Here is a 114506-nt window from a genome sequence, read left to right as displayed (position 1 = left end):
CGCGCAGATGCAAGGCGGCCAGCGCAACACCATGCTGGCGCTGCAACAGGTCATCATGCTCGGTGAACTGGCGGTGAATCGGATGCTGGATAACCTTGAGGTGCCTAAGTAGTCACGCAATCCGGTAGCGAGGGAGCTTGCCTCTCTCGCTACACTGCTGCGAAGTGATCCCAACAATGAGAATGAGCTTGCAGAGCCAAAACCCGATGCCCGCCCTCACCGCCCGCGAAGTCTGCCAAATCCTGCGAGACGCCGCCCTGGAAGTCCGCCCGTTACGGCGCATCCAGGAACCGTGCGAACCCGGACAGGTAAGCGTCAATATCGAAGGCTGGCGCCTGACTCTGGACTTCGACGGCAAGCGCTTGCACCACTGCCAACACTGCCTAAGCCCTGACGGTCGCGAAGGAACGCTAGAGGCCTGGCGCTTTGGCACCGACCCGTTGAGTTTGCTGAGTACCTGGGAGTTGGCGCAGATCGAGCGGCTGTTGAGCTGACGCAATCAACCCTGCTTCAAATCGAGCAAGTAGGTGTAGTAACCCTCATCCCGCACATAACCCACCGACTCATACAATCGTTGCGCGCCGTAATTGTCGGTCGCTGTTTCCAATATCAGCCCCTTCGCACCCGTCGACAGCGCAAAACTGCGGGCGGTGTTCATCAGCAACGTCCCTACCCCGCGGCCCCGTGCGGCGGGCGTGGTGAACAGGTCACTGAGCAACCATGCGCGATGGGCCTCGATGGAAGAAAACGTCGGGTACAACTGGACAAAACCCAGTGCTTCACCGTCGGCGTCCAGGGCCAGGAAAATCGCGGATTCACCCTTGGCGATGCGCTCGGCGATGAAGTCTCGGGATTGCGGCAAGTTTGAGGGCTGACCGTAGAAACCCCGGTAGGCGTCGAACAACTGCGCGACTGGGTCGAGGTGGCTGGCGTCGGCGCGTTGGGCGTGGATTGCCATGGTGACTGTCTCCATACAGATTGAAAGAAGGCATCGAACTCACGGGCTCGAATACTATCCTGTGGCGAGCGAGCTTGCTCGCGCTGGGGTGCGAAGCGGCCCCGCTCTTTCCGAAAAAGAAGGGGACTGCTGCGCAGTCCAACGGGAGCAAGCTCCCTCGCCACAGAAAGCCCCTTCCCCTCAGCAAGCCCCCTCACCACAGGGAGTGTAAGCGCTCAACACGCTTTCGCGTCCTTCACGCCTTCGATTGCTGCTCCAAACCCACCGCCAACGCCGACGTCCTGGTCAGCCAGTAATAAAGAATCCCCGGCACCACCAACCCCACGATCCACGAAACATCGACACCACCGAGCTGTGCAACCATTGGCCCGGAGTAGAAATGCGTGTCGACAAAAGGCAACTGGATCAACACCCCAATGACATAGACGCTGATCCCGCGCCCGTTCCAGCGGCCATAACGCCCCGCCGGGTCGGACAACGCCGGGATGTCATAGCGCTCCTTGTTGATGAAGTAGTAATCCACCAGGTTGATCGCGCTCCACGGCGTGAAGAACGTCAACAGAAACAGGATGAAGTACTTGAACGTGTTCAAAAACGAGTACTGCCCCAGCAAAGCGAGCGTGGTCGACGCGGCGACGATTAGCAGCACAAACACCATGCGCTGCCTGGCGGTGATTTCCAGACGACTGCGAAAGCCGCTGATAATCGTGGCCACGCACATGAAGCTGCCATAAGCATTGAGCGTCGACACCGTGACCTTGCCAAACACCACGCTCAAGTACAGCAGCGAGGCGATCACGCCGGTACTGCCCAACCCGACGATGGTCGCCACCTCGTGACCACGAAAGTTCGCCCCGGCCAACGCGGCCGCAAACACCCCCAACACCATCGATGCCTGAGCGCCAAGCACGGTGCCCAGGCCAACGGCGGCGAAGGTTTTCCAGGACGAAGTCTTGCTCGGCAAGTAGCGCGAGTAGTCGGCCACATAAGGGCCAAACGCGATCTGCCAGGACGCCGAGAGCGACACCGCCAGCAGGAAAGTACTCCAACCGAAGTGGCGATTTTCCAGCAACAGGCCGATGTCGTTGAGGGTCATCAACCGGGTAAACAGGTAGGCGAAGGCGATGATGCCCAGCACGCTGGCCACCCTGCCGACCACATGGATAACCCGGTAACCGAAGATCGTCAGAAACGCGATGCACGCGGCGAAAATCAGGATGCCGGTGCTGTCGCTGACGCTGATCAACTGCGCAATCGCCTGCCCCGACAACACTGCGCCGGTAGCGCTAAAACCGAGGTACATCAGGCACACCAGCACAATCGGGATCGCCGCGCCGTAGACGCCGAACTGCACCCGACTGGAGATCATCTGCGGCAGCCCAAGCTTCGGTCCTTGCGCGGCATGCAGGGCGACGACGGTGCCGCCAAGCAACTGGCCGATCAGCAAGCCAATCAGCGACCAGAACACATCACCGCCCAGCACCACCGCCAGTGCGCCGGTGACGATGGCGGTGATTTGCAGGTTGGCGCCGAGCCACAGGGTGAACTGGCTGTAGAGGCTGCCGTGGCGCTCGGCCTCGGGGATGTAATCGATCGAACGTGTTTCGATCAGGGGACTTCGTTGTTGGGTCATTGCGATGCGCTCTTTTATTTTTGTTATTCAGCGTTCAAAACGGCGACGGGAACCGGTTGCCGATCCAGACCAACGAACGGTGCCTTGGCCCACACGACTTTGCCGCCGACCATCGTCAGCACCACGTTATTACGCGCCAGTTCAGCCTCGGGGACCTGCATGAAGTTCTTGTCCAGCACGATCAGATCCGCAAACTTGCCGACCTCGACCGAGCCGACCACCGCGTCCAGCTTCAATTGCTCGGCGGCGTTGAGGGTGATGCTGCGCAGCACTTCAGCACGGGACAGCGCCGGATCGGCATTCAGCCGGCCCGCGTACTCGGCGCCGTAGCTGTGCGGGTTCAGCGGATCGCCGGAGCGGGTGACGCCGACTTTCAGCGCGAGAAATTCGTCGAGCGGGTCCACCGGCCAGTCGCTGCCATACGCAATGCGGCCACCGGCACGGGCGATGCTGCCCGACGGTTCCATACGGGAAAAACGCTCGGCACCAAGATGTTCGCTGGTGCCATCGACGGTGGACGGCGCCTGTTGGGCCCACTGAAAGGACATGGTGGCCGTCACGTCCAACGCCTTGAAGCGCGCATAGTCACCAGGGTCCACCGACTCGGCGTGGGCGATGGCAGGACGGAAAGCATTGCCCGGCAGTTGCTGACGCACGTACTCAATGCCGTTCAACGAATCACGCACCGCGCGGTCGCCGGTGGCGTGAAGGTGCGGGTCGAAACCGGCCTGAACAGCTTTCAGCAATAGCGCATCGAGCACTGCCGGCGGGAAGTACAACTCGCCGACATTCTTGCCCGGCCCCCACTTCGGCGCCTTGGCGGTGCCCGCGTTGTGCAGGTACGGCGTCAACATCGCGCCTGTATCTGCCGGCGCATTGATGATGCCGTCCATGAACAATTTGACGTGGCGCATGCTCACGCCCGGCGCGACTTTGGCTTCGCCTTGGTCGTAGGTGCTGGCCAGTGCCTTGGCTTCGGCGATGGTTTTCGCCGGGTCTGCCGCAGCGGCGGCCGGGTCCAGTTTGATCGCCAGCAAGGCCCGAGCGGTCAGTTCGCCGGACTGCTGCAGGCTGGTGAAGGCTTTGCCATTCTCCGGCCCCGACAAGGCGTCGAAGAAACTGGTGATGCCCTGCTGGCGCATGGCGTCGAGTGCCGCGCGAATCTGGATCAGCTTCTGTGCATCGGTGGCCGGCGGTACCACAGCGGCCATGCTTTCGGCAGCACCGTCTTCGCAGATACCGGTTGGGTTGCCGGCGTTGTCACGCGCGTATTTGCCGTCACCCGGGTTGGGCGTTTGCTTGTTGATGCCGGCGACTTCGAGGCCCCGGGAGTTGACCAGCACGGTATGGAAATCGGTGGAACGCACCTGAATCGGCCGTTTGGTCTTGAGTGCGTCGAGGGTCGATTTGTCCGGGTCGCCGTCGAGGCCGTCCATGCCCATGCGATCCCAACTGCCGACTTCGAGCCACACATCCGGCCCCTTGTCCTTCTCGGCATCAAGGCAGGCCTGAATGGTTTCCTGGAACACCTTGCGGGTCATGGTCTGGTATTTCAGGTCGCACAAAGTCATGGCGCGGCCACCGTCACCGGGGTGCATGTGCGCGTCGATGAAGCCTGGCATCAACATGCGCCCGGCCAGATCGACCAGTTGGGTCTGTTTGCCAATGTACGAGGAAACGCCTTCATCGCTGCCGACGTAAACGATCTTGCCGCCCGTCACGGCAATCGCCTGCTGCACCGAATTCTTGCCATCGACGGTGTAGACATAGCCGTTGCGCATGACCATGTCGGCGCCGGTCGAACCCTGCGTCTGACACCCCACCAACGCCACACCAGAAAACGCCGTCGCCGCGGCAACCGCGATAAAAAGCCTGGAAAATTTCAACTGACCCACCTCTGTTCTTATAGTTTTTGAAGTGCCCGAACCGACGGCTGTGCACGCCCGTGGCAGGCAGGGCCTAGCCTATAGAGCGCCGTCGAGGTTCGGACCTCCGCAAATGAGGAGGGTCAGGTAATTAGTGGGAAGTGCGCCGGGTATCTTGGGAAAACGACGTCGGCGAACGCAAGACAGAACCCAACTCCACCTTGCTCTTCACCCCAAGCTGCAAGTAGCAGTTGCGCAGATAAGTGCGCACGGTGGCCGGGCTTAGCCCAAGGATTTTGGCGATTTCTTTGTAGGAATGACCGGCGGCGAACAACAGCGCAGCCGTGCGTTCCCGTGGTGCCAACACCGCCCCGCGCGACTGGGCTTCAAGGGACAGAATCACATGCTCTGCGTTGGGAGTCAGGGTCAGCGCGCAGCGACCGAGGCGAATCACGCACGGTGCTTTTGGCAATTGCGATGTCAGCTCAAACGGCAGAACTGAGCCGCCCCACCCCGGCAACTCACGCTGAATCGCCGCACACACACTCGCCCCGACGTACAGCAAACTGCCGTCCATGCGCGCCACGCCGAAATCGGTTGCACCACTGCCGGTGTCGAAGCGGATCATGTCTTGCACCTGGAATCGCCAGAGCTGCAACAGGTGATCGCAGAACGCCGAAAACAAATCGGCCTCGACGTCGCTGAACCCCGGTGCATCGATGCCACGGTAGAGACAGACGAAAAACATCAAGCCGCTTTCGGGCAATTCGAAGGTGATGCACATCGCGTGGAAAAGATCATGACGCCGCGCAAACGAGCCCACCACCTCATCGAGATCGTCGAACCCGCTTTCGCGAACGACCTTACCGGGCTGGCTCAACGTGTTATGGGAAAAACCGTCATTGTCCGCGCCCTGGTGCCATTCGACGGCAAACGATTCCGGCAGATTGATCCGCCCGTGCATCCAGCTTTTCGGCGGTGCATCGGCGTCTAACGCTGACATCTCGCCCCACCAGGCGGATGCGAACGGCACCAGTTCGCTGAATGCCTGCAAACCACCTTCGATGAATTGAGAAGCGCCGCGCTCCCGGGCAAGACGACCGAGGTGCAGCACGCAGCGATTGAATGCATTGAGCGTGGCCGTGGCACCGACTTCGTTACCCTCCCCCATTTGTTCTTATCCTGTTGATTACGTGGCAGGCCCTAACCTAAATACGAACAGACCAAGTGCACAAGCTCTTCTTTCAGCTCCTTGGATTTCAACGTCCCGCTTCTGGCTGCGCTATGAATGACCCCTTCCACGGCGGCGGAGAGCACTTGCGCCACCATTGAGTTCGCCGCGTGGCCTCGTGAGCCCGGAAAAGCCTCTACAACGGTTCTATATCGCGCCAGATATTGCGCTTCGAACACGCTATGAGCGGAGATGGAACTTGAATGCGGCGGGGCAATATCAAGCAGGACTCGATGAAGTTCTGGCTGAATGCTGTGTGCCGCAATCATACCGTCGACCAGATCGCCCACTAGTTGCCTGGGATGCTTTTCACCGGTACCCACGGCGCGTATGACCGCTAGAACATCATCAAGGTGACGTTGCCGAATGGCTTCGATCAACGCTTGCTTGTCTGGAAAGTACTGATAGAGCGATCCAATACTCACGCCAGCCGCCTCCGCGACGTCGTTGGTATTGAAACCCGCCCAACCCCGGTCGCTCAAAACGCGAGCACCGGCCTGAACAATGGAATCGACCGTGGCACGAGAACGCGCCTGGCGTGGCTCCTTTCGCATCCGGGAATACGTTGATGAAATGCGAGTAGTCAAAAATCGCTCCCTGGAATCAAAATATAAACACAGTACTCACATTCTAGAACGTCAAAAGGGGTCACGGATCATGAGCGCATCACCCTTACTTCGTACACTGTTCGGCTATCAGGCATGGGCCAACAGCGAGTTGTTAAACAAGATGGAAGGCTTTGATCCCGAACGCCACAAAGAAGAGTTCCACAGTGCATTACGGTTGATCAATCACGCCCATGTCGTCAGCCAGATATTTGCTGCGCATCTGGTTGGCAAGCCACACGGATTTTCCACAGACAACACACCGCAGACACCTTCACTGACTGATCTGCGCGTCGCTGTAGCAGCCTCCGATCGGTGGTACCTCGAGTACGTAGAGGAAGTGACCCCACAACTGTTGTCCGAATCCGTGCCTTTCGTGTTTACCGATGGAGACGCCGGCTATATGTCGCGTGAAGAGATGCTGACCCATGTCGTCACGCATGCCGGTTACCACCGCGGTGAAGTGGGTCAAATCATGAAGCAACTGTCTCTTGAACTGCCGTGGGATACTTTTGCTGTGTATCTGCATCGCACTGAACCTTCACGTCGATCACACGCATTGTGATGGGTGCCCCAAAATAATCAGCAACCAGGACTGTTGGCGCCTGAGACCTACGCTGTTCCATCCGGTTTGACTCAATAAGGAAATATTGTGAACTCGGTACACACTCTCACACGCTACAAGGCATGGGCGGACGACACTTTTTTATCCGTGCTGGAAAGCCTTCCAGAATCTCAGCTGACTGCTCCAGACCCGAGCTTTTTCGGCAATATCATCCGAACGCTCAATCATTCGTACTCCATGGATTTTGTGTGGAAGTGCCACTTGCTTGGCGAGCCTCATGGTCTTACCACGCGCAACCCATCCGACCATCCCTCTATCCGGGACCTTGTCGCCGCTCAACGCGAGATAGACAGTTGGTATGTCGACTATGCGGATTCGCTGTCCCCGGCCCAGTTAAGTGAAGTGATCGAGTTTCAGTTCATCGGTGGCGGCCTTGGCGCCATGTCCCGTGAAGACATTTTCCTGCACGTGGTCAACCACACGACCTATCACCGCGGAAACATCGCGGGCATGTTGTATCACCTCGACATTGCTCCACCGGCAACAGACCTTCCGATCTTTCTTCAGGCTTCAGTGCGCACTTAGGGCACCCGCAGCACTGACGATTGGCCGAAAAACCTGAACAGTTCTCCAGCCCAAGTACCTCGCTCTTTACCCGCTACGCCTCACCCGTACAACGATGGCCGCCGATCCCGATGCAGGTCATTGCGCTCACTGATCCGCTTATTCCGCGCCTCGACCAGGTTCAGTGTCGCCAGCAAAATCTGTTCGCCACCCTGCTCCGCCGGCCCCGCCAAGGGGTAACCATCGGCATCGACGATGACTGAACCCTGCACCCAGCTGACGCCGCGCTCGTGGCCATGTCGGTCACAGGCGGCGACGAACATTCGGTTGACCGACGCATTAGCCTGGACCCGTACGACTTCTGCGGGGCGCTCGGTCAGCGGCCTCGGGCCGTCGGGCCAGTTGACCGGGGCGCAGAGCAAGTCTGCGCCGGCCAGTGCCGGGAGTCGCACCCATTCGGGGAACTCCAGGTCGTAGCAAATCAGCATGCCGATGCGTCCGTGGACGGTTTCGACTACTGGCGGCGCGGCGGTGCCGGCGGTGAAAATTTCTCGCTCGGCGTCCCAGAGGTGCGCCTTGCGGTATACGGCGCGCAGGCCCTGAGCGTCGATCATCGCGGCGCTGTTGGCCAGTTCATTGCCCGCCAGTCGCTCGCAGAACCCGCCCACCACGACGATGTTCAGCTCCCGGGCGAGTGCCCCCCAGCGTTGCAAAGTCGGACCTTCCGAAGTTTCCGATAAGGACAGTGCTTCGCGATGGTCGGCAAACAGGTAGCCGCTCTGCACCAGTTCTGGCAGGACCACCACGTGTGCGCCCTGGAGCGTCGCCGAACGAATCGCTCGTTCAGTCAACGTCCGATTGAACGCCAGGTCGCCTATTTTCGGTGCCAATTGGCAGCAGGCAACCACGGTCTGTTTTGCAGTGTTCAACGTCCCTCCTCCACAGAATGATGGGCCATAGCGACGATGTCGCTCTCGGTAATCGAATCGATGATCCGGCGTTCGTACTCAAGGTCTATCGAACGGCTGAGGATGTAATACGTCAGGCCCGACACCACCAATCCCACCAGCCAGGCGATGTCCACGCCCTCCAGCATCCGCGCCAGCGGCCCGACGAACACTTCTTTGTTGGCGGCGGCATCAAAGATGTAGAAGAACGGCACCATGGCGGCGAAGCCGATCAGGTACGAGACGATGCCGCGAAACTGCCAGGCGCCGTAAATGCCTTTGGGGGTGAAGAAATGCGGGATCGCGTAGCGGCCTTTGCGGACGAAGAAATAGTCCACCAGATTGACCGCGGTCCATGGCACGAGGAAGTACAGGAGCAACACCAGAAAAGTGTTCAGCAAGGCAATGCCATCGCCTTTGATCGCCAACACGCAGGTCAACAGAATGACGCTGATGGTGGTGATCGACATCACCCGGGCGCGGGGTGTCGGGGTGATCTTTTTGATCGAATCGACCCCCGTCAACAAGGTCAGCATGGCGCTATAGGTGTTGAGCGCGATGATCGGCAAAAATCCCGCCACGGAGACCATCACCAACACATTGCCCAGACCCGGAATCATCGAAGAGCCAACCTGATTCAGTGCCACCAATGCATCCACGGCTTTCAACTGCTGTGCAAGCCAGGCACCGAGGCCGATCATCCAGCCGCCCGACAACGAGGCACCGATGAAGACCGCCGCGATCAGTTTCGGTCGGCTGGTGTTTTTGGGCAGGTAGCGAGAATAGTCGGACACATAAGGTGCATAGGAAATGTTGTAGCTCGCGCCAATCGCAAACAGGGTGGCGAAGGCGACCCAGTTGAAGCCCAGGCCGGCGGCGGGTGTGACGCCCTGCTGACCGGCGCCGAACATCAACGCGATCGTGACCAGTGCGTACAGTGGCAACGTGACCAACAGCGCCCACTTGAATGCCTTGTGCATCAGGTCATGGCCGTAGATCGACAGCAGCGCGCCGATCAACACAACCACAACCGCGACGATGGTCGGGTCCAGACCGAAGACGTGTTCGAGGCCGTTCATGATCAGCGAGATGTTCACCACGTTGAAGCCGACAAACACAAACATTGTCGCCATCAACGCCAGGATCACCCCGCGATAGCCAAATTGGGCACGGGACTGGATCATTTGCGGAAGGCCCATTTCCGGACCTTGTGAGCCATGAAACGCCATGAAAATGGTGCCGAACATGATGCCCAGTGCGCCGGCAATCAGGGTCCACAGCGCCGACAAGCCCAGGCTTGGGCCGACAAACCCGATGGAAATGGTGAAGAAGTGGAAGTTGCCCAGAAACCAGAAAGGTCCCTGGCTGCTGAGTTTGGCGTGACGTTCGTTTTCCGGAATGTAATCGATCGAGTGGCCTTCGATGGCCAACCCGCTACTCGCCTCGATGGCGTGCGCAGTTTGAGGGGACCCTGACATACGATTGTTCCTATGCGGTTAATTGTTTTTTTTGTGGGTGAAGCAGTCAGTTCGACGTCCAGATCAGGTGAAGCTCCAGAAAAAGCTAACGATGACGCTGATTTCATTGCAATGTAGGGCGTTGGTCGGGGCTATAAAATATTGCAGGCAAACTGTTCACATAGACGTTTATCTATGTGAACCACTCTCGGGAGTCTCCATGCTGGGATCTGTATCGGAGTTGGATCTACGCCTGATCCGGGTATTTTTGACCGTTGTTGAAGCGGGCGGCATTTCAGCCGCACAAACGGCGCTCAACACCACGCAACCCACGATCAGCGCGCAATTGGCAACGCTGGAAGCGCGAGTGGGATTTCGTCTTTGCGAGCGTGGCCGTGGCGGGTTTTCGGTGACGCCCAAGGGCGGTCAGTTTGTCGAGGCGGCCCGCCGATTACTGGCCGCCGCCGAAGGTTTCCGGGTTGAAGTCCAGCACATCAACCGAAAGGTGTCGGGCAACATCAACATTGGCCTGCTCGGTCAAATCGATCCTGTTGCCAATAAGAAAATCGCCCTGGCCATCGCCCGTTTACGCTCTCGGCATGAGGGCCTGTATTTCCACTTCACCGAGCTGTCGTCATCGCTGCTGGAAGAGAAAATCATCAACAGCCATATCGATCTGGCGATCGGTTACTTCTGGCACCGCTTGCCCAACATCGACTACTTCCCGCTGTTCCAGGAAACCCAAATCGCTTATTGCGCGCCCACTCACCCGCTGTTCGAACACGTAGGCGAGTTGACCAGAGAGGAAGTCGCCGGGCATGACTGGGTATGGCCCAGCCATCCTTTGCCGGAAATGCCGGCACCGGCCTCAATTGAACGTTTGACGGTGCTCACCGACAGCATGGACGGCGCCGCGCTGCTGATTCTGTCGGGCCAACACTTGGGGTTTCTGCCGCAGCACTATGCGGCGAAGCATGAACAATTGGGGCAGTTGCATCCGCTCAATCCTGAGCTTCTACGCTATGAGGTCGGCTTTCACGCGGCAGTACGACACTCTGCCCGGCAGCGGGATTTGGTGAGTGCCTTCCTGAGCGAGTTGATCGAGATTTTCGGTTCGCCGTAAATTCGCACTTTGCGTGGCAACATCCTTGCTGTGGGAATCAGACGATTCGCACGGTCGCATCTGGCTCATTCGCTGTATAGTTTTGTATATTACGAACCCGAATCCCCCCAAGTCCTTCTCATGCCCCTGTCTTTCGTTCCTTCTCCATGACCAGCATCCGCCAACGCAATCAGCGGCTGATCCTGGCCGCCGCCAGCGAAGAGTTTGCCGCCAAAGGCTTCGACGCCACCCAGACCCTGGACATCGCGCTGCGCGCGGGGCTGCCGAAGGCGAATCTTTATTACTACTTCCAGAGCAAGGAGAACCTCTACGCCAAGGTGCTGCTCGGGTTTGTCGAGCCGTTGCTGGAGGCCTCGGCGGTATTGCGCGAGAGCGATGATCCGATGGTGGGGTTGCAGGCTTACATCGCGGCGCGGATACGAATCGCGCGGGAGCATCCGCACATTGCCAAGGTGTTCAGCGGTGAGTTGTTGCTCGGCGGTCGGCAGTTGCCTGAGGAGTGTCGGGATTTGTTGTATGCCGAGGCTCAGCGCAATGTCGAGTGCCTGCGCAGCTGGATCGAGCGCGGGCTGCTGGCGCCGGTGGATCCGGAGCATTTGATGTTGTTTATCTGGTCGGCGACGCGCACGTATACCAATCTGGGTTGGCAGATGGCGCATATCACTGGTCGGCAGGTGCCGGAGGATGCGGATTATTCACAGGCGGCGGCGACGATTACCCGGTTGGTGTTGGGCGGTGTGGTGCCGCAGAGGGTTGGGGCGATAGGCGGGTTGTTGTTTGCGACTTGAGTTTTTTTGGGGGGGGCTGCTGCGCAGCCCAGCGCGAGCAAGCTCGCTCGCCACAGGGAAGCTCGCTCGACGGAAAATTCTGGAATGGTTTTAGAGGTGGATTTTGGCGGTGGGCAGGACGTCGATCCGTGCCACGGGACCCGTCAAATGCGCCAGGTCTGCGTTGTGCTCGGCGATGATGTCTTCGGCCGAAAGATTACCGTTGTCGACGGTGGAATGCGCATCGGCGACGAGCACAACGTCATAGCCCAGGTTGAGGGCCTGGCGGACGGTGGCGTTGACGCAATAGTCGGTTTGCAAGCCGCAGATGATCAGTCGATCAGTGCCCTGCTCATGCAGCAATGCTTGTAGATGAGTCTGGTAGAACGAATCCCGCGTGGTTTTGCGCACACGCAGGTCTTGCGGCGAAGTCTCCAGGCTTTCGGCCAGTTGCCAACCCGGGGAGCCGTGTTGCAGCAGATCATCCTTTGCTTCGTGCTGGATCAGGATTACCGGAATCCCGGCTTCTCTGGCCTTGGTGCTCAGGCTGTTGATGTTCTCGATAACGCGTTTGATGTCGAAGCATTCGTACTCGCCGGTGCACAAGGCGTGTTGGACGTCGATGATCAGCAGTGCAGTGGTCATGGCGGGGGCCTTAAAGTAGTCCATCAGATTAAGGGGTACGCAACCTGCTCACTGGAGGCCGAACATGGATCGCGTACCGTCGATAATGCCGCAAAACGCTGCTGTATAGAACAGCCCCGCACCGCCGCTTGCCGATAATGGGACAGCCCTCTCAGCGCCGCTAAGCACCCTCACCGCCGGTTACGGCAGTACCGAAACCGCGGGCAAGGACAGTTCACAAACCGCCGGCGATCGCAGTAAATTGATCGTTGGTAAGGACAGCACCCAAATCGCCGGCGACCGCGCCAAGCTGACGGCGGGTGATGACTGTACGTTGATGGGCGACGATAAAAGCGTTTTGACCGCGGGCAAAAACAGCATCCTGGTGGGCGGTGCCCGCAGCAAACTGATTGGCAGCCTGGGTTCGACCCTGACCGGCGGCGAGAACGCGACGCTGATTTTTCGATGCTGGAACGGCAAGCGCTACAAGAATGTCGTGGCGCGTACGGGCAAGGATGGCGTGGAGGCGCATGTGCCATATCAGGTGGATGAGGCGGATAACCTTGTCAGCAAAACAGACGAATAAGTAACGCCGCACCTGTAGGAGCTGCCGAAGGTTTGGGCCGCATTCGGACGATCTTTTGATCTTGTTTTTAGACGCGAAGATCAAAAGATCGTCCGAGCTCCTACGGGACAGCGCGCAGGAAGAACACCCACTCTCGCCCCATCTTGCGCTTCTCGAACACCTTCAACTCGACCAGCCCGTTCAGGGTGGCCGAGGCGGTGTTGTAAGAGCAGTCCAGATTCTCCTTCACATTGACCGCCGTAAACTCTTTGGCCATGCCACTTTTGGCCACTTGGTAGACGGCTCGTTGCTTTTCGGTGAACTGGTCAAATAAACCTGACGCCATCAGCCATCGATCAAAATCCGCGGTGTACGCCAGACTTTTTCGATAGGCCTCGGTAAAACCAGTGACGGCTCGCAAGATGACTGAACACTGGAAATCGATAAAGTAAGTCAGGTCCAGATCGTCAGCTTCGGTGTGCAGATACGAGCGCCCGTATTTCACCGGTGCATTGCGCAGCAAGATGCTGATGGCTATGTAGCGAAAGGCTGAAAAATCATTCTTGAACATGAACCAATAAAACAGAGCCCGAGCGACTCGGCCGTTGCCATCGCGAAAAGGATGCTCATAACCCAAGGCGAAATGCAGTGCGATGGCTTTGATCAAAGGATGAATGTAGTCCGGGTGAGTGGGGGCGTTGTGGGATTGGTTGATCCAACTCGAAAGCACCTCCAAGCGAGAGGCAAGCCCCGCAGCAGGAGGCGGCGTATGAACCGTATTGCCCTCGCCATCCTGCACCACAACTTCATCGTTTTTCCTGAACGTCCCCGGCGAGTATTGCTCGTCATTGATCCCTTCGACCCCTACCCGATGGATTGCCGCGATCAATGCTTAGCTCAAGGGCTCATCGCGTTTTTCCCAGGCAAAATTCATCATCTTGTAGTTGCCGATGACCATTCGCTCATCCGGCGTACGCGGCAGGCGCTTGCGTTTAAGCATGTCCTTGGCCACGCGGGTGGTGGTTGCCGCCCCTTCCAATTGGCTACTGCTGATGGCTTCGTCTTCGATCAGATCGTTGAGTAGATAGCTGAAGTGCGCGTGTTCGCCAATCTGACTGGTCATGTACTCCAGCGCCGCGGTCGTGGCTTGGCGGTCGACGGCCGAAATGGCCTTTTGCGCGAGCGGCGTACACACGAACTTGCCGCACTGGACAGGCTCACCCAATGGCAACAGGGCGGAGTATTGCGCAATCCTGGCCTTCTTGACCAAGGCCCAGCACAAGTTCGAATCCAGCCCCGGCGCCCAGCGATAACGCAACTCATCAAAAGGAAGATAGCGCCCCAGATCATCCAGAGGCTTGAGCAGAGCCAGGTAATCCGGGAGGCGTTCCTTGTGGGGTGATTGCGCCAACAGGTCAAATACCGGATCGAACCTGCCCTTCAGGACGGGGGCCTTTTTCATAATGGCTGTCTCAAAAGCTCTCAAAACCGAGGCTCAAGTACAGCATTCAGATAGCTCTGACTCAATATCAGAGCATTCTGAAATACGTGTAGGACTTGCAGCAGGCTACGATTTTTTTGAAACAACGCTCCATAAGGCTTGAGGACCACCCTCACCCTGGACGAGGGCTCGGGTGGCCTCCGATCCTGTCTCAGTAACCCAACGACAACCCGGTATTCCTGCGTGGATCATTCGCCCCATAGAAGCGATTCTTGCCCACCGGCTTGCCTCCCAGCGAAGGTGCCCCGACCAGAATCGCCGCCACATGATTGGCATCCTGTGGCTTGGCAAATTTATGCCCCCAACTTTCGAGGATCTTCACCGTATCCGGACTGGTGGTGAAGGTCTCCAGGTTGGTCTCTTCCGGCAACCACTGCTGGTGGAAACGCGGCGCATCCACGGCTTCCTGAATGTTCATGCCGTAGTCGATCACGTTGAGGATGGTCAGCAAGGTCGCGGTGATGATGCGGCTACCTCCAGGGGTGCCGACGACCATGACCACTTTGCCGTCCTTGGTGACGATGGTCGGGCTCATCGACGACAACGGCGCCTTGCCGGGCGCGATGGCATTGGCCTCGCCTTGCACCAGGCCGTACATGTTTGGCACGCCGATTTTCGAAGTGAAGTCATCCATTTCATCGTTGAGGATCACCCCGGTTTTGCTGGCCATGACGCCGGCGCCGAACCAGTCGTTGAGGGTGTAGGTCATCGACACCGCGTTGCCCCACTTGTCGACGATGGAGAAGTGCGTGGTGTTGCTGCCCTCATGCGGCGCTACGCCAGGTTTGATCTCGCGGGACACGCCAGCCTTTTGCGGTTCGATGGCGGCGCGCAGTTTGGTCGCGTAGTTTTTGTCGAGCAGGTGGGCGATCGGATTTTTCACGAAGTCCGGGTCGCCGAGGTAGCTGTTGCGGTCCACATAGGCGTGGCGCATCGCTTCAATCTGATAATGCATGCCTTGGGCCGAGTGGTAGCCCAAGTCTTTCATCGGGTAGCCGTCGAGGATGTTCATGATCTCGCAAATCACCACGCCGCCGGAGCTTGGCGGTGGCGCCGAGACCACGTGGTAGCCGCGATAATCGCACTCCACCGGGGCCAGTTCACGGGTCTTGTATTTATCGAGGTCGGCCTGGGTGATGATGCCTTTGTTGGCCTGGCTGGACGTGACGATCGCGTCGGCCACCCAACCTTTATAGAAACCGTCGGCGCCCTTCTCGGAGATCTCCCGCAGGGTTTTGCCCAGGTCTTTTTGCACCAGCTTCTGCCCGACTTGCATCGGCTCGCCGTTACTCAGGAAGATCGAACCCGAATCGCGCATGTCCTTCTTGAACACGTCAGTCGCGGTTTCCAGCAGATCGACATCTCCCTGCTCCAGCACGAAGCCTTCTTCGGCGAACTTGATCGCCGGGGCGATCACTTCCTTGCGAGGTTTGGTGCCGTATTTGCTCAGGGCCAGCTCCATGCCGGACACAGTGCCCGGCACGCCCACGGCCAAGTGGCCACGGGTGCTCAGGTCCGGGACGACATTGCCGTCCTTGTCCAGATACATGTTGGCGGTGGCCGCCAGCGGGGCTTTTTCGCGGAAATCGAGGAAGGTCTTGCGCCCGTCCGCCAGTTGAATGGTCATGAAACCACCGCCGCCCAGGTTGCCCGCCGCGGGATAAACCACCGCCAGCGCATAGGCGACCGCGACGGCGGCATCTACGGCGTTGCCGCCGTTCTTGAGTTCATCCACGCCCACGTGAGTGGCCAGATGCTGGGCGGTGACCACCATGCCGTTTTCGGCTGCAACCGGGGCCACGGAGGCGGCGTAAGCACTGAGGCAACTGAGCGCCAATGAGGTCGCTATCAGCGATTTGGCAAAAGGTTCGAACGTCATGATTCGGTCTCTTTTTTTGTTTTTAGGCTCTGTATCAAACAGAGGGAACGCTTCAAGAGCACTAGCCAGTATGGCTGGGATTGCGTATTGCGCCTCTCTGATCAGGCAGTATGCTGAGCGCCTGTTCAGCCTTTTTCGGAGTCCGCCGGCATGACCTACACCTGCACCACCATGCCCTCCCCGGTCGGCGAGTTGAAGCTGGTCGCGAACGGCTCAAGACTGGCGGCCATCCTCTGGGAAAACGACAAACCAAACCGAGTACGGCTCGGGCCGATGACTGAAGCAGCGGACAATCCGATCCTGATGCGCGCGGTTAAACAGTTGCAGGAATACTTTGCCGGCACGCGCAATCAGTTCGATCTGGAGCTGGATTTTGTCGGGACCGAGTTCCAGAAGAAGGTCTGGCAAGCGCTGCTGACCATTCCCTTTGGCGAGACCCGTAGCTATAGCCAGATTGCCGAACAGATTGGCAATCCGAGTGCAGTTCGGGCCGTGGGTGCGGCGAATGGCAAGAACCCGATCTCGATTGTCGCGCCGTGTCATCGGGTGATTGGGGCGTCGGGGAAGTTGACGGGGTTTGCCGGGGGGCTTGAGGCGAAGGAGCGATTGTTGACGCTGGAAGGATGTGAGTGGTCGGGAGCGGCCAGCAGAACGGGCGATCTGTTTTGACAAATCGATCTTTGTGGCGAGGGAGCTTGCTCCCGCTCCAGTGCGCAGCGCTGGCAAAAATCCTTGGTATAGGCCGCTTCGCAGCCCAGCGTCGGATCGCCGCCCGGAGCAAGCTCGCTCGCCACACTGGACCGCGTCAGTTTCAGGATTGGGCGAAGAGGTTTTTCATCGCCGCATACTGCAACAGCATGATGGTCTTCGCATCGCAGATCTCGCCGCGATAAAACGCCTCAAGCGCCTCGTCGAACTTCCACTCCAGTACTTCAAGCTCTTCAGTCTCGTCTTCCAGCCCACCGCCATCGCTGACTTTCGATGCTGCGTCATATTCGGCGATGAAGAAGTGCAGTTTTTCGGTGACTGAGCCGGGGCTCATGTAGGACTCGAAGACCTTTTGCACGTGGTGAACGCGATAGCCGGTTTCCTCTTCGGCTTCAGCGCGGATGCGCTCTTCAGGTGCCGCGCCTTCGAGCAACCCCGCCGCCACTTCAATCAGCAAACCATCGTGGCCGTTGACGAAAACCGGCAGCCGAAACTGACGTGTCAGCACGACAGTTCTTTTCTCGCGGTTAAACAGCAGAATCGCCGCACCATTGCCACGGTCATAGACCTCACGGGTCTGGCGCTGCCACTCGCCGTTATTGCGCTGGTAGTCGAAGGTGATTTTCTTCAGCAGGTACCAGTCGTGGGACAACACCTGTGATTCGATGATGTTGACCCTATCGGCTGTATTTGCCATGACACCGCATCCTTTTTTTGTCAGAAGAGCCCCCATGGTAGGCGAAAACCAAAAAGCCCGGCATCTCTGCCGGGCTTCTTTTTACGGTTGGCTGGCGACTTCAGGCGCCGCGTGCTCTTCCTCGTGGGTAGAAAGCCGCTTGCCGTTGATCAACGGCCCGTAGCGACGGCTGAACTCCCAGTTGTACGGCACGTGGTCTTTGTTGACCCCGTTATCCCAGTTCACCGACCAGGTCATCAGGCCTTTGATCGAAAGCCCTTTGGCGTCGAGACGCTTGAAGGCATTCACCACTGCCGCCGGGTCGATCACGTAACCCGTGGCCGCGGCATCGACGTTGGTCGGCAAGCCGATCACGAACTTGTCCGCCGGGATTTTGGTGAACCCGCGAGTACCGCTCACCAGACTTTCGGTCAGGTAAAACAGGAAGTCCTCTTTCATCGCGTCGTTGTTTTGGGCAATCCACGCGCCAGCGCCGTTATTGGCTTCCTGCACCCAAACCCCGTCACCGCCCTGATTGTAATACTGCGGGGCGATGAAGTCGTAATAACCTTCCAGGGCCTGGATATAGCCGACATATTTGCCGGCGGTGGTCAGGTACGGGAATTCCGGCGCCATGCTGATGATGAAGTGTTTGCCTTCACCGGCGTAATGGTCTTTGACCAGTTTCAGCGCGGCGGGCAGGACGGTCTTGTTGTCGGCGAAATCAATCGCGCTTTGTTCAAGATCGATGTCCAACCCATCGAAGCCGTAGGTTTCCACCAGCCGGATGATTTCGTTGGCCAGTGGCTGTTCGTTGCCTTTGTGCAACTCAATGTGCGCATCGGCACCGCCGAGGGAAATCAGTACCACCCTACCCTGGCTGTTCAGCACGCCGACCTGGCGCCGGAACTCGGCGTCGGACAGGTTGTACGGTTTGAAGGTCGGAATGCCATTACCCTTCATGAAGGCCACGGCCACCACGTTGTAATCCTTGGGCACGTCCTGCAGCGCGATGTTGGCAAATTGGCCACGCTGGTAACCGTCACTCGGCCCGGCGGGCCAGTTATGCCAGAAGCCCATCAGGATTTTTTTGCCGGCAATGCTCGGCATCAACGAAGCAGCGTCGCTCAGTTGAGATTTCATTAACGTAAAGTCGATCTTTGACATGTTCTATTCCTTCAGAACGTGTGGGGGTTAACGCTGTCGGCTTACTTGAAGTCCACGTCGAACGCTTGATAGAAGGCGTTGCCGGTGTTGGCCACGATCCACACCAGCACGATCACGTGATGGCCGCTTTTATTGCCCGGCAATTTCACTTCGTGGTTGACCTTGGCCTTCATTTCTTCGGAATGGCTGTAGTACGGAACCTGGGTGTAGAAGTCGTCGAAAAACGATTTCGGCTCCAGTTGCGCACGGCTGATGCGCTGTTTCGGGTCCCAGCCATCCTTGGTGATAAACCAGCTGTAGCCACGAGTGACGTGGGGAGCGGTGTATTCCCAGGTGACTTTGAAGGTCTGGCCCGGCTCGACATTCAGCAGTGGCCAGGCGAACGGACGGTTGAGCTTTTTGCTCAGTTCCTCGTTGGTGAAGTTGATGCAGTCACGGGCGTCGACCTTGCCGCCACTGAGGATATAACCGTCGGCAGGTGGCACGTCGCTGGCCGTGTCGGTTTGATACGGTGCCGGGAACGGGCCGGCGACCAACGACGGGAAGTTCTTGCCACCTTCCATTTCATTGACCTGCCAGTTACCCAGCAGCCCCTGCTCGACGGCCACCGCGCCGCGGCTGGAAGGGGATGTGACACGACCGTGTCGCAGTTGTGATTGGGTCTGTGGTTTGTTCATTTTTTCACTCCATTGATTTAAGAACTCTCCTTCCTGAGGAGAGGCCTTCAACCTAACGGAGCTGCTTTTTTTGTCCACCGGCCGATTTCCCGCCCCGAGTGATGTTTGCTTGGGCAATCGCTCGCAAATACTGGATATATAACCAGTACATTGTGCCAAGTCCTACAACCTGTGTAGCAGAAGGATTACACCGCAAGGTAGCAATCGGAACCGTTCTCATCTCAGGAAGCCAGCTCAGGAAAGTTGAGCCTTGTATTCCTTCTCATATTGGCCGGCCAGGGATTCTTTCTGTTTTTCATCAAGCAGTTTGCCGGCCATCTGGAAGAACTTCTGCTCTTCTTCCTTGAGGTGGTGATGGACCTTTTCGGACAACTTTTTCGCCGTCACCAGCCACGTCGGATCAGACATCTGTGTCTCATCCAGCGTCTCCATCATTTCGTCCATTTCATGGTGTTCGGAAATGGCATGACGGCTCAGATCGACTCCGTTGTCGAACTCCATCAGCGGAATGTAGAAATACCGTTCTTCCGCGGTTTCGTGGGCCTGGAGCTCGGATTTAAGCCGTTTGTAGGCCTCGGTCCGTTCCGGGGTGTCACCGCTGGTCTGGATCAGCGCGTCGGCATAGCTGCGCTGGCGGTCGTGGCTTTCGCGCAAGGCTTCGAAAATGTTCATTGGCTATCCTCATGGCCGCGTTTTGAGTTGACGCTCTTGAGGCTAGACATCTGCGTGCAAGCGGCGGTTCCTCCCGGTGGATGGAACGCCGGTCGCTTTTCGGGATAGGCTTGGGCGTTCTCACTTCATAGCCATAAGGATGTAGCCCATGACGTTGCACGTCGAATGGTCGCCAAACCCCACCAACGAAGAGCGCGAGGCCATCCTTGCACCGTTGCGCGCCTATAACGCGGCGCAAGCCGGGCCAGCCAACCCGCAACCGTTCGCCTTACTGGTGCGCGACGACCACGGCGAGATTCTCGGCGGGCTCTACGGCCGGGTGTTTTACCAATGGTTGTTCATCGAATTACTGTCGGTACCGGAACAGGCCCGGGGACAGGGCATGGGCTCCAGGCTGATGAACATGGCCGAAGAGCTGGCCCGAGAGAAGGAATGCGTGGGGATCTGGCTCGACACCTTCGACTTCCAGGCGCCAGCGTTTTACAAGAAGCTCGGTTATAGCGAATTGGGCCACATCGCGGACTATCCGCCGGGGCACCAGCGCTTCTTCTTACAGAAACGCCTGATGAATATCGACTAAATCGCAAAACCCTGTGGGAAATGCATCAGGTCATCAATTACAAACAGGTCGCCAACGCCGCCAATCGGCGCTTGGCCACGAAATCATCGTGCTGCGCGTAGTAACTCAGCACCGTGCCGGACGCATTGCTGGACAAGTCCACAAACGATTCCGCCGAACGGGTGTAGACCGTAGAACCGCCCTTGCGGCCCGGTTGCAGGTAAGCCCCGGCATCAATCCCGAACACCGCCTCGTCCTGCCAGGCGAATTGCACGCATTGGGCAACGACTTTTTCCGGTTTGTCCGAGTTCAGGACCTTGGTCGGGGATTTGGTGCGGGAGTCATCCATCACCGAGCCCGCGCATCCCGCCAGCAGGGTTGCGGCCAGCGCCACCATCAGAATTCGCATTGTGTTCGCTCATCAAGAAAAAGCGGACTGTATCACCGTGGCGCGGCGTATCGTTCTGCTTTACTTCATTTATACCGCGACACCGCGTGACGATTCGCGCACCCTGTCGCGCAATTAACAGCGCATCACCTCTTTTTTCTGGAAAGCCACATGACACCCAACGCCGAATTTTACAAACCAACCGCCGAATATGCCGACAAGCTGATCAGCCAGATCGGTCAGACACCGTCCTGGATCGCCAAGCGAATCGGCGTTACCGACAAGCGGATTCGTTACATCCTTGATGGCGAAAGAACCGTCAAAGGCGAAACCACGCCGATCCAGATGACCTACCCCGAGCAGTTCGCCCTCGAGTGCCTGGCCGCAGCGGCCAAAGCCAAGAAGCAGTCTTCGTAACCTGACGTTCAAGGAGCGACCATGGCAGCCACCGAACAGCAACACGAGCAGGCGCTGAAGAAGTTTCTCGATGAGCGCCCGGAACTGCGTCACGAGCTCGACAACCTCAACCCGTTGCTCGCCCAGGCCAAGGGTGAAACTGCGGCCGAGTACCGCGACGAGCGCTTGCACGAAGCCTTCGAAGCCGAGGCCGAGCGCCTGGGATTGTTTGCCTGGGAGCTGACCCTGCAACTGACCGCACCCACTGCCGAGGACTACCAGACCCAGCGTCTGGAAGTGCACAAGGAAGTGGCCGAGATGGCCGGCATGGACTGGCTGGAGTATTGCGAGTTATATGGGTTGAGTAAGTGACCGTCTCTGTCGCTGCCTGAGGAAGACCTGCGCCAATGCTGCCATCTGCCTCCACTCACCGCGCCAGCCCTGGCCATCTGCATATCCAGAAATGGCGCGGACGCATCGGCATGTCGCTGGTGGCTACACTTTCAGTACTCGCCGGCATGACCGACGCCATTGGCTTCATGGCCAGCGGCGACTTCGTGTCCTTCATGAGCGGTAACACCACTCGTCTCGCCGTGGCCATCAGCGATGGTGACCTCGGCCTGACCGTGCGTTTGTTGATCCTCGTGGCTACGTTTATCGTCGGCAATGCCTTGGGCATTGTCGTCAGCCGACTTGGCGGACGTCGGGCGCTGCCTTTGCTTCTGTGTATCGCCACCCTGCTCTGCGGTGCTGCCGCGTGGCCCTATGACGAGCAACTGCCGGCGCTGCTGGCAGCGATCATCTCCATGGGCATGCTCAATGCTGCGGTGGAAGAAGTGAACGGACTGCCGGTCGGCCTGACCTACGTCACCGGCGCCCTGTCGCGCTTCGGCCGTGGCCTGGGACGCTGGATGCTCGGCGAGCGGCGCAATGGCTGGCGGGTGCAGTTGATTCCCTGGAGCGGCATGTTTGCCGGCGCGATCCTCGGCGCGGTGCTGGAACACCACCTCGGGCTCAAGTCCCTGTTTGTCAGCGGCCTGCTGGCCGGGGCGGTGGGGTTGCTGTCGCTGAAGATTCCCCGGCGCTGGCAGTTGGGTTACATGCCGCGCTGAACACCGGTTGCCCCCGATCCCTGTAGGAGCTGCCGAACGCGGCCCGAGCCTTCGGCAGCTCCTACAGGGTGTTGTGTTGATCACTAAACCGTGGCTAGACGCAGATCGAATGTGGGAGCGAGCTTGCTCGCGATGGCAGCACCTCGGTCCACGGCTAATCGCCCTTCGCCGCCCCGCCGATAAAGCTTTATCATGGCCGCAGTTTTGCTGATCGAGTCCGTCATGAAGTTCGCCATCGCGCTGTTTTCCGCCGCCCATGCGCCCTCCTCGCGCCGTGCCTTGCTGTTCGCCCAGGCCGCGCTGGCCGGCGGGCATGAGATTGTCCGGCTGTTTTTCTATCAGGACGGCGTCTACAACGCGTCCGGCAGCGTCGTCACGCCCCAGGACGAGCAGGACTTGCCCAAGCAATGGCGCGCCTTTGTTGCCGAGCATCAACTGGACGGCGTCGTCTGCATCGCCGCTGCCCTGCGGCGTGGGGTGTTGAACGAAGAGGAAGCCAAGCGCTATCAGCGCGAAGCAGTGGCAGTCGGTGCGCCGTGGGAATTGTCCGGCCTCGGCCAACTGCATGACGCAGTACAAGACGCCGACCGACTGATCTGTTTTGGAGGCGCGTGACATGCCTAAATCCTTGCTGATGATCAGCCGCCAGGCGCCGTGGTCCGGGCCGAACGCGCGGGAAGCGCTGGACATCGTGCTGGCCGGCGGCGCGTTCGACTTGCCGATCGGCCTGCTGTTTCTCGATGACGGGGTTTTCCAACTCGCGTCGAAACAGGACGCCAAGGTCCTGCAGCAAAAAGACCTGAGCGCCAACCTGCAAGCGTTGCCGATGTTTGGTGTCGAAGAGCTGTTTGTTTGCGCCGACAGTGCCGCCGAGCGCGGCCTCGACCCGACAGCATTGTCGCTGGAAGAAGTCCAGGCACTGACCGCCAAAGAAATCACCGCCCTTATTGACCGTTACGACCAGGTGATCACCCTCTGATGTCGACTCTGCATGTGTTGTCTCATTCCCCGTTTGGCGACGATCGCCTGACCAGTTGCCTGCGTGTAATCGGCGCTGACGACGCGCTGCTGCTGTCTGGCGACGCGGCTTATGCCTTGCAGCCAGGTACCGCGCCGTTCAACGCATTGAGCATTCGTGGCCTGAAACTGTTCGTACTGGTTGAAGACGCCCAGGCTCGCGCGCTCCCAGTGCCCGATTGGGCCCAAGCCATCGACTACCCGTCCTTCGTCGAACTGTCGATTCACTACGACAAGGTCAACAGTTGGCTATGAACTCCCTGACCGTCGGCGCCCGCGCCATCGAGCTGGACAAGGATGGTTTCCTGGTCGATCTGAGCGACTGGAGCCTGGATGTAGCCAGCGCCCTAGCGGCCGCCGAAGACCTCGAGCTGAGCCCCGAGCATGTGGAAATCCTCGAATTGCTGCGCAGTTTCTACGCTGAATTCCAGCTGTCCCCGGCCACACGCCCGCTGATCAAATACACCGCGTTGAAACTCGGCCCGGAAAAAGGCAACAGCCTGCACCTGAACCGACTGTTCAAAGGCACCCCTGCCAAACTCGCCGCAAAACTGGCGGGCCTGCCCAAACCGACGAATTGCTTATGACCGACTACCCAGCACTGACCCTCGAAACGCCCGCCGAGCATCCGTTCGCTCAGTTCGTGCGGATCCTCGGCAAAGGCAAACGCGGCGCCCGCGACCTGACTCGTGAGGAAGCCCGGCAGGCCATGGGCTTCGTTCTGGACGACAAGGTCGAAGACACCCAGCTCGGCGCGTTTTTGATGCTGTTGCGACACAAAGAAGAAAGCGCCGAGGAGATGGCGGGGTTTACCGAAGCCCTTCGTGAACGCTTGAAGGCTCCGGCTTTAAATGTCGATCTGGACTGGCCGACCTACGCCGGCAAGAAGCGTCATCTGCCGTGGTATCTGCTGGCGGCCAAGTGCCTGGCGCAGAACGGCGTGCGGATTTTTATGCACGGCGGCGGCGCGCACACGGCAGGTCGGCTGTACAGCGAGCAACTGCTGGAAGAACTGAAAATCCCCTTGTGCCGCAACTGGCAGCAGGTCGGCGAAGCGCTGGATAACGGCGGCCTGGCATTCATGCCGTTGGTGGATTGGGCGCCACAACTTCAGCGCATGATCGACCTGCGCAACACCCTGGGCCTGCGCTCACCCATCCACTCCCTCACGCGGATTCTCAATCCGTTGAGTGCGCGCTGTGGCCTGCAAAGCATTTTCCACCCCGGCTACCAAGCCGTGCATCGCGATGCCAGCGGCTTGCTCGGTGATACGGCAATTGTGGTCAAGGGCGACGGCGGCGAAATAGAGATCAACCCGGACGCCGACAGTCACTTGTACGGCACCACCGGCGGCGAAAGCTGGGATGAGGAATGGCCGCAACTGTCGGCACAGCGCCACGTCAAACCGGCGACGCTCGATCCTGAACACATGAAGGCCGTGTGGCGTGGCGATGTGGTCGACAGCTATCCGCAAATGGCGCTGATTTCGACCATGGCCCTGGCCTTGCGCGGCCTCGGCCAGACCCGCGAGCAAGCCTTCGAAACCGCCCAGCAATACTGGGACGCCCGGGACAAATCGATTTAACCGATCATAACTGCCCAACCTTTGCGCTTTTTGTTCGAACTCATGGGCATAGACTCCTCTCCAACGCTTATTGGTTAAGGAGTCTTGAACATGGGTTTGTTAGTTGAAGGCCACTGGCAAGACCAGTGGTATGAAAGCAGCAAGGACGGCGCGTTCCAACGTGAACAAGCGCAGCGCCGCAACTGGCTGACCGCCGACGGCAAGCCAGGCCCGTCCGGTGTCGGTGGCTTTGCGGCCGAAGCCGGTCGCTATCACCTTTATGTGTCCCTGGCTTGCCCGTGGGCCCATCGCACGCTGATCCTGCGCAAACTCAAAGGCCTCGACAACCTGATCGATGTGTCGGTGGTCAGTTGGCTGATGCTGGAAAACGGCTGGACCTTCGACCAGAACCTCGGCTCCACCGGCGACAAACTCGATCACTTCAATTTCATGCACCAACGCTACACCGCCGATACCGCCAACTACACCGGCCGCGTCACCGTGCCGGTGCTCTGGGACAAACAGCAGAAACGCATCGTCAACAATGAATCGGCGGAAATCATCCGCATGTTCAACAGCGCCTTCGATGACCTGACCGGCAATGACCTGGATTTCTATCCGGCGCCGCTGCGGGGCGAGATCGATGCGTTAAATGAACGGATTTATCCGGCGGTGAACAACGGCGTGTACCGCGCCGGGTTTGCCACATCGCAGACCGCTTATGAAGAAGCGTTCGATGATGTGTTTGCCGAGCTGGATCGGCTGGAGCTGCTGTTAGACAAGAACCGCTACCTGGTCGGTGAATACCTGACGGAAGCGGACATTCGGTTGTTCACCACGCTGATCCGCTTCGATGCGGTGTATTACGGGCACTTCAAGTGCAACCTGCGACGGATTGTCGATTATCCGAACCTGTCGAACTGGTTGCGGGAAATGTATCAGTGGCCAGGGATTGCCGAGACGGTGGATTTTGAGCACATCAAGCATCACTACTACGGCAGCCACAAGACCATTAACCCGACGGGGATTGTGCCGAAAGGGCCGGCGCAGGACTTTACCGCGGCGCATGATCGGGCGCGGTTGAGTGGGAAAGGGGTTTGGCAGAAGCGTTAAGATCAAAAGATCGCAGCCTTCGGCAGCTCCTACATGGGATTGCGTAACCCTGTAGGAGCTGCCGAAGGCTGCGATCTTTTTCCAACAGGCGACGCAGAAATCAGACTTGCGCCTGAGCCCCCTCGAACCACGCCAGTTTCTCGCGCAATTGCACCACTTCCCCAACAATCACCAATGTCGGCGCATGCACTTCATGCTCCGCCACCAGTCGTGGCAAATCAGCCAACGTACCGGTAAACACCCGCTGATTGACCGTGGTGCCCTGCTGAATCAACGCCGCCGGGGTATCCGCCCCGCGACCATGCTTGATCAACTGCTCGCAGATGATCGGCAAGCCCACCAGCCCCATGTAAAACACCAGGGTTTGCGCCGGGGCGACCAGGTCGGCCCACGGCAAATCGGTGGAACCATCCTTCAGGTGGCCGGTGACGAACCGCACCGACTGCGCGTAATCACGGTGAGTCAGCGGAATCCCGGCATACGCCGCGCAACCGCTAGCCGCCGTAATGCCCGGCACGACCTGGAACGGAATGCCATGGGCCGCCAGTTCTTCGATCTCTTCACCGCCACGACCGAAGATGAACGGATCACCCCCCTTGAGCCGCACCACGCGCTTGCCAGCCTTGGCCAGATCCACCAATTGCTGGTTGATCTGATCCTGCGGCACAGCGTGATCGGCGCGACGCTTGCCGACGTAAACCCGCTCAGCATCGCGACGACACAAATCCAGAATTGCCGGCGCGACCAGCCGGTCGTAGAGCACCACATCGGCTTGCTGCATCAGCCGCAACGCACGGAAGGTCAGTAGGTCCGGATCGCCCGGCCCGGCGCCGACCAAATACACTTCACCGGTTTTTTTCGGCGGCTCGCCAGCGATTTTCGCCAGCAGCAAGCGCTCGGCTTCAGCGCCCTGCCCGGCCAGTTGCCGATCGGCAATCGGGCCCTGGAAAACATCCTCCCAGAACGACCGACGCTGCTGCACATCCGGAAGCAGGTTTTTGACCTGAGTACGAAAGCGCGCCGCCAGGCCGGCCAGTTGACCGTAGGTGGAAGGAATCCAGGTTTCGATTTTGGCCCGGATCAGCCGCGCCAGCACCGGCGCATCGCCGCCGCTGGAGATGGCAACGATCAGCGGGGAACGGTCGACAATCGCCGGGAAAATCACGCTGCACAGGGCGGGCGCATCCACTACGTTGACCGGCACGCAACGCCGATGAGCGTCGGCGGAGACTTGCGCATTCAGCGGCTCGTCGTCGGTGGCGGCAATGATCAGCCCGCAACCGTCCAGGTCCGCCTCGACGTAGCCACGCACCAGGCACTCGCCACCGCTACCGACAACCAGCTCGCGCAATTGCGGTTCGATTTCAGGTGCGACCACCCGCAGCAGCGCACCGGCTTCGGCCAGCAGGCGGGATTTGCGCAAGGCAATCTCCCCGCCGCCGACGACCAACACACGACTGCCGCGCAGATTATGAAACAGCGGCAGATAGTCCATTTAGCCGATGACCTCAAGGCCACCCATGTACGGCTTCAGTACGGCCGGCACACGGATCGAACCGTCGGCCTGCTGGTAGTTTTCCAGCACGGCGACCAAAGTACGACCGACCGCCAGGCCGGAACCGTTCAGGGTGTGAACCAGTTCAGGCTTGCCGGTTTCCGGGTTACGGAAGCGCGCTTGCATACGACGGGCCTGGAAATCGCCGCAGTTGGAGCACGACGAAATTTCACGGTACTTGTCCTGGCTCGGAATCCACACTTCCAGGTCGTAAGTCTTGACCGCGCTGAAGCCCATGTCGCCAGTGCACAGCGCCAGAGTGCGATACGGCAGTTCCAGCAATTGCAGGACTTTCTCCGCGTTGGCGGTCAGGCCTTCCAGCGCCTCCATCGAGGTCGATGGCTCAACGATCTGGACCATTTCGACCTTGTCGAACTGGTGCTGGCGGATCATGCCGCGAGTGTCACGACCCGACGCGCCGGCTTCGCTGCGAAAGCACGGCGTGTGGGCAACGAACTTGATCGGCAGCAGTTTCGAATCGAGGATTTCGCCAGCGACGATGTTGGTCAGCGACACTTCAGCCGTCGGGATCAGGTACAGATCGGCTTCGCCTTCGCGAGTGATCTTGAACAGGTCTTCTTCGAACTTCGGCAACTGGCCGGTGCCTTGCAAGGCCGGCGCTTGAACCAGGTAAGGCGTGTAGGCCTCTTCGTAACCGTGTTCGGTGGTGTGCAGGTTGATCATGAACTGCGCGAGGGCGCGGTGCAGGCGAGCGATCGGGCCGCGCAACAGGGCGAAACGCGCGCCGGACAGCTTGGCGGCAGTTTCGAAGTCCAGCCAGCCGAACTTCTCGCCCAGGGCCACGTGGTCCTGAACCGGGAAATCGAACGCGGTCGGGGTGCCCCAGCGGCGCACTTCGACGTTGCCGTCTTCGTCAGCGCCGATCGGCACGGATTCGTGCGGCAGGTTCGGGATGCCGAGCAGGATCGAATCCAGGTCGGTCTGGATCTGGTCCAGTTCAACCTTGCCGGCGCTCAACTCGCTGGCCATGCGCTCGACGTCAGCCATCAACGGCGCGATGTCTTCACCGCGTTGTTTGGCCTGACCGATGGATTTGGAGCGCGCATTACGTTCAGCCTGCAGTGCTTCAGTGCGGGTCTGGACGGTCTTGCGCTGTTCTTCCAGCGCTTCGATGCGCGCAACATCCAGCACAAAGCCACGGGATGCCAGGCGGTCCGCTACGTCCTGAAGGTTGCTACGTAACAGTTTGGAATCGAGCATGTCGGTCTCTCGTTATCAAAGTTTGGTCAGGGACAGGCCGGCCCAGGTGGCGAGCAGCCCGCCGAATACGCTGATGGCCAGATAACCGAAGGCTATCGGTGCCTGCCCGCTTTCCAGCAAGCGCAACGTATCCAGAGAAAAGGATGAAAAAGTCGTCAGACCGCCCACAAAACCGACGATCAGGCCGGCGCGGATTTCGATTGGTACTTCCGGGCGCGTCAGAAACAGCCCATACAGCAAACCGATAATCAGGCAGCCCACCAGATTGACGGCCAGGGTCGCCGCATAAAAATGCCGCGGCCAATTGGCGCTGACCCAAGTGCTGGTTGCGAAACGCAGTAATGTACCAGCGATACCGGCCACGGACACCGCAAGAATCGTTCGAATCACTATTTTCTCCGCTGCCGGGGGCTGAGTCGGTCAAGTTGGGCGAGGTGGTTAAGCTTTTCGCCGATTTTCAGTTCCAGGCCTCGCGGCACCGGTTGATAGAACGGTTGCGGGTCGAGCTCTTCCGGGAAGTAGTCTTCACCAGCGGCGTAGGCGTCCGGCTCATCATGGGCATAACGGTATTCATCGCCGTAACCCAATTGCTTCATCAGCTTGGTCGGTGCGTTGCGCAGGTGCAGCGGCACTTCAAGGGAACCGTGTTCGGCGGCGCTGCGCAGCGCGGCTTTGAACCCCATGTACACCGCGTTGCTTTTCGGCGCGCAAGCCAGATAGGTGATGGCCTGGGCCACCGCCAACTCGCCTTCCGGGCTGCCGAGCCGTTCCTGCACTTCCCACGCCGCCAGACACAGGCTCAGGGCGCGAGGGTCGGCGTTGCCGATGTCTTCGCTGGCCATGCGCACCACGCGCCGGGCCAGGTACAACGGATCGCAACCGCCGTCGATCATGCGGGCAAACCAGTACAGCGCGCCGTCGGGGTTGGAGCCACGTACGGATTTATGCAGCGCGGAAATCTGGTCGTAGAAGGCTTCGCCGCCCTTGTCGAAACGCCGACGGGTATCGCCGAGCAGACTTTGCAGCAGATCGACGCCGATCTCGCTGTTGTCTTCGGCCAGGTCCGAGGCATTTTCCAGCAGGTTGAGCAGGCGTCGGCCATCGCCATCAGCAGCGGACAGCAACATCTGAAAGCCTTCATCGCTGAGGGTCAGTTGCCGCTTGCCCAGGCCACGTTCTTCAGTGAGTGCACGGTGCACCAGTTTGCGCAGCGCGGCCTCGTCGAGGCTTTTGAGCACGTAAACACGAGCCCGGGAGAGCAAGGCGTTGTTGAGTTCGAAGGACGGGTTTTCGGTGGTCGCACCGATGAAAATCAGCGTGCCGTCTTCCACATACGGCAGAAAGGCGTCCTGCTGGGATTTGTTGAAACGGTGTACTTCATCGACAAACAGGATCGTGCGCTTGCCGTACTGCCCGGCCTGCTGCTTGGCGATTTCCACCGCCTGACGGATTTCCTTCACACCGGCAAGCACCGCCGAAACCGTTTCGAAGTGCGCATCCGAGACTTCCGCCAGCAACCGCGCCAGGGTGGTTTTACCTACCCCCGGCGGGCCCCAAAAGATCATCGAATGCAGGGCACCCTGCTCCAGGGCTTCGCGCAAAGGCTTGCCGCGAGCGAGCAGGTGTTCCTGACCGACGTACTCATCCAGATTGGCCGCACGCAAACGGGCGGCCAAGGGCTGAGCAATCGGGGCACTGCGAAACAGGTCCATCACGTAAGGTTCAAACCTCGCTTTATGACATTGCTCTCAAGTCTGGCGAAAATCCTGTGACAAGAGCGACTTACCTGTGGCGAGGGGGCTTGCCCCCGCTCGACTGCGAAGCAGTCGTAAAACCATCGCATGCGGTGTTTTTTGAAAAACCGCGGATGCAGGTTTTAGGGCCGCTTCGCAACCCAACGGGGGCAAGCCCCCTCGCCACACAAGCCCGCTCCCACAGGTCCTGTTGTTTATTCCTGGATCACGTCCGCCCCTTTAGGGATGTCGAACTTGAACTTGGACGCCGGGATCGGCTCGTTGGCCTTCACGCCGGTGAACAGGATATTGGTTCGCTGGCCGACGCTGTCGATCAGTTGCATGTCATTGACCAGGCCATTGCGGAACGACAGGCGCAGGCTGTCGAACAGGGTGTCCTTGGTTTTCGGCTTCAGGGTGAAGTCGATCACGCCGCCGGCTTCCTTGGCACTGATATCGAAGCTCTGGCTGATCTTGGACACGTCACCGGACAACAGCAGCGCCGGGGTCTGGGTCAGGCGCAGGTCGAGGTTCTTGATGGTGACCTGTTCCAGGTCCGGGTCCCACAGGGTGACCTTCTTGCCGTCGGAAACCATGGTTTGTTCAGCCGGCGCATTGGTGTGCCAGTAGAACAGGCCCGGACGCTGCAGCGACATGTCACCGGCGGTTTCCTGCAACTGGGTGCCGCTGCCATCGAGGGTCAACTGGGAGAAGTGTGCGGTCAGGGTCTTGGATGTTTCGAGCAATTGGGTCAGACGCGCCACGTCCTTGTCATCGGCGTGGGCCGAGAGTGTGGTCAAAGCCAGAACCGGCAGCAACAGCATGCGGATAAGACGCATGGGAGTCCTCTTGATATTCGTGGGAGTTGCGGAGGCGCGTCATTGCGCCACCCTTTTCAATTCAAATCAGTCGCGCACCGGGCCAGGGGCCAGGACTTCGCGCGAACCGTTGGTGTTCATGGACGTCACGACCCCGGCCATTTCCATGGCCTCGATCATGCGCGCGGCGCGGTTGTAGCCGATTTTCAGCTTGCGCTGAACCGCCGAAATCGACGCCCGACGACTTTCCAGCACGAACTGCACGGCTTCGTCGTAGAGCGCATCGGATTCACTGTCATCATCGCCACCGCTGCCGCCTTCAAAACCACTACCGGGCTCTTCGACACCGGCCAGGATCTCGTCGTTGTATTCCGGTGCCCCGCGCAGTTTCCAGGCCTCGACCACCCGGTGAACCTCCTCATCGGAGACGAACGCGCCATGGACACGGATAGGCAGGCTGGTGCCTGGCGGCATGTAGAGCATGTCACCGTGGCCCAGCAGTTGCTCGGCACCGCCCTGGTCGATGATGGTCCGGGAATCGATCTTGCTCGATACCTGGAACGCCATACGGGTCGGAATGTTGGCCTTGATCAGACCGGTGATCACGTCAACCGACGGACGCTGGGTCGCAAGGATCAAGTGGATCCCGGCCGCACGGGCCTTCTGGGCGATACGGGCGATCAGTTCTTCAACCTTTTTGCCGACGATCATCATCATGTCGGCGAATTCGTCCACCACCACGACGATGGTCGGCAACTTGTGCAGCAGCGGCGCTTCGTCGTGGATGCTTTCACGCTTGTACAGCGGGTCGGCCAGCGGCGTGCCAGCTTCCTCGGCATCCTTGACCTTCTGGTTGAAGCCCGACAGGTTACGCACACCCATCTTCGCCATCAGTTTGTAGCGACGCTCCATCTCCGCCACGCTCCAGCGCAGGGCGTTGGCCGCGTCCTTCATGTCGGTGACCACGGGGCAGAGCAAGTGCGGAATGCCTTCGTAGATCGACAGCTCAAGCATTTTCGGGTCAATCATGATCAGCTTGGCGTCTTCCGGGCCGGACTTGAACAGGATCGACAGGATCATCGCGTTCACACCCACCGACTTACCGGAACCGGTGGTACCGGCCACCAGCAAGTGAGGCATTTTCGCCAGGTCAGTGATGACCGGCTTGCCGCCAATGTCGTGGCCGAGGGCCAGGGTCACCGGGGATTTGAAGTTGTCGTATTCGGGCGACGACAGCACTTCGGAGAAGCGCACGATCTGCCGGTCTTCGTTAGGAATCTCGATACCGACCGTGGTCTTGCCCGGAATCACTTCAACCACCCGCACACTGGTTACAGCCAGCGAACGCGCCAGGTCTTTGGCCAGGTTGGAAATGCGGCTGACCTTGACGCCGGCTGCCGGCTGGATTTCGTAACGGGTAATCACCGGGCCTGGGTGAATCGAATCCACGGTGACTTCGACGCCGAACTCCTTGAGCTTGATTTCCAGCAAGTGGCCAACCGCAGCCAGGGATTCAGGCGAGTAATTGAGTTGTTTCTTTTCCGCCGGATCGAGAATCGAGATCGGCGGCAAGGTGCCTTCCACGGCGCTGTCGACGAACAACGGCGCCTGTTTCTCTTTCTGTACGCGCTTGCTTGGCTCGGGCGCCTTGATCGGAGCCGGGGCGATGACCGGCGGCACCTGTTTCTCGCGTTCGGACATGTGCTTGCTCAGCGCCTGCTCGCGTTCGATCAGGCGTTCCTTGACCTTGGCCTGCTCGCGCTTGTCGGTGACGGTCGGCGCCACCACGTCGTGGACGCGGTCATCGACTTCACGCAACTGGGCGACCAGTTGCTTGCGTTCGGTACGCGCAGACCACCAGCGATTAGCCGCGCCTTGGAACAGTTCAAACAAGTCGAGTGTAATTTTGCCCGTGACGTCCATCACCTTGAACCACGACAGGTCGGTGAACACCGTCAGGCCGAACAGGAACAGCGCGATGAACAGCAGCGTGCTGCCCTGGATGTTCAGGGCATTTTTGGCCAGGTCGCCAAGGCTTTCGCCCAACGCGCCGCCAGCGCCAGCCGGCAAGCCGGTCGCTGCATGGAAATGGATGTGGGCCAGGGCCGCGCCCGACAGCACCAGGAAGACCAAACCGATCAGGCGCCAGGAGAACAGCCAACCGCTCCACTGCCACGGTTCGTGACGTTGACGGAAGATCTGGTAGATCTTGACCGCCAGTAACAGCGGGAAGATGTAGGCGAAGTAACCGAGCACCATGAACAGGATATCGGCACTGTAGGAGCCAACCGGCCCGCCGAAGTTCTGCACATCGTCGATCTTGCTGTTGTGGCTCCAGCCCGGATCGTCCTTGCCATAGGTCAACAAGGCCATCATCAGGAACAGGCACAAGGCACCGATGGCGATCAGCGCACCTTCCTTGAGTCGGTAGTGCAAATGCTGGCGCCAGAGCGGAACGACGGCTGGTTTAGGTGCTGCGGTGGATTTCTTCAAAACGCTTCTATTCCTGCGCCAATGGCGCGTCCATCTGTTGAATGACTATAAAAACTGCCCAATCCAGGCAGGTAAAAAAGTTAACAGGCGCAACTGGGACTACTTTTAACACTGCACCCCGGTGTTTCAAAACAGGGCATGCACAGCTTTTTTGATACAAGCGCTGTTACAAGCCGGCATTGTACGGGTTTGTTCGCCCGATGCCATGCTTCAGACCCTTGGGTGTAGCATAGCCAAAAGCACATGACACACGGTTCAATTTGAGCATGCATTCTCTTTTGTGACAAAGGCTTATGAGGTGTTTTTATGAGCGAAGCCAAGCATTCACGCCTGATCATTCTGGGTTCTGGCCCTGCCGGTTACAGCGCCGCCGTTTATGCCGCCCGCGCCAACCTCAAACCCGTCGTCATTACCGGCATACAGGCCGGTGGCCAACTCACCACCACCGTCGAAGTCGACAACTGGCCTGGCGACGTCGAAGGCCTCACTGGCCCGGTGCTGATGGAACGCATGCAAAAACACGCCGAGCGCTTTGACACAGAGATCGTTTACGACCACATCCACACCGCCAAGTTGCAACAGCGCCCTTTTGAACTCATCGGCGACAGCGGCACCTACACCTGCGACGCGTTGATTATCGCCACCGGCGCCTCGGCCCAGTACCTGGGGCTGCCGTCGGAAGAAGCCTTTGCCGGCAAGGGCGTTTCCGCCTGTGCGACGTGCGACGGTTTCTTCTACCGCAATCAGGTAGTCGCCGTGGTCGGCGGCGGCAACACGGCGGTTGAGGAGGCGTTATACCTGTCGAACATCGCCAAGGAAGTCCACCTGGTGCACCGTCGTGACAAGCTGCGCTCGGAGAAGATCCTTCAGGACAAGCTGTTCGAAAAAGCCGCCAACGGCAATATCCGCCTGCACTGGAATCAGAATCTTGATGAAGTGTTGGGCGATGCCAGCGGCGTAACTGGCGCCCGCCTGCGTGACAGCAACACTGGCGAAACCCGCGAACTGCCGTTGACCGGCGTGTTCATTGCCATCGGCCACAAGCCCAACACCGACCTGTTCCAGGGCCAACTGAAAATGCGTGACGGCTACCTGCTGATCAAGGGTGGCAACGAAGGCGATGCCACCGCCACCGACATCGAAGGTGTGTTCGCCGCCGGCGATGTGGCCGATCATGTTTACCGCCAGGCTGTGACGTCTGCCGGGGCTGGCTGCATGGCCGCGCTGGACGCCGAGAAATACCTCGACGATATTCCTACCGTTTGATGCACGACTTCACGGCGGACCGAAACGTCCGCCCCTGCCCTCCCCTTCTGCAAGCCCGGATGCCATGCTGACTTGGTTACAACGCAACACCCTGACTTTTCCGCCCCTGGAAAAAGCCATGCGCGATCCCAATGGGCTGCTGGCGGCGGGCGGTGATCTGTCCGCTGATCGGCTGATCCAGGCCTATCGCCACGGCTGCTTCCCTTGGTTTTCCGAAGGCCAACCGATTCTCTGGTGGTCGCCCGATCCACGCACCGTGCTGTTTCCCGACGAACTGCACGTTTCCCGCAGCCTGAACAAGTTGCTGCGCCAACAATGCTATCAAGTGACCTTCGATCAGGATTTTGCCGCGGTCATCCGCGCCTGCGCCGCGCCGCGCGATTACGCCGACGGCACCTGGATCACGAAAGCCATGCAGAACGCCTACCTGGAGCTGCACAAGCGCGGCTACGCCCATTCGGTGGAAGTCTGGGACCAGGGTGAACTGGTCGGCGGCTTGTACGGCCTGGCCATGGGTCAGCTGTTTTTTGGCGAGTCGATGTTCAGTCGCGCCGACAACGCCTCCAAATATGGCTTTGCCACATTGGTGCAACATCTGAAAGACTCAGGTTTTGTGCTGATCGATTGCCAGATGCCTACCGACCATTTGCACAGCCTCGGCGCCCGAGCGATACCCCGCAGCGAGTTTGCCGGCTATCTGGCTCGACATCTGGATCAACCTAATCACGCCACCTGGGTTTGCTGAGCGACTTTTGCGCGCGTGGCTTACACTTATTCAAAAGCTTATCCCCGAGGTTGATCATGACCGAGTTGGCGCGTTTGAAGTTCTATGCCACTCAGCCCCACTCTTGCAGTTATCTGCCCGAGGAGCAGGCCACAACCCTGTTTCTCGATCCTAGCCAGCCCATGGATGTGCATGTCTACGCAGACCTGTCGGAAATGGGTTTTCGTCGCAGTGGCGATCATCTCTATCGGCCTCATTGCCAGAATTGCAATGCGTGCGTGCCTGCACGCATCCCTGTGGCTCAATTTGCGCCCAACCGTCAGCAAAAACGCATTTTCAAGCGCAACGCAGACTTGCAGGTGCGCCCGGCCAGGCCCGGGTTCAGCGAAGAGTATTTCGACCTCTATCAACGCTATATCGAACAGCGTCACGCCGACGGCGATATGTACCCGCCGAGCCGCGATCAGTTTTCGACCTTCCTGGTGCGTGACCTGCCGTTTTCGCGGTTCTACGAATTTCGTCTCGACGGCCGGTTGGTGGCCGTGGCGGTTACCGACTTGCTGCCCAATGGCCTGTCGGCGGTCTACACCTTCTACGAGCCCGCCGAGGACCATCGCAGCCTCGGACGTTACGCAATCCTCTGGCAGATCGCAGAAGCCCAGCGTCTGGGACTGGAAGCGGTCTACCTCGGCTACTGGATCAAGAACTGCAAAAAGATGAACTACAAGACCCAGTATCGCCCCATCGAATTGCTGATAAATCAGCGCTGGGTCATCCTGAACTAAGGCAATCTGTAAACCGCTTGGCGTAAACCCCATTTTTCGGGCACAATGCACGCCGCTTTTGCCTGGCGCAGTTGCACCGGGCCATTCATTGGATACCGAGGGCTTTACTGCATGTCGAAAGAAGACAGCTTCGAAATGGAAGGCACTGTCGTCGACACCCTGCCCAACACCATGTTTCGTGTGGAGTTGGAAAATGGGCACGTCGTAACCGCGCATATTTCCGGCAAGATGCGCAAGAACTACATTCGTATTCTTACCGGTGACAAAGTGCGCGTCGAGCTGACGCCCTATGACTTGAGCAAAGGGCGCATTACTTACCGCGCTCGCTAATCAAGTCAATACAAAACGCCCGGTTTATGCCGGGCGTTTTTGTGTGTGCGCTGTTTTAGTGGGCTCTCTAGGGTTGGGTGTATATCCGTTGCTGCGGTAACGGCTTCTTAGGGTTTCGCTCTTACAGCGACTCACTTTTCCAAACGCCGAAAAGTAAGCAAAAGGCTTCGCCCCGGCGTACGGCATCTCGCTCCGCTCGATGTACCCTCGCTACGGTATCCATCAGGGGGCATCGCCTACGGTCTGCTTCGCTACGACCACCTCTCGATGTGTTCGGCTTCGCCGAACGGCGCTGCGCGCCTAACCCCCTGATGAACACCTACGCTCGGCCTGCCGAAGGGGCGAGAGATCAAAAGCAGGATCAAGATCCAGATCAAAAGCCAAAACCAAAGCCAAAGCCAAAGCCAAAGCCAAAGCCAAAGCCAAAGCCAAAGCCAAAGCCAAAGCCAAAGCCAAAGCCAAAGCCAAAGCCAAAGCCAAAGCCAAAGCCAAAGCCAAAGCCAAAGCCAAAGCCAAAGCCAAAGCCAAAGCCAAAGCCAAAGCCAAAGCCAAAGCCAAAGCCAAAGCCAAAGCCAAAGCCAAAGCCAAAGCCAGCTCACACAATTGGACTGAGTACATCCGGTAAATATTGGTCGGCTGCCAGGCCGCCTTCGCGGGCAAGCCTCGCTCCTACAAAATCAAAAGCAGAATCAAAAACAGACCAGCGTACACCTCTCGCTCTTCACCACTCAACAGGCCGAGCGTTAGCTCGCCTGCAGCTTTTGATCTTGCTCTGCCCGCCCCTTCGGGAGGCTGAGTGGAGGTGTTCAGCTGGGGGTGGGCGCGTAGCGCCGTGCGGCGAAGCCGCACACATCGAGAGGAGGTCGTCGCGAAGCAGACCGTAGGCGATGCCCCCAGATGAATACCGGAACGAAGGAACGCCGAGCCTAAGCGAGGGGCCGGACGCCGGGGCGAGCCTTTTTGGGTACTTTTTTGGCGTTTGAAAAAAGTGCCTCGCCGTAAGGGCGAAACCCTAAGCAGCCGTTACCGCAGCAACGGATATACACCCAAAAACACCCAACCCACAAAACACAAAAAAGGCGCCCGAAGGCGCCTTTAGCTTTGCTTTACAACCAACCAACCATCAAGCCATTTCAGCCGTGGTCTCGAACTCGAAGGTCAACTCGCCGTCCTTAAGGTCGATGTGAACCACACCACCATGGTCAGCCAATTCACCAAAGAGAATCTCCTCAGCCAGCGGACGCTTGATCTTGTCCTGGATCAAACGCGCCATTGGTCGAGCACCCATTGCCGAGTCGTAGCCACCCGCTGCCAGCCAACTGCGTGCAGCGTCGGTCACTTCCAGCTGCACGCGCTTGTCTTCCAGCTGCGCCTGAAGTTCGGTAAGGAACTTGTCCACCACGCTTTTGATGACCTCATGACTGAGGCGACCAAACTGGATAATGGTGTCCAGACGGTTGCGGAACTCTGGCGTAAAGCTCTTCTTGATCACTTCCATCGCATCGGACGAGTGGTCCTGATGGGTGAAACCGATCGAAGCGCGGGCTGCGGTTTCGGCGCCGGCGTTGGTCGTCATGATGACAATCACGTTACGGAAATCCGCCTTGCGCCCGTTGTTATCAGTCAGCGTACCGTGATCCATGACCTGCAACAGCAGGTTGAAGACTTCCGGATGCGCCTTCTCGATTTCATCGAGCAGCAATACGCAGTGCGGTTGCTTGGTGATGGCTTCGGTCAGCAGGCCGCCCTGGTCGAACCCGACATAGCCCGGAGGTGCACCGATCAGACGCGATACGGTGTGGCGCTCCATGTACTCGGACATGTCGAAGCGAACCAGCTCGATGCCCAGCGCCTTGGCCAACTGACGCGCCGCTTCGGTTTTACCGACACCGGTAGGCCCGGCGAACAGGAACGAACCAACTGGCTTGTCAGGCGACTTGAGGCCGGCACGGGACAGTTTGATCGCAGTCGACAACGAGTCGATCGCGGCATCCTGACCAAACACCGTCAGCTTCAGGTCACGCTCAAGGTTACGCAGCAGCTCTCTGTCGGAACTGTTGACGTGCTTAGGCGGAATCCGCGCGATTTTCGCGACAATGTCCTCGACCTGAGGCACTTCGATGCGTTTCACGCGTTTCTCGATTGGCTGCAGGCGCTGGTAGGCACCCGCCTCGTCGATAACGTCGATAGCTTTGTCCGGCATGTGCCGGTCATTGATGTAGCGCGAGGCCAGCTCAGCCGCTGCACGCAGGGCTTCATCGCTGTACTCGATGCCGTGGTGCGTTTCGAAACGCCCTTTCAGGCCGCGCAGGATGCTGATGGTGTCTTCTACCGAAGGCTCCGACACATCGACCTTCTGGAAGCGTCGTGCCAAGGCACGGTCCTTCTCGAAGATCCCGCGGAATTCCTGGAACGTGGTCGAACCGATGCAGCGGATATCGCCGGACGACAGCAACGGCTTGAGCAGGTTCGAGGCATCCATGACGCCACCGGACGCGGCACCCGCACCAATGATGGTATGGATTTCGTCGATGAACAGGATCGCCTGCGGACGTTTTTTCAGCTCATTGAGCAACGCCTTGAAGCGTTTCTCGAAATCACCGCGGTATTTGGTCCCGGCCAGCAAGGCCCCCAAGTCAAGGGAGTAAACCACGCTGTTGGCCAGCAGGTCCGGCACCTGATTGTCGACAATGCGCTTGGCCAGGCCTTCGGCAATCGCGGTTTTACCCACGCCAGCCTCGCCCACCAGCAGCGGATTGTTTTTGCGACGACGCGCCAGGATCTGCGCGACACGCTCGACTTCGAGCTCACGGCCTACCAGCGGATCGATTCGACCCTGGCGCGCGAGTTCGTTGAGGTTGCTGGCATAAGCATCCAGGGGATTGCCTGAAGAAGAAGACTCACCGCCCTCGTCGTCCTGCATATCTTGCTCACCTTCAGAGTGATCGCCGTGCCCCGGCACTTTGGAAATGCCATGGGCGATGTAGTTGACGACATCAATGCGGGCAACGCTCTGCTGTTTCAGCAGGAACACCGCCTGACTTTCTTGCTCACTGAAGATTGCGACCAGCACGTTGGCGCCAGTCACTTCGCGTTTGCCCGAGCTCTGTACGTGAAAGACAGCACGCTGCAGAACACGCTGGAAGCCCAGGGTTGGTTGGGTCTCGCGATCCTCGTCATGAACGGGGATCAACGGCGTGGTGGAGTCGATGAACTCCTGCAGGTCATGCTTGAGTTTGTCGAGGTTTGCGCCGCATGCACGCAAAACGGTGGCGGCAGCCTCATTGTCCAATAGGGCCAGCAAGAGGTGTTCGACGGTCATGAATTCATGACGCTTCGAACGAGCCTCCTTGAAGGCTAGATTGAGGGTGACTTCGAGCTCGCGGTTTAACATAGCTTCACCTCATACCCAAGTGGTCGGCGATTAACCGTCCTTCTCGATTTCACAGAGTAGCGGATGCTGGCTTTCCCTGGCGTACTGGTTGACCTGCATGGCCTTCGTCTCGGCGATGTCGCGGGTAAACACTCCACATACTGCCCGCCCTTCTGTGTGGACGGCCAGCATGACCTTGGTCGCCAGCTCGCGATTCAGGTTAAAAAACACCTCGAGCACTTCGACGACGAAATCCATCGGTGTGTAGTCATCATTAAACAAAACCACCTTGTACATCGGCGGCGCCTGTAAAGCAGGCTTGGCCTCCTGAACAGCAATGCCTGCGGAATCGTCGTCGTGCTCCTCCGGGAGATCTTTCTGGAGAGTCGGGCGATCCTGATTGAATGTTAGTCGAATCTGGCTGATTGCATGCATGGAAAGAAAGGTTCGTCAGTTGTGCAAATACAGTGGTGGGGGCGGCTATCAACGATTTCAACTCCGACTGCCCAGTCACCTTGACTATCGGGAAAACGGTGTTACAACCAATAGAGCCCACAGTGGGTAAAAAAGGTCCGCGGAGTCAATCTTATTTATGAGATTCGACTGCGGATGTACTGGATGATACTCCAGTGATGGAGTCTGTTGCAGAGGGATATGAGCATGGCAGTCGGTAAGGTGAAGTGGTTCAACAATGCCAAGGGGTTCGGTTTCATTAATACCGACGCCAGAGAAGGACGCGATGAGGACGGCAAAGAGATCGACTTCTTTGCCCACTATTCGGCCATCGACATGGAGGGCTACAAAACCCTCAAGGCCGGACAATCCGTAAACTTCGAGATCATCCAGGGACCCAAAGGCCTGCACGCGGTGAAGATCACGGCTGCCACTACTGCGAACGAACACACCGCACCTTCCATCCACAAAGAATCGGTGTCGAGCTGACGCAACCCGTCATCCAGTCATGAAAAAACCGCCCGAAGGCGGTTTTTTTTGGTGCAAATTTCTTACATGTGCGAAATCAGCGCATCGCCGAAGCCGGAAGAAGACACCAGTTTGGCGCCTTCCATCAGACGCTCGAAATCATAGGTCACGGTCTTGGCGGAAATCGCGCCGTTGGTGCCTTTGATGATCAGATCAGCCGCTTCGGTCCAGCCCATATGACGCAGCATCATCTCGGCGGACAGGATCAGCGAGCCCGGGTTGACCTGGTCTTTGCCGGCATATTTCGGCGCAGTACCGTGGGTCGCTTCGAACATGGCGATAGTGTCGGACAGGTTGGCACCCGGCGCGATACCGATACCGCCTACTTCAGCCGCCAGGGCGTCGGAGAGGTAGTCGCCGTTCAGGTTCAGGGTCGCGATCACATCGTACTCAGCCGGGCGCAGCAGGATCTGCTGGAGCATGGCGTCGGCGATGGCATCCTTGACGATGACGTTCTTGCCGGTTTTCGGGTTCTTGAACTGCATCCACGGACCGCCGTCGAGCAGGGTCGCGCCGAACTCTTCAGCCGCCACTTCGTAGGCCCACTCCTTGAAGGCACCTTCGGTGAACTTCATGATGTTGCCTTTGTGCACGATGGTCAGCGAATCGCGGTCGTTGTCGACCACATATTGCAGAGCCTTGCGCGCCAGACGCTTGGTGCCTTGCAGCGAAACCGGCTTGATACCGATACCGCAGTTTTCGTCGAAGCGGATCTTGGTGACGCCCATTTCATCTTTCAGGAACTTGATGACTTTGGTCGCTTCCGGCGAACCGGCCTTCCACTCGATGCCGGCGTAGATGTCTTCCGAGTTCTCACGGAAGATCGTCATGTCGACGTCGCCTGGCTTCTTGACCGGGCTCGGCACGCCTTCGAACCAGCGTACCGGACGCAGGCAGACGTAAAGGTCGAGTTGTTGGCGCAGGGCCACGTTCAGCGAACGGATGCCGCCACCGACCGGGGTGGTCAGAGGGCCCTTGATGGAAACCACGTAATCCTTGACTGCGTCCAGGGTTTCCTGAGGCAGCCAGGTGTCCTGATCGTAAACCTGAGTCGCTTTTTCCCCGGCGTAGACTTCCATCCAGGAAATTTTGCGCTCGCCGCCGTAAGCCTTCTTAACAGCAGCATCGACAACCTTGATCATGACCGGGCTGATATCAACGCCGATGCCATCACCTTCAATGAAGGGGATGATCGGGTTGTTAGGAACATTGAGAGAATGGTCTGCATTGACGGTGATTTTGTCGCCGACTGCTGGAACCTGAATCTTCTTGTATCCCATGCTGAACTCCATTGTTTGGATTGAACATCTGGCTTCGTTCGAGCGTACCCCAGTTAAATCAGCGCGCAAACCCTATGTTCCACCCATCTGCCGCAAAGCTGTGCAGTTCGTGATCTACAAGCCTGAAAGCAAAGGGAAAAGCGCCAAACTCAAGCACGGTGCAAGACTCTACGCCGCCCGCCGCCCTGCGACCTTTAGACCAATGGACGAGAATCGTTGCATATGAACCATCGGCAGATTGCCAGCTACCTATGTATAATGCCGCCGCTGACCGAAGGGTCACAAAGGCCAAGCTCTCTATTACGAGACTTTCAGCCAGATTGAAGCCGGGTTGTTACCGCAGCCCACCCGCTTGACGCTCGACTGATGCACCCAACATCACCGCGAAGAAACCTCGACATTCGGCTCATGGATGACTTTGAACGAACGCGCTTACACGGCGCCCCTCGAGTTTCGGCGCACGCTTTAGCAAAGAAGAGAGAGTTAATCCGAATATGCCCACCCGCTCGAAGATCATCTATACCTTCACCGACGAAGCCCCAGCCCTCGCCACCTATTCACTGTTGCCTATCGTAGAGGGCTTCACCGCCTCCGCTGATATTGCCGTGGAAACCCGCGACATCTCTCTTGCAGGGCGCATCCTGGCCAGCTTCCCCGAGCAATTGGGTGACAAAGCCGTAGCCGACCACCTCGCCGAACTGGGCGACCTGGCCGTTACGCCTGAAGCCAACATCATCAAGCTGCCGAACATCAGCGCCTCGGTTCCGCAACTGCAAGCCGCGATCAAAGAGCTGCAAGCCCAGGGCTTCGCACTGCCGGACTATCCGGAAACCGTGAGCAGCGACGCAGACAAAGAAGCCAAGTCGCGTTACGACAAGATCAAGGGCAGCGCCGTAAACCCGGTTCTGCGCGAAGGCAACTCTGATCGTCGTGCCCCGCTGTCGGTCAAGAACTACGCTCGCAAGCACCCGCACAAAATGGGCGCTTGGGCTGCGGACTCCAAGTCCCACGTCGCGCACATGAGCACCGGCGATTTCTACGGCAGCGAAAAAGCTGCCCTGATCGACGCCGCTGACGCCGTTAAAATCGAACTGATCGCTCAAGACGGCACCACCACCGTCCTGAAAGAAAAGACCACCGTGCAAGCCGGTGAGATCCTCGATTGCGCGGTACTGAGCAAAAACGCCCTGCGCAGCTTCATTGCAGCCGAGATCGAAGACGCCAAGCAAAAAGGCGTGCTGCTGTCGGTTCACTTGAAAGCCACCATGATGAAGGTCTCCGACCCGATCATGTTCGGCCAGATCGTTGCCGAGTTCTATAAAGACGCACTGGCCAAACACGCTGACGTGCTGGCGCAGATCGGCTTTAACCTGAACAACGGCATCGGCGACCTGTACGCTCGCATCAAGGCCCTGCCGGCCGAGCAGCAAGCGCAGATCGAAGCGGACATCCAGGCGGTCTACGCCGTTCGTCCGTCGTTGGCCATGGTCAATTCCGACAAAGGCATCACCAACCTGCACGTGCCGAGCGACGTTATCGTCGACGCCTCGATGCCGGCAATGATCCGTGACTCCGGCAAAATGTGGGGCACTGACGGTCAACTGCACGACACCAAGGCCGTGATCCCGGATCGCTGCTACGCCACCATCTACCAGGCGGTCATCGAAGACTGCAAGGTAAACGGCGCCTTCGATCCAACCACCATGGGCAGCGTGCCAAACGTTGGCCTGATGGCGAAAAAAGCTGAAGAGTACGGCTCGCACGACAAGACTTTCCAGATCAAGAGCAACGGCGTGGTTCGGGTTTCCGACAGCGCTGGTCGCACCCTGCTGGAACAGTCGGTTGAAGCCGGGGACATCTTCCGCATGTGCCAGACCAAAGACGCGCCGATCCAGGATTGGGTCAAACTGGCCGTCAACCGTGCTCGTGCAAGCGCCACTCCAGCGATTTTCTGGCTGGACCCAATGCGCGCCCACGACGGCGTTGTGATCGAAAAAGTTCAGGCTTACCTGAAGGATCACGACACTTCGGGCCTGGACATCCGCATCATGTCGCCAGTCGACGCGATGGCGTTCACCCTGGGCCGCACTCGCGAAGGCAAGGACACCATCTCGGTGACCGGCAACGTATTGCGCGACTACCTGACCGACCTGTTCCCGATCATGGAACTGGGCACCAGCGCCAAGATGCTGTCGATCGTCCCGCTGATGAATGGCGGCGGCCTGTTTGAAACCGGCGCTGGCGGTTCGGCACCGAAGCACGTTCAGCAGCTGCTGGAAGAAAACTTCCTGCGCTGGGATTCCCTGGGCGAGTTCCTGGCCCTGGCCGCTTCCCTTGAGCATTTGGGTGTGACGTACAACAACCCTAAAGCTTTGGTTTTGGCCAAGACCCTGGACCAGGCCACTGGCCAGTTCCTGGACAACAACAAGTCGCCATCGCGCAAAGTCGGCAACATCGACAACCGCGGCAGCCACTTCTACCTGGCGCTGTACTGGGCACAAGCCCTGGCCGCCCAGTCCGAAGACACTGCATTGCAAGCGCAGTTTGGCCAACTGGCCAAGACCCTGGCCGAGAACGAAGCGACCATCGTCGCCGAGCTCAATGCCGTTCAGGGCAAGCCAGTGGACATCGGCGGTTACTACCACGCCAATGCCGAGCTGATCAGCAAGGCCATGCGCCCAAGCAACACCTTCAACGCCGCGATCGCTGCGTTGGTTTAAGGTTGTAAGGATGCAAAGAAGCCCCGGCCCCGTGCCGGGGTTTCTGCTTGTGGCACACATTCAAATGTGAACGCTGGACAATGTGGGAGCGGGCTTGCTCGCGAATACGGCTTATCATTCAACATCTTTATTGACTGACCCACCGCATTCGCGAGCAAGCCCGCTCCCACATTTGATCGTGTTCAAACAGTAAGAATCGAGGAAGTCCTATGGCCTGGCTACCCCACATCACCGTCGCCACTATCGTCGAAGACAACGGCCGGTTCCTGATGGTCGAAGAACTCAAGGGCGGACAAGCGGTACTCAACCAACCCGCCGGCCATCTGGACCCGGACGAAACCCTGATCGAAGCCGCCGTGCGCGAAACCCTCGAAGAAACCGGCTGGGACGTCGAGCCGACGGGCGTGGTGGGCATTTACCTCTACACCGCACCGAGCAACGGCGTGACCTATCAGCGGGTCTGCTTCACCGCCAAAGCGCTGAAACACCACCCCGACTATCAGCTGGATGACGGCATCGTCGGCGCCAAATGGCTGACCCGTGACGAATTGGTAGAACAGCGCGCAAACTGGCGCAGTGAGCTGATCATCCGCTGCATCGATGATTATCTGGACGGTAAACACTTCGGTCTCGAACTGATCCGCCCTTCTCTTTAGCCTTGCGGGCTTCGGCCTGTTAGAATCGCGTCCTTTTTCAAGACACTCATTGAATCCCTATGCGTGATCCAGCCCCTTCTGACACACAAAAGAAGCGCGTCATTGTCGGCATGTCCGGCGGCGTGGACTCTTCCGTTTCCGCTCTCCTGCTGATCGAGCAGGGTTACGAGGTGGAAGGCCTGTTCATGAAGAACTGGGAAGAAGACGATGGAACGGAATACTGCACCGCCATGGACGACCTGGCGGATGCGCAGGCTGTGTGCGACAAGATTGGCATCAAGCTGCACACCGCCAACTTCGCCGCCGAGTACTGGGACAACGTGTTCGAACACTTCCTGGCCGAATACAAAGCCGGGCGCACGCCGAATCCGGACATCCTGTGTAACCGCGAGATCAAGTTCAAGGCGTTCCTCGACTACGCCATGATGCTCGGCGCCGACCTGATCGCCACCGGCCACTACGTGCGCCGCCGCGACATCGATGGCCGAACCGAGTTGCTCAAGGGCCTGGACCCGAACAAGGACCAGAGCTACTTCCTGCACGCCGTGGGCGGTGAACAGATCGCCAAGACCCTGTTCCCGGTCGGCGAGCTGGAAAAACCCGAAGTCCGCGCGATTGCCGAGAAACACGAACTGGCCACCGCGAAGAAAAAGGATTCCACCGGGATCTGCTTTATCGGCGAACGCCGCTTCAGCGACTTCCTCAAGCAGTACCTGCCGGCGCAGCCAGGCGAGATCAAGACCACCGAAGGTGAAGTCATTGGCCGTCACCACGGCTTGATGTACCACACCATCGGTCAGCGCCAGGGCCTGGGCATCGGCGGCTTGAAAGACGCCAGTGACGAGCCGTGGTATGTGCTGATCAAGGATCTGGTCAACAACGAGCTGATCGTTGGCCAGGGCAATGATCACCCGTATCTGTTCTCCCGCGCCCTGCTCGCCTCGGACATCTATTGGGTCAACCCGATTGATCTGAGCGAATCCCGCCGTTTGACCGCCAAGGTCCGTTATCGCCAAAGCGACCAGCCTTGCACGCTGGAAAAGACCGCCACCGGCTACCGCGCGATCTTCGATGACCCGCAACGCGCGGTCACCCCAGGCCAATCCGTGGTGTTCTATGACGGGGAAATCTGCCTCGGCGGCGGCGTGATCGAAATTGCCGAGCCGTGGACCAGCAAAGGCACTCCTCAAGGCGCACAGCAATGAGCCCGACTCAGGAGCAATTGACGGCACTGGGCGGCGTGTTTCTCGCCGCCGTGCTGGTGGACAAGATCGCCAAGAGCGGCCAGACCAGCGAAGCCGGCCTGACGTGCATGCTCGGCAGCTTGCTGATTCGCGACCCCAAGGACACCCTGGAAGTCTACGGCGGCGACGACATCAATCTGCGTGAAGGCTATCGCGCGTTGATCGGTGCCCTGGAACGCGACCCGAGCACCCTGCAGCGCGAACCACTGCGTTATGCCCTGGCGATGCTGGGTCTTGAGCGTCAATTGGCCAAGCGTGGCGACATGCTCGAGGTGATCGGCAAGCGCCTGCCACAGATTCAATCCCAGGTTGAGCACTTCGGTCCGGCCCACGAAAACGTGATCGCGGCCTGCGGTGCGCTGTATCAGGACACCCTGAGCACCTTGCGCCAACGGATCCAGGTCCACGGCGACATGCGTAACTTGCAGCAACCGAGCAACGCCTCGAAGATCCGCGCGCTGTTGCTCGCCGGGATTCGTTCGGCGCGGTTGTGGCGGCAGTTGGGCGGCCATCGCTGGCAGCTGGTGATTAGCCGTCGCAAGTTGCTCAAAGAGCTTTACCCGCTGATGCGCAGCAGCTGAACCGCGCCCGCAACACCGCTTTGTAGTCAGTAACGCGTAGTACGCCGGTCAGTTGGCAACGGACCGGCGGAATTTTTCATGTATGATACGCGCCCCATTTCGTTGCCCGACTGTCCGAGAACACCCCATGCAGCTCTCTTCGCTCACTGCGGTTTCCCCTGTTGACGGCCGCTACGCCGGCAGAACCCAGGCCCTGCGCCCAATTTTCAGCGAATACGGTCTGATCCGTGCTCGCGTTCTGGTTGAAGTGCGCTGGCTCCAGCGCCTGGCCGCCCACCCAGGCATCAGCGAAGTGCCGGCGTTCTCCGCCGAAGCCAACGCGGTGCTGAACACCTTGGCGGACAACTTCGCTCTGGAGCACGCCGAGCGTGTCAAAGAGATCGAGCGCACCACCAACCACGACGTTAAAGCCATCGAATACTTGCTCAAAGAGCAAGCGGCCAAGCTGCCGGAACTGGCCAAGGTCAGCGAGTTCATCCACTTTGCCTGCACCAGCGAGGACATCAACAACCTGTCCCACGCCCTGATGCTGCGCGAAGGCCGTGATGACGTGATGCTGCCGCTGATGCGCCAGACCGCTGAAGCCATCCGCGAACTGGCGATCCGTTTCGCTGACGTGCCAATGCTGTCGCGCACCCACGGTCAACCGGCTTCGCCGACCACCCTGGGCAAAGAGCTGGCGAACGTGGTTTACCGTCTGGAGCGTCAAATCGCTCAAGTCGCTGCCGTTCCGCTGCTGGGCAAGATCAACGGCGCTGTCGGCAACTACAACGCACACATCTCCGCCTACCCGGAAATCGACTGGGAAGAAAACGCCCGCGCCTTCATCGAAGACGAGCTGGGCCTGGGCTTCAACCCGTACACCACGCAGATCGAACCGCACGACTATATTGCCGAGCTGTTCGACGTGATCGCCCGCTTCAACACCATCCTGATCGACTTCGACCGCGACATCTGGGGCTACATCTCCCTGGGTTATTTCAAGCAGCGCACCATCGCTGGCGAAATCGGCTCGTCGACCATGCCGCACAAGGTCAACCCGATCGACTTCGAAAACTCCGAAGGCAACCTGGGTATCGCCAACGCACTGTTCCAGCACCTGGCGAGCAAACTGCCAATCTCCCGCTGGCAGCGCGACCTGACCGACTCCACCGTACTGCGTAACCTCGGTGTCGGCTTCGCCCATAGCGTGATCGCGTACGAAGCCAGCCTCAAAGGCATCAGTAAACTTGAGCTCAACGCTCAGAAAATTGCTGCCGACCTGGACGCGTGCTGGGAAGTATTGGCCGAGCCAATCCAGACCGTGATGCGCCGCTACAACATCGAAAACCCGTACGAGAAGCTGAAAGAGTTGACTCGCGGCAAGGGCATCAGCCCTGAAGCGCTGCAAACTTTCATCGACGGCCTGGACATGCCAGCCGCAGCCAAAGCCGAGCTGAAATTGCTCACCCCGGCGAACTACATCGGTAACGCTGTAGAGCAAGCCAAACGCATCTGATCGACCGCTTGACCCTTTTGAGACGCCCGGCAGCGCCGGGCGTTTTTATTCCCGTCTGAAAAGTGCATTTTTTCAATAGGTTACACATGAATCCTGATATTCCTCTTCAACTTCTGGGTGGCATCACGGCACGCGAATTCCTGCGTGACTACTGGCAGAAAAAACCGCTGCTGATCCGCCAGGCGATCCCCGATTTCGAAAGCCCGATCGATCCCGACGAACTGGCCGGCCTGGCGCTTGAAGAAGAAGTTGAATCGCGCCTGGTGATCGAGCACGGTGAGCGTCCTTGGGAATTGCGCCGCGGCCCGTTCGCCGAAGACGAATTCAGCAAGCTGCCGGAAACCGAGTGGACCCTGCTGGTTCAAGCGGTTGACCAATTCGTGCCAGAAGTGGGCGAGTTGCTGGAGCAGTTCCGCTTCCTGCCGAGCTGGCGCGTCGACGACGTGATGATCAGCTTCGCCGCCCCCGGTGGCAGCGTCGGCCCGCACTTCGATAACTACGACGTGTTCCTGCTGCAAGGCCACGGCAAGCGCAACTGGAAAATCGGCCAGATGTGCGATTCCGAGAGCAAGCTGCTGCCACACGCAGACCTGCGCATCCTCGCCGACTTCGAAGCCACCGATGAGTGGGTTCTGGAACCGGGCGACATGCTCTACCTGCCGCCGCGCCTGGCTCACTGCGGCGTCGCGATTGATGACTGCATGACCTACTCGGTCGGCTTCCGCGCCCCAAGCGCCTCTGAAGTGCTGACTCATTTCACCGACTTCCTCAGCCAGTTCCTGACAGATGAAGAGCGTTACACCGATGCCGACGCCCTGCCGGCAGTCGATCCGCACCAGATCCAGCACGACGCCCTTGATCGCCTGAAAGCTTTGCTGGCCGAGCACATGAGCGACGAGCGCCTGCTGCTGACCTGGTTCGGCCAGTACATGACCGAGCCGCGCTACCCGGAACTGGTGGTCGGCCCGGAAGAAATCGAAGAAGAAGACTTCCTCGCCAGCCTGGAACAAGGTGCTGTGCTGATTCGCAACCCAAGCGCGCGCATGGCCTGGTCCGAAGTCGATGACGACCTGCTGCTGTTCGCCAGCGGCCAGAGCCGTTACCTGCCGGGCAAACTGCGCGAGTTGCTGAAGCTGATCTGCGCTGCTGACGCCCTGCACACCGATAACCTTGGTGACTGGCTGAACGACGAAGACGGCCGCGGCCTGCTGTGCGAGCTGGTCAAGCAAGGCAGCCTGGGGTTTGCTGATGAATAAAATCCACGTTCGTGTCGCAGACTGGCAGAAGGATATCGCCGAGATACGGCGCATTCGTGAGACGGTGTTCATCGCCGAGCAATCCGTTCCGCCTGAGCTGGAATGGGATGCCGATGACGCCACAGCGGTGCATTTCCTCGCTTTCGAAGGCGACTTTCCGATTGGCACCGCCCGCCTGCTGCCCGATGGTCACATTGGCCGGGTTTCGGTACTCAAGGACTGGCGCGGCTTGAAAGTCGGCGATGCGCTGATGCAAGCGGTGATCGGCGAGGCCGAGAAGCGCGGGCTGAAGCAGCAGATGCTGAGTGCACAGGTACAGGCCACAGCGTTCTATGAGCGCTTGGGGTTTAGCCTGGTCAGTGAGGAATTCCTGGAAGCCGGGATACCGCATGTGGACATGGTTCGGCATTCGGCCTAGCCCTTGTGGCGAGGGCGCTTGCTCCCGCTGGGCTGCGCAGCAGACCCAAGATTTTGGGGCCGCTTCGCGCCCCAGCGGGAGCCAGCTCCCTCGCCACAAAAACAGCCTGTGAACACCATCAAATCGCCCCGCCATCCTTGGATGCCGGGGCGTTTTGCTGTCTACGATTCAACTTGCCCCACCCTGGGCCGACAAACTGGCAATATCAAGCCTTTAGAAAGCGGAGATAACGGACATGTCCCTACGCACCCTGCTCACCACGCTGTTGTTGACCTGCAGTTTTTCGGTCATGGCCGCCACCGAGATCGTGCCCCTGAGCTACCGCACCAGCGCCGACATGCTGCCGGTGGCGCAGAATTTTATTGGCAAGGACGGCCAGGTCAGCGCCTATGGCAACCAACTGATCGTCAACGCAGAACCTGACAAGATCGACGAACTTAAGACCTTCATCGCCCAACTCGACACCGCACCCAAACGCCTGCTGATCACTGTCGACACCAACGAAAACAACTTCCAGGGCGATCAGGGTTACTCCGTGAACGGCGCCGCGCCGAGCCAGACTCGGATCATCAATCGCAGCACCGACAGCCGTGACGGCGGCATCCAGCAGGTTCAGGCCAGCGAAGGTTCGCCGGCACTGATCCAGGTTGGCCAGAGCGTGCCGCTGACCAGCACGCAAACCGATACTTACGGTCGCGTGCAAAGCCAGACTCAGTATCGCAACGTCACCCAGGGGTTCTACGTCACCGCCAGCGTCACCGGCAACATCGTTCACCTGGCGATCAGTACCAACCGTGACCGCATGAGCCAGGAACGTCCCGATGTAGTGAATGTGCAAAGTACCGACACAACTGTCACGGGGCGCCTGGGCGAGTGGATCACCTTGGCCGGCGTGAATCGCCAGACTCAGGCCGACAAACAGGGCATAACCCGCAGCTACTCTACTCAGGGTCGGGATGACATGACCTTGCGGGTGAAAGTCGACACGCTGGACTAAAGCACCAAAAACTGACTGATTAGTCGTATTAGACTAAAGATGTAGTGCCTGAAAAAAAGCACTACAAAACGTTTGACGAGCCAAAAAAGCAAAGGCATGATGGCCTCGCTCCCGCTAATCAGGGGCCCTGGCAAGGGCCTTCGAGGCGCTGCTCGCATCTACCCCGCGAGCCGCTTCGTGTCTGTACCGCCCACAAGGTGTGTTTGACGAGGTTGCCGACTGGAACGAAGTTGTCCCGAGGGACGGAAGCGTAATTAGGTAACCCGGCACCACACTGAAGTTCGTATAGAGGCCCACGACGCCCGAATGCGCTCGCCAGTTCGCCCTTACCTGCTCACTTCCCCTCGAGCCCATCGTTCATCCCGTCGCCATCCCCGCCGAATCCGACTTGACCGCCTAAGCTTCTGGTCAGCGAGCAGCCTTTTACGCCTCTCTAAATATGCGTACTCGGCAGGAGCAGGAATTTTCCACCCCAGACCTATGCGACGAGGTTTATCTCCATGGCACTGACACGCGAACAGCAAATTGCAGCCCTTGAAAAAGATTGGGCTGAAAACCCACGCTGGAAAGGCGTGACACGCGCTTACTCCGCTGCTGACGTCGTCCGTCTGCGTGGCTCGGTTCAACCTGAGCACACCTTTGCAAAACTGGGCGCCGAGAAGCTCTGGAACCTGGTGACCCAGGGTGCCAAGCCGTCCTTCCGTCCTGAGAAAGATTTCGTCAACTGCATGGGCGCCCTGACTGGCGGCCAGGCTGTACAACAAGTTAAAGCCGGTATCCAGGCGATCTACCTGTCGGGCTGGCAAGTAGCTGCGGACAACAACTCCGCCGAATCGATGTACCCGGACCAGTCGCTGTACCCGGTGGACTCGGTTCCAACCGTGGTCAAGCGCATCAACAACTCGTTCCGTCGTGCTGACCAGATCCAGTGGAAAGCCGGCAAAGGCCCGGGCGACGAAGGTTACATCGACTACTTCGCGCCAATCGTGGCTGACGCTGAAGCCGGTTTCGGCGGCGTACTGAACGCTTACGAGCTGATGAAGAGCATGATCGAAGCAGGCGCCGCCGGCGTTCACTTCGAAGACCAACTGGCTTCCGTGAAGAAATGCGGCCACATGGGCGGCAAGGTACTGGTTCCTACCCAGGAAGCTGTGCAAAAGCTGACCGCTGCTCGTCTGGCAGCTGACGTTGCCGGCACGCCGACCATCATCCTGGCGCGTACCGATGCTAACGCCGCTGACCTGCTGACTTCGGACTGCGACCCGTACGACCAGCCATTCGTGACTGGCGAACGCACCCAGGAAGGCTTCTACAAAGTACGCGCCGGCCTCGACCAGGCTATCGCTCGCGGCCTGGCTTACGCGCCGTACGCCGACCTGATCTGGTGCGAAACCGCCAAGCCGGACCTGGACGAAGCTCGTCGCTTCGCCGAAGCGATCAAAAAGGAATACCCGGACCAACTGCTGTCGTACAACTGCTCGCCTTCCTTCAACTGGAAGAAAAACCTGGACGACGCGACCATCGCCAAGTTCCAGCGCGAACTGTCCGCCATGGGTTACAAGCACCAGTTCATCACCCTGGCCGGCATTCACAACATGTGGCACAGCATGTTCAACCTGGCGCACGACTACGCCCGCAACGACATGACTGCCTACGTGAAGCTGCAAGAGCAAGAGTTCGCTGACGCTGCCAAGGGTTACACCTTCGTGGCTCACCAGCAGGAAGTGGGCACCGGCTACTTCGACGACATGACCACCGTAATTCAAGGTGGCTCGTCTTCGGTGACCGCGCTGACCGGTTCGACTGAAGAAGAACAGTTCCACTGATTGGCTGTAACTGAGCAAACGGCCGTTGCGGATCGGATAGAAAACTAACCGCAGCGTCGCACCTCTAGACGCCCCGACTGGTTCGGGGCGTTTTTTTGCCTGGAATTTCACCCAATCCTGCAGGAGCGAAGAATGCGCCGCGGTTTTTCAGGGATACTGCGTCATCGTTTTTCGCGGGCAAGTCGGATCGCCGCACCGCTCGCTCCTACAAGGGCAAAAAATATTGATCCAGAGCAGCATGGCGATCAGAAAACTGCGGTAAAACGACCTAGGCTGCTACTTGCAGTAACAGCTATATAAGACAACTTCCCGGCCACCCACCCGTTAAACAGTTTAAAAACCAGCACAAACGATACTGATTATCATTTATCAACAACTTTGTTCGTTACATTCCCTACAAAACATAATTGATGAAATGCCCCCTAATGCCCGAACCGCATGGGCTGCAGGCCCGTGGAGGTGCGCTATGTCCTTATTCCTATAAATAATTTCGCTATAGGAATTTTACTTGCTCGGTGTTTAGCCATAAAATCACCGCGATTGATTGCTGCGACATATCGTCACTGCTTTGTTTCTTTTCAAGCTCAGAGACCTTTGCTCTCTGTTAAGGATTACCAGCATGCCCGAAGCGACAGGACTCATGGCCCACAACTGGGGCTTTGCCATTTTCCTTCTGGGCGTCGTCGGCCTCTGCGCCTTCATGCTCGGCGTCTCCAGCCTCCTAGGGTCAAAAGCCTGGGGCCGCAGCAAAAACGAACCGTTCGAGTCCGGCATGCTACCTACAGGTGGCGCCCGCTTGCGGCTCTCAGCCAAATTCTATCTGGTCGCGATGCTCTTCGTGATCTTCGATATCGAAGCCCTCTTTCTCTTTGCCTGGTCTGTGTCCGTCCGCGAAAGCGGCTGGACCGGATTCGTCGAAGCTCTCGTTTTCATAGCAATTCTGTTGGCAGGTCTTGTCTACCTGTTCCGAGTGGGCGCCCTTGACTGGGCTCCGGAAGCTCGTCGCAAGCGGCAGGCGAAGCTGAAACAATGAGGCTTTGGCAATGCAATACAATCTCACCAGGATCGACCCCGATGCTCCTAACGAGCAGTATCCGATTGGCGAGCGGGAAACCGTTTCCGATCCGTTAGAAGATCAAGTCCACAAAAACATCTTCATGGGCAAGCTCGAAGACGTGCTTAACGGCACGATCAACTGGGGGCGCAAGAACTCCCTGTGGCCGTATAACTTCGGTCTTTCGTGCTGCTACGTGGAAATGACCACCGCCTTCACGGCGCCCCACGACATCGCGCGCTTTGGCGCCGAGGTTATCCGGGCATCGCCGCGTCAGGCGGATTTCATGGTTATCGCCGGTACCTGCTTCATCAAGATGGCGCCGATCATTCAGCGTCTCTACGAGCAAATGCTCGAACCTAAATGGGTTATCTCCATGGGTTCGTGCGCCAACTCCGGTGGCATGTACGACATCTACTCCGTCGTTCAAGGGGTGGACAAGTTCCTGCCCGTGGACGTCTACGTGCCTGGCTGCCCGCCCCGCCCTGAAGCTTTTCTGCAAGGCTTGATGCTCTTGCAAGAGTCGATTGGACAGGAGCGTCGTCCGCTTTCCTGGGTCGTCGGCGATCAAGGCGTGTACCGCGCCGAGATGCCTTCGCAAAAGGAACAGCGCCGCGAACAGCGAATCGCAGTCACCAACCTGCGCAGCCCCGACGAAGTCTGATCCAGATCTGCTTCTTTTATAGAACGAGACACTGGCTTCATTCTTTACGTTGACCGAAAGCGATAAATAACCATGACTACAGGCAGCGCTCTGTACATCCCGCCTTATAAGGCAGACGACCAGGATGTGGTCGTCGAACTGAACAATCGTTTTGGCCCCGAGGCGTTCACCGCCCAGCCTACCCGCACCGGCATGCCGGTGCTTTGGGTTGCCCGTGCCAAACTCGTCGAAGTCCTAACCTTCCTGCGCAACCTGCCCAAGCCGTACGTCATGCTCTATGACCTGCACGGCGTGGACGAGCGTCTGCGCACCAAGCGTCAAGGGCTGCCAAGCGGCGCCGACTTCACTGTGTTCTATCACTTGATGTCGATCGAACGTAATAGTGACGTAATGATCAAGGTCGCCTTGTCCGAGAGCGACCTCAGCCTGCCGACCGTCACCAGCATCTGGCCGAACGCCAACTGGTACGAGCGTGAAGTGTGGGACATGTACGGGATCGACTTCAAAGGTCACCCGCACCTGACCCGCATCATGATGCCGCCGACCTGGGAAGGTCACCCGCTGCGCAAGGACTTCCCGGCCCGTGCCACCGAGTTCGACCCGTTCACCCTGAACCTGGCCAAGCAACAGCTTGAGGAAGAGGCCGCGCGCTTCAAGCCTGAAGACTGGGGCATGAAGCGTTCCGGTGCGAACGAGGACTACATGTTCCTCAACCTCGGCCCAAACCACCCTTCCGCGCACGGTGCGTTCCGCATCATCCTGCAGCTGGACGGTGAAGAGATCGTCGATTGCGTACCGGACGTTGGCTACCACCACCGTGGTGCCGAGAAGATGGCCGAGCGTCAGTCCTGGCACAGCTTCATCCCGTACACCGACCGTATCGACTACCTCGGCGGCGTGATGAACAACCTGCCGTACGTGCTCTCGGTCGAGAAGCTGGCCGGCATCAAGGTGCCCGAGAAGGTCGACGTCATCCGCATCATGATGGCCGAGTTCTTCCGGATCACCAGCCACCTGCTGTTCCTGGGCACCTACATCCAGGACGTCGGCGCAATGACTCCGGTGTTCTTCACCTTCACCGACCGCCAGAAGGCGTACACGGTGATCGAAGCCATCACCGGTTTCCGTCTGCACCCGGCCTGGTATCGCATCGGTGGCGTTGCTCACGACCTGCCACGCGGCTGGGAAAAACTGGTTAAAGACTTCGTCGAGTGGATGCCAAAGCGTCTGGACGAATACCAGAAAGCCGCGCTGGACAACAGCATCCTCAAAGGCCGGACCATCGGCGTCGCGGCCTACAACACCAAAGAAGCCCTGGAATGGGGCGTCACCGGTGCAGGCTTGCGTTCGACCGGTTGCGACTTCGACTTGCGTAAAGCTCGCCCGTACTCCGGCTACGAGAACTTCGAATTCGAAGTCCCGCTGGCGGCCAATGGCGATGCCTACGACCGTTGCATCGTGCGCGTCGAAGAAATGCGCCAGAGCCTGAAAATCATCGAGCAGTGCATGCGCAACATGCCGGAAGGCCCGTACAAGGCGGATCACCCGCTGACGACGCCGCCGCCGAAAGAACGCACGCTGCAGCACATCGAGACCCTGATCACACACTTCCTGCAAGTTTCGTGGGGCCCGGTCATGCCGGCCAACGAGTCCTTCCAGATGATTGAAGCGACCAAGGGCATCAACAGTTATTACCTGACGAGCGATGGCGGCACCATGAGCTACCGCACCCGGATTCGCACCCCAAGCTTCCCGCACTTGCAGCAGATCCCTTCGGTGATCAAAGGCAGCATGGTCGCGGACTTGATCGCGTACCTGGGTAGTATCGATTTCGTTATGGCCGACGTGGACCGCTAAGCATGAACAGCACGCTTATCCAGACAGACCGTTTCGCCCTGAGCGAAACCGAGCGCTCGGCCATCGAGCACGAGCTGCATCACTACGAAGACCCGCGCGCGGCGTCGATCGAAGCCCTGAAGATCGTCCAGAAGGAACGTGGCTGGGTGCCTGACGGCGCGCTCTACGCCATCGGCGAGATGCTCGGCATCCCGGCCAGCGACGTTGAAGGGGTGGCTACTTTCTATAGCCAGATCTTCCGTCAGCCAGTGGGCCGTCACATCATTCGCGTCTGCGACAGCATGGTCTGCTACATCGGCGGCCATGAATCCGTGGTCAGCGAAATCCAGAGCAAGCTTGGCATCGGCCTGGGTCAGACCACCGCCGACGGTCGTTTCACCCTGCTGCCGGTTTGCTGCCTCGGCAACTGCGACAAGGCGCCGGCGTTGATGATCGACGACGACACATTCGGTGATGTGCAGCCTGCTGGCGTCGCCAAATTGCTCGAGGGCTACGTATGACCCTGACTTCCTTCGGTCCTGCCAACCGCATCAAGCGTTCGGCCGAGACTCATCCGCTGACCTGGCGTCTGCGTGACGACGGCGAGGCTGTGTGGCTCGACGAGTACCAGGCCAAGAACGGTTACGCAGCTGCGCGCAAAGCCTTCGCCGACATGGCCCAGGACGACATCGTCCAGACCGTGAAAGACGCCGGCCTGAAAGGTCGCGGCGGTGCAGGCTTCCCCACTGGAGTCAAGTGGGGCCTGATGCCCAAGGACGAATCCATCAACATCCGCTACCTGCTGTGCAACGCGGATGAAATGGAGCCGAACACCTGGAAAGACCGCATGCTGATGGAGCAACTGCCCCATCTGCTGATCGAAGGCATGCTGATCAGTGCTCGCGCGCTGAAAACCTACCGTGGCTACATTTTCCTGCGTGGCGAATACACCACCGCCGCCAAGCACTTGAACCGTGCCGTGGAAGAAGCCAAGGCAGCAGGTCTGCTGGGCAAGAACATCCTGGGCAGCGGCTTCGATTTCGAGCTGTTCGTCCACACCGGCGCCGGGCGTTACATCTGCGGTGAAGAAACCGCACTGATCAACTCCCTCGAAGGCCGCCGCGCCAACCCGCGCTCCAAGCCGCCCTTCCCTGCCGCCGTTGGCGTGTGGGGCAAGCCGACTTGCGTGAACAACGTTGAAACCCTGTGCAACGTGCCGGCAATCATTGCCGACGGCGTGGACTGGTACAAATCGTTGGCGCGTGAAGGCAGCGAAGACATGGGCACCAAGCTCATGGGCTTCTCTGGCAAGGTCAAGAACCCGGGCCTGTGGGAACTGCCATTCGGCGTGACCGCTCGCGAGTTGTTCGAAGACTACGCCGGCGGCATGCGCGACGGCTTCAAGCTCAAGTGCTGGCAGCCCGGCGGCGCCGGTACCGGTTTCCTGTTGCCGGAACACCTGGACGCACAAATGTACGCCGGCGGCATCGCCAAGGTTGGCACCCGGATGGGTACCGGCCTGGCCATGGCTGTGGACGACAGCGTCAACATGGTTTCCCTTCTGCGCAACATGGAAGAGTTCTTCTCCCGCGAGTCGTGCGGCTTCTGCACCCCGTGCCGTGACGGTTTGCCGTGGAGCGTCAAGCTTCTGCGTGCGATCGAGAACGGTGAAGGGCAAGCCGGCGATATCGAGACCCTGCTGGGTCTGGTCGGTTTCCTCGGCCCTGGCAAGACCTTCTGTGCTCACGCACCGGGCGCCGTGGAGCCATTGGGCAGCGCAATCAAATACTTCCGCCCAGAGTTCGAAGCCGGCATCGCGCCTACCAGCGCCGCCGTCCCGCCTCTGGCAAGGCCGATCGTAGTCGGCGCGTAAACACTTAAAAAAGGCGAAGGGTCCGTGCCCTTCGCCTTCTCGTGTGATGACGCCTTAAACGGCTGTGTTGATTCACGCGAATAACAAGATTCCATTAGCCACGCCCGCTGACACCGGGCCAACGAAGAACTTTGAACCATGGCCACTATCCACGTAGACGGCAAAGAGCTCGAAGTCGATGGGGCAGACAACCTGTTACAGGCATGTCTGTCGCTAGGCCTCGATATCCCTTATTTCTGCTGGCACCCAGCCCTGGGCAGTGTTGGCGCTTGCCGCCAGTGCGCGGTCAAGCAGTACACCGACGCCAACGACACCCGTGGTCGGATCGTCATGTCCTGCATGACCCCCGCCACCGACGGCAGCTGGATCTCCATCGAAGACGAAGAAGCGAAAGTGTTTCGCGCCAGCGTCGTCGAATGGCTGATGACCAACCACCCTCACGACTGCCCGGTCTGTGAAGAAGGCGGTCACTGCCACCTGCAAGACATGACGGTGATGACCGGCCACAACGAGCGCCGTTATCGCTTCACCAAGCGTACTCACCAGAACCAGCAACTGGGCCCGTTCATTTCCCACGAAATGAACCGCTGCATCGCTTGCTACCGCTGCGTGCGCTTCTATAAGGATTACGCTGGCGGCACCGACCTCGGTGTATTCGGCGCCCACGACAACGTGTACTTCGGTCGCGTTGAAGACGGCGTGCTGGAAAGCGAGTTCTCCGGCAACCTCACCGAGGTCTGCCCGACCGGTGTGTTCACCGACAAGACTCACTCCGAGCGCTACAACCGCAAGTGGGACATGCAGTTCTCGCCGAGCATCTGCCATGGCTGCTCCAGCGGTTGCAACATCTCCCCGGGCGAGCGCTACGGTGAACTGCGTCGTATCGAAAACCGCTTCAACGGTTCGGTAAACCAGTACTTCCTGTGCGACCGTGGCCGTTTCGGCTATGGCTACGTCAACCGCGAAGACCGCCCGCGTCAGCCACTGCTGGCCAACGGCGCCAAGCTGAGCCTCGACGAAGCACTGGATAAAGCCTCTGACCTGCTGCGCGGTCGCAATATCGTCGGTATCGGTTCGCCGCGTGCCAGCCTCGAAAGCAACTTCGCGTTGCGTGAACTGGTCGGCGCCGAGCACTTCTACTCCGGTATCGAAGCCGCCGAGCTGGATCGCATCCGCCTGGTCATGCAAGTTCTGAAAGACAGCCCGCTGCCGATCCCGAACATGCGCGACATCGAAGACCACGACGCGATCTTCGTCCTCGGTGAAGACCTGACCCAGACCGCCGCCCGTATGGCCCTGTCCCTGCGTCAATCGGTCAAGGGCAAAGCCGAAGACATGGCCGACGCGATGCGCGTTCAGCCGTGGCTCGACGCTGCGGTGAAGAACATCGGTCAGCACGAGCTGAACCCGCTGTTTATCGCCAGCCTGGCTGAAACCAAGCTCGACGACATCGCTGAAGAATGCGTACACGCGGCCCCGGACGACCTGGCCCGCATCGGTTTCGCTGTGGCTCACGCCCTCGACGCCAGCGCACCCGCCGTTGAAGGCCTGGACGCGGAAGCCGTTGAACTGGCTCAACGTATCGCCAATGCCCTGCTGGCCGCCAAGCGTCCGCTGATCATTGCCGGTACTTCGTTGGGTTCCAAAGCGCTGATCGAAGCGGCGGCGAACATTGCCAAAGCCCTGAAGCTGCGCGAGAAGAACGGTTCCATCAGCCTGATCGTGCCAGAGGCCAACAGCCTCGGCCTGGCCATGCTCGGTGGCAACTCGGTCGACGATGCGCTGCAAGCAGTGATCGACGGTAAGGCCGACGCCATCGTCGTGCTGGAAAACGATCTGTACACCCGCACCGACAAAGCGAAGGTCGATGCTGCCCTGAACGCCGCGAAAGTGGTGATCGTTGCAGACCATCAGAAGACTGCCACCAGCGATCGCGCGGACCTGGTTCTGCCAGCCGCCAGCTTCGCTGAAGGCGACGGTACGCTGGTCAGCCAGGAAGGCCGCGCCCAGCGCTTCTTCCAAGTGTTCGACCCGAAATACATGGACGCAAGCATCCTGGTTCACGAAGGCTGGCGCTGGCTGCATGCCCTGCGCGCAACCCTGCTGAATCAGCCGATCGACTGGACCCAACTGGACCACGTCACCGCTGCCGTTGCTTCGAGCACGCCGCAACTGGCGCGTATCGTTGACGCCGCACCGTCCGCCGCGTTCCGCATCAAGGGCATGAAACTGGCCCGCGAACCGCTGCGTTACTCCGGTCGTACCGCCATGCGCGCTGACATCAGCGTGCACGAACCGCGTACCCCGCAAGACAACGACACCGCGTTCAACTTCTCGATGGAAGGTTACTCGGGCTCGGTCGAACCGCGTCAGCAAGTGCCATTCGCCTGGTCGCCGGGCTGGAACTCGCCGCAAGCCTGGAACAAGTTCCAGGACGAAGTCGGTGGTCACATCCGCGCTGGCGACCCGGGCACCCGCCTGATCGAAAGTGCTGGTGATTCGCTGAACTGGTTCGCCAGTGTTCCGCGCGCGTTCAACCCGGCGCCAGGTACCTGGCAGGTCGTGCCGTTCTTCCACCTGCTCGGCAGCGAAGAGACCTCTTCCAAAGCCGCACCGGTTCAGGAACGCATCCCGGCCGCCTACGTCGCTTTGGCCAAATCCGAAGCCGACCGTCTGGGTGTCAACGATGGCGCAATGCTCAGCTTGACCGTAGCCGGCCAGACCTTGCGTCTACCACTGCGCATCAACGAAGAGCTGGGTGCTGGCCTGGTGGCATTGCCTGCGGGTATCGCCGGCATTCCAGCGGCAATCTTTGGCAAAACCGTTGACGGTCTGCAGGAGGCAGCTCAATGACCTGGTTCACGCCTGAAGTGATCGACGTAATCATCGCCGTCCTCAAGGCCATCGTGATTCTGCTCGCCGTGGTGGTTTGCGGCGCGCTGCTGAGCTGGGTCGAGCGTCGTTTGCTCGCCCTCTGGCAGGACCGTTACGGTCCGAACCGCGTGGGCCCGTTCGGCGCGTTCCAGATCGCGGCCGACATGATCAAGATGTTCTTCAAGGAAGACTGGACGCCTCCATTCGCCGACAAGATGATCTTCACCCTGGCACCGGTTGTGGCCATGAGCGCCCTGCTGATTGCCTTCGCGATCATCCCGATCACCCCGACCTGGGGCGTCGCGGATCTGAACATCGGCATCCTGTTCTTCTTCGCCATGGCCGGTCTGTCGGTCTACGCGGTGTTGTTCGCCGGTTGGTCGAGTAACAACAAGTTCGCCCTGTTGGGCAGCTTGCGGGCCTCGGCACAAACCGTGTCGTACGAAGTGTTCATGGGCCTGTCGTTGATGGGCATCGTGATCCAGGTCGGCTCGTTCAACATGCGCGACATCGTCGATTATCAAGCCCAGCACCTGTGGTTCATCATTCCGCAGATCTTCGGCTTCCTGACCTTCTTCATCGCTGGCGTCGCCGTGACTCACCGTCACCCGTTCGACCAACCGGAAGCGGAACAGGAACTGGCTGACGGTTACCACATTGAATATGCCGGCATGAAATGGGGCATGTTCTTCGTCGGTGAGTACATCGGCATCGTGTTGATTTCGGCGCTGCTGGTGACCTTGTTCTTCGGTGGCTGGCACGGTCCGTTCGGCATTCTGCCGCAGATCCCGTTCATCTGGTTCGCGCTTAAAACCGCGTTCTTCATCATGATCTTCATCCTGTTGCGCGCCTCGATTCCGCGCCCACGGTATGACCAAGTGATGGATTTCAGCTGGAAGTTCTGCCTGCCGCTGACCCTCGTCAACATGCTGGTGACCGCTGCGATCGTGTTGCTCAACACGCCCGCCGTCGCGGCTCAGTGAGGATAGAGAATCATGAAGTACATTTTTGACATCGTGCATGGCTTCTTCACCCAGCTTCGCAGCCTGGTGATGATCTTCGGCCATGCCTTCCGCAAGCGCGACACGCTGCAGTACCCGGAAGAAGCCGTGTACCTGCCGCCGCGCTACCGTGGCCGTATCGTCCTGACCCGCGACCCTGATGGCGAAGAGCGTTGTGTAGCCTGCAACCTGTGCGCCGTAGCGTGCCCGGTCGGTTGCATCTCGCTGCAGAAAGCCGAAACCGAAGACGGTCGCTGGTACCCGGACTTCTTCCGCATCAACTTCTCGCGCTGCATCTTTTGCGGCCTCTGCGAGGAAGCCTGCCCGACCACCGCGATCCAGCTGACACCGGATTTCGAGATGGCCGAGTTCAAACGTCAGGACCTGGTTTACGAGAAAGAAGATCTGCTGATCTCCGGCCCCGGCAAAAACCCTGATTACAACTTCTATCGTGTTGCAGGTATGGCGATTGCCGGTAAGCCCAAAGGCGCCGCGCAGAATGAAGCCGAACCGATCAACGTGAAGAGCTTGCTGCCTTAAGGAAGAAAGATGGAATTCGCTTTCTATTTCGCATCGGGTATCGCTGTGGTGTCCACGCTTCGCGTGATCACCAACACCAACCCTGTGCACGCCCTGCTCTACCTGATCATTTCGCTGATTGCCGTGGCGATGACGTTTTTCGCCCTCGGCGCACCGTTTGCCGGTGTGCTGGAAGTGATCGCCTACGCTGGCGCCATCATGGTGCTGTTCGTGTTCGTGGTGATGATGCTGAACCTCGGTCCCGCCTCGGTTCAGCAAGAGCGCGTCTGGCTCAAGCCCGGCATCTGGATCGGCCCGGTCATTCTCGGCGCCCTGCTGCTGGCTGAACTGCTGTACGTGCTGTTCAGCCACTCCAGCGGTCAGGCCGTCGGCCACACCACCGTCGATGCGAAGGCCGTGGGCATCAGCCTGTTCGGTCCGTATCTGCTGGTGGTTGAACTCGCCTCGATGTTGCTGCTCGCCGCAGCCGTCACGGCGTTCCATCTCGGCCGTAACGAGGCGAAGGAGTAAGTCATGCCTGCTATCCCAATGGAACATGGCCTGGCGGTTGCCGGCATCCTGTTCTGCCTCGGTCTGGTCGGCCTGATGGTCCGCCGCAACATTCTCTTCGTGCTGATGAGCCTGGAGGTCATGATGAATGCCTCCGCTTTGGCATTCATCGTTGCCGGTAGCCGCTGGGGTCAGCCGGATGGACAGATCATGTTCATCCTGGTGATCAGCCTGGCAGCCGCCGAGGCCAGTATTGGCCTGGCGATTCTGTTGCAGCTGTATCGCCGCTTCCACACTCTCGATATCGACGCTGCCAGCGAGATGCGCGGATGAATCTTCTCTATCTGACTTTCGTATTCCCTCTTATAGGTTTCCTGCTGCTGTCGTTCTCACGCGGCCGCTTCTCGGAAAACCTGTCGGCGCTGATTGGCGTCGGTTCCATTGGCCTGTCTGCCATCGTCGCGGCTTACGTGATCTGGCAATTCAACGTCGCCCCGCCGGAAGGCGGTCACTACACCCAGGTGTTGTGGCAGTGGATGGCCGTTGAAGGCTTCACGCCGAACTTCGCGCTGTACCTGGATGGCCTGTCCGTGACCATGCTCGGTGTGGTTGTCGGCGTCGGCTTCCTGATCCACCTGTTCGCATCGTGGTACATGCGCGGTGAAGATGGTTACTCGCGCTTCTTCGCCTACACCAACCTGTTTATCGCCAGCATGCTGTTCCTGATCCTGGGCGATAACCTGTTGTTCCTGTACTTCGGCTGGGAAGGCGTGGGCCTGTGCTCGTACCTGTTGATCGGTTTCTACTACAGCAACCGCAACAACGGTAACGCGGCACTCAAAGCCTTTATCGTCACCCGTATCGGCGACGTGTTCATGGCCATCGGGCTGTTCATCCTGTTCCAACAGTTGGGCACGCTGAATATCCAGGAACTGCTGGTCAAGGCACCTGAGCACTTCAAGGTCGGCGACTTCTGGATCGTTCTGGCGACCCTGATGCTGCTGGGCGGCGCTGTCGGTAAATCCGCGCAACTGCCGCTGCAAACCTGGCTGGCGGATGCGATGGCCGGTCCTACCCCGGTTTCGGCACTGATCCACGCGGCAACCATGGTGACCGCAGGCGTTTACCTGATCGCCCGTACTCACGGCTTGTTCGCCCTGGCGCCGGATATCCTGCACCTGGTCGGCATTGTCGGCGGCGTGACCCTGGTACTCGCCGGTTTTGCTGCACTGGTCCAGACCGACATCAAACGCATCCTCGCCTACTCGACCATGAGCCAGATCGGCTACATGTTCCTGGCGCTGGGCGTTGGTGCATGGGAAGGCGCGATCTTCCACCTGATGACCCACGCCTTCTTCAAGGCGCTGCTGTTCCTGGCATCCGGTGCGGTGATCGTTGCCTGCCACCACGAGCAGAACATCTTCAAGATGGGCGGCCTGTGGAAGAAACTGCCGCTGGCCTACACCAGCTTCATCGTCGGCGGCGCGGCACTCTCTGCCCTGCCACTGGTGACCGCGGGCTTCTACTCCAAGGACGAAATCCTCTGGGAAGCGTTCGCCAGCGGCAACCACGGTCTGCTGTATGCAGGTCTGGTCGGCGCGTTCATGACTTCGCTGTACACCTTCCGCCTGATCTTCATCGCGTTCCACGGTGAAGCGAAGACCGAAGCCCACGCCGGTCACGGCATCGCTCACTGGCTGCCACTGTCGGTGCTGATCGTTCTGTCGACCTTCGTTGGCGCGATGATCGTTCCGCCGCTGCACGGCGTACTGCCAGAGAGCGTCGGCCATGCCGGCGGCGAAGCCAAGCACAGTCTGGAAATCGCTTCGGGCGCCATCGCCCTGGCCGGTATCCTGCTGGCCGCACTGCTGTTTCTCGGCAAGCGTCGTTTCGTCACTGCAATCGCCAACAGCGGCATCGGCCGCTTCCTTTCGGCCTGGTGGTTCGCTGCCTGGGGCTTCGACTGGATCTACGACAAACTGTTCGTCAAGCCATACCTTGCGATCAGCCACGCACTGCGCAAAGACCCGCTCGATCAAACCATCGGTTTGATCCCGCGTATGGCCAAGGGTGGTCATACCGCCCTGAGCCGTACCGAAACCGGTCAACTGCGTTGGTACGCGGCATCGATGGCAGCCGGCTCCGTGCTGGTCATCGGCGCCATCGTGCTGGTAGCGGTCTGAATATGAACCTTGCGAACTTGCGAAAGGAATTGAGCCCGTCATGATTCTGCCTTGGCTAATCCTGATCCCCTTCATCGGCGGCCTGCTGTGCTGGATGGGTGAGCGCTTCGGCGCCACCCTCCCCCGCTGGATTGCGCTGTTGACCATGACCCTGGAACTCGCTCTCGGCCTCTGGCTGTGGGCCCACGGTAATTATTCATTTGCTCCGGCGCCTGGCGCCGATCCGGTCTGGGCGCTTGAGTTCAAGCACATCTGGATCCAGCGCTTCGGCATCAGCGTGCACCTGGCCCTCGACGGCCTGTCGCTGTTGATGATCCTGCTGACCGGTCTGCTGGGTATCCTCTCGGTACTCTGCTCGTGGAAAGAGATCCAGCGTCACGTTGGCTTCTTCCACTTGAACCTGATGTGGATCCTGGGCGGTGTCGTCGGCGTGTTCCTCGCCCTCGACCTGTTCATGTTCTTCTTCTTCTGGGAAATGATGCTGGTGCCGATGTACTTCCTCATCGCGCTCTGGGGTCACAGTTCTTCGGACGGCAAGAAAACCCGGATCTACGCAGCGACCAAGTTCTTCATCTTCACTCAGGCTTCCGGCCTGATCATGTTGGTGGCGATCCTGGGTCTAGTACTGGTCAACTTCAACAGCACCGGCGTAATCACGTTCAACTACTCCGACCTGTTGAAAACCAAGATGTCGCTCACTACCGAGTACATCCTGATGCTCGGCTTCTTCATCGCCTTCGCGGTGAAGCTGCCGGTCGTACCGTTCCACTCCTGGTTGCCTGACGCTCACGCCCAGGCGCCAACCGCAGGTTCGGTCGACCTGGCCGGTATCTTGTTGAAGACGGCTGCTTACGGTCTGCTGCGTTTCGCCCTGCCGCTGTTCCCGAATGCCTCGGCCGAGTTTGCGCCGATCGCCATGACCCTCGGTCTGATCGGGATCTTCTACGGTGCGTTCCTGGCCTTCGCCCAAACCGACATCAAGCGTCTGATCGCCTACTCCTCCGTTTCCCACATGGGCTTCGTGTTGATCGGCATCTACTCCGGCAGCCAACTGGCGCTGCAGGGCGCAGTGATGCAGATGCTGGCGCACGGTATTTCGGCCGCGGCACTCTTTATCCTGAGTGGTCAGTTGTACGAACGCACCCACACCCGCGACATGCGTGAAATGGGTGGCTTGTGGTCGAAGATCGCTTACCTGCCGGCCATCAGCCTGTTCTTCGCCGCTGCATCGCTGGGCTTGCCGGGTACCGGTAACTTCGTCGGTGAGTTCCTGATCCTGATCGGCACGTTCGCTGCTGCACCGTGGATCACCGCGATTGCAACCTCTGGCCTGGTGTTCGGTTCGGTCTACTCGCTGATCATGATCCACCGCGCCTACTTCGGCCCGTCCAAATCGGACGCGGTACTGCATGGCATGGATGGTCGCGAACTGATCATGGTGGTTGGGCTTGCGGCGCTGCTGATTTACATCGGCGTGTACCCGCAACCGTTCCTCGACACCTCTGCCGCGACGATGCATGGCGTGCAGCAGTGGTTCGGTACCGCCTTCACTCAACTCGCTTCGGCCCGGTAAGAGCGCTATGGAATTCACGACTCAACACTTTATCGCGCTCGCGCCGTTGTTGATCACCACCGCCACGATCATCGTGGTGATGTTGGCAATTGCCTGGCGCCGCAACCACTCGCAGACCTTCCTGATTTCCGTGGCGGGCCTGAACCTGGCGTTGCTGTCGATCCTGCCAGCCTTGAAGGTCGCGCCTCTGGCCGTGACCCCACTGCTGCAAATCGATAGCTTCGCTTGCTTGTACATGGCGCTGATCCTGGTCGCCACCCTCGCTTGTGTGACCCTCGCCCACGCCTACCTCGGCGATGGCGGCACGGGTTACCCGGGCAACCGCGAAGAACTGTACCTGCTGATCCTGATGGCCGCCGCCGGTGGCCTGGTTCTGGTTAGCGCGCAACACCTGGCCGGGTTGTTCATCGGTCTGGAACTGTTGTCGGTGCCGGTCTACGGCCTGGTGGCTTACGCCTTCTTCAACAAGCGTTCACTGGAAGCCGGCATCAAGTACATGGTGCTGTCGGCCGCCGGTTCCGCGTTCCTGTTGTTCGGTATGGCCCTGCTCTACGCCGACTCCGGCAGCCTGAGCTTCGTCGGTATCGGTCAGGCGCTGGCGGCTACCGGCCTGCCAAGCTCGCTGGCTCAGATGGGCCTGGGCATGATGCTCATCGGCCTGGCGTTCAAGCTGTCGCTGGTACCGTTCCACCTCTGGACCCCGGACGTTTACGAAGGTGCTCCGGCACCGGTGGCCGCGTTCCTGGCGACCGCTTCCAAAGTCGCCGTGTTTGCGGTGATGGTGCGTCTGTTCCAGATCTCCCCAGCGGCGAGCAGCGGTGTGCTGAGCGACGTGCTGACCATCATCGCCATCGCGTCGATCCTGTTCGGTAACCTGCTGGCACTGACCCAAAGCAACCTCAAGCGTCTGCTGGGTTACTCGTCCATCGCTCACTTCGGTTACCTGCTGATCGCCCTGGTGGCGAGCAAAGGTCTGGCCGTGGAAGCCATCGGCGTGTACCTGGTCACCTACGTGATCACCAGCCTCGGCGCCTTCGGCGTGATCACCCTGATGTCCTCGCCATACAAGGGCCGTGACGCCGACGCACTGTACGAATACCGCGGCCTGTTCTGGCGTCGTCCGTACCTGACCGCCGTACTGACCGTGATGATGCTGTCCCTGGCCGGTATCCCGCTGACCGCGGGCTTCATTGGCAAGTTCTACATCATTGCTACCGGCGTCGAGTCGCACCAATGGTGGCTGGTCGGTTCCCTGGTACTGGGCAGCGCCATCGGCGTCTTCTACTACCTGCGCGTGATGGTCACCCTGTACCTGATCGAGCCGAACCTGCGTCGCCACGATGCGCAACTGCACTGGGAACAACGTGCAGGCGGCGTGATGCTGCTGGCCATCGCCGCACTGGCGTTCTTCCTCGGCCTGTATCCACAGCCGTTGCTGACTCTGGTTCAGCAGGCAGTGCTGGCGGGTTGATCGTTTAGCGATACTCGGTAGAAAACAGAAACGGCACCTTCGGGTGCCGTTTTTGCGTTTGGGGTTTCAAGATCAAAAGATCGCAGCCTATGTAAAGAATTCCCTCGCGGCCAATTCAGCCGCGTCCTACATCCCGATCCTGCCTCCGACTTTAAGGTAACGACTTGACCGAATTGGCAAGAACAGATGCCTTGACCTATTCGATTCTTGTGATAGAGATATACGCAGGTAACGTACAGAACATGGACGATCTCTTTATCGAATTGCCCGTATTTCAAAAGCACGGGAATGACTACCTGGACGACGACCTGTTCCGCAGTTTTCAACTGGAGCAGCTGAAAAACCCTGAAGCGGGCGATCTCGTGGAAGGTATGGGCGGGTTGCGCAAAATCCGCTTCTCCGACCAGCGACGAGGCAAAGGCAAGCGCGGCGGATGACGGGTGATTTATTACTGGTGGTCAGGTTTTGATCAATTCTGGCTGTTCACCGTGTAAAGCAAAAACGAGCAAGACGACCTATCGCCTTCCCAGAAGAAACTTTTCAGACAAGCGCTAGATAGAGAAATCAACACGAGATCCCACTATGAAACGTGACATTTTTAACGAACTGATGGATGGCCTCGAAGCCTTGGCCGACGAGCGCCAAGGCAAGGTCACGCTGCGAACCCACAAGGTCAAGTTGCCAAAACTGGTGCCAATCACTGCCGAGGAGGTGGTAGCGATCCGCCAACAGCTCAATCTTTCCCGGTCGGTATTCGCGATGTATTTGCGTACAAATACCCGGACCCTGGAAAACTGGGAGCAAGGACGCGCACAACCGAATGCGCAGGCCACTACCTTGATTCGTCTGGTCGAGCGTTTTCCGGAAACGGTTGAACGGCTGGCGACGTTGAGCTGAATTGTCGTTAAGCAAAAAAACCTGTAGCGAGGGCACTTGCTCCCGCTGGACTGTGTAGCAGTCCCTTTCTTTTCTGAAGAGAGGGGCCGCTTTGCGACCCTGCGGGAGCAAGCTCCCTCGCCACAGGGAAGTATTAATCCTGGGTCAATTGGCGAGCGTTCAAGACCGGTTTTGTTCCGCAAGCAACCTGCGCCTATCAGTGATTGACTGCGCCGGCTAAACGTGACGAAATGTTTCAGCTTTTAGACCTGCTTGTCTTGAACCAAACACCTCCCTCCCCTCTTATTCTCACAGGATAAGTGCTTTGACAAACATCTGTTCCGCCGGCCTTGATATCGGCTTCGCCTCACTGGATTACCTGCAAATCGGCATCCTGGGCATCATTCAAGGCATCACTGAGCTGTTGCCCGTTTCTTCCACTGCGCACATGCGAATCGTACCCGCCCTGCTTGGCTGGCCTGATCCTGGCTCGGCGTTTTCCGCCGCCATGCAACTGGCCGCACTGGCGGCTGTTGTCAGTTACTTCTGGCGGGATGTGAGGCAGGTTGTCACCGGCAGCATAGGTGCCGTGCGCCAGGGTGATTACAACAACCAGTGGTTCAAGCTAGCCGTTGCCATCGTGCTGGCGACCATTCCGATCGGCATTGCTGGCATCGCCTTATCCTCGACGCTCAACGCCTGTAACTCCCCGTTGAGAGGCCTGATGGTGATCGGGATCTCATGCGTGGTGATGGCCGTTTTGCTGGCGGCCGCCGAACTCAGTTGCCGTCACCGGCGCACCGTTGGCGAAATGCGTCTGCGTGATGCGCTGATTGTCGGTATTGCTCAGATCGGCGCGCTGATCCCAGGGGTTTCCCGTTCCGGCTCAACCCTGACGGCGGCGCTGTTCCTTAACTTCAAACGCGAAGAAGCGGCGCGTTTCTCCTTCCTGTTGGGTCTGCCCGCTATCGCTCTGGCCGGCCTGAAAGAACTGTGGGTGTTGTTTCATGCGCAGCTCCCTGCGGAAGCCTGGGCCCATCTGATTTTCGGTCTGGTAGTCGCCAGCGTCTCGGCGTTTTTCGCCATCTGGGGCCTGATGAAATTCCTGGAAAAGTTCTCCACCTGGCCGTTTGTGATTTACCGCGCGGTACTGGGCATTTTCCTGATTGTCGCTGTTAGTACCGGCCTCTTGAGCTAATCCACCTCAAAAGACCGTCGACATACACCCAAAAACAAAAACCCGCACAAGGCGGGTTTTTGTTTGTAACGAATAAAGCAATCAGTCAGCCAGACGCCAGGTCGTGCCGCCCTTGCCGTCTTCCAGCACCACGCCCATGGCGGTGAGCTGGTCGCGGATGCGGTCGGATTCGGCCCAGTCTTTGCCAGCACGAGCGGCCAGACGCGCAGCAATCAGCGCATCCACTTGCGCCGCATCAACCCGGCCTTCAGCGCCGGCCTGCAAGAAGTCATCGGCTTCGAGCTGCAATACACCCAGCACGCTGGCCAGTTCTTTCAAGCGTGCCGCCAGGCCCGCCGCTGCATTGAGATCACTCTCGCGCAGACGGTTGATCTCGCGAACCATCTCGAACAACACCGCGCAGGCTTCCGGCGTGCCGAAGTCGTCGTTCATCACCTGAGTGAAGCGCTCGACAAAGGCTTCGCCGCCAACCGGCTCCACGCTCGGCAGGCCTTTCAACGCGTGGTAGAAACGCTCGAGTGCGCCTTTGGCGTCCTTGAGGTTGTCTTCCGAGTAGTTGATCGCGCTGCGGTAGTGGCTCGACACCAGCAGGTAACGCACGACTTCCGGGTGGTACTTTTCCAGCACATCGCGAATGGTGAAGAAGTTGTTCAAGGACTTGGACATCTTCTCGCCATTGATGCGAATCATGCCGCAATGCATCCACGCGTTGGCGTAGGTCTTGCCGGTCGCCGCTTCGCTCTGGGCGATTTCGTTTTCATGGTGCGGGAACTCGAGGTCGCTGCCGCCGCCATGAATGTCGAAAGTCTCGCCGAGGCAGCAGGTCGACATCACCGAGCACTCGATGTGCCAGCCCGGACGACCGTCGCCCCACGGCGATGGCCAGCTCGGTTCGCCCGGCTTGGCGCCTTTCCACAGCACGAAGTCCAGCGGATCCTGCTTGGACTCGTCGACTTCGATCCGCGCACCGATGCGCAGGTCTTCAATCTTTTTGCGCGACAGCTTGCCGTAGCCCATGAACTTGGCGACGCGGTAGTACACGTCGCCATTGCCCGGTGCGTAGGCGTAACCCTTGTCGATCAGGGTCTGGATCATGGTCTGCATGCCAGCGATGTGGTCGGTGGCCCGCGGTTCCATGTCCGGTTTGAGGATGTTGAGGCGCGCCTCGTCCTCGTGCATCGCAGTGATCATGCGCTCGGTCAGCACGTCGAACGGCTCGCCGTTCTCCTTGGCCCGATTGATGATCTTGTCTTCGATGTCGGTGATGTTGCGCACGTAGGTCAGGCTATAGCCGCTGAACCGCAACCAGCGGGTCACCAGGTCAAACGCGACCATGCTGCGGCCATGGCCAATGTGGCAGTAGTCGTACACGGTCATCCCGCAGACGTACATGCGCACATTGTTGCCATCCAGCGGTTTGAAGACTTCTTTGCTCTTGGTGAGCGTGTTGTAGATCGTAAGCACTTTATGTTCCTTGAATCACTGGCCCCACGAATCACGCAAGGTCACGGTACGGTTGAAGACCGGATGACCTGGTTTCGAGTCCTTGATATCCGCGCAGAAGTAGCCTTCGCGCTCGAACTGGAAACGGTCTTCCGGCTGTGCATTGCCCAGCGAAGGCTCAGCACGACAACCAGTGAGAACTTGCAGCGAGTCAGGGTTGATGTTGTCCAGGAAACTGGCGCTGTCTTCGGCCTTCTCAGGGTTGGCCGAGCGGAACAGACGATCGTACAGACGCACTTCGCACTCGACGCTGGCAGCCGCCGGCACCCAGTGCACCACGCCTTTGACCTTGCGACCTTCAGGGTTCTTGCCCAGTGTTTCCGGGTCGTAGGAGCAACGCAGTTCGACGATGTTGCCATCGGCGTCCTTGATCGCTTCGTCGGCACGGATCACGTAGCTGCCGCGCAGACGCACTTCGCCGTTCGGTTCCAGGCGCTTGTAGCCTTTTGGCGGCTCTTCCATGAAGTCTTCACGGTCGATGTAGATCTCACGGGCGAACGGCAGCTTGCGCACGCCCAGTTCTTCTTTCTGCGGATGACGCGGCAGTTCGAGGTTCTCGACCTGGTCTTCCGGGTAGTTGGTAATCACCACCTTCAACGGACGCAGCACGCACATGGCGCGCGGAGCGTTCTGGTCCAGATCCTGACGGATGCTGAACTCGAGCATGCCGAAATCGACGACGCCGTCAGAACGGTTGGTACCGACCATGTCGCAGAAGTTGCGGATCGATTTCGGCGTGTAGCCACGGCGGCGGAAACCCGACAGCGTGGACATGCGCGGATCGTCCCAGCCGAACACGTGCTTTTCATCGACCAGTTGCTTGAGCTTGCGCTTGCTGGTGATCGTGTAGTTCAGGTTCAGGCGGCTGAACTCGTACTGACGCGGGTGCGCCGGCACTGGCAGAGCGTCCAGGAACCACTCGTACAGCGGACGATGGCTTTCGAACTCCAGGGTGCAGATCGAGTGAGTGATGCCTTCGATGGCGTCCGACTGACCGTGTGTGAAGTCGTAGTTCGGGTAGATGCACCACTTGTCACCGGTCTGGTGATGGTGAGCGTGACGGATGCGATACATGATCGGATCGCGCAGGTTCATGTTCGGCGAGGCCATGTCGATCTTGGCCCGCAGTACACGTGCGCCGTCCTGGAATTCGCCGGCCTTCATGCGGGCGAACCAGTCGAGGTTTTCTTCCACGGAACGGTCACGGAACGGGCTGTTTTTGCCCGGCTCGGTCAGGCTGCCACGGTATTCCTTGGCTTGCTCCGGGCTCAGGTCATCAACGTAGGCCTTGCCGGCCTTGATCAGCTCGACGGCCCAGTCGTGCAACTGGTCGAAATACTGCGAGGCGTAGCGCACTTCGCCGGACCATTCAAAGCCCAGCCATTTGATGTCGCTTTCGATCGCGTCGATGTATTCCTGGTCTTCCTTGGCCGGGTTGGTGTCGTCGAAACGCAGGTGCGTGACGCCGCCAAATTCCTGGGCCAGGCCGAAGTTCACGCAAATCGACTTGGCGTGACCAATGTGCAGGTAGCCGTTGGGCTCAGGCGGGAAACGGGTGACGATCTGCGTGTGCTTACCCGAGTCCAGGTCCGCCTGGATGATCGGGCGCAGGAAATTGACCGGCACAACAGGGCCAGTCTTGGAATTCGAGGTAGGGTCGACAGTGGGCTTGCTCATAGGATCCTTGAACGTACGAGTGCGCGGCCGGAACTAAAGGCCTGACAAAACAAAGCCGCTATCATAGCCGATGCTGTCAAGCTGCTGACAGAGCAGGCCCTAAATCAGGTGTGTTTAATCCACCTGTTTTGAAAAACAGCCTCGAAATTCGCGCCTGTCGCGCTAAACTGCGCACCTTGGCTGTTGCTGGCCAAACCGGTTGAGGGCTCAAACGCCCCGAAACCCACGAATTCATTAAAATGCTTCTTTTATAAAGAGTCCCCGATCATGACCCAAGTCAAACTGACCACCAACCATGGCGACATCGTCCTGGAATTGAACGCTGAAAAGGCACCGCTGACCGTTGCCAACTTCATCGAATACGTCAAGGCCGGCCACTACGAAAACACCGTTTTCCACCGTGTGATCGGTAACTTCATGATCCAGGGCGGCGGTTTCGAGCCAGGCATGAAAGAAAAGAAAGACAAGCGCCCAAGCATCCAGAACGAAGCTGACAACGGCCTGCCGAACGAGAAGTACACCGTGGCCATGGCGCGCACCATGGAGCCGCATTCGGCTTCCGCCCAGTTCTTCATCAACGTGGCTGACAACAGCTTCCTGAACCACAGCGCCAAGACCACTCAGGGCTGGGGCTACGCGGTATTCGCCAAAGTTGTTGCCGGCACCGACGTCGTCGACAAGATCAAAGGCGTGAGCACCACTTCCAAGTCCGGCCATCAGGACGTACCAGCAGACGACGTGATCATCGAGAAAGCCGAGATCATTGAGTGATATTGCTGATTTCAGACTTGCATCTGGAAGAGGAGCGCCCGGACATAACCCGGGCGTTTCTGGATTTGCTCGCCGGACGCGCCCGGACAGCGAGTGCGCTGTACATCCTCGGCGACTTTTTCGAGGCGTGGATTGGCGACGATGCCATGACGCCGTTCCAGCGCTCCATCTGCCAGGCCCTGCGCAATCTTAGCGACAGCGGCACGGCCATTTTTCTGATGCACGGCAATCGTGACTTCCTGCTCGGCAAGGCGTTCTGCAAAGAAGCCGGCTGTACGCTGCTGAAGGACCCGAGTGTCGTGCAGTTTTACGGCGAGCCGGTGCTATTGATGCACGGCGACAGCCTCTGCACCCGCGACGTTGGCTACATGAAGCTGCGGCGCTACCTGCGCAACCCCATCACCCTGTTCATCCTCCGGCATCTGCCGTTGAGCACCCGGCATAAACTGGCGCGCAAGCTGCGCAGCGAAAGCCGTGCGCAGACGCGGATGAAGGCTAACGACATTGTCGATGTGACGCCGGACGAAGTGCCGCGCATCATGCAGGCATTTGCCGTGAAAACCCTGATTCATGGGCACACCCATCGCCCGGCGATTCACAAGTTGCAGATTGGCGAGCAAGCGGCCAAACGCATCGTGCTGGGGGATTGGGATCGTCAGGGCTGGGCGTTGCAGGTGGATGAGAACGGGTTTGCGCTGGCACCCTTCGACTTCGCCCCGCCGCCACAACTGGCAGCACCCGCAAACTGACCGCCAAAACATAAAACCCTTGTGGGAGCAGGCTCGCTCCCACAGGGTTTGCTTAGTGACCGGAGGCCGCCGGCCCGGCCTTCGCCGCAAACGGCGGTTTGGCCAGCCACACGATCAGCATCAACCCCATGAATCCCCACCCGAGCAACGTGAAGTAATCCACGGTGGAGAGCATGTACGCCTGACTGGTCAGCACTTGATCGAGTTGCGCATACGCCGGGGTACCCGCCCCGCCCAGTGTGTTCAAGGCATCCCGGGTCGGTTGGTCATAGGAGGTGATGCTTTCACTCAAGTACGCGTGATGCTGGTCCGCCCGGCGAATCCAGATCCAGGTGGTCAACGACGCCGCGAAGCTACCGCCCAATGTCCGCAAGAACGTCGCCAGGCCCGCGCCATCGGCGATCTGGCTCGGCGGCAAGTCCGACATCAAAATGCTCAAGGTCGGCATAAAGAACAGCGCCACGCCAATGCCCATGAACAGTTGCACCAACGCGATGTGCTGGAAGTCGACCTCGTTGGTAAACCCGGCGCGCATAAAGCAGCTCAGGCCAATCGCCAGGAACGCCAGGCCGGCCAACAGTCGCAGGTCGAACTTGTTCGCGTACTTGCCGACAAACGGCGACATCAGCACCGGTAGAATCCCGATGGGCGCTACCGCCAGACCGGCCCAAGTGGCGGTGTAGCCCATCTGGGTTTGCAGCCATTGCGGCAGGATCAGGTTGATACCGAAGAACCCGGCGTAACCCAACACCAACACAATGGTGCCGATACGGAAATTGCGGTAAGCAAACAGCCGCAGATTCACCACAGGATGTTGGTCGGTCATTTCCCAGATGATAAACACCGCCAGGGCAATCACCGAAATCGCCGCTCCAATGATGATGAAGTTCGATTCGAACCAGTCCAGGTCGTTGCCTTTATCGAGGATCACCTGCAACGCGCCGACCCCTATGATCAACGTGATCAAACCAACGTAGTCCATCGGCTGACGGCTGGTTTCCACCGGACGCGCCTTGAGCTGCGAGCGCACCACCATCACCGCGAAGATCCCGATCGGCACGTTGATAAAGAAGATCCACGGCCAGCTATAGCTGTCGGTAATCCAACCGCCAAGGATCGGGCCGGCAATCGGCGCCACCACCGTGACCATCGCCAGCAACGCCAGGGCCATGCCGCGCCTCGCTGGGGGATACACCGCAATCAACAGCGTCTGCGTCATCGGGTACAACGGCCCGGCCACCAAGCCTTGAAGTACGCGGAAACCGATCAATTCCGGCATCGACGTCGAGATACCGCAAAGAAACGAGGCCAGTACAAACAGAATCGTGGCCCAGAGAAACAGCTTCACCTCACCGAAACGCCGGCTCAGCCAGCCAGTCAGTGGCAACGCAATGGCGTTACTGACCGCAAACGATGTGATGACCCAAGTGCCCTGCTCCGAACTCACGCCCAGGTTGCCGGAAATCGTCGGCAAGGCCACGTTGGCAATGGTGGTGTCGAGCACTTGCATGAAGGTCGCCAGCGACAGGCCAATGGTGCTGAGCAGCAGGCTGGGCGGCGTGAAAGACGCGTTATTGCTCATCGCGAATCCTATGTAACTTGGCGTGCGCGGCGCCGTTTAACCGGCGCCGCTGAGGGATTGGCGAATCAGCGTTGCGCGGTCTTGCTGACCGCAGCGCTGTTGTCATGGATCAACTGGGTGATCATCGCGTCGGCTTCGGTCAACTGACGGTCATACACGTTGGTGCTGAACGAAGCCTTTTGTGGCGGCTGTTGCGCCAGTACCGGACCGCTCTGGTCGTGCAGGTTCACATCGACCTGAGTCGACAGACCAACGCGCAACGGGTGTTTAGCCAGCTCTTCGGCGTTGACGTGAATCCGCACCGGTACGCGTTGGACGATCTTGATCCAGTTACCGGTGGCGTTCTGCGCTGGCAACAAGGCGAACGCGCTGCCGGTCCCGGCGCCGAGGCTGTCGATGGTGCCGCTGAACTTCACATCGCTGCCGTACAGGTCAGCTTCGATGTCCACCGGTTGGCCGATGCGCATGTCACGCAGTTGGGTTTCCTTGAAGTTGGCGTCGATCCACAGTTGATCCAGTGGAATTACCGCCATCAGCGCCGTACCCGGCTGAACCCGTTGACCCAGTTGCACCGAGCGTTTGGCCACATAACCGGTGACCGGCGCGATCAAGGTACTGCGGGAATTATTCAGGTAAGCCTGACGCACTTGCGCGGCGGCGGACATCACATCCGGGTGCGACGACACGACGGTGTCATCGACCAGCGCGCTGGTGGTCTTGAGCTGCTGCTGGGCATTGGCCAGGGCGTTTTGCGCCGAGGTCAGGTCGTCGCGAGCGTGGGACAGTTCTTCCTGGGAAATCGCGCCGCCAGCGGCGAGGTTTTTCCGGCGATTGAAGTTGTCCTGGGCTTTTTGCACGTTAGCCTGCTGGGCGTTGACCTGGGCTTTCATGCCGTCGACATTGCTGTACAAGCCGCGAACCTGACGCACGGTGCGAGCCAGGTTGGCCTGGGCACTTTGCAGACCGACTTCAGCATCGTTCGGGTCAAAGTTGACCAGCACCTGGCCTTCGTGGACCAGATCGCCATCATCGGCACCGATGCTCACCACGGTACCGGTGACCAGCGGGGTGATTTCCACCACGTTGCCGTTCACGTAGGCGTCGTCGGTGCTTTCGTTCCAGCGACCGTAGAGCTCGTGATAGGCCCAGACGCCGACACCGGCGAGGATCACCAGAATCGCCAGCACCGTCAGCATGATTTTGCGTTTGCGCGGGTTGCTGGTGTCCGGGGCGTTTTCAGGCGCTTTGTTAGTTGGAGCAGAAGTCGTTTCGGCAGTGGCCATGACAGATACCTTGAATTAGTTGTTCAGCTTGGCTGGAGCTGGATTGGCCGAGGCGATGGTTTCACTCTGGAAACCGCCACCCAGCGCCTGCATCAGTTGGATCGACAGGTCGATCTGCTCGGCATTCAGGTTCGCCAGTTGACGCTGGGCCTGGAGCAATTGCTGTTCGATGCTGAGCACATCCAGGTAATTGCCGATGCCGGAACCGTAGCGCTGGACCACGGTGTTGTAAGAGTCCTGGGCGATCTCGGTGGCGTGCTGCTGGGCACCAATCTGCCGGCCGATATCGCGCAACTGGTTGATGGTGTCGCTGACATCCCCCAGCGCCTTGACCAGACTCTTGTTGTACTGCGCCACCGCCAGGTCATAGTCGGCGTCGCGGGAATCGAGGTTGGCGCGCAGGCGGCCACCGTCGAAAATCGGCACCGAAATCGTCGGCGCGATATTGAAGAAACGACTGGCCGAACCGAACATTGCGTCACCCAATAAGGATTCGGCACCGGCAGCGGCCGTAAGGTTCAGGTTGGGATAGAACTGGGTTTTGCTTGCGGCAATGTTCTTGCTCGCCGCCTCAACCCGCCAGCGTGCCGCGACCAGATCCGGGCGACGACCGAGCAACTCGGCCGGCAGCACCGACGGCAAGGCCACGGCGCTGGCCTGAAGGATTTTCGGCCGGGTGATTTCGTTGCCGCGGTCCGGACCTTTGCCGAGCAGTACGGCCAATGCAATTTTGGCGCTGTTCAGCTGTTTTTCGGCGTCGATCAGGCTCGCTTCGGAGCTGGCTTCCAGGCTTTCGGTCTGCTGGAACTGGTACTGACTGTCGATCCCGGAATTCAAACGACGCTGACTCAGATCAAGCATTTGTTTGGTGCGCTTGAGGTCGTCATTGGACAAGTCATAAACGATGTGCGCCTGCCCCAGATCGCTGTAGGCGCGAGCGACGTCGGCGGACAAGGTCAACTGCGCGGCTTGCTGATCGACTTCGGCGGCGCGGGCCTGGCCCAGTGCGGCTTCCCAAGCGTCACGCTGACCGCCCCAGAGGTCGAAGTTGTAATTGAAACTGGCGCTGATGTTACGCACGGTGGCGTAGGTGTCGCCCTTACCCGACGGGTCTTGATCTTTGGCCAGCCGCGAACGACTGACGCCGGCGCTGGCATCGAGGGTCGGCATCCGCGCAGCGTCGGCGGCATATGCGGCGGCACTGGCTTGGTGGGCGCGGGCTTCGGCGATTTGCATGTCCGGACTGTCGTGCAGGGCTTCGCGGATCAGACCGTCGAGTTGTGGGTCGCCGAGGCTTTTCCACCAGTCGCTTTTCGGCCAGGCCGCCGGCGACAAGGTCACGCCAGTGAGGGATTGCCCGGCCTTCAGGGTTTTCGCATCGAGGCTTTTGCCTTCGGTGTCCAAGCCGCTGTAACTGGCGCAACCGGCCAGGGTCATGGCCGCGAGCACCAGGCTCAGGCCGCTACGCAAGGTTCTACTGCTCATTTATCACCTACCCGCAGCAGCGTGATCGAGTCACCGGCTGCTACCAAGATTTTCTTCAGGATCAATTCCAGGGTTTTCAACTCGTCCGGGCTGATGGCGCCAGCCAGTTCATTCATGGCGTCGGCGCCGATGTGCGGCAGGCGGTCGGCGAGCTTCTGGCCTTCCTCAGTCAACATCAGTTGCACCTGGCGTCGATCAGCCTCGGAGCGTTGACGGGCAAGAAATCCTTTCTGCTCCAGACGATCGAGCATGCGCGTCATCGAACCGCTGTCCAGCGACAGGTGACGGCACAGCTCGGCCGGGGTATCGACACCGAACTGGGCCATGATGATCAGCACTTTGAACTGCGCGGCGGTGATGCCGTGGGGTTCCATGTGCGTGTCGATGATCCGGTCCTTGAGCAGCGCAGCGCGCCCGAGCAAGAGGCCGAGGTGGCAATTACGGAATTCGTCTGGGGTGAAATGTTTCATCTGACCACCAATTAGCTGCCTAGGCAGAGAATGTATGTCGAGATGTTACTGCCTAGGCAGCGAATGTCAACGTAATAGTTAGGATGCTTTGTATTTAGCTGATCAGCGGCGGGGAGATGGGGCGGGGCAAATCGTCGGCAGGAACAGGATCACGCACATAATCGTGAACCTGTTCGCCGATGGGCTTTAAGGCGGCCTTACATCAAAGGAATGGAATAGCTCACGATCAGGCGATTCTGATCCTGGTCGCGGGCGATATCGCTGCGCGACATTGCGTTGCGCCAGCCGAAGCCGACGTTCTTCAACGCGCCACTTTGAATCACATAATCCAGGGAGATATCTCGCTCCCATTCGCTCGCGTCCTGGCCGCTGGTCGTCTGGATGTTGCTGCCCTTGAGGTACATGACCGAAGCCTTCAGGCCTGGAACTCCCATTGCGGCGAAATCGTAGGCGTATTGTGCGAAAGCGGTTCGCTCACCGGCCTGGATGAAGGTTTGAATGGTGCGGTCGGTGTACAGATAAAGACTGGCGCCGCCCTCGCCTTTGTCGACCAACCCGCCCTGATTGAGTTGAGCAAAGTTGCTGTCATCGGAAACGCTTTGATAACCCGCCGTAATGGCATGGCCGCCTAACGAGTAAATAAATGCCGCACTCCAGGTATCGTTGTCGATTTCACCCGTCCCGTCTTTGGTATACCCCCCGAACTTGTAGCCACTGGCACGCCCGGCTGCACTGCTGTTCTTGCCATCGGAAGTGGTCTTGAAATATCGCAAGTCGGTTTTCAGCGAGCCGTATTCACCCAACGGCAGTACATGCAATAAACCGGCGAAGTGCTGTTGGTAATAGTCTTCGAGATTGGCGTAGTAATACTGGGCAGTCAGGTCTTTAGTCAGTTTGTAATCACCGCCGGCAAAGGTGAACTTGTTGCTTTCCTGGGTGGCACCCGCCACCGCAAGGCCGGCGCTGTCGCTGGAACCACGGCCAGTGGCATGCTCAATTTGGCCGGCGGTAAAGGTCAGGTTATCGAGTTCGTTGCTGGTGACCTGACCGCCCTCAAAGGTTTGTGGCAGCAGTCGGCCATCGTTCGCCACCAGAATCGGCAACTTCGGCTGCAAGGTGCCATAGCGCAACTCGGTCTTGGAGAACCGCATCTTTGCCGTCGCGCCGACACGGCCCCATTGGTCCGCGGCCTTATCGCCATCGCTGGGAATCATTGAACTGCCGACATGCCGTCCTTCACCGCTATCGAGCTTGATCCCGAGCAAACCGATCGCATCCAGACCGAAACCCACCGTACCGTCGGTGAACCCCGACTGATAGTTGAGCATGAAGCCCTGACCCCACTCTTCGGTTTTCGACGGCGCGGCGGCACCGTCGCGGTTATCGTTATTGAAATAGAAGTTACGCAAGTTCAAGTTGGCTTTACTGTCATTAATGAAATCAGCAGACGCCAAGGGACTCAGGGCCATGCCCAAACCGCCGGTCAAAAAACTTAATACTTGGAACGAGGCTTTCATCAGGGCGAACTCCAGCGCAGAAGCCATGTTCTGTGCGCAGTAAAAAGACAGCAGGAAGCAACGGGCCCACCAATGGATAGGTCCGTGCATTAAGTCATCATTGAGATAAACGTCGTGTAACCGTATTAAGTGGCCGTCGTTAAAACCTCCCCAAGCTAAATAAGGACAGCATCGTCATCGTCCTGGTGTTATCAGTCGATCAATCCATGAACGTCATAAAACGGATAAGGCCCGGCGTATTCACCGAACACGGCGTTGTGGGTCACCAGACCGTGTAGCGGATGCCAGCGATGCACCAAGTACCCCGCCGGCTCCAGATTGAAATGTGCAGGTGCGGATTCCTCCAGATCCAGCACGATCTGGTGGGAAGTGCCGGGGCACACACAACTCAGCGAGCCGCCGAAGCGACGCTGCATCGGCCGATGCAAATGCCCGCAGAGCAAGCGCTCTACCTGCGGATGGCGAGCGACGAGCGCTTCCAGCGCAGCAGCATTGATAAACTGCTCGCGGTCCATGTGGCCGATGCCGGTGATAAACGGCGGATGATGGAGAATCAACAGCGTCGGTACATTGGGGCGACGGGACAATTGCTCATCGAGCCAGCGCAACTGGCTGTCCAGCACCTGACCGCCATGGGCGCCAGGCCGGGTCGAGTCCAGGCCGATCAGGCGCACCGGGTGCTCCTCGACCACCCAATCAAGCGGCGCATTTGCGTTAGTCGGCAAATAGCAGTGATGGGTAAATCCCGCCAGTAGCTGCTCGCGATCATCGTGATTGCCGGGTACCAGATAGACAGGCATGTGCAAACGCGCCAGTTCGCGCTTCAGCACCGCGTATTCATCGGGACGGCCGAAATCCACCAGGTCGCCGCTGATGACCACGATGTCGGGGCGCGGCTGCCTGGCATTCAAATGATCGACCGCGCGCCGCAACGCTCCCAGACAATCGACCACGCCGTAGGTCAGCTTTTGATCGGCTTTAAGGTGCAAATCGCTGATCTGCGCAATAAGAAACGGACTGTTCAAAATAAGTGCTCTTAAACAAAAACATTACGAATGCAGGGTGAACAACACGTGTGGTTCTATGGCCAGGGCAATCAGCGCGCCGGTGGCATGAATGACGCCGTCAGCGCTGTCGACCAGCAATGGCTGCTCAGCCCCAACGTCCACCAACAGGCGGCTTTGCGCCCCCTGGAAAAACTGCCCCACCAGACGACCGCGCACATGCCCGGCACCGTCCATCACCCGCAAGTGCTCAGGACGGCAGTACACCGTCTTCGGCACGGGTATGCCCTTCCAGGGCAACTCGCCGCCGCTGACCTTCAAGCCATGGGCGGTCGGTTCGATCACCGGGAACGCATTGAGGTTGCCGACGAAACTGGCGACAAACGCGTTGGCGGGTTGCTGATAGATGTCTCGCGGCGTGGCAAGTTGCGCGACGCGTCCGCGCTCCATGACCAGAATCCGATCCCCCAGCGCCATGGCCTCGCCCTGGTCGTGCGTCACAAACACCGAGGTAATGCGCAAGCTGCGCAGCAGTTGATCCAGCTCGCTGCGCAGCCGTTCGCGCAACTGTGCATCCAGCGCCGCCAACGGCTCATCGAGCAGCAACACCCGAGGCCGGGGTGCCAACGCACGGGCGAGTGCTACCCGTTGACGCTGGCCGCCGGACAACTCGTGAATGCGGCGTTTGCCGTGATCCTGCAGGCCGACCAGTTCTAGCAACTCGGCGCAACGTTTGTTGCGTTCGGCGGGCGACAGGCCTCTTATCTTCAGGCCGTAAACAATATTGCCGGCCACGTCCAGGTTCGGAAACAACGCGTAATTCTGAAACACCATGCCCACGTCGCGGCGCTCGATGGGCAGGCGTGTGACGTCCCTGTCGGCAAAGAAAATCTGCCCGACATCCGGGCGCTCAAGACCGGCGATCATGCGCAACGTGGTGGTTTTACCGCAACCGGACGGGCCGAGGATCGCCAGGGTTTCCCCGGCCTCGATGGTCAGGTTCAAATCATCTACAGCAACGGTGCCGTCAGAGAACGCCTTGCGGCAACCCTGCAGGCGAATAGTGGTTCCAGTCATCGACGCTCTCCACGAGAAAGACGGGCGCTGATGGCCTGCAACGCAATCAGCAGCGGCACGATCATCAACAGAAATATCAGGGTGTAGGCGCTGGCCACTTCCAGCCGCGCCGAGGCATAGCTGTCGGCCAGGCCCACCGGCAAGGTCTTGGTCATTGGAGTGTGAAGCATCCAGGTCAGGTTGAACTCACCCAACGACAGGGTGACGACCATCAGCACCCCGGCCAGTATCCCGGCCCGACAATTGGGCACTACCACACTGAAGAAACGCTTGATCGGCCCGGCACCGAGACTCGCCGCTGCTTCTTCGAGTGTCGGCAGTTGCTGACGCTGCATCACCGCCATCACCGGGCGCACCAGAAACGGCAAGGTAAACAGCACATGGCCCACCAGGATAAACAGCCAACTGCTGCGAAATTCGCCGAACTGCCCGTAGGTAAGCAGCAACGCCAAGGCACTGGCCAAGCCCGGCATTGCCACGGGCAACACCATCAGCTCTTCGAATGCGCGGCTGAAGCGGTTGTTCATCCGCACCAGGGCATAAGCCGCCGGCACGCCGATCACGCAAACGCACACGGCACAGGCAACCGCCAATTGCAGCGATAACCAGACCGTCGGCGAGTAGCTTTGCCAGACCTGTATCAACCAGTCCAACGTCAGGCCACTGGACACCCCGACGAAGTAATTGCGCGTCAGCCCCGCCAACAACGACATCAGCACGGGCACCAACATGAAGGCACATACCAGCAGGGTAAAAACCAGCTGTGCGATAAACAGCGTTGTTCGTTTCAAAAAACCGCCCCCGACTGTTTGGCCACGCGCCGTGCCAGTAACAGCACCGCCCAGGTGACTGCTCCGAGGATGACTGACAGCGCAGCGGCCACGGTGAAATTGGCGTAGTTGGTGAACACGTTATAGATGGCCACGGGGGTCACGTTCAGCCGTGTGCCCAAGGTGAACGCAGTGCCGAAAGCGCCCATCGACGTCGCGAAACATATGGCGCCGCAGGACACCAGCGCAGGGGCCAGCCCCGGCACGATCACGTCGCACACCACCCGCCAATGCCCGGCACCGAGTGAGTGCGCGGCTTCTTCCAGGCTGCGATCAAGGCTTTCACACGCGGCCATCACCGTGAGAATCACCCGCGGAATCGAGAAGTACAGATAACCGATGAACAGCCCCGTCAGCGAGTAAGCGAAAATCCAGCGCTCACCCGCCAGCTCTAGACCGAGCGCGGCAAACAGGCCTTGTCGACCTGCCAGCAGAATCACCAGAAAACCGACCACCACCCCGGGAAACGCCAGCGGAAACGTCAGCAGCGCAACCAACGCCGAGCGCCCGAAGAACTGCTGGCGAGCGAGAAATACCCCGCTGATGCCACCGACCAGCAACGCCGCCAGTGTCACCACCGCCGCCAGGATGCAGGTCTGCACCAGGCTGCCCAGGTATTGCGCACTACTCAGCACTTGCCAATAGCCAGTGTCGCTGCCGTCACGCCGTTGCCCACCCAGCAGAATCAAATGCGCCAGCGGCAACAGCCAGAACGCGAGCAGGACCGCTGCCGCCGGGGCCAGCGCCCAGGCAGCTGTCGGTCTCAAGCGCTGCAAAACATCGCGGCGGGACGAGACGTCCTGCACGTTGAGCGGCACAGTCGTCACTTACTTGACCTCACTCAGATAGCGCGCAGCAAAGGCTTCCTGCACCGCCGCCATTTTTTCGTAATCGACCACGCCGGCGCGGGCATAGTCACTGTCTGGGAGGAACTGCGCGGCGACGTCGGTCGGCATCTTCATCTCGCGAACCGGGCGCAGATACGCCTTGGCCCACAACGCCTGCCCCTGGTCGGACAGTACAAAATCCAGGACTTTTTCGGCGTTGGCGCGATGCGGCGCGTTATCGACCACGCTCATCACGTAAGGCACGCTGATACTGCCTTCCCTGGGAATCACGAACGCGACATTGGCCTTGTCTTTGTAGCGCGCGCGGTAAGCGTTGAAGTCGTAGTCGACCAGAATCGGCAGCTCACCGGAAAGCACCCGCGCATACGCGGTTTGTTTCGGCACGATGGGCGCGTTTTTCGCCAGTTTCTGGAAGTAATCGATGGCGGGCGCGAAGTTATCCAGGGTCCCGCCCATTGCCTGATTAATGGCGACCGCCGACACGTAACCGACGAATGCACTGGACGGGTCGAGGTAACCGACCATGCCTTTGTACTCAGGCTTGAGCAGATCAGCCCAGCTCTGTGGAACCGGCAAGCCGCCCAGCGCATCGACGTTGACCATTATCCCCAGCGTGCCGGAATGAATCGCAAACCAATGCCCCTGGGGGTCTTTCAACCCGGCCGGAATCTGCTCCCAGCCCTTGGGTTTGTATGCCCCGACCACTCCGGCTTTTTGTGCCTGCAAACCGAACGTCACGCCGTAATACACCACGTCCGCTACCGGTGCGGCGTGCTCGGCAACCAACTGCGCCAGGGACTGGCCGGAGTTTTTGTTATCCAGCGGTACCTGCACGCCCGTGGTGTCGGCAATGGCCTTGAGTTGCGTGCCCCAGTCCGCCCATTCCGGCGGACAGTTGTAGCAAATCGCCGTTTCAGCGGCCTGGGCCAGGCCGGCCATGCCACACAGCCATAACACCGCCAGGGTTTTAGTGAAGCGGATCATCGAGTGTCTCCTCGTAGGGTTGAGTACTTTCGCCGGGCCGGACATGGCAAGGCAGGCAATGGGAAACCGGGGCGGCGCCAGTAATCTGCGCCAACAGTTGATCAATGACGGTGCTGGCCAGCGTGGCGATTGGCTGCACCACGCTGCAAAGCGTGGGGTGCATTTGTGTGCCCAGGGCTATGCCGTCAAAACCGATCACCGAGAGTTGTCGAGGCACGTTCCAGCCGTGCCGGCGCAGTTCGGCGATCAGGCTGATCGCCAGCAAATCGTTGGAACAGACCAACGCGCTGGGCGCCTGTGGTCCGGACAAAAAAGGTTCAAGGGCGGCGAAATCGGCCTGGGTATGGGCGGGCATTTCGATTACCGGCAAGCTGTCGAGGCCGTGCTCACGCATCGCGTCGCCATAACCGGCGTAACGCAGGCGGGCACGGTCGGACTGCAATGCCGGGCCGGCGACCATGCCAATCCGCCGATGCCCCGCGTCCAGCAAATAACGCGTGGCCAGCGCCATCCCGGCGCGGTTGTCGACCGACACCGCGCTGTAATCGGGATTGCCCGGTTGGTGATAAGCCAGCACAAACGGCGTGTCCTCGCTGGCGAGGCTTTGCAGTACGCGGTTGCTTTCGGCATCGGTGACCGTTAGCACCAGCCCATCAACCCGCTGACGCAACAACTCCTCGACCACCGCGCTTTCACGCTCGCTGTTGTAATCGGTGGTCGCCAGCAACAAGTTGTAGCCACGCAAACGCGCGGCCCGCTCCATGGCCTGAAACTGCTCGGCGAACACCGGATTGAGGAGATTGGGGACCACCACCCCGATCAGGTTGGTGGTTTGCAAACGCAGTTGGCGGCCGAGGCGATTGGGCCGAAAACCCAGTTCGCGGGCAGCGGCGAAGACTTGCTCGCGGGTCGCCGGACGCACCACCTCGGGGGAGGCAAAGGTCCGCGCGGCAGTTGCCCGCGATACACCTGCCAGTCGCGCAACTTCTTTCAAATCAGTCATTGTCACTCGCTTGAGATCGATCTCATTGGCGAGGACATTACTCAGCGAACATGGCGTTCACGCGATAAACGAATGACATTTTGATGTCAGGCGCACGTCCGATGACGGCACACACCCCCACCAATGTGGGGGCGGCTTGATCACGAAATGCGCGACTCAGTCTTTCTGGAAGGCGCGGGCGTTTAGAAATCCCGCTTGTAAAAGATATCCAGCGAGCTGGCCACACCACTGGCCGCTTCGAGATAAACCTTCTTGCTCAGCTTGTAGCGCAGCGCAATGGTGTTGGCCGGTTCAAACACGCCGACCCCATAACGCAAGCTGAGCTTCTCGGAGATATTGCCGCTGGCCACCACGCTGGTGGTGTTGCCGCTGCCTTGGGTGTCGAGCTGGAAGTCTTGAATGCCCAAGTCCTTGGCCAAGCCACTGGTCACCCCGGAGCTGCCCATCAACCCCAACCCGAGGGCCGCTTGGGCGAGCATGTTGTTGTCTTCGCCGGTGGTGCTCAATGGACGTCCCAACACCAGATAGGACAATGCCTGTTCCTGGCTCATGGCTGGCTCTGAGAAGATTTGCGTGGTTGGCTGTTCGGCGCTGCCGCTCAGGCGTATACCGGCGATCACATCGTCGGTCTGGCGAATGGCTTCGATGTCCAGGTACGGTTGATCGATGGGACCTGCGAACAGCAGGCGTGCCCGACGCACCGTCAGGCGCTGGCCGTAGGCGCGATAACGACCGTCGTTGAGCCAGAGCTCGCCGCGAGTGTCCATGTTGTCGCCGATGTGCACATGACCTTGCACATTCGCGGTCAGGCCAAAACCGGCGAAGGCAAGTTTGTCGTCACCGACCACCACATCGATGTCCATTTTCATGGCAATCGGTGGCTTGCCATCCTCGGTTTGCGCACCGACGATGATCGTGTCATCAGAGACCTTGACCGTCGACGGCGGCAACTCGCGCACGGTGATTTCACCCTTGGGCACCAGCACTTTGCCGGCGATAGACAGCTCATCGCCCTTCATCGAAATTTTCAGGTCCGGCGCCACTTCGAGCTTGGCGTAGGGCTCAACGCTGACCGGCAATTGCGTGCCTTTGAGCGACAGGTCGACGACCAGCGCCTGACCCCAAGCGATGTTGCCGTTCAAGCTGCCCTGCCCGGTCTTGCCGCTTTTCCAGCCGCCATTCAATTGCACGGTTTCGCCGGCGATCACCGCTTGAAGCTGCAAGGCCTCGAGGCTGATGGGCAATTCAGCCCCGGATACTTCGCCATCGCTGAGCACGAGGTTGCCGTTGACCAGCGGCGCCAGCAACCCGCCGGAGAGCGTGCCGCTGCCATTCAAGCGGCCGGTGAGTTTCTCGACCATCGGCACAAACGGCCGGACCACCGACAGGTCCAGGCCATTGAGACGGAACGAGCCAGTCAGCGGTTTGTTCTTCGGCAACGGGTTGATTTGCGCCTGCACCATCAATTCGCCCAACTTGCCGCCGACGAAGTTGAGGTCGGTGTCGATGCGCTTGGGCGTGAGTTTGCTGGTGAGTTTCAGGGTCTGGTAGGGGAAGTCCAGCCACTGATCTTTCTCTTTCATGCGCAAGGTGCCGCCACTGGCGTCAATGCTGATCTGACCGTTCGGGCCGCTGGCCGGCAGGTCGAGTTGCAGGTCGGCGTTAAGCTTGCCCTGCCAGGCGAAATCCTTCGGCAACCATTGGGCGAGGCTGTCGATCGGGAATTGCTTGAGGTGATAACGCAGCTTCGGTTCAGGCATCAGGCGCTGGTCTTCGCCGCACAAACTGGCGTCACCCGACATCCAGCAATGGGCGCCGAAATTGATTTTGCCGTCCGCCAGTCGTTCAAGCTTCGCCGGGCCTTGCAGCTTCCAGTCCTGACCGCCGGCCTGGATATCGCCGCTGGCCAGGCGCCCGCGCCAATTGCCCTTGTCCAGTGCGCCGTCCAGCCCGAGCGCCAGTTTCAGCTTCGGCCCTTGCAGGTCGAGGCTGAGTTTCTGGTTCTTGATATCGCCCTGGCCACTAGCCGTCAGGGTGCCCAGCGAGGTGTCGCCGGCCTGGATGCCGCTGCCCTTGAGGTCGATCTTCGCCCGTTGGGCGCCGTCGAGGGTGGCATCGAGATTGAGGCTTTGCAGGCGATTATCCTGGAAGGCCAGTTGCGAACCTTGCAACCCGAGCTTGCCTTGCGGCGCCTTGAGCGTGCCGGCGACATCGACCCGACCATTGAGCTGGCCGCGCAGTTGCGGCCAGAGTTGGGCCAGTCGCGGCAACTTGATATCGATCTGCCCGGCGAGTTTCTGTTGCAGGCTGCCCTTGCCGTTGATGCTGTTGTCGCCAAGGCGAATCTGCAAGGCACTGAGGTTCCATTGCTCGCCGCCGCCATCAGCCTTGGCCTGGATCACCGCTGGTTGGCCGCGCAGTTTGCCTTTCAAATCGAGATCGGCAGTCAGGCTGAGCTTTTCATTCTTCATCTCGCCTTTACTGCGCAACGGCCCGGCCAGTGTGCCCGGCAGTTCCGCCATCCAGTACGCCGGGTTGATCGCCGACAGGTCCAGCGCGGTGTCCCAGGCGATGCCATCGGCGAATTGCAGGCTCAGGTGGCCTTCGGCCTTGCCCTGCCCGGCTTCGAGTTGGAATTGTTGCAGGTAGATTTTCGTCAGATCGCCGCTGAACGGGCTGCTCAGGCTGAAGGCCCCCGCCGGGCCATCCAGCGCGGCTTTGAAGTTACCGAGGTATTTGCCGTCGGTGTAGGAGACTTCGCCGTTGAAGCTGCGCAACGCGACTTGCGGTTCGTCGATTAGCGGATAAAGCCGATGCCACGGAAAGTCCAGCCAGTCGATTTTTGCCTCGGCGCTGAAACCTTTGCTCCAGTCTAGGTTGCCGGTGAGTTTCAGGCTTTGCTTGTCGTTGGCGGTCAGGTCGAGGCCGGCAATCTGCGCGCCCTTGGCGTCGACCTTGCCTTGCAGCAATAGCGCGACCGGGCCTTTCTCGGCGGGCAGCGTCGCTTTGCCGAACAATTGGTAACCGTTTTTCAGGTCGCCGTCGCCAGTGAGTTCCAGTTGATTGAGTTGCAGAGTGTCCGGCAGATCGTCGCCGGGCTTGAAGCCGTCGGCGGTGATTCGCACCTTGGCCGGCAGGTTGTCCACCAGCGGTTGCAGCTCGCCGGTCAATTGCCCGTTCAGGTAGCCGCTGCTGTCGGCCTTAAGGTTCAGGGTTTTCAGCAGGTCGCCGTCAACTTTCAAGGCCAGTACCCAAGGCGCGGGCGTCGACATCGTCAGCGTGCCTTCAGCGGTCAGCGGCCAGTTGCCGCCGGGTTGCAGCAGGCCGGAGAGGTTCAGGCTCAGGTCGTCACGTTGCAATTGCACCGAGTCGATCTGCAACCCTTTGGCCGTCCAGTGCGCCGCCAGTTGCAGGCCCTTGAGCTCTTCGCTGCCGTTGAACAGCAGGCTGCCGACTTTGACGTCACCGAGTTCAATCGCCACCGGCAGTTTCAAATCAGGGAGTTTGATCGGGCCGCTGCTCGCTTCTTCAGTACTCGGCGGGAATTGCAGGCTGACCTGATCGGCCTGCAATTGCTCGATGCACAGGGTCATGCGCGTCAGGCACAGCGGCGACCAGGCGAAGATCACTTTATTCAGTTCAACCCGGCTGCTGCCCTGCTGCCACAGCAGATGATCGGCGCTCCACTGGCCGCCCAAACGGCCCTGGAAATTCTCCACGGTCAACCCCGGCACATACCCCAGTGCCCAGCGACTGCCCGTCGCGGTGCCGAGCACCGTGGCCACGGCCAGGACGATCAGCATCAGCAGCGCCAGAATCGCCAGCAGCGTTATTTTCAAACCACGATTCACAGCTCAGGCCCCATGGAAAAGTGCAGTCGAATGCCGCCGTCGTCGTCCAGCGCATGGGCCAGGTCGAGGCGCAGCGGCCCCACAGGCGAGACCCAACGGATGCCGATACCGACGCCGGTCTTGAGGTTTGGCAGTTCGAGGGTGTTGAAGGAGTTGCCTTGGTCGACGAAAGTCGCGATCCGCCATTTCTCGGCGATGGAGTATTGATACTCGACGCTGCCAGCGACCATGTAACGGCCACCGATGCGGTCGCCCTCGGAGTTTTCCGGGGACAGGCTCTGATAGTCGTAACCGCGCACGCTCTGATCGCCACCGGCAAAGAAACGCAGGGACGGCGGCACGGACTTATAGCCGTTGGTAGCACTGCCACCCACCTGCAGCCGAGCGAGGAAACGGTGGTTATCGAAAACCGTGGTCAAGCCTTTGATCAGCGCGGTGCCGTAAACCAGGTTGGTGTCCGAGCCCAGTCCTTCCTTGGCAACTTTGGTTTCGAACGTCAGGCGATAGCCGTTGTGCGGGTCGATGCGGTTATCGCTTTTGAGGTACGAATAGCTGACGCCAGGCATCAGCAATGTGCTCAAGCCCGAGTCATCGCCGAGGGTATATTCCTCGCGCTGCCATTTGAGCGAGACCACCCGCTGCCAGCCGCTGGGCAGCTTGCTGTGCCATTCCGGGCCGAGGGTCAGCAGCTTGCTCTGGGTGTCAGAGCCGTCGATGTCTTCATATTGATAGCCGGCGGCCCAGCGCAGCTTGTCGGTCAGCGGTGGGTCGAGCGGGATGTCGTAGAACACCCCGACGTTCTGCCGTGGCGCCGACAGTTCGGCTTCCCAGCCATAGCTGTCGCCCTGCGGGTTGACCCAGTGTCGGGTCCAGTTGGCCTTGATCCGCGGGCCGACGTCGGTGGAGTAGCCCAAGCCCAGGCCCATGGTTCGCGGCTTGCGGGTGTCGAGCTTGACCGCCACCGGGATCACATCGTCCTTGGAGGCGGTGGGTGCCGCGTCCACCCGCACGCCCTCGAAATAGCCGCTCGATTGCAGGGCCTGGTTGAGTTCGGCGATCAGTTCGGAGTCATACGGCGCACCGGCCTTGAACGGCACCATGCGTTGCAGCAAGTCTTCGTCGAACGGCGTGTCGCCTTCAAAAGTGACCTTGCCGAGGGCGTAGCGCGGGCCGCTGTCGTAGATCAGTTCGACGTCCGCCACACCGGCACGCGGGTCCACCAACAGCTTTTGGCTGGTGAAACGGCCACTGAAAAAGCCGAAACGCGAGGCCTGGTTCTGAATCAGGCGCTTGGCGTCTTCGTAATGGCCATGATTGAGTACGGCGCCAGGCTGGAGCAGCTCCGGCGGCGGCTTGCGAAAAGATTTGAGGGAACCGGCCGGGCCGTCGATGCGCACGGTGACGTTACGCAAATGGATCGGTTCGCCTGGGTCGATCTTCAGCGTCAGGCTCGGCTTCTCGCCGCCCTTCACTTCGCTGTCGATTTGCGGCTGGTAATAACCCAAGGCCTGGGCGGCCTTGCGCGCCTGTTCTTCGGCGCCACGACTGAAGCGCAGCAACGCTTCTTCGTCACGATCGCCGAGGCTGCCGATATAGCCCTCTATATTGGCTTTCAGTTCATCGTTGGACGGTTTGATCCGCACATCCAATTCACTTTGCGCCAGCGCCGCGCAGCTGGATAACAGCATGAGCACGCCACTGGTAAATCTTCCTGGAAACTTCATAGGCGCGGATGCTATCACGAGCTTGGGAGCCTGATAGAGCCTGGGGTGCCGTGAAAGTTCTACCTTTATGCCGTTGCGGTTTGTAACACCTGAGGATTGGCGTGAAAAAACACGTGTTCACGGATCGGTCCTACCGCCACTTCGCCGATTTCCTCATAGCCCTGACGTTTATAGAAGTCGAGATAACGAGGATTCCCGGTATCGAGGATCACACCCTCAGAGTGCTCATCCACCGCGCACCAGTTGTGCACCGCTTGCAGCAGTTGTTCGCCGAAGTGTTTGCCCTGGAATTGCGGGTGAATCCCCAACAATGGCAGCACGTGCACCGCATCGGACGGTACGCACGCCGTGACGGCATCGTGATATTCGAGGTAGCGTCGAGTGCAGCGAAAACCGGTGCTGAGCACCATGCGCAGGCGCCAGGCCCAGCTTTCGGTGATGCCGAGGCGACGTTGCGGCGGCGCGATCAGGGCGATGCCGATCAAGCGGTCGTTGACCAGCAGGCCGATGGCCGGCAGGTCCTGGAGGAAGTGTTGTTTGACCAGTTCACGCACCGTCGCCCGCACCCGCTGTTCGTATCCGGGGCGCTCGGCTTCGAATAAGTAGCTGAACGTCGGCTCGTGACGGTAAGCCTGGTACAGCAGGGAGCGTGCTTCGCGGGAGTAGCCGCTGTCGAGCATGTGGATGTCGGCGATGGCGGTCGAGGTTTCAGGCATAACGGTATTTCTCCCCGGGGCACCGTTCAAATGACGGCACTCTTCTGGTTACGAGCCTATAGCGCTGGCACAGTTCCCTGCTGATCCGAATCAGTGTTGCTGCTTAAGCCGTCTTCGCGAGCAAGTCGAATCGTCGCACCGCCGCTCCCACAAGGTATAGACCAGACTGAAGACATTAGGCGCCTGCACCACGATCTACAGTGGGAGCGGGCTTGCTCGCGAAGACGCCGGTTCTGCCGCCACATCCCTACCGCCAAACAAGAATCCCCTCACCCCACACTGGCCCCATTCCTACATGTCAGCTAGCATCGCCTTTTTGCCAGGACTGCCGACCATGAAGATCGTCTCCTTCAACATCAACGGGCTGCGCGCTCGCCCGCATCAGCTGGCGGCGCTGATCGAGAAGCACCAGCCGGACGTCATTGGCCTGCAGGAAACCAAGGTCCACGACGACCAGTTCCCGCTGGCCGAGGTTCAGGCCCTGGGCTACCACGTGTATTTCCACGGGCAAAAAGGCCATTACGGCGTCGCCCTGCTCTCGCGCCAAGAGCCGATTGCCCTGCACAAAGGCTTCGCCACCGATGAAGAAGACGCTCAGCGGCGTTTCATCTGGGGCACGTTCGCCGATGCCAATGGCGTACCGGTGACGATCATGAACGGCTATTTCCCGCAGGGCGAAAGCCGCGACCACCCGACCAAATTCCCGGCCAAACAACGCTTCTACAACGATTTGCAGTACCTGCTGGAAAGCCAGTTCACCAACGACCAGCCTGTCGTGGTGATGGGTGATGTGAATATTTCCCCGGAAGACTGCGACATCGGCATCGGCCCGGACAATATGAAACGCTGGCTGAAAACCGGCAAGTGCAGCTTCCTGCCGGAAGAACGCGAGTGGATGGCGCGCCTGAAGAACTGGGGTCTGGTGGACAGCTTCCGCCACCTGAACCCGGACGTGGCCGACCGTTTCAGCTGGTTTGACTACCGCAGCCGCGGCTTTGAAGACGAACCCAAGCGCGGCCTGCGGATTGACGTGATCATGGCGTCCCACGGCTTGATGCCGCGGGTGAAGGATGCCGGGGTGGATTACGACCTGCGCGGGATGGAAAAACCATCGGACCATGCGCCGATCTGGCTTGAATTGAGCTGATCTAGCGTCCTATACACATCAAATGTGGGAGCGAGCTTGCTCGCGAAAGCGGCTATTCATTCAACAGAGATGTTGGCTGACCCGACGCCTTCGCGAGCAAGCCCGCTCCCACTTTTGTTTGGTGTCAGACGCCATTTCTGTGAACAGTACAGTCCCCCTTGTGGGAGTGAGCCTGCTCGCGATAGCGGTTAATCATTCAACAGAGATGTTGGCTGACCGGTCGCCTTCGCGAGCAAGCTCGCTCCCACATTGGCAACTGTCATCTTTCGGACATCTTACTGACTTATTCTCCCGGCACTTTCTACGTCCTTATAAGGTGCCCGCATGACCCTGCGCGTTTTGTTCCTGTTGATGCTCTGCGCAGGCGTGCCCTTCACGGCTTCGGCCGGCGATTTGCCGACGCCCGAACGCGGCCCGGTGCTGCGCATCCAGGGTTCCAACACGATTGGCGCCGCATTGGGGCCGGCGCTGGTCGAAGGGTTGATGCAGGAGCAAGGCCTGCTCAAGGTTCACAGCGAAACGCCGGACAAGGCCAACGAACAACGCATCGTCGGGCAAACGGCCCAGGGTCGCCGAGTAGTGGTCGAGGTCGCGGCCCACGGTTCGAGCACCGGTTTCACGGCACTGAAAAATGCCTCCGCCGATCTGGCCGCCTCCTCGCGCCCGATCAAGGACAGCGAATTGGCGGACCTGCAAGCACTGGGTGACTTGAAAAGTCCGGCTGCCGAGCAAGTCATCGCCATCGATGGACTGGCGATCATCCTGCACCCACAAAATCCGATGAATCAACTCAACACCGAACAACTGGCCCGGATCTTCAGTGGCGAGGCCGCGACGTGGGAAGACGTCGGTGGCAGCGGTGGGCCGATTCACCTCTACGCGCGGGATGATCAATCGGGCACCTACGATACGTTCAAGGAATTGGTCCTCAGCCGTCGTGGGAAAACGCTGAACAGCTCGGCGAAACGTTTCGAATCCAGCGAGCAATTGTCCGATGCTGTCAGCCTGGACCCGCAAGGCATCGGCTTCATCGGTCTGCCCTACGTGCGCCAGGCCAAAGCCGTGGCGATTGTCGACGGACAATCCCAGGCGATGTTGCCGCTAAATAGTTTGATTGCGACCGAGGACTATCCGCTGTCCCGCCGTTTGTTCTTTTACCTACCGCCGACGGGGAAAAATCCTTGGGCCGAGGCGCTGGTGGCGTTCGCCCAAAGCAGCAAGGGCCAGGCGATTGTCGCGGCCAACGGGTTTATCGCCCAGACCGTGCAAGCGATGAGCGTCACGCCGAATGCGTTGATGCCCGAGGGTTATCAGGCCTTGAGCCGTCATGCCCAGCGCTTGACGGTAAATTTTCGCTTCGAAGAAGGCAGCGCGACGTTGGATAACAAGGCCCGGCAGGACCTGTCTCGGGTGCTCGACTATATAAAGCAGCACGACAAGGCCAACCGTGAAGTGACGCTGGTGGGGTTTGGCGATGCCAAGAACGATCCGGCGCGGGCCGACCTGCTATCGAAGTTACGGGCGATGGCGGTGCGGCGGGAACTGGTGAAAAGCGGCGTGGTGTTTCGCGAGATTCGCGGTTTTGGTGCCGAGATGCCGGTGGCGGCCAATAGCGCGGATGAGGGGCGGATCAAGAATCGGCGGGTTGAGGTTTGGGTTTATTAAAACCGCATGTGAACACATGTGGTGAGGGGGCTTGCCCCCGCTGGACCGCGGAGCGGGCTCAAAACCAGCCACCGCGTTTTTCCTGAATAAACGCGGTGGATGATTTACGACTGCTTCGCAGCCGAACGGGGGCAAGCCCCCTCGCCACAGTAAGTGCTAGCCACAAAAGCCCAGTGGGATCAGTGACTGCTACGCATCATCTCTTTCGGCACGTACTTGCCGATCTCGAACTTGCCGATCGCCGCGCGGTGCACTTCGTCCGGACCGTCGGCCAGGCGCAGGGTGCGTTGCATGGCATACATGTAGGCCAGCGGGAAGTCATTGGACACCCCTGCCCCGCCATGGATCTGGATCGCCCGATCGATCACTCGCAACGCTACGTTCGGTGCAACGACCTTGATCTGGGCGATTTCGCTCTTGGCAATCTTGTTGCCCACCGTGTCCATCATGTAGGCGGCCTTCAACGTCAGCAGCCGCGCCATGTCGATTTCCATCCGCGAGTCGGCGATCTTGTCGATGTTGCCGCCCAGTCGCGCCAACGGTTTACCGAATGCGGTACGGCTCACCGCACGTTTGCACATCAATTCCAGCGCACGCTCGGCCATCCCGATTGAGCGCATGCAGTGGTGAATCCGGCCTGGGCCAAGGCGACCCTGAGCAATTTCGAAGCCGCGTCCTTCGCCCAACAGGACGTTTTCGTACGGCACCCGTACATTTTCAAACAGCACTTCGGCATGACCGTGTGGCGCATCGTCGTAACCGAACACCGGCAGCGGACGGACAATCTTCACGCCCGGTGCATCCACCGGCACCAGGATCATCGAGTGCTGGGCATGACGCGGTGCGTCGGGGTTGCTCAGGCCCATGAAAATCAGGATCTTGCAGCGCGGGTCGCAAGCGCCTGAGGTCCACCATTTTTTGCCATTGATCACCCACTCGTCGCCATCACGCACGGCGCGGGCGGCCATGTTGGTGGCGTCGGACGAGGCTACGTCCGGCTCGGTCATGGCGAATGCCGAACGGATCTCGCCGCGCAACAGCGGTTCGAGATAACGCTGTTTCTGTTCTTCGTTGGCATAACGCACCAGCACTTCCATGTTGCCGGTGTCTGGCGCGGAGCAGTTGAACGGCTCAGGCCCCAGAAGCGAGCGGCCCATGATTTCCGCCAGGGGCGCGTATTCGAGGTTGGTCAGGCCGGCGCCGAGTTCGGACTCAGGCAGAAACAAATTCCACAACCCTTCGGCCTTGGCCTTGAGTTTGAGTTCTTCCATGATTGCGGTCGGCTGCCAGCGATCACCCTCGGCGACCTGACGCTCGAACACGGCTTCAGCGGGATAAACGTAGGTGTCCATGAACGCGGTCACGCGCTCACGCAGTTCCTGAACCTTGGGCGAATAAGCGAAATCCATGAGCAGCTACCTTCTTGGGAGAGGTTGTTTAGGTCATGTAATCGATGCTAGAACAGCTACGAAAATTTACCTAGCCTATTCTCGGCGTGTATTAACATTCATCACCGATATATGATCGGCTGATCATCAAGGCCAAAAACGCCCCTACAACAAGAGAGCCGCGTAATGAATCTGAGCAAGGTCGACCTCAACCTTTTCATCGTCTTCGACGCGATCTATACCGAAGCCAACCTGACCCGCGCCGGGCAGATTGTCGGCATTACTCAGCCTGCGGTCTCGAACGCTCTGGCTCGCCTGCGCGAGACCTTTAACGACCCGTTGTTCGTGCGCACCGCCCAAGGCATGGTGCCGACACCGATGGCGCAAAACATCATCGGCCCGGTGCGCCATGCCCTTTCTTTGCTACGGGTGTCGGTACAGGAAAGCCGCATTTTCAACCCGTTGCAGGCAGTCAAGACCTACCGCATCAGCATGACCGACCTCACCGAAGCGGTGATCCTGCCAGCACTGTTCCAGCGCCTGCGTCGTCTGGCGCCAGCGGTGATCATCGAAAGCTTCCTGTCCAAGCGCCGCGAGACCACCAAGGAACTGGCGGCCGGTCGCCTCGACTTCGCGGTGGATGCGCCGCTCAACACCGACCCACAAGTGCGTCACGTCAAGTTGATGGAGGACCGTTACGTGTGCGCCATGCGCAAGGGCCATCCGCTGGCGGCCAAAGAGAAATTCACCCTTGATGACTATCTGTCACTGACCCACATTCACATTTCCAGCCGCCGCAGTGGCCTGGGGCATGTCGACCTGGCGCTGGGAAAAATGGGAATTCAGCGCAAGATCGCCCTGCGCTCGCAGCATTATTTGATGGCGTCGCAAGTGTTGCAGCAGACCGACATGGTCATGACCGTGCCGGAGCGCTTCGCCCGTCGTCATGAACTGCACGCGTTTAATCTGCCGGTCAACGACGTGCCACCGGTGGAAACGCACCTGTATTGGCACGAAAGCACCGACCAGGACCCGGCCAACCGCTGGATGCGCGAGCAGATGATCGAGTTGTGCCAGCAGGTGACGGCGCATGAGAAGAAGCTCGATAAGGCGTAGGGCTTTGAACCGCGTTATCGTTCTTCGCGAGCAAGCCCGCTCCCACATTGGATCTTCAGTGACCACAATGTCTATGTATTACAGAGATCCCCTGTGGGAGCGGGCTTGATCGCGAAGAGGCCAGCGGCAACACCATAGATGCATGCCCCTTGACGTAAACGTAAACCTGACATTAGCTTAGCGCCATGACCTTCTTCGAGCGCTTCCATGAGCAGCCAGACCTACAGCATTTCCGACCTCGCCCGCGAGCTCGACATCACCACCCGGGCCATTCGCTTTTATGAAGAGCAAGGTTTGCTCAGCCCCGAGCGCCGTGGCCAGGAACGCATCTATTCGCCCCGGGACAAGGTCAGCCTGAAGCTGATCCTGCGGGGCAAGCGCATCGGTTTTTCACTGGCCGAATGCCGCGAGCTGATCGAACTCTACGACCCCACCGGCGGCAATCAGAAACAGCTGCAAACCATGCTGACCAAGATCGCCGAACGGCGTGATCAGTTAGAACAGCAAATGCTCGACATTGAGCAAATGAAGCTGGAACTGGACACCGCGCAGGAACGCTGCACCCAGGCGCTGGAGCAGACGATCAAAAGCCAGCAGCCCGTCCAGTAGCCCTACGAAAATCCCCTGTGGGAGCGGGCTTGCTCGCGAAAGCGGTACGTCATTCAACATCGATGTCGACTGACCTGACGTTTTCGCGAGCAAGCCCGCTCCCACAGAGTTCTCGGAACATTCAGACAAATACAACAGGTCCTTAGCCATGCCCCTTCCCACCCACGTACGCCTGATCGAAGTCGGCCCCCGCGACGGTCTGCAAAACGAAGCCCAGCCCATCAGCGTCGCGGACAAGGTGCGACTGGTCGACGCCTTGAGCGCTGCGGGCCTTGGCTATATAGAAGTCGGCAGTTTCGTTTCGCCCAAGTGGGTGCCGCAAATGGCTGGTTCCGCCGAGGTTTTTGCGCAAATCCAGCGCAAGACCGGCGTGACGTATGGCGCACTGGCGCCGAACCTGCGCGGGTTTGAAGACGCCATCGCGGCCGGGGTCAAGGAAGTCGCGGTGTTCGCCGCCGCCTCCGAAGCGTTTTCCCAGCGCAACATCAACTGCTCGATCAGCGAAAGCCTGGCGCGGTTTGTACCGATCATGGACGCCGCCAAACAGCACGGCGTCAGCGTGCGCGGTTATGTGTCGTGTGTGCTGGGTTGTCCTTACGAAGGTAACGTCGCGCCGGAACAAGTCGCGATGGTGGCTCGTGAGCTCTATGCCATGGGCTGTTACGAGGTTTCGCTCGGTGACACGATCGGCACCGGCACCGCTGGCGCTACCCGCCGGATGTTCGAGGTGGTCTCGGCCGATGTGCCGCGGGACAAACTGGCCGGGCATTTCCACGACACCTACGGCCAGGCCATGGCCAATATCTACGCCAGTCTGCTGGAAGGCATCGCGGTATTCGACAGCTCTATCGCCGGCCTCGGCGGCTGCCCATATGCCAAGGGCGCCAGCGGTAACGTCGCCACCGAAGACGTGGTGTACCTGCTCAACGGCCTCGGAATCGAGACCGGAATCGACCTGGACGCCTTGATTCTCGCGGGCCAACAGATTTGCACGGTGCTGGGGCGCCCGACCGGTTCGCGCGTGGCCAAGGCTCGCAGCGCCCAGTGAGTGGGCGGATGTGTCCGGGTGTTACCGCATTGTCTGGAGTGCGGGTACAAACGAGTAACACGGAAACAAATTGCTGGGTTTTGATTGAGAGAAAAACCCTACAAAAAACTCAAACCATTGAATTTAAAGGTTTTTAAAAACTTGGCACGGCTTCTGCTATCTCTATGGCATAACAAGAATAAAAAGCAGCAAACCTAATAAAAATAAGACGTAACGACTCTGACATAACAAGAACAACACGGCAGAGACGCAGCTAACAGATTTTTTTGGAGAAGGTGTGCTTTTCAGGGTGCTTTTCGGAGTAACCCGCAACCGGGCAGAGAACAATAAAACTACCTTCAGGTAGCTCCCGAACTGGTTGGATCGCTTGGCGAAAAAGCAGATCAGCGCTCAAAAAAATACGTTTGCTCTTGACCCCGGATGGGGGTCGACAAAAACAGCAGTAAAGGGCCACGGTTGCCAAAAACAACAATAGACCGCCCCTCAATAATAAAAAAAGAGCACGCGCAACGACAAATTAAAGGGGAGCTTCGGCTCCCCTTTGTGCTTTCTGCGATTCAGTAAAACCGACTCCTGTAGGAACGAGGCTTGCCCGCGAAGGCGATTTATCATTCAACCTCGCTGTCGACTGACCCGACACAAATCCCCTGTAGGAACTGGCGCAGCCTGCGATCTTTTGATCTGAGCCTTCTGCGCCCCCCAAAAGATCGCAGCCTTCGGCAGCTCCTACGGTATCGCTTTGAACTCCTCGATACTGATCTCGCGCATCCGGAATTTCTGGATCTTGCCGGTCACGGTCATCGGAAACTCTTCCACGAATTTGAAGTAACGCGGCGTCTTGAAGTGCGCGATGCGCGCCTTGCACCAGATTTTCAGCTCTTCTTCGGTCGCGCTGTGGCCGGGGTGAAACTTGATCCAGGCAACGATCTCTTCGCCGTAGCGTGAGCAGGGAATGCCAATCACCTGCACATCCGCTATTGCCGGGTGGGTGAAGAAGAACTCTTCCAGCTCCCGTGGGTAAACATTCTCACCGCCACGGATGATCATGTCCTTGTTGCGTCCGGCGATGCACACGTAACCCTCGTCGTTCATGCTCGCCAGGTCACCGGTGTGCATCCAGCCAGCCTGATCAATAGCTTCGGCGGTACCCTGCGGATTTTTCCAGTAACCGAGCATCACGCTGTAACCCCGAGTGCACAGCTCGCCAATCGTGCCACGCGGCACCAGGTTACCGGCCTCGTCGATGATCTTGCTTTCCAGTTGCGGCTGGGTGCGGCCGACGGTGGTGACGCGCAATTCCAACTCGTCCGACGGACCGGTCTGCAATGACACCGGACTTGTTTCCGTCATGCCGTAGGCAATCTGCACTTCGCTCATGTGCATCTCGTTGATGACCCGGCGCATCACTTCGATCGGGCAGGTCGCTCCAGCCATGATCCCGGTGCGCAGGGTGGAGAGATCGAATTCGCCGCGTTGGGGTTGATCGAGCATGGCAATGAACATGGTCGGTACGCCGTAGAGCGCGGTGGCTTTTTCTTCGGCGACGGTGGTCAGGGTCAACAGTGGATCGAATGCGTCGTTGGGGTAGATCATCGTGCTGCCGTGGGTCACGCAGCCGAGGTTGCCCATGACCATGCCGAAACAGTGATAGAGCGGCACCGGGATCACCAGCCGATCATCGGCCGTCAAACCCAGGCTTTCGCCAACCATGTAACCGTTGTTGAGAATGTTGTAGTGACTGAGGGTCGCGCCTTTGGGGAAACCGGTAGTGCCGGAGGTGTACTGGATATTCACCGGCTGATCGAAATGCAGGCTGTGCTGACGTTCATTCAACTGCTCGACCGAGACACTGGCGGCAAGATCTGCAAGTTGCGACCACGGCAGGAAACCCGAGGGCGGCAAGGCGTCCAGACTGATGACGCCACGCAGGTCCGGCAGGCGTTCGCTCTGCAATTGGCCGATGGATTGCTCCGCCAACTCTGGCACCAATCCTTGCAGCATCCCGTGATAGTCGGACGTCTTGAAGGCCCCGGCGCAGACCAGCCATTGGCAGCCGGACTGTTTCAACACGTACTCCAATTCAGAACTGCGATACGCCGGGTTGATGTTGACCAGGATCACGCCGATTTTCGCGCTGGCGAATTGGCTGATGCACCACTGCGCGCAGTTCGGCGCCCAGATACCGAGGCGATCGCCGGTCTGCAAACCCAGCGCCAGCAGTGCTCTGGCGTGCAGGTCCACGGTGTCGGCCAATTGCTGCCAGGTGTAGCGCAACTGTTGATGACGCACGACCAGCGCTTCCCCGATCGGGTACTGCGCGACGGTGTAATCGAACGCCTCGCCGATGGTCATTGCCAACAAGGCTTTGTCCTGGGAACCACGGGTATAGCTGCGCTGCGGGTTTGCACTGGGTTGATCCATGACGACCCCTATTGTCTTTATTTATGGGTTGGCGACGGTCACCTGTGGGAGAGGCCTGTGGCGAGGGGGCTTGCCCCCGTTGGGTTTGCGAAGCAGCCCCAAAACTTTCGATGCACCAAAAAATTTTGTGAGTGCTACGCACTCAAACGGGGGCAAGCCCCCTCACCACAGGGCGCTCCCACAGGATTGCTCCGCTTTTCTATCTTGAACTGGCCCTACTCTCTCTCAAGTTGACGTTAACGTAAAGGGTGATTGACAGCCATTCATCACAAGCTTACGTTAACGTAAAGGTGAGAGCCGAACCACGCCCTCCCAACCCTACAAAAAAGCCAAAAGGTGACCCATGAGCTATCCATCCCTGAACTTTGCCCTCGGTGAAACCATCGACATGCTGCGCGATCAGGTTCAGTCCTTCGTCGCCAAAGAGATCGCCCCGCGCGCGGCTCAGATCGACATCGACAACCTGTTCCCCGCAGACCTGTGGCGCAAATTCGGTGACATGGGCCTGCTGGGCGTCACCGTGCCGGAAGAGTACGGCGGCGCAGGCCTGGGTTACCTGGCCCACGTGGTCATCATGGAAGAAATCAGCCGCGGCTCGGCCTCGGTGGCGCTGTCCTACGGCGCGCATTCCAACCTCTGCGTCAACCAGATCAACCGCAACGGCACTCACGAACAGAAGACCAAATACCTGCCAAAACTGATCAGCGGCGAGCACATCGGCGCACTGGCCATGAGCGAACCGAATGCCGGTTCCGACGTGGTCTCGATGAAACTGCGCGCCGACAAACGCGGCGACAAGTACGTGCTCAACGGCAGCAAAACCTGGATCACCAACGGCCCCGACGCCAACACCTACGTGATCTACGCCAAGACCGACCTGGAAAAAGGCCCCCATGGCATCACCGCATTCATCGTTGAGCGTGACTCGAAAGGCTTCAGCCGCAGCAACAAGTTCGACAAGCTCGGCATGCGCGGCTCGAACACCTGCGAGCTGTTCTTCGATGACGTCGAAGTGCCGGAAGAAAACATCCTCGGCGTACTCAACGGCGGCGTGAAAGTGCTGATGAGCGGCCTCGATTACGAGCGCGTCGTCCTCTCGGGCGGCCCGACCGGGATCATGCAGTCGTGCATGGACCTGATCGTTCCGTACATCCACGACCGCAAGCAGTTCGGCCAGAGCATCGGCGAATTCCAGCTGATCCAGGGCAAAGTCGCCGACATGTACACCCAACTCAACGCCAGCCGCGCCTACCTCTACGCGGTCGCCCAGGCCTGCGAGCGCGGCGAAACCACCCGCAAGGACGCTGCCGGCGTAATCCTCTACAGCGCCGAACGCGCCACACAAATGGCGCTCGACGCGATCCAGATTCTCGGCGGCAACGGCTACATCAACGAATTTCCGGCCGGTCGTCTGCTGCGTGACGCCAAACTGTACGAAATCGGTGCTGGCACCAGTGAGATTCGTCGCATGTTGATCGGTCGCGAACTGTTCAACGAAACCCGCTAAACGGAGCTGTCCATGGCTATCCTGCATACCCAGCTCAACCCCCGTTCGGCAGAGTTCGCCGCCAACAGCGCGGCGATGCTCAAACAGGTCGACGACCTGCACACCCTGCTCGCCCAAGTGCAGCAAGGTGGCGGCCCGAAGGCGCAAGAGCGCCACACGTCGCGGGGCAAATTGCTGCCTCGCGAGCGGATCAATCGTTTGCTCGATCCGGGTTCACCGTTTCTGGAAATCAGCCAACTGGCGGCCTACGCGGTGTATGGCGAAGACGTTCCGGCGGCCGGCGTGATTGCCGGGATCGGCCGCGTGGAGGGCGTCGAGTGCATGATCGTCGCCAACGACGCCACGGTGAAAGGTGGCTCGTACTACCCGCTGACCGTGAAAAAACATCTGCGCGCCCAGACCATCGCCCAGCAAAACCGCTTGCCGTGCATCTACCTGGTGGACTCCGGCGGTGCCAACCTGCCACGTCAGGATGAAGTGTTTCCTGACCGCGAGCATTTCGGGCGGATTTTCTTCAACCAGGCCAACATGAGCGCCATGGGCATTCCGCAGATTGCGGTGGTTATGGGTTCCTGCACGGCTGGTGGCGCCTACGTACCGGCGATGGCTGACGAAGCGATCATGGTGCGTAATCAGGCAACGATTTTCCTCGCTGGCCCGCCGCTGGTGAAAGCGGCCACCGGCGAAGTGGTCAGTGCTGAAGATTTGGGCGGAGCCGACGTGCACTGCAAGATTTCCGGGGTCGCCGACCATTACGCCGAGAGCGATGAACACGCCCTCGCCCTCGCCCGACGCAGCGTTGCCAATCTCAATTGGCGCAAGCTCGGCGAACTGCAACAACGCACGCCGATTGCTCCGCTCTACAGTAGCGATGAGTTGTATGGCGTGGTCTCGGCCGACGCCAAGCAGCCGTTCGACGTGCGCGAAGTGATTGCACGACTGGTCGACGGTTCGGTATTCGATGAGTTCAAAGCGTTGTTCGGGACTACATTGGTTTGCGGCTTTTCCCACCTGCACGGTTACCCGATCGCGATCCTCGCCAACAATGGCATCTTGTTCGCCGAAGCCGCGCAGAAAGGCGCGCACTTTATCGAACTGGCCTGCCAGCGCGGCATCCCATTGCTGTTCCTGCAGAACATCACCGGCTTCATGGTTGGCCAGAAATACGAGGCCGGCGGTATCGCCAAACACGGCGCCAAACTGGTGACCGCCGTGGCGTGTGCCAAGGTGCCGAAATTCACCGTGATCATCGGCGGCAGCTTCGGCGCCGGTAACTATGGCATGTGCGGGCGGGCTTACGATCCGCGCTTCCTGTGGATGTGGCCGAATGCACGCATCGGCGTGATGGGCGCCGAGCAGGCTGCCGGCGTGCTGGTTCAGGTCAAACGCGAGCAGGCCGAACGCAGTGGTCAGGGTTTCAGCGCCGAACAGGAAGCGCAAATCAAGCAACCGATCCTCGATCAGTACGAAGAACAAGGCCACCCTTACTACTCCAGCGCACGGCTGTGGGACGACGGCGTCATTGACCCGGCCCAAACCCGCGACGTACTGGCCCTGGCCTTATCCGCGTCGTTGAACGCGCCAATCGAACCGAGCCGCTTCGGCGTGTTCCGGATGTGATTTTTTTGTGGGGGCGGGCTTGTGTGGTGAGGGGGCTTGCCCCCGTTCGATTGCGAAGCAATCGCCATCCCTTGCAATCCCCCCACAAGTCTCGTGGAGACGGACAAATATGAGCGACTTCAACACCCTCGAACTGCTGACCGACCCACGGGGTTTCGCGACCCTGTGGCTCAGCCGTGAAGAAAAGAACAACGCATTCAACGCCGAAATGATCCGCGAGCTGATCCTCGCACTGGACAAGGTCTCGGGTGATGCCAGCCTGCGCTTCCTGCTGATTCGTGGTCGCGGCAAGCATTTCAGCGCAGGCGCTGATCTGGCCTGGATGCAGCAATCGGCCGAGCTCGATTACCACACCAACCTCGACGACGCCCGGGAACTGGCGGAGTTGATGTACAACCTCGCCAAGCTGAAAGTCCCGACTCTGGCGGTTGTGCAAGGCGCGGCTTACGGCGGTGCATTGGGTCTGATCAGTTGCTGCGACATGGCCATCGGTGCCGATGACGCGCAGTTCTGTTTGTCGGAAGTGCGCATCGGCCTCGCACCGGCGGTGATCAGCCCGTTCGTGGTGCAAGCCATCGGCGAACGTGCGGCGCGGCGTTATGCCTTGACCGCCGAACGTTTCGGCGGGCAGCGGGCGCGGGAAATCGGTTTGTTGTCGGAGAGTTTTCCGGTCGCCGAACTGGAGCAAAGCGTCGAACACTGGATCGACAACCTGCTGCTCAACAGCCCGGCCGCCATGCGTGCCAGCAAGGACTTGTTGCGTGAAGTCGGCAATGGCGCCCTGACTCCGGCGCTTCGTCGTTACACCGAAAATGCCATCGCGCGCATTCGTGTCAGCCCTGAAGGTCAGGAAGGCCTGCGGGCCTTTCTGCAAAAACGTCCGCCGAACTGGCAAGCCGTCACCACCCCCAAGGAGCCGCGTTGATGAGCGCACCTGTTCTCACTACTCTGCTGGTGGCTAACCGTGGCGAAATTGCTTGCCGGGTGATGCGCACCGCCAAAGCCTTGGGCCTGACCACCGTCGCCGTGCACAGCGCCACCGACCGTGACGCCCGGCACAGCCGCGAAGCGGATATCCGCGTCGACCTGGGCGGCAGTAAAGCTGCCGACAGCTACCTGCAAATCGACAAACTGATTGCCGCCGCCCAGGCAAGTGGCGCTCAGGCGATTCACCCTGGCTACGGTTTTCTTTCCGAAAACGCCGGGTTCGCTCGCGCCATTGAAGCCGCCGGCCTGATTTTCCTCGGCCCACCCGCCGCGGCCATCGACGCCATGGGCAGCAAATCCGCCGCCAAAGCCTTGATGGAGACCGCCGGCGTGCCATTGGTACCCGGCTATCACGGCGAAGCCCAGGACCTCGATACCTTCCGCGACGCCTGTGAACGCATCGGTTATCCGGTGCTGCTCAAGGCCACGGCTGGTGGTGGCGGTAAAGGCATGAAAGTGGTCGAGGACGTCAGCCAGTTGGCCGAAGCCCTAGCCTCGGCCCAGCGTGAAGCGAAATCCTCGTTCGGCGATTCGCGGATGCTGGTGGAAAAGTACCTGCTCAAGCCACGTCATGTGGAAATCCAGGTCTTTGCCGATCAACACGGCAACTGCCTGTACCTGAATGAACGGGATTGCTCGATCCAGCGCCGGCACCAGAAAGTCGTCGAAGAAGCACCCGCACCAGGCCTGAGCCCAGAACTGCGTCGCGCCATGGGCGAAGCGGCTGTGCGCTCGGCGCAAGCCATTGGTTATGTCGGCGCCGGCACGGTGGAGTTTCTGCTGGATTCGCGCGGCGAGTTCTTCTTTATGGAGATGAACACGCGCCTGCAAGTCGAACACCCGGTCACCGAAGCCATCACAGGCCTGGACCTGGTGGCCTGGCAGATTCGCGTGGCGCGCGGTGAAGCATTGCCGATGACTCAGGCTGAGGTGCCGCTGATTGGACATGCCATCGAGGTGCGGCTGTACGCCGAAGATCCGGGCAATGATTTTCTGCCGGCCACCGGGCGGCTGGAGTTGTATCGCGAGTCGGCCGAAGGTCCGGGGCGGCGGGTGGACAGCGGTGTTGAAGAAGGCGATGAGATTTCGCCGTTCTATGACCCGATGCTCGGCAAACTGATTGCCTGGGGCGAAGACCGTGAACAGGCACGACTGCGGTTGTTGAGCATGCTGGATGAGTTCGCCATTGGTGGGCTCAAGACCAACATCAACTTCCTGCGCCGGATCGTCGGCCATCCAGCATTCGCTGCGGCGGAACTGGATACCGGGTTCATTCCACGTTATCAGGAGCAACTGCTGCCAGCGCCTGCCAACCTCAGCGACGAGTTCTGGCAAGCCGCGGCACAGGCGTTTGCGCAGAGCCAAGCGTCGGTGTTGCGTGCCGATGACCCGAGTTCGCCATGGGCCTTCAACAACGGTTTCCGCGCCGGGCTGCCCAAGGAAATCACCCTGCATTTGAGTTGCGAAGATCAGGATCACGCGCTGACGTTGGGCGATGTGAGTACTGCGCAACTCAAGGGCGAACAACTGCTGATCGAACACAACGGCGTGCGCCGCCAGCATCGGGCCATCCGCCGTGGCGACGTGCTGTATCTGCAATGGGAAGGTGAACTGCGCCGTATCGAGACTTACGATCCAATCGCTGCCGTCGAGTCCAGCCACAGCCATCAGGGCGGCCTGACCGCACCAATGAACGGCAGCATCGTGCGAGTGTTGGTGGAGGCCGGGCAAACGGTCGAAGCCGGGGCGCAATTGGTGGTGCTGGAAGCGATGAAAATGGAGCACAGCATTCGTGCGCCCCATGCCGGGGTGATCAAGGCGTTGTATTGCCAGGAAGGTGAAATGGTCAGCGAAGGCAGTGCGTTGGTGGAGTTGGAAGAAGCGTGAAATGAAGATCGGTCCTACGCATTGCGAGGACCGATCTGATTAGAATTTGGCTGTTGCCTGAACCACTACGCCGATAATTCGGCATTCCTCGGTGAAAAGGGCTTTCGGATACGTCGGATTGAGCGGGACCAGGTAACGCTGCCCGCCCTCTTCGATCAGCTTGCGAAACGTCGCCTCGGCGCTGTCCGGCCACTGGGCGATCACCAGTTTTCCAGGCTCCGGCACAATGGCCGGGTCCACCAGGATCATCATGCCCTCGGCAATGCTGATGCCACTGGGCGCCGTCATCGCATCACCCACCACCACGAGCCAGAACGCCGGGCCCTGAGCGTGGTAGTCGGTCAGCTCGAAACGCTCCTTGCCATACACAGTCAGCTCACCGTCGCGAACTTCGGCCGGCTCTCGCCAATCGCTGACCGGGTAGCGGAAGTACGGGTTGTACTTGAGCGCCAGCGGCATCTCTTCATCTTCCGAGACCAGGGGTTCGCGAATCACCATCGCCACTTCGAGAAAATCCATTCCAAGGGCTTTCAAGACGCGGTTCATGTTGACGATCCCGGGATCGCGACGTTTATTCAGCCAGTGGCCGACGCCGCCCTGGGACATCCCGAGGCGGTCAGCGAGTAGCTCTTGAGTGAGGTTGAGTTCACTCATCTTGGCCTTGACCAATTCAATCCATTTATCCATGTGCGGCACGATACGTGGGGGACTCCGACCCACAAAACACAAATTGTAGTATTTAAATTCTCGTCACAAATACAGTACGTACTAGGATGGGTTCACGGATCTGAATCTATCACGGAGTTCACTATCACCATGACAAACCCCAGCAACGACATGCAGGACATGCAGTTCGACACCACTTTCACCTCGCCAAAGGGCTGCGCCGCCGCACAGCGGGCGCTGGATTATTACTTGAAACCAGCTGTTTCAGAGGTGGAAGTCGAGTCGCGCTTTTTCGATGTCAACCGCAACATCAGCAGTGAAGAGGCGTTGGTTCATGCGTCCGATCTATTGCGCTGTGCCGCCGCCACCGCACAGGAATCAGCCGGAAACCAGCAAGGCACGGGGCGTGCGCTGGCGTTTTCGGTGGTGCACATGATCGATATGGCGCAGGCAATGGTCGACCGATCCCTGGATGGTGATCAGAACGACTGAGACGGAAGTGTTTTCGAGGAGGACAGGAAAGAGTTTTCCAATCGCACAGATAAAATCATTTGACTTGCAAACGAGAATGATTATTATTGCATGCAGCTGATCGCGAGATCAGTCGATGGACCAGAGGACCTTAGGTCGGTCTCCTGGACTATCTCCTCATCAGGCTAATCACGGTTTTTGACCCGGCTTTTTGCCGGGTTTTTTTTTGCCAGTTATTCTGGCTTTGGCTTCAGGCTAATGAAGACTGTAGGTGCTGCTAATTCGATGGCGGGCATGATATCAAAAGAACATCTATTGGCAAGCGAACCCCGGCAGCACAGGGGTCAAACTAATGAAAAATAGCACTTGAGAATCAATTCTACAGCCTCTAAGCTGCTTCGGCGTCAAGGAGGACGCCCCCCTCATTTCACCCCGCAATTTCCCCCCGATTTATCCCCCTCTTGCGTGTAAAGTAGCTGCCATAAATCATAATCAGGAATCGACTATGACCGTGGCTAAATCCTCTTTCGACATCAGCGCTAATTTCGACAGCGGCAACATTGAAGTGCTGGACATCAGCAATCCGCTTCAAGCCCTTTTGGCGATCAAGCCAGACACCCGCAGCCAGCATTTCCAGTGGTTTCACTTCAAGGCCAGTGGTCTGCATGTCGGTCAAGAGCATTGGTTTCGCCTGAGTAACGCCAGCAAATCCTCGTACAACAAAGCCTGGGACGGTTATCAAGCGGTGGCGTCCTACGACCACGTCAACTGGTTCCGCGTACCGACGATCTTCGAAGGCGACTGCCTGCGTTTCAGCCTGGAAGCTACGGCCACCCACGCCTGGTTTGCCTATTTCGAACCCTACAGCCGCGGTCGCCATGACTGGCTGATCGAGCAGGCGCTGACCAAGGCCGGCACCGAACTGCTGGCCACCGGCAAAAGCGTTGAGGGCCGCGATATCCAGTTGCTGCGCAAAGGCAGTGGCGCCGAAGGTCAACGCAAGGTCTGGATCATCGCGCAACAGCACCCAGGCGAGCACATGGCCGAGTGGTTCATGGAAGGCGTGATCGAACGCCTGGAAAAACATGACGACCCTGTACTGAAAAAACTGCTGGCCAGCGCCGACCTGTACCTGGTGCCGAACATGAACCCGGACGGTGCCTTTCACGGTCACCTGCGCACCAACGCCAATGGCCAGGACCTTAACCGCGCCTGGCAGAGCGCCAGTCAGGAAGTCAGCCCGGAAGTCCTTTTCGTACAGCAGCAAATGGAAAAGTACGGCGTCGATCTGTTCCTCGACATCCATGGCGATGAAGAAATCCCCTACGTGTTCACCGCCGGTTGCGAAGGCAACCCCGGCTATACACCGCGGATCGAAAAGCTGGAAACCCACTTCCGTGATCACCTGAAGCACCTGACCAAGGACTTCCAGACCAAGCACGGCTACACCCGCGACGAGCCAGGCCTGGCCAATATGACCCTGGCCTGCAACAGCGTTGGCCAGAAGTTCGACTGCCTGTCGCTAACGCTGGAGATGCCGTTCAAGGACAACAACGATGCGCCGAATGCGCTGACGGGTTGGTCTGGTAAGCGCTCGAAGCAATTGGGCAAGGATGTGCTGACGACCGTCGCGGATATGGTTGATACGTTGCGCTGATCACCTTCAAGATCAAAAGATCGCAGCCTTCGGCAACTCCTACGAAGGCGCGATCTTTTGACTTTATTGCGCCGCTAGCCGCACACAATCCTCTGGCCCCAACAACCGCCCATCCTCGGCGCGTAACTCCAACGGTCGCACCGGCCGCCCTTGCTCACAATCAACCACCCGTGAATGCGCTTCCCCCGCCTCATAGAAAAACGCTTCGCCCCATTGCCGCAAGCCGATGATCAACGGGAACAGGCCCTTGCCCTTCTCCGTCAGCACGTATTCCTGATACGCACTGCCATCCGACGCCGGCACCAGATCGAAAATCCCGTGAGCCACCAACGTACGCAGTCGTGCCGACAGGATGTTCTTGGCCATGCCCAGATTGCGCTGAAACTCGCCGAACCGGCGAATGCCATCGAACGCATCGCGCACGATCAGCAACGACCACCAATCGCCGATTGCATCCAGTGACCGGGCGACCGGGCATTCGGCGCCTTCCATGCTTGTACGCTTGACCATGATCGCGCTCACAGACTGCAAATGTGGTTGCAATATAAAACCAGCCTCCCTACCGTACAACTGGTTTTATTTTGAAACTAGATCAGGAGCCTGGCATGAAGCCTAACCAACCATTGAATAGCGGCGTGGTGCTGTTGTTCGCTGTCGCCTGCGGCCTGGCCGTCGGCAATGTGTATTACGCCCAACCGTTGCTCGATGCCATGGCCGACGCTTTTGCCATGAACCCGGCGACCATCGGCATCGTCGTCACCCTGACGCAGGTCGGTTACGGCATAGGGCTGTTGCTGCTGGTGCCACTCGGGGATCTGCTCAACCGGCGACGCCTGATCGTCACGCAAACGCTGTTGTCTGCCGTGGCGTTGCTGATGATTGCATTCGCGCAGAACAGCGCCTGGCTGCTGATCGGTATGGCATTGACCGGGTTGTTGGCAGTGGTAACCCAAGTGTTGGTGGCTTATGCGGCAACCCTGGCGATTGCAGCCCAGCGCGGACGCGTGGTCGGCATGGTCACCAGCGGCATTGTCGTCGGCATTCTGCTGGCGCGCACCGTGGCCGGCGGCATGGCGGACCTGGCGGGTTGGCGCTCGATTTATCTGCTGTCGGCGGGGTTGACCCTGTTGATGGCGCTGCTGTTGTTTCGCGTGCTGCCCAAACATGAAGCTGCGCAACCATCCCACACTTATGCAGCGCTGATCGGCTCGGTCTTCACTTTGTTCAAGGAAGAACCGGTGCTGCGGCAACGGGCGATCCTCGCCCTGCTGACCTTCACCAGCGCCATGGTGTTGTGGGCGCCCATGGTGTTACCCCTGAGCGCCCCGCCGCTGTCGTTGTCCCACACGCAAATCGGATTATTCGGACTGGCCGGTGCCGCCGGAGCACTGGCGGCGGCCCGCGCCGGACATCTGGCCGATCGCGGTCTGGGGCAATGGACCAGCGGCCTGTCGCTGTTGTTGATGCTGGCTTCGTGGTTGCCTATCGCGTTCACACAATCGTCGCTGTGGGCGTTGCTGCTT

Annotated in this window: 104 protein-coding genes and 3 pseudogenes (2 of these 107 cut by a window edge); 62 read left to right on the top strand and 45 right to left on the bottom strand. The window is 59.2% G+C overall.

Annotation, left to right across the window (positions count from 1 at the left end; translation table 11 throughout):
* On the top strand, positions 1-112 hold the final stretch of the coding sequence (locus AC1MEW_RS15420; protein WP_480426823.1) for a DUF6124 family protein. The gene continues 248 nt to the left of window position 1, outside the view; the window shows 112 of its 360 coding nt (coding positions 249-360); its start codon lies beyond the left edge, outside the window; it ends in the stop codon at positions 110-112.
* Between the two features lie 94 nt (positions 113-206).
* Positions 207-494 (top strand): DUF7693 family protein, encoded by a 288-nt coding sequence (locus AC1MEW_RS15415; RefSeq protein ID WP_322270924.1) that lies wholly within the window; start codon positions 207-209, stop codon positions 492-494.
* Between the two features lie 5 nt (positions 495-499).
* Here the strand turns inward: AC1MEW_RS15415 and AC1MEW_RS15410 are convergent, their stop codons facing one another.
* The 5 genes from AC1MEW_RS15410 to AC1MEW_RS15390 form a co-directional block, all read right to left on the bottom strand.
* Positions 500-958, bottom strand: coding sequence for a GNAT family N-acetyltransferase (locus AC1MEW_RS15410; RefSeq protein WP_322268981.1), 459 nt, complete (start codon positions 956-958; stop codon positions 500-502).
* A 235-nt stretch (positions 959-1193) separates the two neighbouring features.
* Entirely contained in the window at positions 1194-2591 is a 1398-nt protein-coding gene (locus AC1MEW_RS15405) for a purine-cytosine permease family protein (protein WP_480426821.1), read from the bottom strand.
* A gap of 23 nt (positions 2592-2614) precedes the next feature.
* Positions 2615-4477 carry an amidohydrolase gene (locus AC1MEW_RS15400; protein ID WP_480426818.1) on the bottom strand — a complete coding sequence of 621 codons (1863 nt, stop codon included), beginning with the start codon at positions 4475-4477 and terminating at the stop codon, positions 2615-2617.
* Positions 4478-4607: 130 nt separating this feature from the next.
* Positions 4608-5627: a helix-turn-helix transcriptional regulator gene (locus tag AC1MEW_RS15395; RefSeq protein WP_480426815.1), complete on the bottom strand. Its 1020-nt coding sequence runs from the start codon at positions 5625-5627 to the stop codon at positions 4608-4610.
* Between the two features lie 32 nt (positions 5628-5659).
* On the bottom strand, positions 5660-6274 hold the full coding sequence (locus AC1MEW_RS15390) for a TetR/AcrR family transcriptional regulator (protein ID WP_480426813.1): 615 nt from the start codon (positions 6272-6274) through the stop codon (positions 5660-5662).
* A gap of 70 nt (positions 6275-6344) precedes the next feature.
* Here AC1MEW_RS15390 and AC1MEW_RS15385 point away from each other — a divergent pair, with 70 nt between their 5' ends.
* Positions 6345-6857, top strand: a complete 513-nt coding sequence (locus AC1MEW_RS15385) for a DinB family protein (protein WP_322268989.1) — start codon at positions 6345-6347, stop codon at positions 6855-6857.
* 87 nt (positions 6858-6944) lie between these two features.
* Entirely contained in the window at positions 6945-7442 is a 498-nt protein-coding gene (locus AC1MEW_RS15380) for a DinB family protein (protein WP_480426811.1), read from the top strand.
* Positions 7443-7522: 80 nt separating this feature from the next.
* Here AC1MEW_RS15380 and AC1MEW_RS15375 read toward each other — a convergent pair whose 3' ends face one another.
* Together AC1MEW_RS15375 and AC1MEW_RS15370 are read right to left on the bottom strand one after the other, a co-directional pair.
* Positions 7523-8350, bottom strand: a complete 828-nt coding sequence (locus AC1MEW_RS15375; protein WP_480426808.1) for a nitrilase-related carbon-nitrogen hydrolase — start codon at positions 8348-8350, stop codon at positions 7523-7525.
* Positions 8347-9846, bottom strand: a complete 1500-nt coding sequence (locus AC1MEW_RS15370) for a purine-cytosine permease family protein (protein ID WP_201257208.1) — start codon at positions 9844-9846, stop codon at positions 8347-8349. The genes AC1MEW_RS15375 and AC1MEW_RS15370 overlap by 4 nt, the downstream gene beginning before the upstream one ends.
* 199 nt (positions 9847-10045) lie before the next feature.
* Here AC1MEW_RS15370 and AC1MEW_RS15365 point away from each other — a divergent pair, with 199 nt between their 5' ends.
* Entirely contained in the window at positions 10046-10948 is a 903-nt protein-coding gene (locus tag AC1MEW_RS15365; protein WP_201257209.1) for a LysR family transcriptional regulator, read from the top strand.
* 146 nt (positions 10949-11094) lie between these two features.
* Positions 11095-11736, top strand: coding sequence for a TetR/AcrR family transcriptional regulator (locus tag AC1MEW_RS15360; RefSeq protein ID WP_201257210.1), 642 nt, complete (start codon positions 11095-11097; stop codon positions 11734-11736).
* A 90-nt stretch (positions 11737-11826) separates the two neighbouring features.
* On the opposite strand, the gene AC1MEW_RS15355 is transcribed toward AC1MEW_RS15360, so the two are convergent.
* A complete protein-coding gene (locus tag AC1MEW_RS15355; protein ID WP_201257211.1) occupies positions 11827-12360 on the bottom strand; it encodes a cysteine hydrolase family protein in 534 nt (177 codons plus the stop codon).
* A 241-nt stretch (positions 12361-12601) separates the two neighbouring features.
* On the opposite strand from AC1MEW_RS15355, the gene AC1MEW_RS15350 reads away from it, so the two are divergent.
* On the top strand, positions 12602-12925 hold the full coding sequence (locus tag AC1MEW_RS15350) for a YdhT family protein (protein ID WP_322268992.1): 324 nt from the start codon (positions 12602-12604) through the stop codon (positions 12923-12925).
* Between the two features lie 100 nt (positions 12926-13025).
* Here the strand turns inward: AC1MEW_RS15350 and AC1MEW_RS15345 are convergent.
* Both AC1MEW_RS15345 and ggt read right to left on the bottom strand, forming a co-directional pair.
* A pseudogene (locus AC1MEW_RS15345) lies at positions 13026-14366 on the bottom strand (Fic family protein).
* Positions 14367-14556: 190 nt separating this feature from the next.
* On the bottom strand, positions 14557-16284 hold the full coding sequence (gene ggt / locus AC1MEW_RS15340) for a gamma-glutamyltransferase (protein ID WP_201204544.1): 1728 nt from the start codon (positions 16282-16284) through the stop codon (positions 14557-14559).
* A 150-nt stretch (positions 16285-16434) separates the two neighbouring features.
* On the opposite strand from ggt, the gene AC1MEW_RS15335 reads away from it, so the two are divergent.
* The gene (locus tag AC1MEW_RS15335; protein ID WP_201257214.1) at positions 16435-16953 is read left to right on the top strand and encodes a methylated-DNA--[protein]-cysteine S-methyltransferase; all 519 of its coding nucleotides are present in this window, start codon (positions 16435-16437) and stop codon (positions 16951-16953) included.
* A 142-nt stretch (positions 16954-17095) separates the two neighbouring features.
* On the opposite strand, the gene AC1MEW_RS15330 is transcribed toward AC1MEW_RS15335, so the two are convergent.
* From AC1MEW_RS15330 to AC1MEW_RS15315, 4 genes and pseudogenes are all read right to left on the bottom strand, one after another.
* Entirely contained in the window at positions 17096-17689 is a 594-nt protein-coding gene (locus AC1MEW_RS15330) for an NUDIX domain-containing protein (protein WP_201257215.1), read from the bottom strand.
* A 144-nt stretch (positions 17690-17833) separates the two neighbouring features.
* Positions 17834-18835, bottom strand: a pseudogene (locus AC1MEW_RS15325) (chitinase); the annotation flags it as partial.
* A gap of 41 nt (positions 18836-18876) precedes the next feature.
* A complete protein-coding gene (locus AC1MEW_RS15320) occupies positions 18877-19512 on the bottom strand; it encodes a lytic polysaccharide monooxygenase auxiliary activity family 9 protein (RefSeq protein ID WP_201257216.1) in 636 nt (211 codons plus the stop codon).
* 234 nt (positions 19513-19746) lie between these two features.
* Positions 19747-20184, bottom strand: a complete 438-nt coding sequence (locus AC1MEW_RS15315; protein ID WP_201257217.1) for a hemerythrin domain-containing protein — start codon at positions 20182-20184, stop codon at positions 19747-19749.
* Between the two features lie 148 nt (positions 20185-20332).
* On the opposite strand from AC1MEW_RS15315, the gene AC1MEW_RS15310 reads away from it, so the two are divergent.
* A complete protein-coding gene (locus AC1MEW_RS15310) occupies positions 20333-20764 on the top strand; it encodes a GNAT family N-acetyltransferase (RefSeq protein ID WP_322268993.1) in 432 nt (143 codons plus the stop codon).
* Between the two features lie 37 nt (positions 20765-20801).
* On the opposite strand, the gene AC1MEW_RS15305 is transcribed toward AC1MEW_RS15310, so the two are convergent.
* Positions 20802-21152 (bottom strand): hypothetical protein, encoded by a 351-nt coding sequence (locus AC1MEW_RS15305; protein WP_201204553.1) that lies wholly within the window; start codon positions 21150-21152, stop codon positions 20802-20804.
* Between the two features lie 150 nt (positions 21153-21302).
* Here AC1MEW_RS15305 and AC1MEW_RS15300 point away from each other — a divergent pair, with 150 nt between their 5' ends.
* The 9 genes from AC1MEW_RS15300 to AC1MEW_RS15260 all read left to right on the top strand — a co-directional run bounded on the left by AC1MEW_RS15300 (position 21303) and on the right by AC1MEW_RS15260 (position 26333).
* Positions 21303-21548: a hypothetical protein gene (locus AC1MEW_RS15300; RefSeq protein WP_054053620.1), complete on the top strand. Its 246-nt coding sequence runs from the start codon at positions 21303-21305 to the stop codon at positions 21546-21548.
* A gap of 21 nt (positions 21549-21569) precedes the next feature.
* Positions 21570-21899 (top strand): DUF6388 family protein, encoded by a 330-nt coding sequence (locus AC1MEW_RS15295; protein WP_201257219.1) that lies wholly within the window; start codon positions 21570-21572, stop codon positions 21897-21899.
* A gap of 35 nt (positions 21900-21934) precedes the next feature.
* A complete protein-coding gene (locus tag AC1MEW_RS15290; RefSeq protein WP_322268994.1) occupies positions 21935-22639 on the top strand; it encodes a YoaK family protein in 705 nt (234 codons plus the stop codon).
* 222 nt (positions 22640-22861) lie between these two features.
* A complete protein-coding gene (gene tusD, locus AC1MEW_RS15285) occupies positions 22862-23254 on the top strand; it encodes a sulfurtransferase complex subunit TusD (protein ID WP_201205314.1) in 393 nt (130 codons plus the stop codon).
* A gap of 1 nt (position 23255) precedes the next feature.
* Complete coding sequence (gene tusC / locus AC1MEW_RS15280; protein ID WP_201204556.1) at positions 23256-23618, top strand: sulfurtransferase complex subunit TusC; 363 nt, start codon at positions 23256-23258, stop codon at positions 23616-23618.
* Positions 23618-23911 carry a sulfurtransferase complex subunit TusB gene (tusB, locus tag AC1MEW_RS15275; RefSeq protein WP_201204557.1) on the top strand — a complete coding sequence of 98 codons (294 nt, stop codon included), beginning with the start codon at positions 23618-23620 and terminating at the stop codon, positions 23909-23911. Before tusC ends, tusB begins: the two co-directional genes overlap by 1 nt.
* Positions 23908-24243, top strand: coding sequence for a TusE/DsrC/DsvC family sulfur relay protein (locus tag AC1MEW_RS15270; protein WP_201204558.1), 336 nt, complete (start codon positions 23908-23910; stop codon positions 24241-24243). The genes tusB and AC1MEW_RS15270 overlap by 4 nt, the downstream gene beginning before the upstream one ends.
* Positions 24240-25241 (top strand): glycosyl transferase family protein, encoded by a 1002-nt coding sequence (locus AC1MEW_RS15265; protein WP_201204559.1) that lies wholly within the window; start codon positions 24240-24242, stop codon positions 25239-25241. Before AC1MEW_RS15270 ends, AC1MEW_RS15265 begins: the two co-directional genes overlap by 4 nt.
* A gap of 90 nt (positions 25242-25331) precedes the next feature.
* Entirely contained in the window at positions 25332-26333 is a 1002-nt protein-coding gene (locus AC1MEW_RS15260; protein WP_480426801.1) for a glutathione S-transferase family protein, read from the top strand.
* A gap of 100 nt (positions 26334-26433) precedes the next feature.
* On the opposite strand, the gene cysG is transcribed toward AC1MEW_RS15260, so the two are convergent.
* From cysG to ftsK, 6 genes are all read right to left on the bottom strand, one after another.
* Positions 26434-27828, bottom strand: a complete 1395-nt coding sequence (gene cysG, locus AC1MEW_RS15255; protein ID WP_323570513.1) for a siroheme synthase CysG — start codon at positions 27826-27828, stop codon at positions 26434-26436.
* The gene (gene serS / locus AC1MEW_RS15250; RefSeq protein WP_201204564.1) at positions 27829-29109 is read right to left on the bottom strand and encodes a serine--tRNA ligase; all 1281 of its coding nucleotides are present in this window, start codon (positions 29107-29109) and stop codon (positions 27829-27831) included.
* A 15-nt stretch (positions 29110-29124) separates the two neighbouring features.
* Positions 29125-29499: a fluoride efflux transporter CrcB gene (gene crcB, locus AC1MEW_RS15245; protein WP_201197133.1), complete on the bottom strand. Its 375-nt coding sequence runs from the start codon at positions 29497-29499 to the stop codon at positions 29125-29127.
* Entirely contained in the window at positions 29499-30821 is a 1323-nt protein-coding gene (locus AC1MEW_RS15240) for a replication-associated recombination protein A (RefSeq protein ID WP_201204565.1), read from the bottom strand. The genes crcB and AC1MEW_RS15240 overlap by 1 nt, the downstream gene beginning before the upstream one ends.
* Positions 30822-31057: 236 nt before the next feature.
* The gene (gene lolA / locus AC1MEW_RS15235; protein ID WP_201204566.1) at positions 31058-31681 is read right to left on the bottom strand and encodes an outer membrane lipoprotein periplasmic chaperone LolA; all 624 of its coding nucleotides are present in this window, start codon (positions 31679-31681) and stop codon (positions 31058-31060) included.
* Positions 31682-31747: 66 nt separating this feature from the next.
* On the bottom strand, positions 31748-34153 hold the full coding sequence (gene ftsK, locus AC1MEW_RS15230) for a DNA translocase FtsK (protein ID WP_201204567.1): 2406 nt from the start codon (positions 34151-34153) through the stop codon (positions 31748-31750).
* A 306-nt stretch (positions 34154-34459) separates the two neighbouring features.
* On the opposite strand from ftsK, the gene trxB reads away from it, so the two are divergent.
* From trxB to infA, 4 genes are all read left to right on the top strand, one after another.
* On the top strand, positions 34460-35419 hold the full coding sequence (gene trxB / locus AC1MEW_RS15225) for a thioredoxin-disulfide reductase (protein WP_480426797.1): 960 nt from the start codon (positions 34460-34462) through the stop codon (positions 35417-35419).
* A gap of 64 nt (positions 35420-35483) precedes the next feature.
* Positions 35484-36164, top strand: a complete 681-nt coding sequence (aat, locus tag AC1MEW_RS15220; protein WP_201204569.1) for a leucyl/phenylalanyl-tRNA--protein transferase — start codon at positions 35484-35486, stop codon at positions 36162-36164.
* Positions 36165-36220: 56 nt separating this feature from the next.
* On the top strand, positions 36221-36928 hold the full coding sequence (locus tag AC1MEW_RS15215) for an arginyltransferase (RefSeq protein WP_201197128.1): 708 nt from the start codon (positions 36221-36223) through the stop codon (positions 36926-36928).
* 111 nt (positions 36929-37039) lie between these two features.
* Positions 37040-37258, top strand: a complete 219-nt coding sequence (gene infA / locus AC1MEW_RS15210; RefSeq protein WP_002553999.1) for a translation initiation factor IF-1 — start codon at positions 37040-37042, stop codon at positions 37256-37258.
* Between the two features lie 300 nt (positions 37259-37558).
* Here infA and AC1MEW_RS15205 read toward each other — a convergent pair whose 3' ends face one another.
* From AC1MEW_RS15205 to clpS, 3 genes are all read right to left on the bottom strand, one after another.
* Entirely contained in the window at positions 37559-37918 is a 360-nt protein-coding gene (locus AC1MEW_RS15205; RefSeq protein ID WP_480426794.1) for a hypothetical protein, read from the bottom strand.
* 463 nt (positions 37919-38381) lie between these two features.
* Positions 38382-40652 (bottom strand): ATP-dependent Clp protease ATP-binding subunit ClpA, encoded by a 2271-nt coding sequence (gene clpA, locus AC1MEW_RS15200; protein ID WP_201197127.1) that lies wholly within the window; start codon positions 40650-40652, stop codon positions 38382-38384.
* Positions 40653-40682: 30 nt separating this feature from the next.
* Complete coding sequence (gene clpS / locus AC1MEW_RS15195; RefSeq protein WP_054053655.1) at positions 40683-41066, bottom strand: ATP-dependent Clp protease adapter ClpS; 384 nt, start codon at positions 41064-41066, stop codon at positions 40683-40685.
* A gap of 225 nt (positions 41067-41291) precedes the next feature.
* Here clpS and AC1MEW_RS15190 point away from each other — a divergent pair, with 225 nt between their 5' ends.
* Positions 41292-41573: a cold shock domain-containing protein gene (locus tag AC1MEW_RS15190; RefSeq protein ID WP_201204572.1), complete on the top strand. Its 282-nt coding sequence runs from the start codon at positions 41292-41294 to the stop codon at positions 41571-41573.
* 62 nt (positions 41574-41635) lie between these two features.
* Here AC1MEW_RS15190 and icd read toward each other — a convergent pair whose 3' ends face one another.
* Positions 41636-42892: an NADP-dependent isocitrate dehydrogenase gene (gene icd / locus AC1MEW_RS15185; RefSeq protein ID WP_017339594.1), complete on the bottom strand. Its 1257-nt coding sequence runs from the start codon at positions 42890-42892 to the stop codon at positions 41636-41638.
* A gap of 494 nt (positions 42893-43386) precedes the next feature.
* On the opposite strand from icd, the gene AC1MEW_RS15180 reads away from it, so the two are divergent.
* The 25 genes and pseudogenes from AC1MEW_RS15180 to AC1MEW_RS15060 all read left to right on the top strand — a co-directional run bounded on the left by AC1MEW_RS15180 (position 43387) and on the right by AC1MEW_RS15060 (position 71720).
* On the top strand, positions 43387-45612 hold the full coding sequence (locus AC1MEW_RS15180; protein WP_480426790.1) for an NADP-dependent isocitrate dehydrogenase: 2226 nt from the start codon (positions 43387-43389) through the stop codon (positions 45610-45612).
* Positions 45613-45821: 209 nt separating this feature from the next.
* Positions 45822-46268 (top strand): NUDIX hydrolase, encoded by a 447-nt coding sequence (locus tag AC1MEW_RS15175; protein WP_201204576.1) that lies wholly within the window; start codon positions 45822-45824, stop codon positions 46266-46268.
* Between the two features lie 59 nt (positions 46269-46327).
* Positions 46328-47473: a tRNA 2-thiouridine(34) synthase MnmA gene (gene mnmA / locus AC1MEW_RS15170; protein ID WP_201204578.1), complete on the top strand. Its 1146-nt coding sequence runs from the start codon at positions 46328-46330 to the stop codon at positions 47471-47473.
* The gene (gene hflD, locus AC1MEW_RS15165) at positions 47470-48093 is read left to right on the top strand and encodes a high frequency lysogenization protein HflD (protein WP_201197121.1); all 624 of its coding nucleotides are present in this window, start codon (positions 47470-47472) and stop codon (positions 48091-48093) included. The genes mnmA and hflD overlap by 4 nt, the downstream gene beginning before the upstream one ends.
* 127 nt (positions 48094-48220) lie before the next feature.
* A complete protein-coding gene (gene purB / locus AC1MEW_RS15160; RefSeq protein WP_480426787.1) occupies positions 48221-49591 on the top strand; it encodes an adenylosuccinate lyase in 1371 nt (456 codons plus the stop codon).
* A gap of 86 nt (positions 49592-49677) precedes the next feature.
* Complete coding sequence (locus tag AC1MEW_RS15155; protein WP_322268998.1) at positions 49678-50847, top strand: ribosomal protein uL16 3-hydroxylase; 1170 nt, start codon at positions 49678-49680, stop codon at positions 50845-50847.
* Entirely contained in the window at positions 50840-51265 is a 426-nt protein-coding gene (locus AC1MEW_RS15150; protein WP_054053668.1) for a GNAT family N-acetyltransferase, read from the top strand. The genes AC1MEW_RS15155 and AC1MEW_RS15150 overlap by 8 nt, the downstream gene beginning before the upstream one ends.
* Positions 51266-51500: 235 nt before the next feature.
* On the top strand, positions 51501-52262 hold the full coding sequence (locus AC1MEW_RS15145; protein ID WP_480426785.1) for a secretin N-terminal domain-containing protein: 762 nt from the start codon (positions 51501-51503) through the stop codon (positions 52260-52262).
* Positions 52263-52762: 500 nt separating this feature from the next.
* A complete protein-coding gene (gene aceA / locus AC1MEW_RS15140) occupies positions 52763-54088 on the top strand; it encodes an isocitrate lyase (protein WP_008032724.1) in 1326 nt (441 codons plus the stop codon).
* A 619-nt stretch (positions 54089-54707) separates the two neighbouring features.
* The gene (locus AC1MEW_RS15135) at positions 54708-55121 is read left to right on the top strand and encodes an NADH-quinone oxidoreductase subunit A (protein ID WP_003223812.1); all 414 of its coding nucleotides are present in this window, start codon (positions 54708-54710) and stop codon (positions 55119-55121) included.
* A 10-nt stretch (positions 55122-55131) separates the two neighbouring features.
* Positions 55132-55806 (top strand): NuoB/complex I 20 kDa subunit family protein, encoded by a 675-nt coding sequence (locus AC1MEW_RS15130; RefSeq protein ID WP_008146035.1) that lies wholly within the window; start codon positions 55132-55134, stop codon positions 55804-55806.
* A gap of 72 nt (positions 55807-55878) precedes the next feature.
* A complete protein-coding gene (gene nuoC / locus AC1MEW_RS15125; protein ID WP_054053672.1) occupies positions 55879-57663 on the top strand; it encodes an NADH-quinone oxidoreductase subunit C/D in 1785 nt (594 codons plus the stop codon).
* Positions 57664-57665: 2 nt separating this feature from the next.
* Positions 57666-58163, top strand: coding sequence for an NADH-quinone oxidoreductase subunit NuoE (gene nuoE, locus AC1MEW_RS15120; protein ID WP_201204588.1), 498 nt, complete (start codon positions 57666-57668; stop codon positions 58161-58163).
* Positions 58160-59515 carry an NADH-quinone oxidoreductase subunit NuoF gene (nuoF, locus tag AC1MEW_RS15115; RefSeq protein WP_322269000.1) on the top strand — a complete coding sequence of 452 codons (1356 nt, stop codon included), beginning with the start codon at positions 58160-58162 and terminating at the stop codon, positions 59513-59515. The genes nuoE and nuoF overlap by 4 nt, the downstream gene beginning before the upstream one ends.
* Before the next feature lie 138 nt (positions 59516-59653).
* A complete protein-coding gene (gene nuoG, locus AC1MEW_RS15110) occupies positions 59654-62368 on the top strand; it encodes an NADH-quinone oxidoreductase subunit NuoG (protein ID WP_201204592.1) in 2715 nt (904 codons plus the stop codon).
* Positions 62365-63372 (top strand): NADH-quinone oxidoreductase subunit NuoH, encoded by a 1008-nt coding sequence (gene nuoH / locus AC1MEW_RS15105; RefSeq protein ID WP_201204594.1) that lies wholly within the window; start codon positions 62365-62367, stop codon positions 63370-63372. Before nuoG ends, nuoH begins: the two co-directional genes overlap by 4 nt.
* 12 nt (positions 63373-63384) lie before the next feature.
* Positions 63385-63930 (top strand): NADH-quinone oxidoreductase subunit NuoI, encoded by a 546-nt coding sequence (gene nuoI / locus AC1MEW_RS15100; RefSeq protein ID WP_177331423.1) that lies wholly within the window; start codon positions 63385-63387, stop codon positions 63928-63930.
* A gap of 9 nt (positions 63931-63939) precedes the next feature.
* Entirely contained in the window at positions 63940-64440 is a 501-nt protein-coding gene (gene nuoJ / locus AC1MEW_RS15095) for an NADH-quinone oxidoreductase subunit J (protein WP_322269001.1), read from the top strand.
* Positions 64441-64443: 3 nt separating this feature from the next.
* Positions 64444-64752: an NADH-quinone oxidoreductase subunit NuoK gene (nuoK, locus tag AC1MEW_RS15090; protein WP_133838688.1), complete on the top strand. Its 309-nt coding sequence runs from the start codon at positions 64444-64446 to the stop codon at positions 64750-64752.
* On the top strand, positions 64749-66602 hold the full coding sequence (gene nuoL / locus AC1MEW_RS15085) for an NADH-quinone oxidoreductase subunit L (RefSeq protein ID WP_201204598.1): 1854 nt from the start codon (positions 64749-64751) through the stop codon (positions 66600-66602). Before nuoK ends, nuoL begins: the two co-directional genes overlap by 4 nt.
* A 40-nt stretch (positions 66603-66642) precedes the next feature.
* Positions 66643-68175 (top strand): NADH-quinone oxidoreductase subunit M, encoded by a 1533-nt coding sequence (gene nuoM, locus AC1MEW_RS15080; protein ID WP_201204600.1) that lies wholly within the window; start codon positions 66643-66645, stop codon positions 68173-68175.
* Between the two features lie 7 nt (positions 68176-68182).
* Positions 68183-69646 carry an NADH-quinone oxidoreductase subunit NuoN gene (gene nuoN / locus AC1MEW_RS15075; RefSeq protein WP_201204602.1) on the top strand — a complete coding sequence of 488 codons (1464 nt, stop codon included), beginning with the start codon at positions 68183-68185 and terminating at the stop codon, positions 69644-69646.
* A 242-nt stretch (positions 69647-69888) separates the two neighbouring features.
* A pseudogene (locus tag AC1MEW_RS15070) lies at positions 69889-70239 on the top strand (toxin).
* A complete protein-coding gene (locus tag AC1MEW_RS15065) occupies positions 70229-70543 on the top strand; it encodes a helix-turn-helix domain-containing protein (RefSeq protein WP_480426779.1) in 315 nt (104 codons plus the stop codon). Before AC1MEW_RS15070 ends, AC1MEW_RS15065 begins: the two are co-directional and overlap by 11 nt.
* A gap of 304 nt (positions 70544-70847) precedes the next feature.
* Positions 70848-71720 (top strand): undecaprenyl-diphosphate phosphatase, encoded by an 873-nt coding sequence (locus AC1MEW_RS15060; protein WP_201255511.1) that lies wholly within the window; start codon positions 70848-70850, stop codon positions 71718-71720.
* A gap of 81 nt (positions 71721-71801) precedes the next feature.
* Here the strand turns inward: AC1MEW_RS15060 and cysS are convergent, their stop codons facing one another.
* Positions 71802-73184 (bottom strand): cysteine--tRNA ligase, encoded by a 1383-nt coding sequence (gene cysS / locus AC1MEW_RS15055; RefSeq protein WP_480426777.1) that lies wholly within the window; start codon positions 73182-73184, stop codon positions 71802-71804.
* A 15-nt stretch (positions 73185-73199) separates the two neighbouring features.
* The gene (locus tag AC1MEW_RS15050) at positions 73200-74900 is read right to left on the bottom strand and encodes a glutamine--tRNA ligase/YqeY domain fusion protein (RefSeq protein WP_322269005.1); all 1701 of its coding nucleotides are present in this window, start codon (positions 74898-74900) and stop codon (positions 73200-73202) included.
* 267 nt (positions 74901-75167) lie between these two features.
* On the opposite strand from AC1MEW_RS15050, the gene AC1MEW_RS15045 reads away from it, so the two are divergent.
* Both AC1MEW_RS15045 and lpxH read left to right on the top strand, forming a co-directional pair.
* Positions 75168-75671 carry a peptidylprolyl isomerase gene (locus AC1MEW_RS15045; RefSeq protein ID WP_201197107.1) on the top strand — a complete coding sequence of 168 codons (504 nt, stop codon included), beginning with the start codon at positions 75168-75170 and terminating at the stop codon, positions 75669-75671.
* Positions 75668-76420 carry a UDP-2,3-diacylglucosamine diphosphatase gene (gene lpxH / locus AC1MEW_RS15040; protein WP_201255510.1) on the top strand — a complete coding sequence of 251 codons (753 nt, stop codon included), beginning with the start codon at positions 75668-75670 and terminating at the stop codon, positions 76418-76420. The genes AC1MEW_RS15045 and lpxH overlap by 4 nt, the downstream gene beginning before the upstream one ends.
* Positions 76421-76472: 52 nt before the next feature.
* Here the strand turns inward: lpxH and AC1MEW_RS15035 are convergent, their stop codons facing one another.
* The 14 genes from AC1MEW_RS15035 to AC1MEW_RS14970 form a co-directional block, all read right to left on the bottom strand.
* Positions 76473-78002: a DHA2 family efflux MFS transporter permease subunit gene (locus tag AC1MEW_RS15035; protein ID WP_201255509.1), complete on the bottom strand. Its 1530-nt coding sequence runs from the start codon at positions 78000-78002 to the stop codon at positions 76473-76475.
* A 65-nt stretch (positions 78003-78067) separates the two neighbouring features.
* Positions 78068-79285 carry an HlyD/EmrA/EmrK family protein gene (locus AC1MEW_RS15030; protein WP_201204640.1) on the bottom strand — a complete coding sequence of 406 codons (1218 nt, stop codon included), beginning with the start codon at positions 79283-79285 and terminating at the stop codon, positions 78068-78070.
* A 15-nt stretch (positions 79286-79300) separates the two neighbouring features.
* Positions 79301-80770: an efflux transporter outer membrane subunit gene (locus AC1MEW_RS15025; protein ID WP_201255508.1), complete on the bottom strand. Its 1470-nt coding sequence runs from the start codon at positions 80768-80770 to the stop codon at positions 79301-79303.
* A complete protein-coding gene (locus AC1MEW_RS15020) occupies positions 80767-81240 on the bottom strand; it encodes a MarR family winged helix-turn-helix transcriptional regulator (protein ID WP_201197102.1) in 474 nt (157 codons plus the stop codon). The genes AC1MEW_RS15025 and AC1MEW_RS15020 overlap by 4 nt, the downstream gene beginning before the upstream one ends.
* A 197-nt stretch (positions 81241-81437) precedes the next feature.
* A complete protein-coding gene (locus AC1MEW_RS15015; protein ID WP_201255513.1) occupies positions 81438-82757 on the bottom strand; it encodes an OprD family porin in 1320 nt (439 codons plus the stop codon).
* A 191-nt stretch (positions 82758-82948) separates the two neighbouring features.
* Positions 82949-83782, bottom strand: coding sequence for a phosphodiesterase (locus tag AC1MEW_RS15010; RefSeq protein ID WP_201255507.1), 834 nt, complete (start codon positions 83780-83782; stop codon positions 82949-82951).
* Positions 83783-83806: 24 nt separating this feature from the next.
* Positions 83807-84838: an ABC transporter ATP-binding protein gene (locus tag AC1MEW_RS15005; RefSeq protein ID WP_201255506.1), complete on the bottom strand. Its 1032-nt coding sequence runs from the start codon at positions 84836-84838 to the stop codon at positions 83807-83809.
* Complete coding sequence (locus AC1MEW_RS15000) at positions 84835-85629, bottom strand: ABC transporter permease (protein ID WP_201255505.1); 795 nt, start codon at positions 85627-85629, stop codon at positions 84835-84837. The genes AC1MEW_RS15005 and AC1MEW_RS15000 overlap by 4 nt, the downstream gene beginning before the upstream one ends.
* Complete coding sequence (locus AC1MEW_RS14995) at positions 85626-86495, bottom strand: ABC transporter permease (RefSeq protein WP_201255504.1); 870 nt, start codon at positions 86493-86495, stop codon at positions 85626-85628. Before AC1MEW_RS14995 ends, AC1MEW_RS15000 begins: the two co-directional genes overlap by 4 nt.
* On the bottom strand, positions 86496-87500 hold the full coding sequence (locus AC1MEW_RS14990; protein WP_201255503.1) for an ABC transporter substrate-binding protein: 1005 nt from the start codon (positions 87498-87500) through the stop codon (positions 86496-86498). It abuts the gene before it with no gap.
* A complete protein-coding gene (locus tag AC1MEW_RS14985) occupies positions 87484-88503 on the bottom strand; it encodes a LacI family DNA-binding transcriptional regulator (protein ID WP_201255502.1) in 1020 nt (339 codons plus the stop codon). The genes AC1MEW_RS14990 and AC1MEW_RS14985 overlap by 17 nt, the downstream gene beginning before the upstream one ends.
* A gap of 182 nt (positions 88504-88685) precedes the next feature.
* Positions 88686-92354 carry a translocation/assembly module TamB domain-containing protein gene (locus tag AC1MEW_RS14980; RefSeq protein ID WP_480426771.1) on the bottom strand — a complete coding sequence of 1223 codons (3669 nt, stop codon included), beginning with the start codon at positions 92352-92354 and terminating at the stop codon, positions 88686-88688.
* Entirely contained in the window at positions 92351-94078 is a 1728-nt protein-coding gene (locus AC1MEW_RS14975) for an autotransporter assembly complex protein TamA (RefSeq protein WP_480426769.1), read from the bottom strand. Before AC1MEW_RS14975 ends, AC1MEW_RS14980 begins: the two co-directional genes overlap by 4 nt.
* A gap of 65 nt (positions 94079-94143) precedes the next feature.
* A complete protein-coding gene (locus tag AC1MEW_RS14970; RefSeq protein WP_201204652.1) occupies positions 94144-94794 on the bottom strand; it encodes a GNAT family N-acetyltransferase in 651 nt (216 codons plus the stop codon).
* A 334-nt stretch (positions 94795-95128) separates the two neighbouring features.
* Between AC1MEW_RS14970 and xthA the strand changes: the two genes are divergently transcribed.
* Positions 95129-95941, top strand: coding sequence for an exodeoxyribonuclease III (gene xthA / locus AC1MEW_RS14965; RefSeq protein WP_480426766.1), 813 nt, complete (start codon positions 95129-95131; stop codon positions 95939-95941).
* Positions 95942-96265: 324 nt separating this feature from the next.
* Positions 96266-97606, top strand: coding sequence for a substrate-binding domain-containing protein (locus AC1MEW_RS14960; protein ID WP_201257144.1), 1341 nt, complete (start codon positions 96266-96268; stop codon positions 97604-97606).
* A 179-nt stretch (positions 97607-97785) separates the two neighbouring features.
* Here AC1MEW_RS14960 and AC1MEW_RS14955 read toward each other — a convergent pair whose 3' ends face one another.
* Entirely contained in the window at positions 97786-99015 is a 1230-nt protein-coding gene (locus AC1MEW_RS14955) for an acyl-CoA dehydrogenase (protein ID WP_201204657.1), read from the bottom strand.
* Positions 99016-99180: 165 nt separating this feature from the next.
* Between AC1MEW_RS14955 and AC1MEW_RS14950 the strand changes: the two genes are divergently transcribed.
* From AC1MEW_RS14950 to AC1MEW_RS14940, 3 genes are all read left to right on the top strand, one after another.
* The gene (locus tag AC1MEW_RS14950) at positions 99181-100110 is read left to right on the top strand and encodes a LysR family transcriptional regulator (RefSeq protein WP_201204658.1); all 930 of its coding nucleotides are present in this window, start codon (positions 99181-99183) and stop codon (positions 100108-100110) included.
* 207 nt (positions 100111-100317) lie between these two features.
* Positions 100318-100719, top strand: coding sequence for a MerR family transcriptional regulator (locus tag AC1MEW_RS14945; protein ID WP_133838710.1), 402 nt, complete (start codon positions 100318-100320; stop codon positions 100717-100719).
* Between the two features lie 148 nt (positions 100720-100867).
* On the top strand, positions 100868-101767 hold the full coding sequence (locus tag AC1MEW_RS14940) for a hydroxymethylglutaryl-CoA lyase (protein WP_201204659.1): 900 nt from the start codon (positions 100868-100870) through the stop codon (positions 101765-101767).
* 726 nt (positions 101768-102493) lie between these two features.
* Here AC1MEW_RS14940 and AC1MEW_RS14935 read toward each other — a convergent pair.
* Positions 102494-104188, bottom strand: coding sequence for an AMP-binding protein (locus AC1MEW_RS14935; RefSeq protein WP_480426763.1), 1695 nt, complete (start codon positions 104186-104188; stop codon positions 102494-102496).
* A 343-nt stretch (positions 104189-104531) separates the two neighbouring features.
* Between AC1MEW_RS14935 and AC1MEW_RS14930 the strand changes: the two genes are divergently transcribed.
* From AC1MEW_RS14930 to AC1MEW_RS14915, 4 genes are all read left to right on the top strand, one after another.
* Positions 104532-105695 carry an isovaleryl-CoA dehydrogenase gene (locus AC1MEW_RS14930; protein WP_322269011.1) on the top strand — a complete coding sequence of 388 codons (1164 nt, stop codon included), beginning with the start codon at positions 104532-104534 and terminating at the stop codon, positions 105693-105695.
* Between the two features lie 12 nt (positions 105696-105707).
* Entirely contained in the window at positions 105708-107315 is a 1608-nt protein-coding gene (locus AC1MEW_RS14925; RefSeq protein WP_201257142.1) for a carboxyl transferase domain-containing protein, read from the top strand.
* Between the two features lie 109 nt (positions 107316-107424).
* Positions 107425-108240, top strand: a complete 816-nt coding sequence (locus tag AC1MEW_RS14920) for a gamma-carboxygeranoyl-CoA hydratase (protein WP_201204664.1) — start codon at positions 107425-107427, stop codon at positions 108238-108240.
* Positions 108240-110189, top strand: a complete 1950-nt coding sequence (locus AC1MEW_RS14915; protein ID WP_201204666.1) for an acetyl/propionyl/methylcrotonyl-CoA carboxylase subunit alpha — start codon at positions 108240-108242, stop codon at positions 110187-110189. The genes AC1MEW_RS14920 and AC1MEW_RS14915 overlap by 1 nt, the downstream gene beginning before the upstream one ends.
* A 39-nt stretch (positions 110190-110228) precedes the next feature.
* Here the strand turns inward: AC1MEW_RS14915 and AC1MEW_RS14910 are convergent, their stop codons facing one another.
* Positions 110229-110876, bottom strand: a complete 648-nt coding sequence (locus tag AC1MEW_RS14910) for a LexA family protein (protein ID WP_201204668.1) — start codon at positions 110874-110876, stop codon at positions 110229-110231.
* 129 nt (positions 110877-111005) lie between these two features.
* On the opposite strand from AC1MEW_RS14910, the gene AC1MEW_RS14905 reads away from it, so the two are divergent.
* Both AC1MEW_RS14905 and AC1MEW_RS14900 read left to right on the top strand, forming a co-directional pair.
* A complete protein-coding gene (locus tag AC1MEW_RS14905; protein WP_201204670.1) occupies positions 111006-111347 on the top strand; it encodes a DUF6124 family protein in 342 nt (113 codons plus the stop codon).
* A gap of 484 nt (positions 111348-111831) precedes the next feature.
* Complete coding sequence (locus tag AC1MEW_RS14900; protein WP_201204672.1) at positions 111832-112983, top strand: M14 family metallopeptidase; 1152 nt, start codon at positions 111832-111834, stop codon at positions 112981-112983.
* A 63-nt stretch (positions 112984-113046) separates the two neighbouring features.
* On the opposite strand, the gene AC1MEW_RS14895 is transcribed toward AC1MEW_RS14900, so the two are convergent.
* On the bottom strand, positions 113047-113493 hold the full coding sequence (locus tag AC1MEW_RS14895; RefSeq protein ID WP_322269015.1) for a winged helix-turn-helix transcriptional regulator: 447 nt from the start codon (positions 113491-113493) through the stop codon (positions 113047-113049).
* A 95-nt stretch (positions 113494-113588) separates the two neighbouring features.
* On the opposite strand from AC1MEW_RS14895, the gene AC1MEW_RS14890 reads away from it, so the two are divergent.
* On the top strand, positions 113589-114506 hold the 5' portion of the coding sequence (locus tag AC1MEW_RS14890; protein WP_480426757.1) for an MFS transporter. The gene runs 309 nt beyond the window's last position; the window shows 918 of its 1227 coding nt (coding positions 1-918); it begins with the start codon at positions 113589-113591; the stop codon falls past the right edge of the window.

It is taken from the genome of Pseudomonas sp. ASL4 (genome assembly GCF_056680395.1).
Note: the sequence above shows the minus strand (reverse complement) of the source record. Positions and strands in the feature narration are given on the sequence as shown.

What these genes read in the sequence shown, in the direction of transcription:
- AC1MEW_RS15415 (WP_322270924.1), top strand. Translation starts at nt 207, where the DNA reads ATGCCCGCCCTCACCGCCCGCGAAGTCTGCCAAATCCTGCGAGACGCC.
- AC1MEW_RS15410 (WP_322268981.1), bottom strand. Translation starts at nt 958, where the DNA reads ATGGCAATCCACGCCCAACGCGCCGACGCCAGCCACCTCGACCCAGTC.
- AC1MEW_RS15405 (WP_480426821.1), bottom strand. Translation starts at nt 2,591, where the DNA reads ATGACCCAACAACGAAGTCCCCTGATCGAAACACGTTCGATCGATTAC.
- AC1MEW_RS15395 (WP_480426815.1), bottom strand. Translation starts at nt 5,627, where the DNA reads ATGGGGGAGGGTAACGAAGTCGGTGCCACGGCCACGCTCAATGCATTC.
- AC1MEW_RS15385 (WP_322268989.1), top strand. Translation starts at nt 6,345, where the DNA reads ATGAGCGCATCACCCTTACTTCGTACACTGTTCGGCTATCAGGCATGG.
- AC1MEW_RS15370 (WP_201257208.1), bottom strand. Translation starts at nt 9,846, where the DNA reads ATGTCAGGGTCCCCTCAAACTGCGCACGCCATCGAGGCGAGTAGCGGG.
- AC1MEW_RS15365 (WP_201257209.1), top strand. Translation starts at nt 10,046, where the DNA reads ATGCTGGGATCTGTATCGGAGTTGGATCTACGCCTGATCCGGGTATTT.
- AC1MEW_RS15360 (WP_201257210.1), top strand. Translation starts at nt 11,095, where the DNA reads ATGACCAGCATCCGCCAACGCAATCAGCGGCTGATCCTGGCCGCCGCC.
- AC1MEW_RS15355 (WP_201257211.1), bottom strand. Translation starts at nt 12,360, where the DNA reads ATGACCACTGCACTGCTGATCATCGACGTCCAACACGCCTTGTGCACC.
- ggt (WP_201204544.1), bottom strand. Translation starts at nt 16,284, where the DNA reads ATGACGTTCGAACCTTTTGCCAAATCGCTGATAGCGACCTCATTGGCG.
- AC1MEW_RS15335 (WP_201257214.1), top strand. Translation starts at nt 16,435, where the DNA reads ATGACCTACACCTGCACCACCATGCCCTCCCCGGTCGGCGAGTTGAAG.
- AC1MEW_RS15330 (WP_201257215.1), bottom strand. Translation starts at nt 17,689, where the DNA reads ATGGCAAATACAGCCGATAGGGTCAACATCATCGAATCACAGGTGTTG.
- AC1MEW_RS15320 (WP_201257216.1), bottom strand. Translation starts at nt 19,512, where the DNA reads ATGAACAAACCACAGACCCAATCACAACTGCGACACGGTCGTGTCACA.
- AC1MEW_RS15315 (WP_201257217.1), bottom strand. Translation starts at nt 20,184, where the DNA reads ATGAACATTTTCGAAGCCTTGCGCGAAAGCCACGACCGCCAGCGCAGC.
- AC1MEW_RS15310 (WP_322268993.1), top strand. Translation starts at nt 20,333, where the DNA reads ATGACGTTGCACGTCGAATGGTCGCCAAACCCCACCAACGAAGAGCGC.
- AC1MEW_RS15305 (WP_201204553.1), bottom strand. Translation starts at nt 21,152, where the DNA reads ATGCGAATTCTGATGGTGGCGCTGGCCGCAACCCTGCTGGCGGGATGC.
- AC1MEW_RS15300 (WP_054053620.1), top strand. Translation starts at nt 21,303, where the DNA reads ATGACACCCAACGCCGAATTTTACAAACCAACCGCCGAATATGCCGAC.
- AC1MEW_RS15295 (WP_201257219.1), top strand. Translation starts at nt 21,570, where the DNA reads ATGGCAGCCACCGAACAGCAACACGAGCAGGCGCTGAAGAAGTTTCTC.
- AC1MEW_RS15290 (WP_322268994.1), top strand. Translation starts at nt 21,935, where the DNA reads ATGCTGCCATCTGCCTCCACTCACCGCGCCAGCCCTGGCCATCTGCAT.
- tusD (WP_201205314.1), top strand. Translation starts at nt 22,862, where the DNA reads ATGAAGTTCGCCATCGCGCTGTTTTCCGCCGCCCATGCGCCCTCCTCG.
- tusC (WP_201204556.1), top strand. Translation starts at nt 23,256, where the DNA reads ATGCCTAAATCCTTGCTGATGATCAGCCGCCAGGCGCCGTGGTCCGGG.
- tusB (WP_201204557.1), top strand. Translation starts at nt 23,618, where the DNA reads ATGTCGACTCTGCATGTGTTGTCTCATTCCCCGTTTGGCGACGATCGC.
- AC1MEW_RS15270 (WP_201204558.1), top strand. Translation starts at nt 23,908, where the DNA reads ATGAACTCCCTGACCGTCGGCGCCCGCGCCATCGAGCTGGACAAGGAT.
- AC1MEW_RS15265 (WP_201204559.1), top strand. Translation starts at nt 24,240, where the DNA reads ATGACCGACTACCCAGCACTGACCCTCGAAACGCCCGCCGAGCATCCG.
- AC1MEW_RS15260 (WP_480426801.1), top strand. Translation starts at nt 25,332, where the DNA reads ATGGGTTTGTTAGTTGAAGGCCACTGGCAAGACCAGTGGTATGAAAGC.
- cysG (WP_323570513.1), bottom strand. Translation starts at nt 27,828, where the DNA reads ATGGACTATCTGCCGCTGTTTCATAATCTGCGCGGCAGTCGTGTGTTG.
- serS (WP_201204564.1), bottom strand. Translation starts at nt 29,109, where the DNA reads ATGCTCGATTCCAAACTGTTACGTAGCAACCTTCAGGACGTAGCGGAC.
- AC1MEW_RS15240 (WP_201204565.1), bottom strand. Translation starts at nt 30,821, where the DNA reads ATGGACCTGTTTCGCAGTGCCCCGATTGCTCAGCCCTTGGCCGCCCGT.
- lolA (WP_201204566.1), bottom strand. Translation starts at nt 31,681, where the DNA reads ATGCGTCTTATCCGCATGCTGTTGCTGCCGGTTCTGGCTTTGACCACA.
- trxB (WP_480426797.1), top strand. Translation starts at nt 34,460, where the DNA reads ATGAGCGAAGCCAAGCATTCACGCCTGATCATTCTGGGTTCTGGCCCT.
- aat (WP_201204569.1), top strand. Translation starts at nt 35,484, where the DNA reads ATGCTGACTTGGTTACAACGCAACACCCTGACTTTTCCGCCCCTGGAA.
- AC1MEW_RS15215 (WP_201197128.1), top strand. Translation starts at nt 36,221, where the DNA reads ATGACCGAGTTGGCGCGTTTGAAGTTCTATGCCACTCAGCCCCACTCT.
- infA (WP_002553999.1), top strand. Translation starts at nt 37,040, where the DNA reads ATGTCGAAAGAAGACAGCTTCGAAATGGAAGGCACTGTCGTCGACACC.
- clpA (WP_201197127.1), bottom strand. Translation starts at nt 40,652, where the DNA reads ATGTTAAACCGCGAGCTCGAAGTCACCCTCAATCTAGCCTTCAAGGAG.
- clpS (WP_054053655.1), bottom strand. Translation starts at nt 41,066, where the DNA reads ATGCATGCAATCAGCCAGATTCGACTAACATTCAATCAGGATCGCCCG.
- AC1MEW_RS15190 (WP_201204572.1), top strand. Translation starts at nt 41,292, where the DNA reads ATGGCAGTCGGTAAGGTGAAGTGGTTCAACAATGCCAAGGGGTTCGGT.
- icd (WP_017339594.1), bottom strand. Translation starts at nt 42,892, where the DNA reads ATGGGATACAAGAAGATTCAGGTTCCAGCAGTCGGCGACAAAATCACC.
- AC1MEW_RS15180 (WP_480426790.1), top strand. Translation starts at nt 43,387, where the DNA reads ATGCCCACCCGCTCGAAGATCATCTATACCTTCACCGACGAAGCCCCA.
- AC1MEW_RS15175 (WP_201204576.1), top strand. Translation starts at nt 45,822, where the DNA reads ATGGCCTGGCTACCCCACATCACCGTCGCCACTATCGTCGAAGACAAC.
- mnmA (WP_201204578.1), top strand. Translation starts at nt 46,328, where the DNA reads ATGCGTGATCCAGCCCCTTCTGACACACAAAAGAAGCGCGTCATTGTC.
- hflD (WP_201197121.1), top strand. Translation starts at nt 47,470, where the DNA reads ATGAGCCCGACTCAGGAGCAATTGACGGCACTGGGCGGCGTGTTTCTC.
- purB (WP_480426787.1), top strand. Translation starts at nt 48,221, where the DNA reads ATGCAGCTCTCTTCGCTCACTGCGGTTTCCCCTGTTGACGGCCGCTAC.
- AC1MEW_RS15155 (WP_322268998.1), top strand. Translation starts at nt 49,678, where the DNA reads ATGAATCCTGATATTCCTCTTCAACTTCTGGGTGGCATCACGGCACGC.
- AC1MEW_RS15150 (WP_054053668.1), top strand. Translation starts at nt 50,840, where the DNA reads ATGAATAAAATCCACGTTCGTGTCGCAGACTGGCAGAAGGATATCGCC.
- AC1MEW_RS15145 (WP_480426785.1), top strand. Translation starts at nt 51,501, where the DNA reads ATGTCCCTACGCACCCTGCTCACCACGCTGTTGTTGACCTGCAGTTTT.
- aceA (WP_008032724.1), top strand. Translation starts at nt 52,763, where the DNA reads ATGGCACTGACACGCGAACAGCAAATTGCAGCCCTTGAAAAAGATTGG.
- AC1MEW_RS15135 (WP_003223812.1), top strand. Translation starts at nt 54,708, where the DNA reads ATGCCCGAAGCGACAGGACTCATGGCCCACAACTGGGGCTTTGCCATT.
- AC1MEW_RS15130 (WP_008146035.1), top strand. Translation starts at nt 55,132, where the DNA reads ATGCAATACAATCTCACCAGGATCGACCCCGATGCTCCTAACGAGCAG.
- nuoC (WP_054053672.1), top strand. Translation starts at nt 55,879, where the DNA reads ATGACTACAGGCAGCGCTCTGTACATCCCGCCTTATAAGGCAGACGAC.
- nuoE (WP_201204588.1), top strand. Translation starts at nt 57,666, where the DNA reads ATGAACAGCACGCTTATCCAGACAGACCGTTTCGCCCTGAGCGAAACC.
- nuoF (WP_322269000.1), top strand. Translation starts at nt 58,160, where the DNA reads ATGACCCTGACTTCCTTCGGTCCTGCCAACCGCATCAAGCGTTCGGCC.
- nuoG (WP_201204592.1), top strand. Translation starts at nt 59,654, where the DNA reads ATGGCCACTATCCACGTAGACGGCAAAGAGCTCGAAGTCGATGGGGCA.
- nuoH (WP_201204594.1), top strand. Translation starts at nt 62,365, where the DNA reads ATGACCTGGTTCACGCCTGAAGTGATCGACGTAATCATCGCCGTCCTC.
- nuoI (WP_177331423.1), top strand. Translation starts at nt 63,385, where the DNA reads ATGAAGTACATTTTTGACATCGTGCATGGCTTCTTCACCCAGCTTCGC.
- nuoJ (WP_322269001.1), top strand. Translation starts at nt 63,940, where the DNA reads ATGGAATTCGCTTTCTATTTCGCATCGGGTATCGCTGTGGTGTCCACG.
- nuoK (WP_133838688.1), top strand. Translation starts at nt 64,444, where the DNA reads ATGCCTGCTATCCCAATGGAACATGGCCTGGCGGTTGCCGGCATCCTG.
- nuoL (WP_201204598.1), top strand. Translation starts at nt 64,749, where the DNA reads ATGAATCTTCTCTATCTGACTTTCGTATTCCCTCTTATAGGTTTCCTG.
- nuoM (WP_201204600.1), top strand. Translation starts at nt 66,643, where the DNA reads ATGATTCTGCCTTGGCTAATCCTGATCCCCTTCATCGGCGGCCTGCTG.
- nuoN (WP_201204602.1), top strand. Translation starts at nt 68,183, where the DNA reads ATGGAATTCACGACTCAACACTTTATCGCGCTCGCGCCGTTGTTGATC.
- AC1MEW_RS15065 (WP_480426779.1), top strand. Translation starts at nt 70,229, where the DNA reads ATGAAACGTGACATTTTTAACGAACTGATGGATGGCCTCGAAGCCTTG.
- AC1MEW_RS15050 (WP_322269005.1), bottom strand. Translation starts at nt 74,900, where the DNA reads ATGAGCAAGCCCACTGTCGACCCTACCTCGAATTCCAAGACTGGCCCT.
- AC1MEW_RS15045 (WP_201197107.1), top strand. Translation starts at nt 75,168, where the DNA reads ATGACCCAAGTCAAACTGACCACCAACCATGGCGACATCGTCCTGGAA.
- AC1MEW_RS15035 (WP_201255509.1), bottom strand. Translation starts at nt 78,002, where the DNA reads ATGAGCAATAACGCGTCTTTCACGCCGCCCAGCCTGCTGCTCAGCACC.
- AC1MEW_RS15030 (WP_201204640.1), bottom strand. Translation starts at nt 79,285, where the DNA reads ATGGCCACTGCCGAAACGACTTCTGCTCCAACTAACAAAGCGCCTGAA.
- AC1MEW_RS15025 (WP_201255508.1), bottom strand. Translation starts at nt 80,770, where the DNA reads ATGAGCAGTAGAACCTTGCGTAGCGGCCTGAGCCTGGTGCTCGCGGCC.
- AC1MEW_RS15020 (WP_201197102.1), bottom strand. Translation starts at nt 81,240, where the DNA reads ATGAAACATTTCACCCCAGACGAATTCCGTAATTGCCACCTCGGCCTC.
- AC1MEW_RS15015 (WP_201255513.1), bottom strand. Translation starts at nt 82,757, where the DNA reads ATGAAAGCCTCGTTCCAAGTATTAAGTTTTTTGACCGGCGGTTTGGGC.
- AC1MEW_RS15005 (WP_201255506.1), bottom strand. Translation starts at nt 84,838, where the DNA reads ATGACTGGAACCACTATTCGCCTGCAGGGTTGCCGCAAGGCGTTCTCT.
- AC1MEW_RS14990 (WP_201255503.1), bottom strand. Translation starts at nt 87,500, where the DNA reads ATGATCCGCTTCACTAAAACCCTGGCGGTGTTATGGCTGTGTGGCATG.
- AC1MEW_RS14985 (WP_201255502.1), bottom strand. Translation starts at nt 88,503, where the DNA reads ATGACTGATTTGAAAGAAGTTGCGCGACTGGCAGGTGTATCGCGGGCA.
- AC1MEW_RS14975 (WP_480426769.1), bottom strand. Translation starts at nt 94,078, where the DNA reads ATGAAGTTTCCAGGAAGATTTACCAGTGGCGTGCTCATGCTGTTATCC.
- AC1MEW_RS14970 (WP_201204652.1), bottom strand. Translation starts at nt 94,794, where the DNA reads ATGCCTGAAACCTCGACCGCCATCGCCGACATCCACATGCTCGACAGC.
- xthA (WP_480426766.1), top strand. Translation starts at nt 95,129, where the DNA reads ATGAAGATCGTCTCCTTCAACATCAACGGGCTGCGCGCTCGCCCGCAT.
- AC1MEW_RS14960 (WP_201257144.1), top strand. Translation starts at nt 96,266, where the DNA reads ATGACCCTGCGCGTTTTGTTCCTGTTGATGCTCTGCGCAGGCGTGCCC.
- AC1MEW_RS14955 (WP_201204657.1), bottom strand. Translation starts at nt 99,015, where the DNA reads ATGGATTTCGCTTATTCGCCCAAGGTTCAGGAACTGCGTGAGCGCGTG.
- AC1MEW_RS14950 (WP_201204658.1), top strand. Translation starts at nt 99,181, where the DNA reads ATGAATCTGAGCAAGGTCGACCTCAACCTTTTCATCGTCTTCGACGCG.
- AC1MEW_RS14945 (WP_133838710.1), top strand. Translation starts at nt 100,318, where the DNA reads ATGAGCAGCCAGACCTACAGCATTTCCGACCTCGCCCGCGAGCTCGAC.
- AC1MEW_RS14940 (WP_201204659.1), top strand. Translation starts at nt 100,868, where the DNA reads ATGCCCCTTCCCACCCACGTACGCCTGATCGAAGTCGGCCCCCGCGAC.
- AC1MEW_RS14935 (WP_480426763.1), bottom strand. Translation starts at nt 104,188, where the DNA reads ATGGATCAACCCAGTGCAAACCCGCAGCGCAGCTATACCCGTGGTTCC.
- AC1MEW_RS14930 (WP_322269011.1), top strand. Translation starts at nt 104,532, where the DNA reads ATGAGCTATCCATCCCTGAACTTTGCCCTCGGTGAAACCATCGACATG.
- AC1MEW_RS14925 (WP_201257142.1), top strand. Translation starts at nt 105,708, where the DNA reads ATGGCTATCCTGCATACCCAGCTCAACCCCCGTTCGGCAGAGTTCGCC.
- AC1MEW_RS14920 (WP_201204664.1), top strand. Translation starts at nt 107,425, where the DNA reads ATGAGCGACTTCAACACCCTCGAACTGCTGACCGACCCACGGGGTTTC.
- AC1MEW_RS14915 (WP_201204666.1), top strand. Translation starts at nt 108,240, where the DNA reads ATGAGCGCACCTGTTCTCACTACTCTGCTGGTGGCTAACCGTGGCGAA.
- AC1MEW_RS14910 (WP_201204668.1), bottom strand. Translation starts at nt 110,876, where the DNA reads ATGGATAAATGGATTGAATTGGTCAAGGCCAAGATGAGTGAACTCAAC.
- AC1MEW_RS14905 (WP_201204670.1), top strand. Translation starts at nt 111,006, where the DNA reads ATGACAAACCCCAGCAACGACATGCAGGACATGCAGTTCGACACCACT.
- AC1MEW_RS14900 (WP_201204672.1), top strand. Translation starts at nt 111,832, where the DNA reads ATGACCGTGGCTAAATCCTCTTTCGACATCAGCGCTAATTTCGACAGC.
- AC1MEW_RS14895 (WP_322269015.1), bottom strand. Translation starts at nt 113,493, where the DNA reads ATGGTCAAGCGTACAAGCATGGAAGGCGCCGAATGCCCGGTCGCCCGG.